This is a genomic window from Bacillus cereus group sp. TH152-1LC, from assembly GCF_027710505.1.
GTDB classification, from domain to species: Bacteria; Bacillota; Bacilli; order Bacillales; family Bacillaceae_G; genus Bacillus_A; species Bacillus_A mobilis.
The window spans coordinates 57,031-172,373 of record NZ_JAQFNK010000004.1; the positions used below are offsets into that span (position 1 = coordinate 57,031).

Sequence of the window (115,343 nt, forward strand, 5' to 3'; positions counted from 1 at the left end):
TACTTGTTTATGACGCAAAATGTCATAAAACTCAGCTTCATTATCAATCATTGTCAGTAAGGATCTTACTTTGTGAATGTCATGGAACTCTGGTTGCGAAAGCATATTTGCTTTTCCTCCAAAGTATATCTTTTCCGATAAAGGAACTTGAAATGTACCATCTAACATTTTTATTGCACTATCGTAATTATGAACATACCCACGTAAAACTGTAACAATCTCTTTCAAGATTTTGTTATGCAGTTCTGCCATTGGTACGCCTGACAGCTTTTCATTTAAAATATTCACCATTTTTTCTAAATCTGATAAATCAACAGATTCCGGAACGGTAATCGTTTTGCTTTGTACATGCCCTGTATCCGTTACAATAATAGCGACTGCAGTTTGACGATCAAGCGGTACAATTTGTACGTTTTTAAGTTTATTTGTGCTTAACTTCGGTCCAAGAACAATGGCCGTATAATTCGTAAGCTCTGATAAAATTTGAGCCGATTGCTGTGCAATCTTTTCCGCTTCAAAAATTCTTTCAGCAAATAAATCTTTAATTTGTACAATTTCATCGGTCGGTAAGTTTTGCGGCGCTAAAAGATGATCTACATAAAAACGATATCCTTTTTCAGAAGGAACACGTCCTGAAGAACTATGCGTTTTTTCAATAAATCCCAGTTCCTCTAAATCAGCCATTTCATTTCGAATAGTAGCTGAACTAAACGTAATTTCATCTTTCTTAGCCAACGTCCTCGATCCAACAGGTTGCGCTGATCCAATAAAGTCATCAATAATTGTTTGTAAAATTAAGAGCTGACGTTCCGTAAGCATCTCATCATCACCTCTGTTAGCACTCTTTGTCTTCGAGTGCTAAATCTATTAATAACTTACCAAAATTGACATTCAATTGTCAACGGAAACGTCACGAAATAATGAAACTTTTTCACGTTAATGGAACATTTAATTAGTCAATCAAAAATGATTGGAATACTTCATTCCCCAATAATTTTCCTTTTCGCGTTAAACGAACATATCCATCGATCTCTTCAAGTAACCCTTGTTCTTGGTTGCTTTGTAACTGCTTCGCGAAAACTTGATCCATTTCCATATTAAATTTCTTTTGAAATCCTATTTTAGATACACCTTTTGTTTTTCGAAGTCCTAAGAACAACTCTTCTTCCATTCTTTCTTTCTCCGTCACCGCGTGAACATCTAAATACGGAAATCCAGTTTCGTCGATTTTGTTGAAGTATTGCTTGAGCGGTCCTACATTTTGGATACGTTCTCCATTTACATAACTATGTGCCCCAGCTCCAAATCCATAATACTCTTCATTATTCCAGTATGTGAGATTATGTCTACTTTCATTATCACCTTTTGAGAAATTGCTAATTTCATACTGGATATAGCCGTGTTTCTCCATTTCATCCATTACCATTTCGTACATTTTTGCTTCATGGTCTTCACCTGGAAGTCTTAATTTCCCTTTATTCATTAAGTTATAAAACACAGTTTTCGGTTCCACAATTAATGAATAGGCCGAGAAATGTTGTACACCGAGCGTAAAAGCAATATCTAACGTTTCTTTCACATCTTCTATCGTCTGCCCTGGCAGAGCATAAATAATATCTACATTTATATTTTTGAAGCCCACTTCCTGCGCTTCTCTAATTGCTACAAATGCATCTTCCCTCGTATGCTTACGCCCAATTTTCTCAAGCAACTCATCCCGAAATGTTTGCACACCAAAACTAATTCGGTTCACTCCACCTTCTAGCAATACATGTAACTTCTCTTTCGGTAAATCACCTGGATTCGCTTCAAATGTTAATTCACAATTCAGAGCAAACGGACGTAAGCGACGGTTTATAATATCGAGTAACTTTTTTGTCTGCTCCATATTTAACGCTGTCGGGGTTCCTCCACCAACAAAAATCGTTTTCATACTATCAAACGGTACCTTTTGGACTGTATTTATTATTTCCTTCTCTAAATACTCTAAATATTGATCAACCGGTTGGCGTTCAATAAATACTTTATTAAAATCACAATAGTGACAAATATGCTGACAAAACGGAATATGAATATATGCAGCTTGCACCAAATATAACTCCTACCTTTCTAAAAAGAAAACCTCCGCGCTCGGGAGGCTTCTTTACTTCTCTAACGTATTACGAATTTGCTCCATTCGCATTTTTCCCCAATCATACATCATTTCAACGATTGGTAAAAGCGACATGCCTAATTCCGTCATATAATACTCCACTCGCGGAGGAATTTCTGGGTATACTGTTCTATCAACAATCCCATCTTCCATTAACTCTTTTAATTGATTCGACAAAACTTTATGAGAAATGCTTGGGAATAATCGTTGCAATTCACTAAAACGATGAGGCCCTTCCACACCAAGATGCCACAGTATCACAACTTTCCACTTCCCACTAATAATAGAAAGCGTCAATTCCTTTTCACAATTAAAATTGCCATTTTGTATTTTCTCGTGAATATCTTTTCGAATATTTTCGGACATTAACAAACTCCTAACTCTATATGAACTAAAAAGCTCTCTCACCATTGTAAATGAGAGAAGCTACGTTGTCTAAAAAGTAATGATATAAAAAAAGAAGCCGTATAGACGACTTCTTTTTTATATCAATTCGCATGAAATAACAATCAATTATTAGTTGTCATCCATTTTCAGTACAGCCATGAATGCTTCTTGCGGTACTTCTACAGAACCAACAGACTTCATACGTTTTTTACCTTCTTTTTGCTTATCAAGAAGTTTACGCTTACGAGAAATGTCACCGCCGTAACATTTTGCAAGTACGTTTTTACGCATCGCCTTAATTGTAGAACGTGCTACAACTTTGTTTCCGATAGTCGCCTGAATTGGCACTTCGAACTGTTGTCTTGGAATTAATTCTTTTAATTTCTCTACGATTACTTTACCACGGTCATACGCTGAATCACGGTGTACGATAAATGATAAAGCATCCACTTGTTCATTATTTAAAAGAATATCCATTTTCACAAGTTTAGATGGTTTATAACCAATTAACTCGTAATCAAATGATGCATACCCTTTTGTATTTGATTTCAATTGATCGAAGAAATCATATACGATTTCTGATAATGGGATTTCATATGTTAATGTAACACGTGTTTCATCTAAATATTGCATATCAATAAACGTTCCACGTTTACCTTGGCAAATTTCCATTACAGCTCCAACATAGTCATTCGGAACCATAATTGAAGCCTTCACAAACGGCTCTTCTACGCGATCGATAGACTGTGGATCTGGCATATTAGATGGGTTATCAACAATTACATCTTCACCGTTTGTTAAATACACTTTATAAATAACGCTTGGCGCTGTTGTAATTAAGTCAATTTTAAATTCACGTTCAATACGTTCTTGAATGATTTCCATGTGAAGAAGTCCTAAGAATCCACAACGGAAACCAAATCCTAGTGCTTGAGATGTTTCTGGTTCAAACTCAAGTGCAGAATCGTTTAACTCTAATTTTTCTAACGCATCACGTAAGTCGTTGTAACGTGCAGAATCAATTGGATATAAACCACAGAATACCATTGGGTTTAATTTACGATAACCTGCTAACGGCTCTGCAGCTTGACGCTTAGCATGTGTAATCGTATCACCAACACGTGTGTCACCAACATTTTTAATCGATGCTGCTAAGAAACCTACATCACCTACAGTTAACTCATCACGTTGCGTAGTCTTCGGTGTAAATACACCTACTTCTGTTACTTCAAATTCTTTACCAGTTGCCATCATACGTACTTTGTCGCCAACTTTTACCGTTCCATTTACAACACGGATATAAGCGATTACACCGCGGTACGGATCATATAAAGAGTCAAAGATCATACATTGTAACGGCTCTTCTGAATCACCTGTTGGTGCTGGTACTTTTTCAACGATTTGTTCTAAAATATCTTCAATACCAATACCAGCTTTTGCAGAAGCAAGTACAGCTTCTGATGCATCTAAACCGATTACATCTTCTACCTCTTGACGTACACGTTCTGGGTCTGCACTTGGTAAGTCGATTTTATTAATAACCGGTAAAATTTCTAAATTGTTATCAAGCGCTAAGTATACGTTCGCTAACGTTTGCGCCTCAATACCTTGCGCTGCATCCACTACAAGAATTGCACCTTCACAAGCCGCTAAACTACGAGATACTTCGTACGTAAAGTCGACGTGCCCTGGTGTATCAATTAAGTGAAGAATATATTCTTCACCGTCTTTTGCTTTATACGTTAACTGTACTGCGTTTAATTTAATTGTAATACCACGCTCACGCTCTAAATCCATAGAGTCAAGCAATTGAGCTTTCATTTCACGTTGTGTTAACGCGTTTGTTTTCTCTAAAATACGGTCTGCTAACGTTGATTTTCCGTGGTCAATATGAGCAATGATAGAGAAATTACGAATTTTGGACTGTCTTTTTGCTCTTTCTTCTTTGTTCATCTATGTTCTCAACTCCTAATAGTCTCGCCAATATACACTAGCACTGATTATATCAATAGAGCAGCAAAGATTCAATGAAAACTCGTGCTGCTTACAATACAAATCATTCTATCTATATCTTATGCGAACAAACCATAAGAGACAAACCTTTTTCAAATTAAAAAACGGCTGCCGTACAAAATGGTAAGACAACCGTTCTTCTTGCTACACTTAACTAAAAATCTCTTTCACTTTCCCAATAACTATATCCGTTCCAAACTTTGTTACTTCATAAGTAGCACTTGCTATTGCCATACCAATTCCTTCTACAACATTAAAACTCTTTAAGCTTTCTAATTGTTTTTGTTTTTCAGTAACGGAAAATGAACTTCCCAAAATTTCTGATTCTGCACCCGCACCCTCTGTTCCTGTCATATGGGCGATTTGTTCATACGACATTTGCTGATAACCTTTCATACTTTTCAAACCATGATTAGCAAGTGCCACCCCTGCTATTATCATGAGTAAACATATGGCCGCACTACATATACACAAAAGCGAAAAGCGGCTTACATGATTATCGTCTCTTCCCATCAATGTGTATATGCTCCTGTATTATCTTGGTCAATTTGATGATGCAAGGCTGCATTTAAACCACTCGCTATTACATTTGCCATATCCTCTATGAAAGCATCCACTTCTTTCGGAGTCACCATTAAATTATGTCCAAGAGGAGATAACACTTCATAAATTAATTTTCTCTTCTCTTCATCTTCCAGTGTACCTACAGCACCTAAAAACATATTCCGACTCTTTTCATCCGGCATATCTTCTTCTGTTAACTTTTTCTTTTCTCCAAATGTAAAGCCAGCTGGTAACAAAGATCGGGAAGGTTTGTTTCCTTCCTTCATCTCCCGTCCAAAATGTTTCAAAATAAAATCAATTGTATCGCTTGTAATCGAAACGGCATCTACCACAGTCGGGACACCAATCGCAATAACAGGAATACCCAATGTTTCTTTACTAAGTTCCTTACGCTTATTCCCAACACCCGATCCAGGATGAATTCCCGTATCAGAAATTTGTATCGTGCTATTTACTCGTTCAATAGAACGGGCAGCTAATGCATCAATTGCAATGACAAAGTCTGGCTTTGTCTTCTCAATGATTCCATAAATAACATCGCTCGTTTCAATCCCTGTAATTCCCATTACCCCCGGCCGAATTGCACTAACAGGTCTAAACCCTTCTTCTACACTTTCAGGCTGCAATTGAAACAAGTGTCTCGTTACCAATACATTTTCTACAACTATCGGTCCAAGCGCATCTGGCGTTACATTCCAATTCCCCAGACCCACAATTAAACAACTCGCTTCTTTCGTAACACCAACATCTTCTAAGAAATAAGAAAATTCTTTTGCAAAAATGCGCTCTACTTTTTGTTGCAGCTCTGTATCTTGTTGACGTATACCTTGTACTTCAAGTGTTAAATAATTACCAGGTTTTTTACCCATTGATTCAGAGGCAACTTCATCAATCGTTACTTTCGTAATGGTAATACCTTCTTCTTCCCTCTCTTTCACAATAACTCCTTGTATCCCATTTTGCTCTTCTTGGCGCTCTTGCAGCATTTGATGTGCCTCTACAGCAAGGTCAGTTCTAACGCTATATTTACTTAAATCTAATGGTTCTTTCATCGTATCTCCTCCGTAATTCATAGTAAATATCGTTAGATTTCCCAAAGTTATATAAGGTCATTCTTTCCTTTACGTGAAATTTCATTGATATGCTATTGCAATTCTCTTCACCGTTTGATAGAATATCACTTGTTCTATGTTAAGAATCGAGTCATTCGATTGCACCAGGGAGGTGAAAAGTATGGCAAACATCAAATCTGCTATCAAACGCGCTAAACTTAGCGAAGAGCGTCGTTCACATAACGCTTCTATCAAGTCTGACATGCGTTCTGCTGTTAAAACTGTAGAAGCTTTAGTTACTAATAACGATCTTGAAAATGCTAAAGAAGCTTTCAAAACTGCTTCTAAAAAACTTGACAAAGCAGCTCGTAAAGGTCTTATCCACCAAAACGCTGCAGCTCGTCAAAAATCTCGCTTAGCGAAACAAGTAAACGCGTAAGGCGTTTAAAAAACGATCCATTTGGATCGTTTTTTTATATACAAAAAAAGTTCACGCGCTAAGCACGTGAACTTTTTTGTATCATCACATATGATTTAACCGCATTAAGAAAAACTCAAGCACAAGTTTCTTATCCATTTTTCCAGTTTTCATACTATAATCAGCTTCCGCTAATTCTATAATCACTTTTTTTAATTCTTCAAAAGAGAAAAACTTCGTTTGATTCATCGCCAACTTTACACGATATGGATGCACACCAATATGAGACGCAATTTGATTTTGCCCATAACCACGCTGCTGTAACTCTTTCACTTGATGCAGTAAGCGGAATTGACTTACTAATAATGCAAGCAGTTTAATAGGTTCCTCTTGCTGCGTAAATAATCCATCCAAAATTTGCATCGCACCCGCGATATCTTTTTTTACCACTTTTTCTGTCAAAGCAAACACATTTTGTTCAACCGATTTTGGCACAAGCTCTGCAACAAGTCTCGGGCTAATCTCTCCACCCATGCCGACGTATAACGTTAACTTGTCCATTTCCTTCGCCAACATCGTTACATTACTTCCCACGAGCTCTAACAACAAACTAACAGCTGCATTATCAATATGCACATGCACTTCATCTGCACGCGCCACAATCCATTTCTGAACATCCTGCACTTGCATCGCATTCGCTTCTACTACGTCCGCTGTTTTCTTTAATAGTTTTGTAATTTTTTTTCGTTCATCAAGTTTTTCGTAAGGCGCAACAAAAACAAGAATAGAAAATGGAGAAGGCTCCCCAATATATTCCTCTAAAATTTTTATATTTTGCTCTAACTTTTCTTTTTGTGAAGTTAAAAATAGTGGTGATTTTATTAATAGCACTTTACGTTCTCCGAAAAAAGGAAGTGTACGTGCATCCTCAACCACATCTTCTAAATACGCTTCTTCTAAATCATATGTCACAACATTAAACTCGCGATCTTCCTCTTCAAGCGCTTCTGTTGTAATAAGCTTTATTGTTTCATTTATAAAAAACGCTTCCGTTCCATACACTAAATACAACGGAGCAAACTGCTTCTTTTTAATCTTTTTATGTATATCACTCATACTTTTTCCTACTCCCTAACTTGGCAATATATATTTATACTAATGCCCTAGCTTTCGTTTTACAAGTACAAAGGAACAGGCTGTATAACCCGTCCCTTTATTTATATTAAACGCCACGCAATAAGTCCCGGGTTTCTTATTGGTGTGCGGTAATCACCTTCCCTTTATTATTCACAATAAAAATTCGAGTATAAGTGCCAACTGTTAACATGCTTGGAAACAAAAAACTCACGTTCCTTCATGATCTAAAAGTAGTAGGAACGCTCGATTTCTCTTCATACTGGAAATTGTAGATTTTTTTCTGACAATATTTTATACTAAAGTGGAATGTTGGGGAGGGATTCTAAATGAATGATTTTGAACAAAATGTTCAAAGTAAACGCAATGACGCTATTGATTCAGGGGTAGGATTTATCGTCTCATTTGGTTTTTTCGCAACACTTTTCATCATTGCAACTGTTATTAAATTTATCGGTTCTTAAAGACTGCTGCTTACTGGCAGTCTTCTTTTTATCTATTATGTGTTTCATCATATGTGATTTTGCTACGAAAGGTTCCGTGTTCCGCTTTAAAAACATAGGAAATAGCGCCTTGCTTATCCGTACGCCATATTTCAATTTCCATCTTCTCAAAACGCTCTATAACTTCCTTATGAGGATGCCCATACCTATTACGCTCACCGGCAGAAACAATCGCTACATCAGGCTGTATAGCGCTCAAAAAAGACGCTATAGATGACGTATTACTCCCATGATGAGCCACCTTTAAAACATCCGCCCGTAAATCTGGATACGTAGCTATCAAAAACTTCTCTCCTTCTTCTTCTAAATCACCTGTAAACAGCCACGTTAACCCTCCTAATTTTGCCCATATTACAATGGAAGCGTTATTTTCACTTCTTGCTTTCCCTGTTGGAGCGAACACAAAAAATTCCGCATCATTTACATTCCAACTCTCTCCTTCCCCCACTTCGCTTATTTTCACTCCCTTTTCTAACGCCTGTTTCTTTAACACTTTTTCTAATACCGCATCTTGTTCCTTTCGGCCAAATACAACTTCTTTTATATTTATATTTGATAATAACTCTTGCGCAGCACCTATATGATCTGCATCTCCATGCGTTACGATTAATTTATCGATTGTTTTAATGCCTTCCTTTTGTAAATAAGGGATTAAAATATCATTTCCAACAGAAAATTCATGCTTTTTCCGTTGCCATTCTTCCTTATTTACACGAATTGTTCCACCCGTATCAATGAGGTAAATCTCTTTATCGTACGGAAGGCGAATTAATATTGCATCCCCCTGTCCAACATCAAGAAATGTCACACTCCCACTTTCTCGAAAATACGGATATACATAATGACATGTACAAACAAAAAGCAATATACCCGAAGCCATAAACATAATTCCCTTCGACATTCGCCTTTCCCAAACCATCAATATACTAACAATACTCGCGCAATATAGAGCTACAAGAAATATAGACGTTTGTCCGAAAACAAGGCAGATAAATGGTAAACTTTCACAATAAATTAGAAAATCATTAGAAAGATTCAAACCTATTGATAGTACATCCGCAAGTCCTTTTGCAAGAAATGGGACGATCGGTATACATACCAAAATAATAATACTACACGGCAATACAACGAGAGATAAAAACGGAACGTATAGGATATTAAGAAAAATACTATATGGAGAAAAATAACCGAAGTGATATAACAAAATCGGAGTACTAACGAGCTGTGAGATAAGAGAAATATAAATAGAATTTCGGATTACTCCATTACTACTCTCTAGTAAAATCGGAGCCGACAAAAGTAAAGCAAAACTACCAACGAAAGAAAACTGAAAGCCAATATTAAACACAAGATACGGATCAAATATAAGCATACATATAGCTGTTATGCTTAAAGCATCTAAGCTAGATAAACGAATAGAACATATGAAAGCAATCAACATCAAAACTCCCGTTATAGAAGCTCTTATAACAGACGGTGATGCTCCTGCTAATATCATATATAGAGGAATACAAAAGATAAGACATACTGTCGCTACCTCCCTCGTCACACCACTTCTTAGAAAAATAAAATACACGATCGCCATTAACAATACGATATGCGACCCTGAAATCGCCAACAAATGTACAAGACCAAAGTGTTGATATTGCTCTTCAACTTCAAATGTCATTTGTTGTCTATCACCAAATACTAATGCATTTATAAAAGCACCTGATTGCTCTGGAAATATTTCTGTAACTCCCGAGATCGCTTGTTGTCTCCAAAGAAGAATCCATTGCACGAGTGACAACGATGTTTTATGGCATTCAGAAATATATGTAGCCTTCAATATGAAATGAATATTTTGCTTATACAAATAATCACGATAATTAAAACCATGAAAATTCCGAGCTATTGGTGGTTCTTTCCTCTCACCTTCGAATACACATGATACTCCTGCATGTAATTGTCGCAGTTGTTTCTTTTCCGAGGCTGATTTAATTTTGTAGTTTAACTGCACTATATTTTTATTCTGATCTTCAACTTGAAATGATAGGCGATCCCCATTAACAAGAGGTGTATTGTGTATCACCCCTCTTGTAGCTTCGTAGGACTCTCCTAGAGGCTTGTTTTGCTCTTGAACATACGTAGTGTACATAGCGCCACTAAAACACGCTATCATACAATAAAGGAAGGTTTTATGCGAAGTACGATATAAATAAAAGAAAACATAGAGAACGAGACAACAAGTCAGCAATAAAACTGAAGTGGAAAAGGCAATTGCAATCCCTATGATAAATGAGATTGCAACATAGCCCCATTGTCCATGCAACTTATACTCACTCCTTATAGCATCATTTTTGCTTTCGTGAATACATGCTGTAATTCTTCCATTGATAAGTTCTCTTTTTCTAAAGATGCAAATAGTTCTTTTAACTCCATATGACGCTTTTGATCCTCTAATGCCGCAATATCATATTCTAGCGGAACGTGTTTTACCTTTACATTCGCTTTTTCAAATAACTCTACTGCATATGGATGATTTTTATAATCCTGTGCATAATAAACTGCCGTAATCCCACTTTGAATAATTGCCTTACAACATTGCAAACAAGGGAAATGTGTAACATAAATTTCCGCTTCCTCCGTTTTCACACCAAACTTTGCACATTGTAATAAAGCATTCATTTCGGCGTGAATTGTACGAACACAATGATTATCAATAACGTAGCATCCATCATCTATACAATGCACACCACCTTTAATCGAACCATTATATCCACCAGCAATAATTCGTTTATCACGAACGATTGTCGCTCCTACTGCAAGCCTTGTACATGTACTACGTAAAGATAGCAAGTGGCTTTGCGTCATAAAATATTGATCCCATGAAATTCGTTCCATCTTTTTCACCTACTTTTTTGTCTACTTGTAGTGTAGCGAATGAGGAAAAACTTCGTCAATCTTTTACGGAATAATAATTTGATCTTTTATTTTTTCCAATGACTTCACACCGATCCCATCAATCTCTAACAAATCTTCTATTTTCTGAAACGGACCATGTTCCTCTCGATATTTCAAAATACTTTCTGCTTTCCGAGAACCAATGCCTGTAATTTTTTCAAGTTGCTCTTTAGAAGCTGCATTTATTTGAACTTTTCCCTCCCCCTTTGAAACAGCAGCTGCTTCTTGCACTTGTTCGTTTTTATTCGGTACATAAAGGATCATTTGATCTTGTACCATTTGTGCTAAATTTACCTTCATCCTATCTGCCTCGGGCAAAAAACCGCCTGCCTTTTCAATGGCATCCTTGACCCGATCCCCTTCTTTCATTTCATACACCCCTTCTTTAACAACAGCCCCTTTCATGTCAATTACAATTATTTTTTTCTGCTCTTTTGTATCCGATATTTTCGGTTTACTTTTTTTCTCTATCTCTTTCGATTGCACATCCGTTGCAATGACTGACCGCTCTGTATGCTGGTTCGTTTTCCAAAAAAGAAGAAAAAGTACAGTTCCAATAATAGCTACTAACCCTAACCATTTCTTCGGAAAATCCCACATCATTTTTCACCTCTAATCATAAAGTTATAACATCATTCATATTGTTTAGGAGAAAGCTGTTACGAAGGAGGGATGAAACATTGAACATAGGAATTATAGGGACAGGAAACATGGGGAATATACTAATCGACGCATTTTTAGAAACCCGTGCTGTCAAACCTTCGTGCCTTACAATCATTAATCGAACGCCCGCCAAAGCATATCATATAAAGGAAAAATACCCTTCTGTTCATATAGCCAAAACTATCGATAAGGTAATCGAACGATCACATCTTATTTTTATTTGCGTAAAGCCGATAGATATATACCCGATCCTACAAAAATACGCTGAACATTTTTCTGATGAAAAGTGCTTAGTTTCTATCACAAGTCCAATATCTCCATCACAATTAGAGACACTTGTACCTTGCCACGTTGCACGTATTATTCCGAGCATTACAAACCGTGCCCTGTCTGGCGCATCACTATTTACATTTGGAAGTAAATGCTCTGAAGAGTGGCAACAGAAACTATTTCGCCTATTCAAAAACATTTCTACTCCCCTTGTAATAAAAGAAGATATAACACGCGTTTCATCTGATATAGCAAGCTGCGGTCCTGCATTCTTTAGTTATTTATTACAATGTTTCATTAACGCTGCTGTAGATAAAACAAATATTACACATGAAGAAGCCACTACTTTAGTAAGTGAAATGGTCGTTGGAATGGGGAAACTACTTGAAAAAGGGATTTTCACATTGCCTACTTTACAAGAAAAAGTATGTGTTAAAGGCGGCGTTACAGGAGAAGGCATTCGTGTTTTAGAAGAACATGTTGGGGATATGTTTCATAAATTAATTGAGCGGACACACGAGAAATTCGATGAAGATTTAAAATGCGTTGATCAGCAATTCAATAAACACACATAATAAATACGTCATCGTCATTCCAAATCCTTTTTATAAATGCTTACTTTTTTTCATTACAATTTCACTTAAACTAGCATTTTCACAATTCACGTATAACACCTTCTTATTATGCTAGAACGAAAAGTACCTCTTCTTTACAAAACAAAAGCAACCTTCTCGGTTGCTTTTGTTTTATCCGTTTTTCTTCGCCATGAAGAAAATACGCTCTGTTTGTTCTGTAACTTCAAGTCGCTCAAAGTCACCAGTCACTCGAAGCACTGTAAAACCAGCTTCTTCAAGCCATTTCGTTAACTCTTCAACCGGATATGCACGTTGCACGTGACATTCGTCAAAACGATGGTACACATCTTCTTCCGGGTCTTGAACAAAGAATGTTAAATCATGTTCTACACTATTTGATTCTTCACCAGGGAAGCAATTCCAAATAAGAGATATTTCTTCTCCATTTACTGTGTATGTTTCATTTTGAAATACATGATGTATTTTATATAAAGAATGTACATCAAATAAAAACAAACCATCTTGACGTAAATGGTGAAACACTCTTCGAAATGTTTCTTGTACTCCATCTTCTTGCAATACATAATTTAATGAATCACAAAAGATCGTTACACAGTCAAACTCACCTGGAACATCAAGCTCTCGCATATCTTGTTGGTAAAAAGGAATAAAATGTCCTTCTCCACCTAGTTTTTGCTGAGCGACCGTTAACATTTCTTCTGAAAGATCGACACCGATTAAATCGTAACCCTTTTGTACAAGCGGAAGTGTTACATTACCAGTACCGCATGCTACATCAAGAATCTTCGCCTCTTTCATATCCGCTTGTTGTAAACTTTCCTCTGTGAATTCCACCCATTTATCATAAGGAACATCATTCATTAGTTCGTCGTACAACAATGCAAATTGTTCGTATTTCATTGGTCTAGCTCGTCTGTAATATCTTCACGCGGCACATCGCCCCAAAGACGCTCTAAATTATAATGATTACGCTCATCTTTATGGAATACATGAGCAACTACATCTCCAAGGTCAACTAATACCCAACGTGCTTCGTCAAAACCTTCCATACGTTGTACGTCGATTTGGAACTCATGTGCTTTTGATTTAATTTCACGTGCAATTGCTTGCACTTGCTTGTCTGAGTTACCGTGACAAATAATGAAATAATCTGCAATTGGTGAAATACCTTGCATATTTAGGACAACCATATCTTCTGCTCTCTTATCATCAGCTGCTTTTGCTGCTAATACTAATAAATCTTTATCTTTCATTTACTCATTTCCTCCTTGATAACTGCGTTGTATGTTTGGAATGTTAATGGATAAATCGTTTGATTTTTTTCCATTAAAAATTGAATTGTTCGCTTTAACGCAAATAATAAAGCTTGATTTATATCCGTATATGCGAGTTTACGAGCTTCTTCCACCCCTGGAAACTTTCGCCCAGGCTCAATGTAATCAGCTACATAAATTACTTTATCTAACATCGTCATGTTCTCATGACCACTTGTATGATATGTAATAGCTTGCAGGATTTCGGGATCCGTAATGCCTACTTCTTTTTCTACTAAGTATGCCCCAACAGGTGCATGCCATAACTCTTTGTTATAACAAAGTAAATCTTTCGGCAAAGCTTCACTTTTAATAATCTCTTCCATCTCAGAAATCGCTCTACACTTCGCATAATCGTGGAATATAGCTGCAACTTCAGCCTTTTTTTCATCCACACCGTATAACTTAGCAAGTTCAATTGCTGTCTCCATTACACCAATTGTGTGTATATAACGTTTTTCATGCATTTGTTGTTTGACAATATGAAGTGCCTTCTCACGATTCATACAACCCATTCCTCTCGATATACACCTGTACTTTTTCAGGAAGTAAATATTTACACGTTCTCTTCTCTTTATATCTCTCACGCAATAAAGATGAAGAAACCGCAAACTCCGGAATTTCCACAGTGTTGATAGGATAAGGTGTACGCAATGTATAACCAGGTCTTGTAACCCCAACAAACGTTACAAGATCTAGTAACGCTTCAATGTTATACCACTTCGGCAAATACTCAACCATATCTCCACCAATAATAAAGTGAAACTGCACATCCGGATACTTCTTCGTCAATTGTAACATAGTGTCATACGTATAAGATGGGCCCTTCCTGATTAGCTCTTCTAAACAAATAGAAAAATGTTCCTCTGCCTCAGTCGCAAGCTCTAACATTTGTAAACGATTTTCTACACTTGTAATGTTCCGCCCTTGTTTATGCGGTGGAATTTGGTTCGGTAAGAACCATACTTCTTCTAAATTTAAAGCGTGATATACTTCATTCGCAATTAGCAAATGCCCATAATGTGGCGGATCAAATGTACCGCCAATGATGCCAATTTTCCTCAAAAGAAACGCCCCTTCCTTTTACGTACAGCAACTCTCTTCATTCATATCCGAAGAGAGTTCACTGTTAATAAAAGTTCAATTGGTTTCGCTCTCTACATCATTACACACTAGCGATAAAAATAGCATATGCTTGTCTTTTTATCGAGGAAGCTTAATTTGCTTATTTTCTCTAGATTCTTTGTATAAAACGATTGTACTTCCAATTACTTGAACGATTTCAGCACGTGCGCCTTTTGCAAGTTCTTCTGCAACTTCACGACGATCGAATTCACAGTTTTGTAGCACACTTACTTTAAATAATTCACGAACTTCTAAAGTATCTGCGATTTGTTTAATCATATTTTCATTTACTCCGCCTTTTCCTACTTGAAAAATTGGTGTTAAATGATGTGCTTGTGCACGTAAAAATCTTTTTTGTTTTCCTGTTAACATGTATGTTAGCCTCCAAGCTTTCTTATAACTAATTGTTTCATTCTATCGATATTCGGTACACGCCCTGTCCACATTTCAAATGCAAGCGCTCCTTGGTAAACAAACATATCAATACCATTTTGAACCACTGCGCCTTGCTCTTTTGCCTCACATAAAATTTTCGTTTCAAATGGATTATAAATGATATCTGATACAATCGTTCCTTTTTTTAACGAAAAAATTTGTAATGGCGTATGTTCAACGCGTGGATGCATACCTATTGTTGTCGTCTGAATGATAATATCATAATCCCCTTGTTCTTCTGTTGCTTTTTCTAGTGATAAAGCAACAGAATGAACAGTAGCCGTACACGCAGCAATAAGTTCTTTCGCCTTATCTACTGTACGATTAGCTACATCAATCTCTTTCACACCTACATCAGCAAGAGAAAAATAAATAGCTCGACTAGCACCACCTGCGCCAAGCAATAAAATACGTTTCTCTTGAAGCGGTTCACCACTAATTGACTGCAGCGCTCGGACAAAACCAATTCCATCTGTATTGTAGCCAATCAATTTCCCATCCTTATGAACCACTGTATTTACTGCACCAATTTGTTTTGCTAGCGGGTCAATCTCATCCAAATAATCCATAATAGCAACTTTGTGCGGAGTTGTTACATTAAATCCTGAAATACCTAATGCTTTTAAACCTCTTACTGCTTCCCCTAGCACTTCCTCTTTAACAAGAAATGCATGATAATGGGCATCCATATTCAAGTGTTCAAATGCATCGTTATGCATAACGGGTGATAATGAATGTCCAATTGGATTTCCAATTACACCATATAATTGTTTCATAAATCCCTCTCCATATTAAATTAAAGATTTACGCAATGAAACACTTACTCCTTTTGGTACGTGTGCAACAATTTTTGCTCCCGATTCGTTTACCGTAACCCATCCTAATCCAGAGAATACAACATCCGTTTTTGGTTCACGAATATTAAATTCGTATTTCACTAAATCTGGCATATTTTCTAATTCTTCTGGTGTTGGCGGGCTTAGTAAATCCCCAGCATGATTTTTATACAATTCATCTGCTTTCTCAAGCTTTGTACGATGGATTGTTAAACGATTCGAGAAGTGACAAGTAAATGCACGACGACCACCACTTACATAATCAAAACGTGCCAATCCACTAAAGAATAATGTTTGTTCTTCATTTAATTGGAACACCATTGGCTTAATTTCTTTTGTTGGTGTAATAAGCTTTAAGCTTTCTTTTCCAACATAATGAGCCATTTGATGGTGGTTAATAATACCTGGCGTATCATATAAAGAAGATTCTTCGTCTAACGGAATATCAATTAAATCAAGTGTTGTTCCTGGGAAATGAGATGTTGTAATTACATTTTCAGTCTCATCACTAAATTCTTTAATCATACGATTAATAAATGTTGATTTCCCTACATTCGTACATCCAACAACGTAAACATCTTTTCCGCCGCGGTAATACTCAATAGCATCTGCCAGCTCAGCAATCCCTTGTCCCTTTGCTGCACTAATTAAAAAGACATCTTCCGGCTTTAATCCTAGCTGCTTTGCACTATAGCGCATCCAATGCTTTACTTTATCATGTTTTACTGACTTAGGTATTAAATCAGCTTTATTTCCAACAAGTAATACTTTATTATTTCCCACGAAACGATGTAAGCCAGGTAACCAGCTACCATTAAAATCAAAAATATCTACAATCTTAACTACTAATGCATCTGAATTTCCAATTCCGTTTAGAATACGTAGGAAGTCATCATCTGTTAATGATACATCTTGAATTTCATTGTAATGCTTCAAGCGAAAACAGCGTTGACAAATTACTTGTTCTTTCTCTAAAGATGAGGCAGGAGCATATCCTACTTCATTTTTATCTTCTGTTTGAATTTCTACACCGCAACCAATACATTTAATTGTTTCAGTCAAACTTTATTCCTCCCAGTTAATTAAACCTTTTTTCTTCATATTTCTCATAATTCTTCGTTCAATTTTTCGATTAAAGCGCGTTACTAATCCGTCCGTTTGTGCTACCGGTACAACTAAAATCGTATGAAGTCCCACTCGGTTTCCACCTAAAACATCCGTTAGTAACTGATCTCCAATTACTACAACTTCATCTGGTTGCAGGTGCATCTCTTGTATCGCACGCTTAAACGCGCGAACAAATGGTTTACGCGCACTATGAATAAATGGAATGCCTAATGGATCAGCAAAGTCTTTCACACGTTGCTCATTATTATTTGAAACGACCGTTACTTGAATGCCTTGCTCTTTCATTTTCAAAAACCATTCTTCAAGTTGCGGCGTTGCATTTGGACGATCCCACTCAATTAACGTGTTATCTAAATCAGTAATGACACCTTTAATTCCACGTTTTTTCAAATCTTCTGGTTGAACATGATATACATTTTTCACATATTCATTTGGTAAAAATAGCTTCAATTTCTTTCACCTCTTTGAGGAGTTTTCATAAAAATTTTTCGACAACATATTTCGATATATGACCTGTGGATAAAATTGTACACATTTTCCACATTAATTTTCCAGTCAATTTGGAATTTACTAACAATCTATACACATTTTATCCACCTAGGTATGTGGATAACCACTCGTTTGTGACTGTCATATTTTTTTGGTACATTAAATGCAACAACGAATCAATCCTTAAATTATTAGGAGGTGACTCACCTTGAAAACAAAACATATGGAACAGTTATCTACTGAGTTACTCACTGAGTCTTATTATAAAGCAAAAGAACTAAAATTAAATCCCGACTTCATTTTACTTATAAAACAAGAAATGATTAGACGCTCATTAGAGGACAAGCTTGTCAAATCGTCTTGATTACATATAAAGTTAAATTTTAACTAGCTAACTTGTAAAAAGAGCCATCCTGCGATGGCTCTCGAATAAACAAGTACTCCCATCTAGGGAATTTCATCATTAAGCATCTTTGTCCATAAAATGTTTTTTTTACTTATGAGCCAATCGAGTAGCAATTTTTTCACCAAGACGAAGCTCTTGTCCACTCTTCAATTCCTGCACTACTTTTATCATATCTTTTTCAAACAATAACACAACTGTTGAACCAAATGTAAAGTATGCCATTTCTTCACCTTTTTGAACAGTGTCTCTTTCATGCAACAACTCAATACTATTAACAAACATAGCTCCTACTTTTACAAGCGCCATATGTTCACCATCACTATTTACTTCTGTAACAGAGCGATAATTTTTTGACAATGGTTCTTTCCCGTATTCCATACCAGCTGCATTTACCGGATATGATTTTCTACCGAGTACAAATCTTTCAGTCACGGAACCAGAAAGCGGACTATGAATACGATGATAATGACTTGGGCTTAAATAAATAACCATGTATGTACCACCTGCATATCGCTGTGCACGTTCTTCATTACCTAGCATATCCACGATTGAATAACGCTTTCCTTTAATATCAAATGTTTTTGTGTCCTCAATAGGACCGTGATCAGCAAAAACACCATCAACAGGACTAACGATACTCGATGCATCTGTATCAATACTACGCTTTCCTTCTTTTAGCTTACGCGTAAATAGTTCATGCAACGTTCTATATTCCTTCAAACCCTTTTCCATCTCATCTTGATTAATTTGAAAAACTTTCGCATACGATGGAATAATGATAGAGCTCAAACGAGATTGTGCAAATTTACGTAATATATAAGAAGTAAAACGACCATTTGTAAGTTCGATCATAAGTCGATATAATGTACGTCGCAAATTGCGAAACCTCCTAATCAGTCTATAACTTTAGCTTCCCCTTCTTTTCCTTCTATATCATATGTAAAATTGGTTCTTATTCCCACATATCATATAGAACCGCCATATTATACATGCGGAAAACTAAGTATGGTATTATTCTTAAATTGTTTAGCACCCTCTAATATTACAGATAGAACCCGTCATTTTCAACAGTGAACATAGATTTCTTCTGAACACAACTCTTTTTCTTTCCTTATTTTCCAAAAGAAAAGCAGCCCATTTTAAAACAAGGCTGCTTGTAATGTACATTATTCTTTCGCTTTTTTCTCTTTCTCAGCTCTTACAAATTCATGGAACATTTTCATTAAAGCGCGCTTTTCAATTCTTGATACGTAGCTTCTGGAAATACCAAGTGCCTTCGCAATCTCTCGTTGCGTTTTCTCCTTATCAAGCCCCAGTCCAAAACGCTTCACAATTACTTCTTTCTCTCGTTCGTCTAAAATATCGATATATTCTTTAATCTTTTCTAACTCCATACTAAGCTGAATCATATCAATTACATCTTCAGACTCTGATTTTAATATATCAATAAGCGATATTTCATTCCCCTCTTTATCTTGCCCGATTGGATCATGAAGTGAAACGTCTTTTTTCGTTTTTTTCAGTACACGTAAATGCATCAAAATTTCATTTTCAATACAGCGCGCTGCATACGTCGCAAGTTTTGTTCCTTTTCCTGCCGAATAGCTCTCGATTGCTTTAATGAGCCCAATTGTACCAATTGAAATTAAATCTTCTGCATCTTCCCCTGTGTTTTCAAATTTTTTAACGATATGAGCTACAAGCCGTAAATTATGTTCAATTAACAGATTTCTCGCTTGAGCATCACCTTGCTCCATTAACTCTAAGTACTTTCTCTCATCATCTGACGATAATGGCTGCGGAAACGCATTATTCTTCACATAAGAAACAAAGACAAACACTTCTCGAACCATATATCCAATTGCGGCGAATAGACTCAAACCTTTCACCTCCGCCAAAATAGTGGTCTTTACTATGTGTATGTGGGCGTGAGGTTGTTTGTGTCTGTACGATATCATTCCAACATCTTTTTAAGCATAATTCTTGTCTCACAAAGCTTTGCTACATATACTTAAACAACAGATAGGAGGGTAAAATGTGAAACATTTTATTGCCTTCTTGTACATAAGTAGCTTGTAAGAGATGAACTCCTTGTACGCTCTTGCAAGCTGCTTGTACTACAAGGAGGGATTACAAATATGAAATTTGAAAGAACACGTGCTTATACAAGACACCAACGTCAACGTACAATGCGCCGAAAGATGAATATCGTAAAACATGCCTGGGGATATACCCCTGAAGTTGCCGGTATTTTTGCAAAAGGAAAAGTCCACTGTTCTTGTGGAATGTGTACAACAAAGTGGCGAACAGACGGACCCCCCGCTAGTGTACAGAAGTGGTTATACAAAATTGATACATACGAAAAATAATCGTTCTTTCTAAAAAAGGTCTTCCCGCGAAGACCTTTTTCCCTATTTAAAAGCTTATTTTCTCCCCCGTGTTGGCATCAATATAACGCAGTTCTCGACTACAATCTAAGGATTCTTTATAATTTTCATCCGTTGTTTGTTTATACAGTAGTTCGTAGCTTGTTTCCTCTACATCATTTTCTAAAAACCATTCTAAATGAACTCGCATGGCCCCTCTGTATATTTCTAACGCTTTTTCCTTTGTTACTTTTGGTGTTGTTTCATATGTAAGCAATTCTTTTATAAGGTTGCTAGATTCTCCTGAATAATGCATCACAGCACCATTCTCTGTATTAATATTGATCATAATATATTTTCCCTCTACTTGAATGTCATTTACATACATTGAAAGGGAGAATCTCTCAATTCCATCTTCTGCTTCTCCACGTTCCTCCCAAAGACGCAGATATTGTGTGATATCTGGAATAACTCGTTCTAAAAATTGAAGTACTTTTTGTAAACATTCCTCTCTAGACAGTATTCGCTTTATTTCTTTATCATCTGTCAGTTTTATAAAACCAGTTAATTCATTGGTTAATTTATCAATTGTAACGCTAACTAGATTATTATATTTCAACATCGGTAAATGCTTTTTAAAGAATTCATTCATTAAATATGGATTTTTTTCTTCTTTCTGTTTCTGTAATTCCTCTTTCGGAACAAATTTCATCCTTATTTCATTATCATCTTCCGTCTCAGCTACTTTTGTAAAACTTTCTTTATCCCAGTCAAGCAAATCGAATATATCATCTTGCTGGCTACCTTTTTCCATTATTTCAACAGCTACAGTTGGAGGCAATTTATAGTGATCTGGTCCAAATAAATCTTTACCTGTACTTGCTTTAATAAACGCATGGCTAGGTTCTGGTTCATATACAAGGTGGTACCCTGTTACTTCTTCTCCATTTTCATACTCACATGAAGAGTGTGTTAAATCCACAAATACAAGTCTCATATCTTGTCTAGCTTTCAAATTTTCTAAGACGACGTTCTCCTCAACAATTTCACTTGGCCATACCGTTTTTTCATCGATAGCTTTTTGTCCATTATAACGAAAATGTACAACATTACCTGAAGGATGGACTTGCACGACACACCCTGTATTCGGCAATGGATAGCCACTCACTTCTTGCATATAATTTACTTCTTTCCAACCGCGCCTGTCGTCCTTAACCGTTACATATGTATAAAACTCATATCCTTCTTTTGTATATTTTTTTAAGAATGCATTTGCAATCTCTCTCGCTTTATTCCCCTCTATCGACTCCTTACCGTTCGAAAAAGAATTTTCATCATCTATACTAAATTCAATTAAATTACCAGTATGTCTATTCAGCGTAATTTGTATCGTTCTCTCCTCATCCTCTTTATGCTCCCACCATAATAGATGATATGGGTCATCCACACCTTCTTGATCATCTACAACAAGCCTATAATCATCTGGAATGTCAATCATATGAGCCACTTGCTCTTTTCTATTTTTATCTTTTTGATTCATCATACCTCTCCCTTTATTACAATTTAAGGTAATTATAACAAGTAAAAAAGACTAGAGATATCTCTAGTCTTCTACTTCGTCTCACGATGTAACGTTACTCGTTTTAATCGTGGACAATATTTTTTTAGTTCGATGCGCTCTGGATTGTTTCGCTTATTTTTTTTAGAAATATAATTACGATCACCGCACTCCGTACAAGCTAGTGTAATATTTACACGCATATGTCATTCTCCTTTCTTTCAAAGATCGCAAACTAAAACGTAATGATTACGATTTATACATTATATAACTTTATTCCATTTGTCAATTATAAAAAAAGACAAAAATCTGAAACAATTAGTTCATACGAAATTCACACGAATCTATTACTATAAGAATTGTACATAGTGAACTTATTAACAATCACGTTGATTCATATAGAATCTTACTCGAAAGGAGTTGAAAATATGAAAACTAAATATCGTTTTATGATCTCATCATTTGCTGCTTGCGCTTATATGCTTTGGTATTTAGTATAATAACAACCTCACTTGTAAATAGGAAAAGGTGTGTATATAAATGGAATATAATCAATCAACAGTTAACTACTGGAAAGCTTTTGTACTACCATATACATTTGCTTTAGAAGAGTTAAAAACTAAATTTGAAATTATGAACCGGGAAGCTCAATTTTTAGAGGATTACAACCCGTTTGAACATATAAAAACAAGATTAAAACAACCTGAAAGTATTATTAAAAAGCTTGAACGTAAAAATTTATTACCGACAGTTGACAATGCCCAAACGCATTTACAAGACATCATCGGCATTCGTATTACATGTTGCTTCGTAGAAGATATTTATCATTTAAAAGAAGTCATTCAAAAACGTGAAGATATGGAAATCATAGAGGTAAAAGATTATATCGCTAACCCAAAGGGGAACGGATATAAAAGTTTACACATGATTATTAAATATCCTCTATCACTGAATTCTGGTACAAAAGAAGTCTTTGCAGAAATTCAGTTGCGTACACTCGCAATGGACTTTTGGGCAAGTTTAGAACATAAACTTTATTATAAATATGAAGGGAAAATACCTGAGTATTTAAAAGATGAACTACATGATGCAGCAATGAAGGCTGAAGACCTCGATAACAAAATGGCAACAATCCGCCAAGATATTGATGATATCGAAGCATGCTCAAATCAAATTATGTTACCATTATAAAAAAAGGTTCTCCCCAATGAGAACCTTTTTTATTTCGCTATTTACAGGCAGGAAGACTCCCTGATTAAAGTTTCAATTTATTTCTTCCCTATCGTGCGAACCTCTTCAATTTTCCATCCATCCTCTTCTTTTCCAAGTGCATACTGTACTTTCTTCTGAAGAGTGATCGCTCCCTCTATTTCTTTTTCATTTGTCTCAACAACAACATACCCTGCTTTACTAGCTTTCATGTCTATATGTTCCAATTCAATTTTCTTATTTCCCTTTTGAAACGCTGCTTCTTTTTGTATTTTTAAGTCTTCAGCACTAGGCATCTTCTTTGAGAATAAATCCATATGTTCAGCAAGATTTTTTCCATTTGTCGTCCGTACAAATTTCTCCATCACATCTTGAATCGATTTCTCTTCTTCTTTCGTTATTTGTACCTTTTTCTCAGTTTTTGTAGTAGTAGATTTTTGTTCTATATGATTCTCCTTCGGTTGACATCCCACTAGCAATAATACCCCTATTAGAAGAGATCCTATCCCTCTGAAAAAAGAACTCATTTTCCCATCTCCTAAAAGAAAAGTGAGGCATTTTGCCTCACTTTCATTTATAATTAGCGTCTTCCTTTATTCGGATCGCCACCGCCAACAATATCAAAGACACGTTTAGCGATATTTGTATTCTCTTGAACGCCAGAGAACAAGTATTTACCAGGGCCAAATGCATATACGTTTACATCTTCCCCTGTATGTCCACCTGTTGTCCATCCTGTAACCGAACGCTTATTGAAAATATCCTCAATTGCGTTATCAATCTTTGTTACATCTTTTGAAGGAGCAATATCATTTACCGCTTTAATTTCTTCCGGTGTTAATTGTAAATCAATATATTTTTTCAATGTTTCTTCTACATTTGCACCTTTTGCAATTTCATTTGCCATGAAGTCTGGTGTGCGTTTTGCAGCTTTAATTGGATCTACTTTAAAGTTATACTCGCCGTTCGCACCTAAAGATAATCCGCCAGTAGCGTGGTCTGCCGTTGCAACGACTAACGTATTTTTATCTTTTTTCGCAAACTCAATCGCTGCTTTAAATGCTTTTTCAAAGTCTTCCATTTCACTCATTGCACCAACGATATCATTATCGTGTCCAGCCCAGTCGATTTGACTTCCTTCAACCATTAAGAAGAAACCATTTTTATTTTTGTTCAAACGTTCAATTGCTGCATTTGTCATTTCTTCTAATGAAGGTGTTTTATCGGTACGGTCAATCATTTTATCTAAACCGCCTGGCGCAAATAAACCTAGAATTTGATCATTTTTATCATTTAACAATTGATTACGATCAGTTACATAGCTATAACCAGATTTCTTAAATTCTTCTGTAAGATTACGATCTTTTCTAACAAAGTTATTTACTCCGCCGCCAAGCATAACGTCTACTTTATGCTTCCCTTTAATTTTTTCATCAAAATAATCATTTGCAATTGCGTCCATATTTTTACGACTAATATCATGCGCACCGAAAGCAGCTGGTGTTGCATGTGTAATTTCAGAAGTAGCAACTAGTCCTGTTGATTTCCCTTTTTCTTTCGCTTGTTCAAGAACAGTTTTCACTTCTGCTTTATCATTATCAACTGCAATTGCCGCATTATATGTTTTAATTCCTGCTGACATAGCAGTTGCTGCAGATGCAGAGTCTGTAATATTTTCATGTTCATCTTCCGGATATGTTTTTTGCGTTCCTACAAGATACTTATCAAATTCTGTAGATTCCATCTCAAATGTTTTTGGATTATCTTTCATATAACGGTGAGCCGTCATATATGAAGGTCCCATACCATCCCCAATTAATACGATGACATTTTTAATCTTTGCATTGCTTCCGCTCTCATCCGCATTAACCTCACTAGAACGAGTAAAATTCCATGTTGCTACCGAAGTAACAGCTAACGATGCCACAACTGCAAATGGCCATGCTTTTTTCACAAACTTTTTCACTATATTGTCCCCCTAATTAGGTTATTCATTTCCCACTATCAAATTTAATAGAAGACTATTAAGAGAAAATTAGTTATATGTAAATTTTTGTTAACTTATGTAAATATCAGTTATAATTTGTATAAGTTTGTCTGTTCATATCAACCTTCTTCCCCTTTACAATTAAAATATAAACAGGTTGGATTTCATTTAACGTAAATCTCTTATTTAACATTTTTAATCTACTTTTATGAAAATTAATAGAAATGTGGGGAGTATTTATGAAAACAATAAAGCTAGATGAATCTTTTATTTTTGATTTACTCGACCTTTGTAAAGCTATTGGATGGTTACAAGATAAAGCATTTATGAAAAAACAATTCGAAATGTATCTTTCTCTCGGCACAATTATCGGTTATATACATGAAAATAAACTGGTTGCAGCTGGAGGAATATTTCCTTTTAAAAGTAGTTTTTCTACTATTGGCATGTTAATCGTCCATCCTAATTTTCAAGGCCAAGGCATCGGACGTATGTTGCTTAATCGCTGCTTAGAACGCACCTACCCAAAGCAACCAATTACACTTATTGCAACAAAAGCTGGCGAGCCTCTTTATACATCGTGCGGATTTCAAACAGTAACGACGATTCATCGTTTTGAAAAACAAACGACTAAAACACATATTGCTCATACACAACAAGTGAAAGAACCAGACCTTATATCACTTATTTCTCTCGATCAAATTACAACCGGTGCTAATCGTTCTTTACTTTATTCATTACTCTTCCCGAGAGCGAGCCACTCTTTTAAAATTGAGAGAAATAACCGTATAGAAGCTTTTTCCTTATGTGTACAAAAAGGTAATATATTATGCGTCAATCCACTTATCGCAAAGCAAGAGAAGGATGCTATTCAATTATTTAAGAGAATCTGTGAATGTTGGAATGGCACAGTAAGGATTGATGTCCCACATTCACAATTTTCATTTCGTAAATTTCTTCAAACAGAAAATTTCCAAGAAACGCTCCTTTCACCTCTTATGATAAAAAATGGGAGCCAACTTCCTGGAAATCGTAATATGCTATTTGCTATGATAGATACAGCGTTATGTTAGAAAGGGGACACCTCATTGAAGCGATTTAGCTATTTTATGGTAGGTTGTCTTACTCTTACACTATTAGTAGGATGTAGTGCAGCAGAAAAACCAGTAGAACAAGTAAAGCAAGTTAAAAATACACTTACAGCGAAACTAGCTACCGAGGAAAAAATGGTAGAAATAGATGGGCAAACCATTTACTTTAAAAAAATTGGTAATGAAAAGCCACCTTTACTTATGATCCATGGATTTGGAGGATCGTCAGATGGTTTTCAAAAGATTTACTCAGACTTAGCAAAAGAGCATACAATTATTTCTGTAGATGCTTTAGGCTTCGGGCGCTCATCTAAGCCGATGGATTTTTATTATTCTTTCCCAACTCATGCAAATTTGTATTATAAATTAATGAAAAAACTAGGTTATGATTCGTTCGCGATACTAGGACACTCAATGGGCGGAGAAATTTCTCTTAATTTAACATATTTATATCCTGAAGCCGTGACCCACCTTATTTTAACTGATGCTACAGGCGGTCCTCATACATTCGTTAATAAACAAGGCTCACCAAAACCACAGTTGTCGACTGATTTAAATACCGTTTCTGCTGTTGCAGATTTTGATGAAAGTAAAGTGAAATTTAAACGTAATGATGAAGAGCATTACAATAAAATGAAATTATGGCCTAGACGTCTTCAAATCAATGCAAATGAAATGAAACAACCAACCTTAATTATATGGGGAAGAAATGATAGTAGTGTTTCTTGGAAAGAAGGAGAAACATATCATCAATTCTTAAAAAATAGTACTTTCCATATTATCGAAAAAGGTTATCATGCACCATTTCGTCAAGAGCCACAAGAATTTGTAGGCTATGTAAAAGAATTCTTTAAGAACAATCCAATCAAAGTTGAAAAATAACATAAGCGGGTATCTCATTTTGAGATACCCGCTTTCATATATTAAGCAGCTTGCTTTTGGCGTTTTTGAGTTTTTGATCCTAATACTTTCGGAATAACGAAACCATCTATTCCAAATTTACCAGCATTCATACCAGAAACTAGAACGAACATTGATAGAATAACCATTTCAGGGTTCACACCAATTGACCCACTAAGCATATAGGAAAAGTTCATTACAAGACCGAAAAAGACCGCTGTTTTTGTTAAACAGCCTACAATTAAACCAATTCCAACTAAAATTTCTCCCCACGTTACAAGTGTATTAAATAGATCAACGTTTGGAATTGCAAAATCTTGTAAAAATGATGCCCACCAAGATTGAACAGCCGGTTGTGCTCCTTTAGATTTTTCAATTGCACCTTGCAAATAACCAGTTGCATCGAATCCTTTTCCTTGTAGTTTACCGATTCCAGCCATTAACCATGTGTAGCCAAGATACACTCGAATTACTGCTAACACAAAAGAAACTGCTTTGTTTTCTCTTAAAAATTGAATAACCATATCTTCCTCCTAAAGTTGTAATTAAGCCAGTTACAGATAATATAATAACATTAGTTACTTATTTTATAAAGGTTAATTATGAATAATTCGTGACATGTGTATGAAACATCAAAAACTAATGTTTATATAGTAACTTTTATTACCTGTAAAAACTTGAACATATCATACCATAAGTGATAATGGTTTTCATTGAAGAAAATGTAAAAAAATGTGAGTTAAATGTGAAACGCATTTATTCGAATATAGAATAAATGCGCTTTCACTATTTATAGAATTGAAACATACTTGTCTCCTCATCGATTAATTTCGCCTCTTGAAAAGCATCTTCTAACGTTTTTTCATGGCTAATAAGCCCATAAAATAAGCGTATTGTAAACATAAGTGCTGCATTCCCATCTACATAATCTACCGATCCAATATACGATTTCGCCCCACTACGTAAAAAAGATTCTGCTAGTTTTCGCTCCCCTAACGTACACCCGCTATTTACAATATGTGTATTATGCAATTTTGCATATTTATAAATTTCTGCTGCACCAAAGTATCCCCTTGGTTCATCTTGTTCATATATATCTTCACCTAACTCTTCCATAACAAACTTTCCTTCCTCACCATGAAAGCAAAAGACGACATAATCGATATCATTATATAAACCCTTTCCAGAAAGAATATCGATGAACTCTTTCGGTCTACCAATCCAGTATGTTATAACTTTTGCCCCAAAATATTCAAGCGATGCCCGGATTGATTGCGCCTCTAAATCAGAGTTAAAACCAACTACTATTGCAACATTCAACATACACCATCCATCCTATCATTAGATCTCATCAATCAAACTTTTATGGGATACCTCCATTTCATATATACCTGTTTCTTTCAAAAAGTCTGATCTAGTTAAAACGACCTTCTGCAAATATTGCCTATACGCAGTAATTGTCCCGTCGTGAGATACGATACAAATTCTTTCCGCACCTAGCCTATAACACCAAAGAAGAAATTCATCTACTATTTGCTGAAAGCTATGTTCTGAAATAATATTTATACCTTCCGTCCATAATTGTTGATTTGTGCTTTTCTCTATCGAAAAATGTGGAAATAAATTTGTTATTATTCCCTGATCTACTATGTGATCACATGGTAATGTTTTCGCTCCTTCTCGATAAGGAAAAATACGTGGGGATACAGATGGATGAACAATTTTTTGACAAGCTACTTTCGCACTCCATATTGTCGCCGTTTGTAAAGTTCTAATTGTAGGACTGACAACTAATATATCCGTTTCTTGCAATGGCACATTGCATTGAAGTAATTTAGCCTGATTCCTTCCTTCATCCGTTAATGATGGATGCAATACTTGTAAAGTTGACGGCAAATCTTTTGTATGTTCACCTTCTCCATGCCGAACAAAAACGAGTTTCATATCGATCCTCCTCTCTCTATGAAATCCTTCAACATAATTCCTTCCCTATTTCATCCATTATTCCTGCTATATGAAAAACTAATATGTAAAATACTTTTTACAAGAGAAAGGGGAATCACAAATATGGAATGGCTAACGATTATATGGGGATATATAAACGGATTTTTCAGTAGTGATAAAACTGCTAATCCTTGGATTACAGATGATGCGCGGGAAACAAAAATTAAGCAGAAAGCAATTATTGCAAGCTGGTCTGGTGTTTTTATGTTTTGTACCATTAACCTCTTAAACAAATGGTTAGGTATAGGAACGAGCAATACCTCCCCTTACTTACCATCTTCTGTCTCAACTATTTTAAAAGAAAATGTAGAGTTACAAATTTTGTTTATGCTATTTATTACGTATGGCATATTTTATATATACTATCGAAGATAACTAAGTGCTTAACTTTTATCTCATGATTATCCTCCTAAATGGTTATAGTAATTAGGACGAAATGAAAGGAGCGATATAAAAATGAGTAACTCGAATGATTTTTTAGATACACTGCATGAAAAACAAGCAAAAGATGAGCAAAACAGAAAGCGTCAGGGAAACGGGAACCCAGCGAAAAAAAAACCAAATAAAATACATAAATAACAATAAAAAACGTGCCTAAAATTATCTTTTAGGCACGTTTTTTTATTCTACTTTCACCGAAATAACATTTTCCCAATTCCATTTCTCATAATACCACTCTGGTACATCTATATTTTCAATCCACTTCTTTTCCTGTTTCCCATCACTATTTGAAAGCCATACATTGGCTTTCTCACGGTCTGAACGTATCCATATTAATCGATTGCTCTTCTTCATAAAAATCGGATGATAATCGCCTTGCTTATGAGGTGGCTTTGTGATTTGATGTTGTTCGTCGCTTATACGATTGATCTCATTTAAAGATGGCAGTGGCCTTTTTTCTGGCGGAGTTTCTATCCCTGCCTCTTTTGCCCGTGAAACGATAATTACTTTATCATTCTTCCATGCAAAATCCCAATCGACATATCCTTTCGGCGTAAATGTGTTCTGCTGAAGTGCCGGCAATTCTTTTACTTTTAAATGTTTATTCTCTAACGCAACTCTCCCGCTTCCTTCAATATAAGCTAATATATTCTGAAATGGTGCCCATTTGAACCATTGTGTGTTTAATAACATTTGATCTACCTTTTCAAATCGACTTCCATCTGCTCGAACTAAGCAAAGCGTATTGCTATCAGCTGACCATGAAGCTGTCGGTACCGCTAAAAATGAAATCCACTTTCGATCTGGTGACCACTCAAACCCGCTTGCAACTAGCGCTAGAAAATCATCATGTTCATTTGGTAATGCATATAAATGTTTCATTTTATGGGGATTCATATGTGCATCTTGTTGCACTTCATATAGCTGAGCTCCTGTCCATCCTGTTGGAAGTAAGTGTGCTTCAGAAGATACAAGAAACTTCTTTCCATCAGGGTACCATGCATAATCGCCTACACCAGCTGATACATTTTCAAAATCTGCATTCTTTTTTTGGACATCAAATGTATTTAATGTATTCGCAAATACAAATGCAATTATATTCTCTTTCGGTGACCATTGATAATTTGATACTTCAGATTGCAATGGCCTAACTTTTTTTCCATCTTCCATTCGGTACAATTCCAAGATGTTTTGCTTCTTTCCTTTAGCATAAGATATCCATTCTCCATCATGAGACCATTTTGGCCCTGTTATGTACTCACCCTTTGTTATTTGTTTTTCTTTTCCATCAATTTTAACCCAAAGGTCATGATGACGAATGAAAGCAACTTTCATCCCATTATGTTCCGCACTAGTGCTAAAAATTGAAGATATAAAAATGAATAAACCCACACTACTACTCACGATAATTTTTTTCATACGTTCCTCCATTTTTCTTATAGCATTCCTCATATTCCGCTTACTATATGCGAATTTCACTCCAGATTCATTGCACAATTGTTGTGGATTTATGCCCAGTAAGGGTGGGCCTCTCCACGCTGAATATTATGCATTCGACATAATCCCAAAAAATTTCCCAAGAAATTTTTAATTCAAAGAGGATTGGTATGAATTATGTCGAAAGTATAGTTTAGCCAACATTCGGTTTTATTTTTCACAACAAAAATGTAAGATAATTTTTCGGAATATTGGCACTTTTTATTAGGGGGAGTTTCAATGAAAAAAACTACATCTGCACTATTAAGTATGGCGCTTGTCTTTTCTAGCTTTGGAGCTTTAAGCGCGCATGCTGAATCGCTGCAAAAGGAGAAACAATTTAGTCCACAGTTAAAAGCCAATATTGAGCAATGGGGAGAAAACAAAATCGCGCAAAATGTTGAAACAAAAACATCAAAAGAAATTTCAGTCATTGTAGAATTGCAACATGCTCCGCTCGCTTCACAAAGTAACATTCAGCATGCTCCAGATTTAAAAAATGGAAATGTGCAATCATACCATGCACAACTAAAAAAGGCACAAGAGGATACAACAAAGAAAATTAAAGAAAAAGCACCCAAAGCAAAGATAAAAGAAACGTATAGTACGTTATTTTCTGGATTCTCTATTTCTATTCCAGGAGACCAAGTTGCTGCTTTAGCTTCTTTACCTGAAGTAAAAGCTGTTTATCCGAACTTAACATATAAATTGCATGAAACAGCAAAAAGCGCTACTAAAGAAGAAGCGCCAAATATCGGCGGACCGACAATCGGTGCACCTGAAGCATGGAATTTAAAAGATCCATCTGGCAAACCGCTTGATGGAAAAGGTATGAAAGTCGCTATTATTGATTCTGGTGTAGACTATACGCATCCTGACTTACAAGCAAATTATATCGGTGGCTATGATGCAGTCGATGAAGATAATGATCCGATGGATGGGAACGTACACGGTACTCATGTAGCTGGCATTATTGCTGGTAACGGAAAAATTAAAGGCGTTGCTCCAAATGCGTCTATTCTAGCCTATCGTGTAATGAATGATAGCGGTACTGGTACGACCGAAGATATTCTTCAAGGTATTGAGCGCGCTATTCAAGATGGCGCTGACGTTTTAAATCTATCTCTCGGTCAAGATTTGAATGTCCCTGATCAACCTGTAACAATGACGTTAGAACGTGCAGCAAAACTTGGTGTTACTGCAGTCGTTTCAAATGGAAATGATGGACCAAAGCCTTGGTCTGTTGATGCTCCTGGTAACGCAAGTAGCGTTATCTCTGTTGGTGCATCTACTGTTTCTATTCCATTTCCAACATTCCAAGTAGCTGGTTCTAATAAATCTTATCAAGGATTACCGTTATCAAAAGCGGACTTCCAAGTAGGAAACGATGCTCAGCTTGTCTATGTTGGCTACGGTAATTCAAGCGATTACGCTAAACAAGATGTGAAAGGTAAGTTCTCTCTTGTTTTACAAGGAACTTCGAGCACGTTAGTAAAGGCAGAACAAGCAAAACAAGCTGGTGCTCTCGGCGTGCTATTGATTTCTAACGAAAAAGAAATTAATATTATGCCCGAATATTTTGGACGTGAAGATATAGCTCTTCCAGTTATGCAACTATCAAATACAAATGGCGAAGAGTTGAAAAATTTAATTACAAAACGAAAGAAAAATATAAAGATTGGACAACCAAATAAAAACGAACTGATTGGTAACTTTAGTTCAAGAGGACCATCACAAGGTAGTTGGCTCATAAAACCTGATATTGTTGCACCTGGCGTCCAAATTACTAGTACGGTACCAAAGGTGGGCTATGAATCTCACAACGGAACAAGTATGGCTGCGCCACAAGTAGCAGGAGCCGTTGCCTTACTACGTCAAATGCATCCTGATTGGACGACAGAACAAGTGAAATCTGCTCTTGCCAACACTGCAAAAACATTAAAGGATGTCAATGAAAATACATATCCTGTCATGGCGCAAGGATCAGGTTTAATTAACATTCCAAAAGCAGCTCAAACGGATGCGTTAGTGAAACCGAACAACGTAAGCTTCGGTCTTATTAAACCGAATAGCGGCAAACTGAAACTAACACAAAATATTACGTTAGAAAATCTTTCTAACAAAAAGAAAAACTTTTCAACTCGTATTGAATTATTAGATACAAAAACAAAAATCCAGACTTCTTTCCCTTCTTCTATTAGTATAAAACCGAATAGTAATATTGAAAAACCTTTTACTATTACTGTAGATAGCTCCTTACCACAAGGCGTATATACAGGGAATCTATATGTAAAAGAGCAAGGGAAAACGGAAGAGATGCGTATTCCATTTACATTTAGCATCGATCCGAAAGAATACAAACGTATCGATGGCCTTGAAATCGTTAATTCTACTTTCAGTCCAAATAATGACAACATACTAGATGACAACCTAATCAATTACTATTTAGTTACACCAGTTGAAGATATAGCGTTTCATGCCAATTTAATTACGAAAGACCGTGTGACATATCAAGGCACGGTATATCAAGGTAAAAACGAAACACCAGGTTATAAATCTTTCAAATGGAATGGTACAAGAACTGACGGATCTCCGTTGCCTGATGGCTTATACCAAATCGAAGCTGTTGCTTCTAACTCTGGTGGAGAAACAAAGCAAACAGGAGCTGTGTTTGTTGACCGAACAGCACCTAAGTTAACGCACGAAGTTGATCAAGAAAACCTCATAATTAGAGGAAAAGTTGACGATATTCTACTAGATTGGATGACAGAATCCGGTTGGATTGCACCTGGTATTCCAGTGAGAATGCAATATGAGATTAACGGAAATGGTGTATGGGAGAGTGCATTCCTAAACACTTGGGAGAAACACTACGAAATTTATTTCGATCGTAATCAATTACAACAAGGAAAGAATACAATTCATATTGTTGCAACAGATGCAGCTGGAAATACAACTAATTTAAATGTTGATTTAGAAGTAAAATAAAGTGAAACTTTAATCAGTGGAGATTTCATTCATCCCCACTGATTATTAGCCTTCACCAATCGGGGTTCACGAGTAGTTAGTCTCCCATCTAACTTCTTTACTCCCACCGAATTTTGAGGTAGGAGTTTTACCGCTCATTAACATGGGATAAAAAAATTTTATTGACAATTTTTTTAATATAGTTTTATAATACAAAACATAGTTTAGTTGAACGAATTATATATCGGCTTTGAAGGAATACTAGTAGCGACTTATATCACTGTCTCAGAGAACTGATGGTTGGTGCGAATCAGTACATATACAAGCGTGAATTACAATTCTGGAGCTTCTTTCCCGTAATGCTTTTTATGCATGAAGAGAAAGACGGATCTTTCCGTTATCGTAAAGTGAGTGGTAAACAATTAGTTGTTTACAAATAGGGTGGTACCGCGATTTTTATCGTCCCTATCGGATTTTCCGATAGGGACTTTTTTGCGTCCAACCTCTTACACAATTTCATATATACGCGTTGAAAGAATCGCAGTAGTATCTTATATCCCTGTTACAGAGAGCTAATGGTCGGTGGAAATTAGCACATATATAAGTATGAATTACAATTCTGGAGCTTCTTTTTCGTAGTGCTTTTATGCATGAAGGAAAAGACGGAATTTTTCCGTTATCATTAATTGAGATGTAAGTATATTTTCACTTACAAATAGGGTGGTACCGCGATTCTTTCGCCCCTATCGGATTTTCCGATAGGGGCTTTTTCTATTTCTCACAGAAACAGATGTTAAATAATTCCGAATCTTATGATAAAATTTTATAAGCGCTTACAAAAATGAAAGGAGGTGATACACAAGCTATACGAAATCGATATTCAATTTTATTGAAAAAAAAGGAGGATGTCTAAATGACAAAGAAAACAGAAATTCCATCGCATTTAAAACCATTCGTATCCACACAACATTATGATCAATACACACCGGTGAATCACGCTGTGTGGCGTTATATTATGAGACAAAATCATAGCTTCTTAAAAGACGTTGCTCATCCAGCCTACGTGAACGGATTACAATCATCTGGTATTAATATAGATGCAATTCCAAAAGTAGAAGAAATGAATGAGTGTTTGGCACCAAGTGGCTGGGGCGCTGTAACGATTGACGGACTTATTCCCGGCGTAGCATTTTTCGATTTTCAAGGACACGGATTATTACCAATTGCAACAGATATTCGTAAAGTAGAAAATATCGAGTATACACCGGCTCCAGATATCGTTCATGAAGCTGCAGGCCACGCACCCATTTTGCTTGACCCTACATATGCACAATATGTAAAACGCTTTGGACAAATTGGAGCAAAAGCTTTCTCTACAAAAGAAGAACATGAGGCGTTTGAAGCTGTTCGTATATTAACAATCGTAAAAGAAAGCCCGACTTCTACACCTGAGGAAGTTGCAGCTGCTGAAAATGCGGTAATTGAAAAACAAAAATTAGTTTCTGGCTTATCAGAAGCGGAACAAATTTCACGTCTTTTCTGGTGGACAGTAGAATATGGATTGATTGGGAATATAGATGATCCAAAAATATATGGTGCTGGCCTCCTTTCTTCTGTTGGCGAAAGCAAACATTGCTTAACAGACGCTGTAGAAAAGGTTCCATTTTCTATCGAAGCATGTACAGGGACAACTTATGACGTAACAAAAATGCAACCACAACTATTTGTTTGTAAATCCTTTGAAGAATTAACAGATGCGCTTGAAACATTTTCTAAAACGATGGCCTTTAAAACAGGTGGAAAAGAAGGTTTAGAAAAAGCAATTCGCTCCGAGAACTATGCAACAGCTGAGCTAAATAGCGGATTACAAATTACAGGTACATTTAGCGAGACAATTGAAAACGATGCAGGTGAATTAATTTACATGCGAACAAATTCACCAACGGCATTAGCGCTTCATAATAAACAGTTAGCGAATCACTCTACTTCTGTACACAGTGATGGATTTGGAACACCGATTGGATTACTCACTGAAAATATTGCATTAGAAACTTGTACAGACGAACAACTACAATCATTAGGAATTACAATTGGAACTATCGCTGAGTTTACTTTTGCAAGTGGTATACATGTAAAAGGAACAGTAACAGATATTGTAAAAAACAATAAGGAAATTGCTCTTATTTCCTTTATCGATTGCACAGTTACTTATAACGCCCGCGTTTTATTTGATGCTTCTTGGGGCGCATTCGATATGGCTGTTGGCTCACAAATCACTTCAGTATTCCCAGGTGCCGCAGACGCAGCAGCATTTTTCCCAATGGATGAAGAAGTTCAAGAAATTCCTGCTCCACTTGTACTGAATGAACTTGAACGTATGTATCAAACAGTTCGAGATATTCGAAGTGAGGGGATCTTACACGGCGCCCATATCGATCAATTAGTAGCAATTCAAGAAGTATTAAATAAATTTTATGCGAAAGAATGGTTGCTACGCCTTGAAGTATTAGAGTTACTTTTAGAGCATAACAAAGGGCATGAAACATCGACAATATTACTACATCAACTTTCTACTTTCACAACTGACGAAGCTGTAACACGCCTTATTAACAATGGTCTTGCGTTACTTCCAATAAAGGATGTGAAAAATGATGCTAAGATTAACTGAAGAAGAAGTTCACGAGGAATTATTGAAGGTAGATAAATGGATGGTAAAAGATGAGAAATGGATTGAACGAAAATATATGTTTTCCGACTACTTAAAAGGAGTCGAATTTGTCTCTGAAGCCGCCAAACTATCAGAAGAACATAATCACCATCCATTTATCCTTATCCAGTATAAAGCAGTCATTATTACTTTGTCATCTTGGAATGCAAAAGGTTTAACGAAACTAGATTTTGAGCTTGCAAAGCAATTTGATGAACTATTTGTCCAAAATGAAAAAGCGATTATAAGAAAATAAAAAAGAGAAGCCTTTTTTAGGCTTCTCCTTTCATTTTGAAATGAATACAATGTCCAAACGGATCCTGGGCTTGTAATATTCCATCTTTGTACGTAGCGACTTTGCCAATACTTTTTAAGCTTTCACATACTTGCTCTTTTTGTTTTTCATCCGCTAGTACAATTGTGAAATATTTCAAGCCAACGGAATTTGGCATTTGCGGTGGTATTCCTTCACCTTGCCACGTATTTAAACCAATATGGTGATGATAGCCACCTGCCGATACGAACAACGCGCCATTACGAGCTGGGATTGTTACTTCAAAACCAAGACCATCCACATAGAAACGTTTTGCTTCTTCTAAATCAGCTACATGGAAATGAACATGCCCCATCACAGTACCCGCTGGAAAACCATTCCACGCACTTCCTTGTTGTAATAACTCTTCACCAGCTAACGGATTGCTAACAAATGGTAGTTCTCCATTCTCATCACGCCAAACTTCTTTTTGGCGATCATGATAAATTTCAATCCCGTTTCCATCTGGATCAGCTAAATAAAGGGCTTCACTAAAGTAATGGTCGGCTCCGCCGTGCAGTGGATATACCATTTCTACAAGATGACGAAGAATATTCGCTAAATCCTGTCTACTTGGTAATAAAATTGCGTAATGATATAACCCCGTTCTCCCTCTTTGCTTTGGTATGGCTTCTTTCTTTTCTTCAATGATAAGGAGTGGTTCGTTATTTTCATTCCCAAATGTAACAACCATTTCATCTTCTTTTAGTACTTTCATACTTAGTACTTCTGTATAAAACTCTAGTGATTTCTTTATATTTGATACATATAAATGAACAACATCAAGTGTTGTGTCGGGATGAAGTTGAAAACTCATCTTGTTAGCCCCCATTTCATTTAGTTCTTCTTTAACATTTTCTCTTTTAAGAAATTATCTACAAAACCGTCTGCTTTCGCAACAAATAAGTACGCACCCATTGCTAACAATGCAAGCTCTAATTCGAAGCCAGGATTTTTTCCATCTCCTAATAAACCAGCTGACCATTTTACTTTCACAATTGCTCCAACCATAACAAGTGCAAATAATAATCCAATATATCTTACTCCTAAACCTAGTATTAACAATATACCACCAACTACTTCCGCTGTTGCTACGCCGTATGCAAGTCCTCCTGGTAAACCAATGCTTGTGAACCACCCTGCAATATTGTCAATCCCCGATTGGAATTTTGTTAAACCGTGCATAAAGAACGTTACCCCTAACACGATACGAATAATTAAGTTACCGATATGTTGATTCATTTCATTCTCTCCTTTATAGTTTTCTTATACAAAACTTTTATTTACATTACAAAACATACACTACTTTTTTTTATTCGTCAATTCATTTTCACTGGGAAAATATATATTTTTTTTGCTATGATACAAATAGTTGTTTACAAAAAGGAGCTTGATTTTATGAATATTGGTTCTGCAATACGTGAAATTCGTCAACGTAGAGGCATAACAATCGCACAAATTTGTGAGGGAACAGGTCTTTCTAAAGGATTTATGAGTCAGGTTGAAAATAATAAAACCTCACCATCTATCTCAACTTTAGAAACAATCTCCAATTTTTTAAACGTTCCTCTTCCCTATTTATTGTTAGAACAAAAAGATCGATTGAAAGTTGTCAAAAAGGTAGAGCGTAAATACAGTGTATACGGAAAAGATGAACAAAGAATTGAACATGTTGCAGAGCAAGGTGGCCTCCGTCTAAACCTCGTAGAAATTCCTGCTGGGTTTCCGAAAGAAAACACACCAAATGCCCATGAGGGGGAAGAGTGTCACCTTGTATTACGCGGAAAACTAGAAGTTCAACACGGAGAAGATATTGCAATTGTAGAAGAAGGTGATTCTTTCTCTTGGAATGCATGTGTTCCTCATATCGTTCGTAATATAGGAGACGAAACGGCATTATTACTCATCTCTAGTCATGCAGAAAATCGAAAACGTGTTTATTAAATAAAAAAGAAGCCTGTAAATTAGGCTTCTTTTTTATCCCCTTATAACTCCATAGCTTGTACCAACTAGTACAGTCTTTTCGTGTTGATTGCGATAAACTGACTCGATTGAAACCTTTTTGTATCCTTCCATCTGTTCAACATTTGTTAAAGTCAATTCACAAGTGACCGTATCCCCTGTAAAAACCGGTCTAATAAACTCACTTACTAATTCTCTTGCTATGTAATGTAATTCTTCGCCTACTTTCGTTCCAATACTAGCAGTCAATAAACCATGAACCATTAAACGTCCATTTTCATCATATTCCATATGATGCCTGCCTTTATCTCCTGTAATATTTGCAAATTCAAAAACCTCTTCCTCAGTAAATCTTCTTTCATATTTAAATACATCCCCAACTTTTACACTCATTTTTATCCCCCTAATAATAAACAGAATTTTCTTTCATTTTATCATAAAATGAGTCTCAGTTCAGTTTATATTATTAAAATAGTGATCCTTTTTCTACACTACCTTACTTTTATCGGTGCCCATCTTTTTTTGCCGCTTGATACCCGTAGTACGCACATGTTCCATTTCTAGATAACTCCCTCACCTCAAAGCCACAACTTCTATAAAAATCAAAATTACTAGCAGATGTATGCGCAAACCAATCGCCATGTGGCAGCTTTTGCAGACAAAGAGCGACAAGTTTCTTCCCTAATCCCTTCCCTCTATATTCACATTTCACAACTAAATTTACTATGTTCGCGACCATAATTCCATCAGAAATGACTCTGACCATCGCAATCATCTCTTCTTCATCCCAAATTGTGAACGCCCATGTTGAATTTTCAAATGCTATCGTGAATTTTTCAATTTGCCAGGAAGGGATATCATCATTGCTCCAACCAGCATCTTCGAATAAAGTTTTAATTGCATATGCAGGTACACCATTTGTTCCCTCACGAATAATAAGTCCATTATGATAAATATACATGTAATCCCCCCTTTATTTTTATATACCATTCTTCAAAAGATGCATTTTACCCTTTTTCATCCAACGCGCTTAATAGAATAAACGAGAACATCCATCCCATGAAATGAAGTTGTTTTCTCATAACTAAGTCCTGTTTTTCTAGCAACAAAGATAGAGGCGGGGTGGTCCGGATTAATAAGAGAAATTAATTTATTCATTCGTAACGCTTGGAAGCCATAGTCTCTAAATGCTGCCGCTGCTTCTTTCGCATACCCTTTTCCCCAATACTGAGGTAGTAGCCAATACCCAATTTCAATTTCCTCTTTTCCATCTATCTGCTGCTTTACTAATCCTGCATGACCAATTCGTATTCCTGTTTCCTTTTCAATCAATACAAATAAACCGAGGCCGTTTTTATAGCTAGGAATCACCCACTCCTCCAAACTTTTTTTACATTGCATATATGTTTTTAACGTCCCATTTCCAATATAGCGCATTACCTTCTCATTTCCCCATAGCGAAGCGTAGAACTGTAAATCATTCATTGTATATTTACGAATTTGTAACCGATCTGTATGAAACATCTCTGCACTCCTTCCCACTCATTTGTGCTTAACTACACGACCATGTTTTGAATATATACTAAATGTTACTGTCTATTATAAAGGAACTAACAATAAAATACAGAATATTCAATTCTGAAAGAATTAAAAAAAGGCAGTAGACAAATATTGTCTACTGCCTCCATATCATAACTAGCATAAAGAAAACTACAATTGAGGGGGTGTAGGATTTTCAAATATACTAGATACTTATCCCGTTCTAACGGGCGGTAAACTTTTCAATTATATGAAAGTGAAAAGTTTACCGCACATAAGAACCTTTGCGGTCATTAAGAAAGCACCGTTAAGTACTCAAATACACGCTGTGCTTTTTCTCCACCCATTCGTGCATGTTGAAGCAGGGAAATACCATGTGGACCAGATGCACGCAATGCTTCTGGTTGTGCTACTAAAATAGCTTGTACAACTTCTAATTCCCCAAGCATGGCGGCCACGAAAATATCCATTCGAGCACCCTTTTCTAGTAAATAGAGAGCAATATCCTTACGACCCACATGTGCCGCTGCTCCTAATGCACTTTCCCAATCTGATCCGCCCCAATTGTAAGAGGCATGAAGTAAGCTTGGCGATTCAACCAACAGTTCTTGTACTTTTTCTAAATCCCCGTGAGCTGCCATAACAAATTCTCTTACTAACTCAGTGGTAATACGTTCTTCTGTTCGCATCGCGCTTCTCTCCTTTTAGAAATTCTTTTCGGTGTAAAAAATGGCTTGTCGCTTCCTTGAAAAATATCTACCTCGATGCCGAACACACTTTGAAACATTTCATGACATAACACTTCTTCTGGTATACCGTCATACTGAAGCTGCCCTCGCTTTAATACAAGTAAACGATCACTATATTGAGCCGCTTGGTTAATATCATGTAAAACCATTACAATTGTCATGCCAAACTCCTCGTTTAATCGTTTCACAAGTTCCATTACTTCCAATTGGTGAACGATATCCAAAAAAGTTGTTGGCTCATCTAATAATAAGACATTTGTACGCTGTGCTAGCGTCATTGCAATCCAGGCACGCTGTCTTTCTCCTCCTGATAAAGATTGTAAAAGACGATATTCATACCCTTCAAGATTTGTAACTGACAACGCCCAATCAACAATTTCTTCATCTTCTTTATTTAAGCGACTGCTCCATGATTTATGAGGACCTCTTCCAAATTCGATTAATTCTTTCACAGTTAAATCTAATTGATGATCATGCATTTGTGGTAACATTGCTAATTGCTTCGCTACATCGGCACTTTTCATCGTATGAATATTTTTTCCATCTAGAATGATATCCCCTTCGCTTTGTTTAAGTAGTCTTGCCACTAAAAGAAGCAAAGTAGATTTCCCCGATCCATTCGGCCCAATTAAACTAACGACCTCTCCAGCTTTAATATGTACATTCATATTTTGCATTTGAAATCTTTCAGAATGTGCGTAAAACACTTTGTTAACGGAAATCACGTTGTCTTCCTCCTTTATGAATTAAATATAAGAAGAACGGACCACCTAAGAAGGATAATAAAATACCAACAGGCAATTCAATTGGATCGAACCAACTTCGAGCTATCGCATCCGCGAAAACAAGTAATATCCCTCCGCCAAGACATGATAATGGCAGTAAATATTTATAATCATTTCCAACTAATAAACGTAACATATGTGGTACGACAAGACCGACAAATCCAATAAGACCAGAAACACTAACCGCAATTCCTGCTAATAGCGTACTTACGACTATTAAATAAAACCGGCTTCTCTCCACGTTATGACCTAATAATTTCGCCATTTCATCTCCAAGCATTAACACTCGAATATGCTTAATACCAAAGAAGGCCAATATAATAGCGAATATTGCATAATAAATAATCATGTTTAAATGTGCCCAACTTACACCACCAATGCCACCTGCTAACCATGGCAACACGGATTGTACTTTATCACTATGTAATAACATTAACGCTGACGTGGCTGCACCAATTAATGCATTGATTGACACACCTACTAAAACAATCCTTGAAGGTGGTGCCCCTTTTTGCCATGATAAAGCATAAATGACCATCGCCGTTATGAAAGCTCCTAAAAACGCCCCGAGCGGTAAAAATGCCATATGCTGAGGGAATAAAATCATAATTATAATTGCTACAAGGCCTGCTCCAGATGAAACCCCGATAATACCAGGGTCTGCCAGAGGATTTCTCATAACCCCTTGCAGCAGTGCACCAGATGCTGCTAAACATGTTCCTACTATAAATCCAACGAGTACTCTCGGTATACGAAGATCCCATACAATTCGATGAACTGTCGAATCTTCATCTTGTATCCCTATCAGAATATCTCGTAAAGAAAAGGATAGACTTCCTGCGAAAAGGCCGTAAAAAAGACCTAAAATCGTTAATACTACTAAAGTAACTGCTATTATCCATCTTTTTTTCGCAAAAGGATGTTCCTTTTCCCTTACTACTTCACTACTTTCCATACGTATCATTTCCTTACATCTTGTATACTTTTATACATAAAGTCCATCGCTTCTGTAACTTTTGTTCCAGGATTCGATCCAAATAAGTCTGGTGGCAAAATTACTACACGATTTTGTTTTACTGCATCTAAATTTTTCCACGCTTCATTTTTCATCATTTCGCCTTCAAATGCTTTTTTAACGCTATTTGGATCTCCATGTGTAATTAAATAAATCACATCTGGATTTGCCTCAATAATACGTTCTACACTTAGCTGCGCATATTGCGGATATTCCTTCATTTCCGGAAAATCAGCTGCAATATTTTTCCCGCCTGTTTTTTCTAAAATATCACCTGATAAAGATGTTGGTAATGCTGCTAAATACGTACCTGGTGCTCCATACACTAGCAATGCTTTTACATCGCTTTTTTTCTCATATGTCTTCATTTGATCATTAATTTTTTGGTTAAGTTCTTTTGCTTTATCCTCTTTCTTCATAATCGTTCCGTATAGTTCAATATTCTTTTGAATATCTTGTACAGAATTTGCAGAAGAAATCATTACTTTCGTTCCTTGTCCTTCAACCGTTGGAACATTCTTTTGAAATCCATTATTTGCAATAAGTACATCCGGCTTTAAGCTAGCAATTTGCTCAAAATTCGGCTGGTGCGCATTCCCGATTACTTGTACTTTCTTTATATCCTCTGGAAGCGTTATTTTTGCATCCGGACGACCTACTATTTTTCCACCTAACGCATGAATAATATTCATGTCTCCCATACTTAATGTTGCAAAACTCTCTGGCACTTTATCGAATGTTACCTTTCTTCCTGACAGGTCGGTAACTTCGATTTTCTCTTTTCCTTTTTCTGTTTTTGTTGCAGCTGCTTTTTCGTCTCCTTTTGCACTGCAACCTATTAATAAGAAAAAAATAGATAAAATCGCTGTGAATAGCGTAATAGATTTTTTCATTCTTCCACCTCTAACTGATAATGATAATCATTAACTACTATTCTACTTTAATTGATAAGGATTATCATTGTCAATATAAACCGCATACATTTTTTACAAAAAACAAAAAGCACTACAAAAAGATTCGGTCTTTTCGTAGTGCTCTATTTCATAATATTACTCACATTCATTTCCCTCTAACTGATCTCGCATCACTTTCACACGCTGAAAGAAAAAGAATGATAAACTTAAAAATATAACGGTGCTCCCCATCATAACAAAAGATTGTATTGTTTCTTTTGCTCCATTCGGAATCAATAAGCCAACCATTAACAATGTACTTACAGCGAGAAGGATTTGTCCGAACCGAGTATAATCTTCTATTTTCCCTTGTAATTCTTTCATTATATTCTCACTCCTCCATTTCACTGTATCATATTCTATTACACTTAAAGACCAGTAAATACAGCCATTCTGGGAGATGTTTTCCAAATGAAAAAGAGCCGCTTTCTTGCGACTCTTTCATAACCATTACTCACCTTTATATGCTTTCTTATAAATTTCTTTCAACTCTGAAATGAGCGGTAATTTTGGATTAGCTGTTGTACATTGATCTTCAAAAGCTCTTTCTGCTAATAATCCAACAACCTCTTCAAACTGGTCTTTGGCCACTCCTTGTCCTGCAATACTCATATTTATATTTAAGCTTTTTCCAAGCTCAATAATTGCTTGGACAAGTGATTCCACACCTTCTGCCGCCGAATCTGCTGGAAGCCCGAGCATTCTCGCAATATGTGCATAGCGTTCATCAGCTACAAAGTGTTCGTATTTTGGGAACAATGCGTGTTTTCTTGGCTTAATAGCATTATAGCGAACTACGTGCGGCATAAGAATTGCATTCGCACGCCCATGCGGAATATGAAATTCTGGTCCAATTTTATGCGCTAAGCTGTGGTTAATACCTAGGAAAGCATTTGCAAATGCCATTCCTGCGATTGCAGAAGCATTATGCATTTTTTCTCGTGCTTCTTCATCATTTCCATCTTTAAATGCTCTTGGTAAATATTTGAATACGAGATCAATGGCCTTTAATGCTAATCCATCTGTATAGTCATTTGCTAGAACAGATACATACGCCTCGATTGCATGCGTTAATACGTCCATACCAGTGTCTGCTGTTACATGTGGTGGTACTGTCATTACAAACTGTGGATCAACAATTGCTACATCTGGCGTTAATTCATAATCTGCGAGTGGATACTTTATATTATTTTTCTTATCTGTAATAACCGCGAATGGCGTCACTTCTGATCCTGTTCCTGATGTTGTTGGAATGGCAACAAACTGTGCCTTACTTCCTAATTTCGGATATTTACATGTACGTTTTCTTATATCTAAAAACTTCTGTTTAATTCCATAGAATGTTGTTTCTGGGTGCTCATAGAAAAGCCACATCCCTTTCGCTGCATCCATCGCTGAACCACCACCAAGTGCAATAATTACATCTGGCTTAAAACTTCTCATCATTTCCGCACCTTTAAAGACAGTTTCATCTGATGGATCTGGCTCGACCTCAAAGAAAACTTCAACTTTTACATCATTTGCATGTTTACGTAAATAATGCGTAACCGTATCTACATATCCGTGCTCAACCATTCCTGGATCCGTTACAATAAATGCACGTGAAATGTTAGGCATATTTGCTAAATATGCTGTCGCATGTTTTTCAAAATAAATTTTTGGTGGTAATTTGAACCATTGCATATTCTTTTTTCTATTTGCCAACCTTTTTATATTTAATAAATGCGTCGCTGTTACGTTTTGAGAAACTGAGTTCTTCCCATACGAACCGCAACCAAGCGTAAGTGATGGAATAAATCCATTATATATTTCACCGATTCCACCTTGTGATGAAGGGGCGTTTACAATAAGACGGCAAGCTTTCATACGTAATCCAAATTGCTTTTGCACTTCTTTATTTACAGAATGGATGACTGCTGAATGTCCTAAACCACCGAGGTTTAACATTTCTTCGCAATATGTAAATCCTTCTTCTAGTGAATTTGCTTTTACACAAGCTAATACTGGACTCAGTTTCTCACGAGATAGTGGATATGCTGCTCCGATACCTTGTATTTCAGCTACAAGCATTTTTGTATTTTCAGGCACAGTAATTCCAACTAATGCGGCAATGTACTGTGCTGATTTCCCTACAATATCACTATTTACTGCACATGTATTTTCATTAATAACAAGCTTTTCTAATTTTCTTCTCTCTTCTTCTGTTACAAAGTAACAATTGTTTGCAATCATTTCTGTTTTCACATCATCATAAATTTCCTTGTCTACAATGATTGCTTGTTCTGATGCACAAATCATACCGTTATCAAATGTTTTTGATAAAATTAAGTCATTAACAGCTCGTTTTATATGCGCTGATTTCTCTATATAGCATGGTACATTACCAGGACCTACGCCTAGCGCTGGTTTTCCAGTAGAATAAGCTGATTTCACCATACCTGCTCCTCCAGTTGCCAAAACAAGTGCAACACCTTCATGGTTCATTAATTGTTTCGTTGCTTCGACAGAAGGTTTTTCAATCCACTGAATACAATGTTTTGGTGCACCCGCCTTCACCGCTGCATCGTATACTGTTTTTGCCGCTGCAATGGAACAGTTTTGTGCTGAAGGGTGAAATGCGAAAATAATTGGATTTCTCGTTTTTATTGCGATTAATGCTTTAAACATTGTTGTCGATGTTGGATTCGTTACTGGCGTTACCCCAGCTACTACACCTACAGGTTCTGCAATTTCTATTATTTCTTCATGAGGATCTTCGTGAATAATCCCTACTGTTTTATCTTTTTTTATGCTATGCCAAATATATTCAGTAGCAAAAATATTTTTAATACATTTATCTTCATATACACCACGACCCGTTTCTTCAACAGCCAACTTCGCAAGCGGCATATGTTGATCAACACCTGCTAATGCCATTTCATGAACAATGTTGTCAATTTGCTCTTGTGTAAAACTTTCTAATGCTTGTAAGGCCTTTTGACCGTTATTCACTAACGTATCAATCATCTCTTTTACTTCCTGCATTTCATTTACAACTTTCTCTTTGACTACCATGTAAATTCCTCCTATTCTGCTATCGTGGACTAAATAAGACCCTATAGGTCATAATAAGTCCCGATTAGCGCAAAAAAAATAGAGTTGCTTTCCTACATGAACCTCATTGTTTGTGAAATTTTTCACAAGTTTGTTCGTGAGTAACACTTCATGAACTTAATATACATGAAATTATTTCATTTGTGTATGTCTATTTTGTGAAATGTTTCACAAAATAGTATAATAAAAATGCACTGCTCTATATTAGCAGTGCATTTTTATTACGCTAGTGCTTGTGCTAGATCTTCAATTAAATCTTCACCGTCTTCAATACCGACAGAAATACGAATTAATGTATCTGTAATTCCTAATTCTTTGCGGCGATCTGCTGGGATTGATGCATGTGTCATTTGAGATGGGATAGAAATTAAACTTTCTACTGCTCCTAAACTTTCAGCAAGTGTAAAGTATTGTAATTTCTCTAGTACTTTATTTAATGTTTCTTCACTATCTACATCAAATGAGATAATAGCACCAAATCCATTTGCTTGTTCTGTTGCTAATTCATGGTTTTGATGTGATGCAAGACCTGGATAATATACTTTATTTACTTTTGGATGGTTATTTAAAAACTCAGCAATTGCACGTGAATTCGTTTCATGCTCTTCCATTCGAATTCCTAATGTTTTTAAACCACGAAGTAGTAAGAAGCTATCTTGCGGGCCAAGAATGCCTCCTGTTGAGTTTTGTACAAAGTGAAGGTCTTCTGCTAATTGCGGGCTATTTACAACTACTAGGCCTGCAACTACGTCACTATGACCTCCTAAATATTTCGTTGCACTATGAAGTACAATGTCTGCTCCTAAAGAAATTGGCGACTGCCAATATGGCGTCATGAATGTGTTATCGATAATTGTTAATAAATCTTTCTCTTTAGCAAGAGTAGATATTTTCTTAATATCAGTAATTTTCAGTAATGGGTTCGTTGGTGTTTCCACATAAATCGCTTTCGTGTTTGGACGAATTGCTTCTACAACTTCCTCTAAATTTGTTGTATCTACAAATGTATGCTCAATACCGAAGCGGTTTAATACTTTCGTGATAACACGGTACGTTCCACCATACACATCATCTGTTAAAATAACGTGGTCACCTTTTGAGAACAACATAATTGTAGCTGTAATAGCAGCCATTCCTGAACCAAATGCAAAACCAGCATGACCGTTTTCTAATACAGCAATCATTTCTTCTAAAGCTGCACGTGTTGGGTTTCCTGTACGTGAATATTCATATCCTTGATGCTTACCAACTGCTTCTTGTTTGTACGTACTTGTTTGATAAATCGGTACATTTACAGATCCAGTTGAAGGTTCTCCTATGCGAATACCATGAATTAACTTTGTCTTTGCTCTCATTTTTTATTCCCATCCTTTGTATATGTCTTTACTTAAATAGCGCTCACTACTATCAGGAAAAATCGTTACAATGTTTGTACCTGGCGCCGCTTTCTCTGCTTCAAGTAAACTTGCATGAAATGCTGCTCCTGACGAGCTCCCAACAAGCAGCCCTTCTTTTTGGGCTAATTCCTTCACTCGTAAAAATGCATTTCGATCAGAAATTGTATGAATTTCATCAAAATAAGATGTTTTCAAAAATGGTGGGATGAATTCAAGGCCAATCCCTTCTGTTTCATGCGAACCAGGTTTACCACCATTTAAAACGGACCCTTCTGGTTCCACAATAACCGTTTTTATATCTACATTTTTTTCTTTCAAATAAGATGCAGTCCCCATGAATGTACCACCAGTTCCTGCTCCAGCAACAAATATGTTAATCTCTCCGTTCAGTGCCAACCAAAGTTCAGGACCTAGTGTTTTGAAATAAGCACGCGGGTTTGCTTCATTCGCAAACTGACTTGGAGAGTACGAATTCGGTATTTCATTTACTAATTCTTTTGCTTTTGCAATTGCACCGGTCATTCCTTGCCCAGTTGGTGTATGCACGACCGTTGCGCCTAGTGCTTTCATTAATTCTTGTTTTTCAATACTAAATTTCTCTGGTACACAAACAATAACGCGTAAATCATGTTGTAACGCTGCAAGTGCCAGTCCAATACCAGTATTTCCAGCAGTCGGTTCAATAATTGTTCCACCCTGGGTAACAAGCCCTTTTTCTAGCGCATCTTCGATTAATTCTCTTCCTAAACGGTCCTTAACGCTTCCACCTGGGTTATAAAATTCAAGCTTTGCAAATAAACGGACCCCTTCTGGAAGTGAAAAACGAGTAATTTCTACAATTGGTGTATGACCAATCAACTCATGAACTCCACGATATACATTCATCGTGTTCTCCCCCTTATTTGCCAATAAAGAAAAGGCAACTGTATGTATTTTCTTTATATGAGACAGTTGCCTTTTTGTTACATTACTTTAACTCTTCTAGTACTTTTACGATAAAGTTTGTAGAATGAAGAGCTGCTTGATCTAAAAATTGATCAAATGAAACATTTGATTCTTTACCAGCAATATCAGAAAGTGCACGAATAATAACAAACGGAACTTCATATTGGTGGCATACTTGTGCAACAGCTGCTGCTTCCATTTCTACTGCATAAAGATCTTCAAATTTATCACGAATTGCTGCAACGCGGTTCGGATCACTCATAAATGAATCACCTGTTGCGATCATACCTTTTACAACTTGAATATTTTCTTCTGCCTGCATACATTTCTCAGCTAATGCAACTAATGCTTCATCAGCCTTGAATCCAGGCGGCATTCCTGGTACTTGACCATACTCATAGTTAAATGCTGTTACATCTACGTCATGATGACGAACTTCTGTTGAAATAACTACATCTCCAACATTTAGAGAATGATGGAAGCCACCAGCTGAACCAGTATTAATTACTTTTTCAGGCTTATATCTTTCTAATAACATTGTCGTTGACATCGCTGCATTTACTTTACCAATACCAGACTTTAACAAGATTACTTCATGTCCTGCTAATTGTCCTTTCGTAAATTCACAACCCGCAACCGTTTCTGTTTCTGCTTGTTCTAATTTGTCACGTAAAATACGTACTTCTTCTTCCATTGCTCCAATTACAGCAATTCTCAATCTAATCCCTCTTTCTATTGCTTAGTTGCCTCCATTACCCAAACGAAATGATTTAATCTCGTAAACGTTACATGGAAGCCATTGTTTTCAAAAATAGACTGCATGACTGGAATACGTGTATAGTATTCCGTTTGCAAATCGTTTGCTAACTGATGAAAACCTCTTTGTTTTGCTGTTTCGACAGTTTTATCATATGCATCTTGATCTGCAAATATCGTATCAGCAAACACTATTTTACCACCTTTGTTTAGCAATTGACTATACTTCGCAATCGCTACATTTTTTTCATCATCTGTTAAATGATGAAATGCATAGGTGCTTACTATGGTATCAATTGAATTTGGGACTTCAAACGAAAGAAAATCACCTTCTGTAATGGAAAACTCTTGCGGTAATTTCTCTTTTGCAATCATGCGCATTTCACGTGACGGTTCTATACCGTAAACTGTGCGGCCAGCAAGTAATAATTTATTTGTTAAATTACCTGTACCAACACCAAATTCTAATACATTACCAAATGACTTGTTAACTACATCCTCTAGAATGTCCTCATAACGGGCGAAAACTTCTTTATATTGTATATCTTCGCCTTGTACAAATGAGTCGTACGTATGAGCCCACTCATCAAATAAACCATTAAATTCTGTACCCATAAAAATCCCCTTTTTCTTATCGGTTTTATCAGTATAATATGCCCTCTTTCCAAAAATGTCAATTGAAATGTACATGGTATTTCCTTCTTTTCTTTGTTACACTATAGTTGATTACATAGGAGAGGGGTCGTCTTCGTGTCATTTACCTTTGAAATGTTAGAAGATAAAGTAGAGTTTTTCGAAGCAGGAGACTTAGCTTCTTTGGAACGAAAAATTAGTGAACAAATCGATAATAATAAAGCACTTATGCTTGAAGTTCATCACATCTCGCATCAAATGGTTATGGATCCCGAAAGCAAAAGACCATATTATAGCGCGGTTGTTCATTTTAAATTAAAGAAATTACGCTAACTAAAAAAGAGAAGCTCCTAAGGAGCTTCTCTTTTTTAGTTTAGAGTTTGAACAAGTACTGGTTTCCAGCCCTCATTGTCTACCCAATCAATATTCACATAATATTTTTTGCCTGATTGTTTATCTTGTACGTTACCGTAAGCTTTATTCTTACCGTTATTTCCAATTCTATGGATAACTAATTGCTCTACTGGAACGTCAATTGCAGCTGAAATAGCTTGATTCATCTCATTCCAATCTGCTGTACCTTTTTTAAACGTCATCGCAGGTGTTGCACCTTGCTCTGTACCTACTGGCTTCCAAGAAGGTTTCGTATAAGCGTCAGTTGCCTTTGGCTGTGTTTTTTCAGCTGATACTTTCTCGTTAGCTTTCGCTTCTTCTTCAGCTTTTTTCTGTTCTTCTTCAGCCTTTTGCTTCTCTTCTTCCTTCTTCTTAGCATCTGCCTTATCTTGCTCGTTCTTCTTCGGCTCTTCTTTGCCTTTAGCTTTCTCAGCCTTATTCTCTTTCGTTGTTTGCTGAGCTACTTTTTTATCACTAGAAGACGCTTGTTCTTTTCTTTCAGGAACAAACAATTGATATGATACAATAGCTACTAATATTAATACAATTGCAATTGCAATATTTAAAACACCGTTTTGACGACGTTTTTGTTGTTTCTGTTGGAATCTAGATCCTCCTGCCATTCTTCAAACCTCCATGCAGTTTTTCATACTTGCTATTGTAACATTAAATCTAGAAAGGTTGAACATTTACAATAATATTTTCACGAAATGAAAACATTTCACTATGAATTGCAAGATTACTTTTCATTCTCTAATCGATAGATTGATTCTACGATAGCTTTGAAAATAGGTGTAACTTTATTTTCACTGCTATTCGTTTCTATATCCACGACAACTAAAGCATATCTTGGGTTTTCATATGGAAAATAACCTGCAAACCAACGATTCACTTTCGCCCCTTTTCCTGTTTGCGCGGTCCCAGATTTTCCGGCGACACTTAGTGGCAACGACCTGAATGCGGCTCCTGTTCCTTTCTCTGTTGTTACAACGCCCCTTAATAACTCTTGTAATGTTTTCACCGCTTCATACGAAAGCTGTTTTCCACCTAATGTATGGTCTTCAAAAGTATAAAAGTCCGTTCCATTTTTATACTTTATTTTTTCCACAGCTTTCACTTCCATCTTTTCTCCATCCCTAGCAATCGTCGCCATCATATTCGCAATCGCTAGAGGTGACATACGTACATCTTTCTGTCCAATTGCTGTTTGCGCTACCGCCTTTTTACTATTCTTATTTCCTTCACTTCCCCAAATCGTAACCTTCTTCTCCTCTGGCATTTGCTCAAAATGAGTTGTATGAAATACAGAACCTTTCCATCCAACCTTACCAGCGGCTCCTAACGCTGCTACGTAAGTTTCTAACACCATCTTATCCTTTTGTATTAGCTCATTACCTAGCTCTGAAAATGTCCTGTTACAGCTTCTAGCAAAGCTCTCTTTAAAACTAAGTGTACCCATCATAACTTGTGGATGGTCTTCACCATATAGATCTTGATTACAATTAAATGTACGATTCAAAACATTTTCATTTTGATCAATCACTGCTGCTGCAACTATTGTTTTAAAAACAGAACCGGGAAAATGTGGTGTTAACATTTGATTTTCAAGTGTAGTGGTATATAAACGCTCATCCTTAACCTGCACAGATGGTTTACTGACCATCGCTAAAATTTCATTTTTCTTTACATCAAGTAATACTAATCCCCCCTTCTTTATTTCACTTGCTTCAACCACTTCTTCTGCTTTTCGCTGTAATCCGTTATGTAAAGTAGTTTGAATCGTCACCGGATAAAAAGGATTTCCAGGCGCAGTATATTTCGCTTGTTTTCCAAAAATCGGTTCTCCTTGTCGGTCCACTTGATACAATACTTTTGCCTCTCCATCGGTCAAAAGAAATTCATCAAATGATTGCTGCAATCCTGAAATGCCAATTGGCGTTTGCCTTGAAATTCTTCTTACTTCTCCGTATCGTTTTTGAAATTCTCGTTCATTCTCCCCCACATTGCCAATTAAATGATTCATCGCGCCCGTTTGCCGTAAACGAACTTCAGCTGCTACAATACCTAATACATTTAATTGATTCACTTTCTCCATCTGCCCTTGTGCCAATCGAAATGGACCATTTCCCCCTTGCATAATAAATGCACTTTTCTTGTCTTTCATTTGACTTTCAATCTCTTGTCTCGACACACCAATGATATGCGCAATTTTCTCTAACATGTCATTTTTTATTTGTAGAAATGGAAAAACAATTAAAACAGGATACTTTTTCTCACCTATTTCCTTACCATTCCGATCTATAAAATGGCCTCGTCCATCATCTACCGTAATGGATTGCGTCCTTTGTGTAACACTTGTTTCAATTAAATTTATCTTACGTTTTGTAAATGATTCTGTATCTATAATTTGTATTTGAATTAAACGACAAAGTAAAATAAACATGACACATATAAAACAAATTAAAACAATTGTAATTCTCCGTTTTATTTTCATAAAAAAACACCTCGTCTATTATAGTTTGGACGGAGTGTTTCATCTTTTATACAAATAAAAAAATCACTCGCTTTTACACGAGTGATTTTTAATTATTTTACAGAGATAATCTCTACTTGCATTTCTCCACCTGGAGTTTGGATTGCTACCTTCTCACCAATTTGCTTACCTAATAAGCTTTTTGCAATTGGAGAATCGTTAGAAATTCTTCCTTCAAATGGATCTGCTTCTGCGCTACCTACGATTGTGTAAGATTCTTCATCTCCACCTGGTAACTCTTTAAATGTTACTGTTTTACCTAATGTAACAACTGTAGATTCTTCGCCATTATCTGTGATGATAACTGCGTTACGAATCATGTTTTCTAATTGTGTAATACGTCCTTCTACGAACGCTTGCTCATCTTTCGCTGCATCGTACTCAGAGTTCTCAGAAAGATCTCCGAAGCTACGTGCAATCTTAATGCGCTCTACAACCTCTTTACGTTTTACCGTTTTTAAATCTTCAAGTTCGTTCTCTAGCTTTTGCTTACCCTCTTGCGTCATAGGGTATGTTTTTTCTGTTGCCATATTTTCCACTCCTTTTATATACCAATCCCCCGAAAAAAAGAGGAGTTCCATATGAAAACTCCCCCACTTATATGTATAGCGGAGGTTTCTAGCACGCCTGTACTAGCGGAGTTGTCACATACAACCCCGTATTCCCAATTCTTCTTTATATAAAGAAGATATGTATGGAAAGTTGATATAAATATGCCCTCACCTATATATAGATGAGGTTGCATGTTTCATTGTATTCGATAGGAAGGGAAAAAATCCCTTCCTATCGTATATCTTTTACTATGCTATTACAAATTTACTTTTTGTTCAAGAATTGTTGCAATTTTTGTCACCATAATATCAATTGCAACATGGTTTTGTCCACCTTCAGGGATAATAATATCCGCAAATTTCTTAGAAGGCTCAATAAATTGATTGTGCATTGGACGTACAACACTTACGTATTGATCAATAACTGAATCCATCGTACGACCGCGCTCTTTAATATCACGCTGCATGCGGCGTAAAATACGAAGATCTGCATCTGTATCAACGAATAGCTTAATGTCCATTAACTCACAAAGACGTGGGTCTTCTAAAATAAGAATTCCTTCTAAAATGATTACATCTTTCGGCTCAACTGGAATAACTTCTTCTGAACGCGTATGCAATGTATAGTCATATACAGGCTTATCAATTTGATCATATGCAAGCAACTGCTGCAAATGTTCAATTAACAGATCATTATCAAACGCAAGCGGATGATCATAATTTGTTTTTAAACGCTCTTCCATTGGTAAATGGCTTTGATCTTTGTAATAATAATCTTGCTCTAAGATTAAAATAGAATGACCTTTAAAATGGTCAAAAATCGCTTTCGTTACACTCGTTTTACCTGATCCCGAACCACCAGCAATTCCAATTACAACAGGCTTATTCGTCCCCATTCGACTATCACTCTTTCTTATTGAAGTATGCTTTTGCGCATCATATTATTCACATACACTGGTTGATCCACTTTGAATTTCACGATTTGCAACGGATGTCTCGCTGCATCTAATTCGTTTCCATCCTCATCCCAAATTTTCTCCACCGTCTGCGTAAAGTTTTCTATTTCTGGCCCAAAGAACTCCACTTCATGTCCTGGTTTGAAATGATTACGTTGCTCAATCGTTACGATGCCCGTTTCTTCATTATAATCTAACACTAAACCAGCGAAATCATACGTTGTTTTCTTACTATGATTTCCAAACATTTGCTCTTGATGTCCTGGAACCCCTTCAAAGAATGCGGGAGCTGTATCACGATTTGCACATTTATCAAGCTCATCTAACCATTCTTGTTTAAACTCAAAATTATCCGGATCCGCACAATACGCATCAATTACTTTACGGTATACCGTTGCTACAGTCGCTACGTAATGGATTGATTTCATACGTCCTTCAACTTTTAAGCTATCAATTCCAATTTCAATCATTTTCGGAATTGATAAAATTAAATTTAAGTCTTTTGGACTCATTGCAAAGTGAGCATCTTCTTCTTGGAATAGAGGAAGCTCTTTTGCATCTTTATGTTGTGATACTGTTTGAACTAAATCATAGTCCCAACGGCAAGATTGACAACAACCACCACGGTTAGAGTCACGTGCTGTCATATGGTTACTTAACGTACATCTGCCTGAATATGCGATACACATTGCACCATGGACGAATGCTTCAATTTCAATATCCACTTTTGCTTTAATTTCTTTCATTTCTTCATAGCTTGCTTCACGAGCTAATACAAGACGATGTAAACCTTCTTCTTTCCAATACTGTGCTGCTTTCCAGTTGGATAGTGATTGTTGTGTACTTAAATGCACTTCAACAGAAGGCGCTACACGTTTACACGTCTCGATAATAAGCGGATCAGCAACGATAATTCCCGTTACGCCAGCTTTTTCAATCCCTTTTAAATATTCCTCTAGCCCGTCCATATTTTCATTATGTGCAAAGATATTTGTTGTTACATATATTTTTGCTCCATATTTCTTTGCAAATTCAACACCTTCTGCCATATCTTCCAGTGTAAAGTTACCTGCATTCGAACGAAGACCAAATTCTTGTCCACCTAAATATACAGCATCTGCCCCGTAATGGATAGCTACTTTTAATTTTTCTAAGTTACCCGCAGGGATTAACAGTTCAGGTTTCTTCACAATAACGCGTTTGCCATCGATCACTCGTGAAATTTCTTGTACAGTCATTTCCTACACCCTCCTCGTTTAGTAAACCGTCTCTTTAAAGAAGAATCCTGTGTCTAACGGACGATTTACTGGTTGCATTTCTTCTATCTCTTTATATAAATCGTCTTTCACGTCATAATACGCATCACGATCTTCTACACATAAATCAATTGCTTTACGATATTTCTTCGTTACCTCAAGAATGTATGCAGAGCTTTTTAGTACACCATCAATTTTTAAGCTAGCGACTTCAGCGTCAATTAGCTCTTCTAACTCATCGATGAAACAAATATCGTTTGGACTCATAATGTGAGTACCATTTTCATCTTCATAAATTGGATATTTATTGTTACGCTCTGGGTCATATAAGAACATATTCTCTTCATATTTTTTCTTTTCAATGTCAAGATTACGTCCTTGATACTCAAAGTAGTTTCCTACTAATGAACGCTTCGATTGGAACATACAAGTCATACCGTGAATTTGTACTTCAAGTTCCACTTCAGCATTTTCTTTTAATTCAACAATTTCATCTAAACTAAGCTCACGAGCTAATACAGCACGTTTTGCTCCCCTTTGTCCCCAGTAGTTACAAGTAAACCAGTTTGTTGCTGTTGTTTCTGTATTCCAGTGCAATTGCATATTTGGCGCTACTTCTCGGACCGCCATTAATACTGCTGGATCTCCAAAAACAATTGCATCTACACTTACTTCGTTTAAAAATGCAACATAATCTGTTAATTCGTCTACTTTATCATTGTGAAACATAGCGTTCATTGCTACGTATACTTTCACACCGTTCTCATGTGCAATCTTCACAGCTTGTTTCACATCTTCACGTGAAAATTCCCCCGCTAAACGTAAACCAAACTTTTGCTCACCGATCATTACCGCATCTGCTCCTGCTTTCGCAAGAGGTTCGATATCCGCCACTGCTTTTGGCGTTACTAACAATTCAGGTTTCTTCATACCTTGGTCACCCTCTCTTTTTACTAACAGCTACTCCATCACCAATTGGGAAAATCGTTGTATCATATCCTTCATGATTCATAAGCCATTCATTGTACGTCTTAATACGACGGATTAAACCACGTGTACGTCTGTTTTCAATTTTCTCTTTTGTCGTTACAAGCCCATGGTACATAACATTATCTGAAATAATTACGCCACCAGGATTTAATAACGGTTCATATAAGTCAAAAAAGCGACGATATTGTCCTTTTGCTGCATCAATAAAAATAACGTCAAATGTCCCATGTTCTTCTACTTGCTCGCCTGTTTCTAACGCATCACCGTAAATAACAGAAATACGCTCTTTAACTGGTGAACGTTCTATATATTCAAGTGCTTTTTCATATCGCTCACGATTGCGTTCAACTGTCACAATGCGAGAATTTGGAATAGCTTGCATCATACGAATACTAGAATAACCAATTGCTGTACCAAGCTCTAAAATGCTTTTTGGTCCAATTAAACGTAAAAATTGCAACATAAATTCCATTCCAAGTCGATCCATAATCGGCACATGATTTTCTTTCGCATAGTCTTCCATTTCAAGAATTAATTTATCTTTCGGATCAATAAATGATAATAGGTACTCGTTAACTGCATCCTCCATAATGGTCCTCCTTATTTACATGGAGAAGTGCCTCTATGACGTCTTTTCACACATAGAATGCAATAAAAATACAAGCCAGTTTCACCCTTAGCTTGTACGTCCCGTTTTGATATTAAAAACGATTCTTCTGCCAGTTTTTAACCCGATATATTTTACCACAAAAAAGAGGGATGTGCGACCTTTTTCGCTATCCCTCCCCATTTCACTGCTTTTTCGTAATATACTTTTGCTTTAATGCATTATGCTCTTCTAATGTTTTCGCATAGTACACTTCACCAGTTGGTGCAGCTAAGAAATAATAATAATCTGTTTGCGCAGGTTCTAACGCCGCCTCCACTGAATGTTTACCCGAGTTTGCGATTGGACCAACTGGCAATCCTTTCACAACATACGTATTGTACGGTGAGTTGATCTTTAAATCTTCGTATAATACACGTTGTTTATGCTTTCCAAGTGCGTATAATACCGTTGGATCAGTTTGCAGTGGCATACCTTTCGCTAAGCGATTATAAAAGACACTAGAGATTTTTTGACGATCTGTAAAGCCTGTTGCCTCTTCTTCAATAAGTGAAGACAATGTTAACAGCTGATGAACATCCCAGTTCTTCGCTTTCATTTTCGCCTCGTTTTGAACAATGATTGCATTCGTTTTCTCAAGCATCGGAATTACAATTTCTTCTAACGTCGTATCTTTTTTATAGAAAGAGTACGTCGCAGGATATAGATAACCTTCTAATGGATATTTAATATTGCTATCAAAGATTTTATCCGTTAATAACTTCGGATACTTTTGCTGCATTTTTTGAATAAATGCTTTATCGTTTAATTGACGTACAACATCATCTTTATTCCACTTTAATTCGTTTGCAACTGTTTCTGCAATTTCAGTTACTTGCGCACCTTCTTTTATCGTCACTTTATAAAGAGCTGGACGATGAACGTTACCAGATGACATTTGTTCAATGACATCTGAGGCACTCATTGAAGGCTTTAGTAAATATGTACCCGCTTGTAAATTTTTCGATTTAGCCTTTGTATAAAAACTAAAAACTGTACCGTTTTTCACAGCACCTTTTTCTTCTAAAATCTCACCAATTTTACTAGTAGATGATCCTTTTGGGATTTCTACTTCAATCTCTTTTTTATTCCCGCTATCAACTGGTCCTAATGCGGATAAAATATACGCATAGACTGAACCACAAACTAAAAGCAGTGCAATAATCGAAAATAAAAAAAGACGTCTACGCTTCTTTTTCACTTGATTCTCTATCAACACTCTTCCTCCTTAATTAAATTGTAGACCGTATGTATATCTTTCTATACAACACGACATAAAAACACAATAAATTTATTTATCTTTTTTAGATAGACATTTTATTTTTCTACAATCCGTCTCATTATACTACAAAGGATTGCAAGGTTTCGACAAAAAATCTTTCATTTTACATATAAAAAAAGATGGACTATATATCGTCCATCTTTTCAGTACTTATTATTCAGCTTCTTGCTCATCAGCTAGAGTGTTGAACATTTCTTGTACCATTTCCCACTCTTCTTCAGATTCGATTGGAAGTAAACTTCCGCCCTCTTCTTCATTTTGCTCATAAGCCATTGCATCATAAATTGGGTCTCCATCTTCGTCTACTTCACCGATTGGAGAGAAGACTACGTATGATTTTTTGCCAAATTTTTCAGCATCAAAAGTGAAAATAATTTCACATAAATGTTCGTTACCTTTTTCGTCTACAATTGTAATTTGATTTTCTTCCATTTTGGTCACCTCTTATTTACTATCTAAAAATCCTTGTAAGATTACGACTGCTGCCATCTTATCGATTACTTGCTTTCGCTTCTTACGGCTTACATCAGCTGAAATGAGCAGACGTTCCGCTGCCATCGTTGACAAACGCTCGTCCCACATTACAACGTCTAACTGTAACAGTTCTCGTAGGTTTTCTGCAAATTGTTGGCACGCTTCACCACGTGGGCCAATTGTACCATTCATATTTTTAGGTAAACCTACTACTATTTTGTCCACATTGTACTGCTTTACTAACTCAGAAATACGATCAAAACCAAAGTGGCCTCGTTCTTCGTTAATCCTGATTGTTTCCAGTCCTTGCGCTGTCCAGCCCATTTCGTCGCTCATTGCAACTCCGACTGTTTTTGTACCTACATCTAAACCTAATATCCGCATAAACTACTCCTCACGATGATGTTTCAAGTAAGACTTCACAAGCTCTTCGATTAACTCATCACGTTCAAGCTTACGAATGATGCTTCGTGCATCTTTATGGCGAGGTATGTATGCTGGGTCTCCACTTAATAAATAACCGACGATTTGATTAATCGGATTATAGCCTTTTTCTTGAAGTGCATCATACACAGTTAAAAGTACATCATTTACATGGACACTCTGTTTTTCATCTTGAATGCTAAACTTCATTGTTTTATCAAAACCGTCCATTTCAAGCACCTCACTTATATAGTAAGTATAGGGAGAAGAACTTCTCCTCTCCCTACCATTGTACACTACTATCTCTTTATTTTGAAACAGATTTAACGTACTCTTGTACAAATGCTAAAGCTTCCTCAACTTGCGCTGGGTTTTTACCGCCCGCTTGTGCCATATCAGGACGGCCACCACCGCCACCGCCACAACGAGAAGCTACTTCTTTCACAAGTTTACCAGCATGGTATCCTTGACTAATTAAATCTTTCGTTACGCCAGCTAAGATGTTTACTTTATCATCATTTACAGACGCTAATACGACAACTGCAGATTCTAATTTATTTTTTAGGTCATCCATCATCGTACGTAAGTTGTTCATATCTGCAACATTTACTTTTGCTGCTAATACGTTCACGCCATCAACTTTCATTACTGAATCAGTTAAGTTTCCAGCTTCAATATTGCTTAATTTTGCTGCAAGAGATTCATTTTCTTTTTGAAGTTGTTTTACTTCAGCAAATAAACCATCTACTCTTGTTAAAATATCTTTTGGATTTGTTTTCATTTTTCCTGCTGCTTCTTTTAATAAACCTACTTGATCGTTCATTAATTCGTATGCAGACTTACCAGTTACTGCCTCAATACGACGAGTTCCTGCACCAATACCTGACTCAGCAACGATTTTGAAAATACCGATAGAAGCTGTGTTATCAACGTGACAACCACCGCAAAGCTCTAAGCTGTAATCGCCAACTTGTACAACGCGTACAACATCACCGTATTTTTCACCGAATAATGCCATTGCGCCCATTTCTTTCGCTTCTTCGATTGATTTTTGAGAAATCTCAACATCAATACTTTCCCAAATTTTCTCGTTTACCATACGCTCAATTTTTTCTAATTCGTCAGCTTGTACTTGACCGAAGTGAGAGAAGTCAAAGCGTAAACGTTCAGAAGTTACAAGAGAACCCGCTTGGTTTACGTGCGTTCCAAGTACGTCTTTTAATGCTTGGTGTAGTAAGTGAGTTGCTGTATGGTTTTTCACAACGCTACTACGATTTTTCGTATCAATGATAGCTTTCACAGCAGCATCTTTCGTTAATGTGCCTTCTTCAACAACAACTTTGTGCAAGTTTTGGCCGTTTGGTGCTTTTTGTACGTCTTTTACAAGAACTTTCACGCCATCAGCAAGAAGGTAACCACGGTCTGCAATTTGTCCACCGCTCTCAGCATAGAATGGTGTTACATCAAGCATTAATTGTCCTTCTTCACCAACTTGTAGGCTGTCTGTGTATTCGCCGTTTTTCACAAGTGCAACAACGTTACTTTCTGTTGCAACTGTACCGTAACCAACGAACTCACTCGCTACTTTCACTTCTCCAAGGACACCGCCTTGAACTTGCATAGAGTCAACGTCTTGACGAGCAGCACGTGCGCGCTCACGTTGTTTTTCCATTTCATTTTCAAAGCCTTCTTGATCAACTGTCATACCAGCTTCTTCTGCATATTCTTCTGTTAATTCAATCGGGAAACCGTATGTGTCATATAGACGGAACGCATCTACTCCAGAAATAACAGTTGTTTTTTCTTCTTTTGCTTTTGTGATAACTTCAGCTAAAATTGCTTCACCATCATGAAGTGTTTCGTGGAAACGCTCTTCTTCATTTTTCACAACTTTCGCGATGAAATCTTTCTTCTCAAGTACTTCTGGGTAGAAGTCTTTCATTACTTCTCCAACAACCGGTACTAATTCAAACATAAATGGACGGTTGATGTTTAATTTCTTCGAATAACGAACCGCACGGCGTAATAAACGACGTAATACATAACCACGGCCTTCGTTAGATGGAAGAGCACCGTCACCAACAGCGAATGTTACTGTGCGGATATGGTCAGCAATTACTTTAAACGCCATATCTTTTTCTAAGTCACCATTACGATACTTCTCACCAGAGATTGATTCTGTTGCACCAATCATCGGCATGAATAAGTCTGTGTCAAAGTTTGTAGGTACATCTTGAACGATAGATGTCATACGCTCTAGACCCATCCCTGTATCGATGTTCTTCTTAGGAAGTGGTGTATATGAACCGTCTGGATTATGGTTAAATTGAGAGAATACAAGGTTCCATACTTCTAAGTAACGCTCATTTTCTCCGCCTGGATATAATTCTGGGTCACTAAAGTCATTACCGTAAGCTTCTCCGCGGTCATAGAAAATCTCTGTATTCGGTCCACTTGGTCCTTCACCGATATCCCAGAAGTTTTCTTCTAAACGGATGATGCGCTCTTTTGGAACACCCATTTTCTCATTCCAAATTGTGAATGCTTCTTCATCTTCTGGATGGATTGTAACTGAAAGTAATTCTTTATCAAATCCGATCCATTTGTCGCTCGTTAAGAACTCCCAAGCCCAAGTAATTGCTTCTTCTTTAAAGTAATCACCGATTGAGAAGTTTCCTAACATTTCAAAGAATGTATGGTGACGAGCTGTTTTTCCTACGTTTTCAATATCGTTTGTACGAATTGATTTTTGAGCATTTGTAATACGTGGATTTTGCGGGATTACACGTCCGTCAAAATATTTTTTTAATGTTGCTACACCACTGTTAATCCATAAAAGAGATGGATCTTCATGTGGAACTAGTGATGCACTAGGTTCTACTGCATGTCCTTTTTCTTGGAAAAAGTCTAAAAACATTTGACGAATTTGTGCGCCTGTTAGTTGTTTCATTGTATTTTCCTCCTTAAATATAAAAAACTCCCGCCCCTATAAAAGGGACGAGAGTTAACTCGCGATACCACCCTAATTATGAATTGATTACTATAACAATCAACTCATCACCTCATGGTGCCGTAACGTGGCAAAACGGCAGTGATTAGCTGCTCTCAGGATTAGCTTTCTGTTACCCTTCATTTAAAGCTTCTTTCAGCCATATGGAAGCTTCTCTCTATAAATGGACTGTAACGTACTTGTTCCGTCATTGATTTAATGTATTATATGACTAAATATAATAGAATTCTCTTAAGTTTGTCAATGTAGATAATCATTTATATTATATCAATTGCTTATTAATCATAGCTATTCTACTAGTCATTCTTAACAGCCTTTTCATATATTATGCATTTTCCAAGAAATTGTACTACTTCTATAAACCTTTCTAAATATTGTATTTTTGTTATAATTGAATTATCAATAATAAAGGAGCGATTGCCATGGCAACCTTATTGAACAAAGCTAAAAATATGTTAACGAATGACGAAACAATTTTGTTTTACACAGCATGTTCATTAGATATATTTATTTATCGTTCCGTCGCAAGGCCAGGACTGTTAATTTTAACGAACAAACGGCTCTTCTTTTACGGACCAGATGTAAGTAAGAATCCATTATTTGAGGAGTACTCTTTCGAAAAAATTTCTGACCTAAAAGAACAAAAGCGCCTTTTCAGCAATCAAATTATTTTTATATATGATAATGAATGGAAAAAAATAAAACATATTCAAACAAATGATGTAAGTTCTCTCGTTCAACAAATACACAAGCAACTCTCAAAATCATAAAAGCCCTCTACTTTTATAGGTAGGGGGCTTTCTTATTACACATTTTCTTTTTTCCAAAGAGGCCTTACATGAACGATTACTGTACGAATGACTGCTAAAATTGGAACTGATATGAGTAATCCTAGAATTCCTGCCACTTCTCCTCCAACTAGTAATGCAAGCATAATAATAACAGGATGCATACGAAGCGACTTACCAACGATGTAAGGAGATAAAATGTTACTTTCCAAAAATTGCAAAATAGCAATCGTAATTCCCGCCTTAATAAGTAAACTCGTTGATACCGTTGCTGCAATCATTAATGTGGGGATTGCTCCTAAAATAGGACCGAAGTATGGGATTATATCCGTTACCCCAATAATAATGCCGAGTAATAACGGATATTTCATACCGATAAACCAAAAAGAAAGAACAGATACGCCCCCTAATACTAAGCAAACAAATAACTGTCCTCGAATATAACTTCCGAGTGACTTATCAATTTCTTTCGCCAGCATTTGCCCAGTACTCCGCCACTTACTCGGGACTAGTTTCCAAAAGATATGATAAAACTCACCGTAATCTTTTAATATGTAAAATACAATGAACGGTATTAAAAAAATAATGAGTAACGAATCGAGTACACCACGAGCTGTGCTCATCACTTTATTCAACAGTGATTGTATCTTCGTCTCTACCCCACCAAAAATTTGTTTCACCTTTTCATGAATAAATGACGGGAAATTCGCTGTTTGTTCCGTAACGCCATCCATCCAAGAATCATACATTTTTGTAAACTGCGGGAATTGTTCATTGATTTCTTGTAATTGCTTAATCACAACTGGTGTTCCTTTATAAATTCCATAACCAATTCCACCAAAGAAAAGGATGTAAATGAGCAAAATAGCGAGTGTGCGCGGCATCCCTTCCTTATGAATTTTTTCAATTAAAGGATGCAATAAATACGCAATAAAACACGCAATAAGAAACGGTGTAATAGCCACTTTAAATACAAAAATAATCGGTGCCCATAGCGGCTTAATTTTTAAAAAGACGAGCAAGCAAAGAAATACGAGTAACAATAACCCTAAACGATATATCCAAATAATTTTAAGATTCTTCACACGAAAAACCTCCTCCACCTTTATTTTGAAAATAAATAGGGTAGGTTATGTGCAAAAGTTTTAAAATCTTTTTATCCAGACCATACTGTTTTATAAAGACGTACATATACATAACATAACAAGGACAACCACCCCTGAGAATGCAGCATGAAACAATATAATCAGGAGGGTTCATGATGGTTTTATTTATGCTCGTATTATCAGCACTTTTTATGATTCTTGAATGGGTTTGTATCGGGTTTGGTATTTGGAAAGGTTTCTTTATTCGTTCCTCACGAAAAGAAAGAGCGAAGCAATTATTTCATTACGGAATGCTTGGCGTTGGATGTTACGGCCTATCTTATCTCTTCTCTGAAATTGGACTTTTATATTTGCATACAAGTGCATAAAAAAACTCCCTTATGATGAAGGGAGTTTTTTGCGCTTATAGATAAGATTTAATCATCTTACGTGCTTTTTTCATATTGCGTTTCGAAAATACATCTTGCTTGCGAGCATATTGGTATGCTGCCGCTCCAACACCTAATGCGATTAATGAATTGCGTAGATTCAAAGTAAATCCCCCTTTTCGTTATCCGATCGTTCTTTCGTTCTCATCAAATAAATCATCAAGTGAGCTTAATGAACCATCTTCTTCTACTTGATGCGTATGGATTTTCCCCTTTGAAACCGATAATTCGATATAACAATTCCAGCAATAAAATTGGTTGACACCTATTTTTCCAATGTCTTTCCCTTTGCAATTTGGACAAATGAACATATGGCTTTCATCTCCTTACAGTCTCCCAGATTCTATTCGCCATTATGTCCAAACCGCATTCATTTATACATCGCTGGAGCCTTTCAACGTTATACGTTTGAAAGTTTCACTATATAATTTCACCTTGTTACATGAAATCATACGGTGAAATGTTTTCCACGTCCATTTCTTCACCATTAACTGTTACCATCTGTACTTCTCCTTGTGATTCTTGCAAGCGACTCGCTAAAGTCGTTTGACGCATTGCATCATCAAGGCGATTTACACCAGACTGGAATGCGGCTTCCTCCCCGCAAATAATAAGGAACTTCTTACTTCTTGTAATACCAGTATAAATTAAATTACGACGTAACATACGATTGTAACTTTTTACTATCGGCATGATTACGATTGGGAACTCACTACCTTGCGACTTATGAATCGAACAGCAATAGGCATGTGTAATTTGATTTAAGTCTGGCTTTGTATACGTTACTTCAATTCCATCAAATGAAACGATAATCATATCTTGTTGCTCAACGTTTTCTTTCGCATAAAACACCGAAACAATTTCTCCAATATCACCATTAAACACTTGGCTCTCCGGCTGATTAACGAGCTGCAATACTTTATCGCCTCTTCGGTATACAACATCACCGTAAGCAATTTCTTTACTCTTTTCCCTTTTCGGATTAAACACTTCTTGCAACGCTTCGTTTAGTACATTAATACCAGCAGGCCCACGGTACATCGGCGCCAATACTTGTACATCTCTTGCACTAAACCCTTTTGTCTTAGCATTGTCACAAACCTTCTTAACAACCTCAACAATTTGAGCTCCTGTACACCCGATAAATGAACGATCTTTTTGATTTTGCGCTAAATCTGGCGGGAGCGTTCCATTTTTTATCGCATGGGCAAGTTGAATAACAGATGAGCCTTCCGCTTGACGATAAATTTCAGTAAGCTTTACTGTCGGAACTGCACCTGCATTCAATAAGTCTTTCAACACCTGTCCAGGGCCTACGGATGGTAATTGATCTTCATCGCCTACAACGATAACTTGAATATTAGTCGGCAATGACTTAAACAGCTGATTTGCAAGCCAAATATCAACCATTGAAAATTCATCAATAATGAGTAATTTCCCTTGTACCGGATCCGTTTCATTACGCTGGAAAGACCCTTCTGGCGTCCAACCAAGTAAACGGTGAATTGTACAAGCTGGAAGCCCTGTGGATTCACTCATTCGCTTCGCTGCTCTTCCTGTTGGAGCCGTTAATAATATCGGAAATGGATTATCATCACTGTATTCATTCGGATTTAACGATAGCCCGTGAAGTAATGCATACATTTCAACAATTCCTTTAATAACTGTTGTCTTCCCTGTTCCCGGTCCACCTGTCAATAACATCATCGGTTTATGAAGTGCCGTTTGAATCGCTTCTTGCTGAAATGGTGCATACTGCACATTCAGTTGTTCTTCAATTTGACCTAACGTCTTTAACACTTCTGCTTCAGGAAATGAAGGTGTTTCCTCTTGATTCATGAGCCTGCGGATAGACTTTACAACACCTTTTTCAGAGTAGAATAACGAAGCTAAATACACTCGTTCTTCTTCTATGATAACTTTCCCTTCACTTTGCATCATTTCAACGCAACCTACAATATCTTCTTCTGTCACTCTTCCTTCTTGATTATTTAAAAGTGACATCGTTTCTCTTACGAGTTGATCTTTCCCCATATAAACGTGACCAAGTTGTAGTGATACATTTTCTAACGTATAAAAACATCCCGCACGTACACGATCATCATGATTACCCGATATCCCTAACGCACGTCCTATATCATCCGCTCTTCCAAATCCAATACCATCCACTTCTTCAATAAGCTGATATGGATTATTACGGATCACTTCTAACGTCATCTCTTTATATTGTTGGTAAATCTTAATAGAAAGCTTCGTTCCAAAACCATAGCCATTTAAAAAGCTCATTACTTTCTCTAGCCCTTGATGTTCAACAATCGTCTCATATATTTCCTGAGCTTTTTGTTTGTTTACAACACCATTTAGCGCATCAGGATCATCCATAATTTTAGAAATGGCATGTTCCCCGAGATGATCCACAATTTTTTCAGCTGTACGCTTTCCGATCCCTTTAAATAAATCACTCGCTAAATATTGCACCATACCAGCTTTTGTTTGCGGTAATTCTTTCTTAAACGTTTCAACTAAATATTGTTTCCCATACTTCGGATGGTCTTTAAAATGCCCTGTCAATGTAAACACTTCATCTTCATGCATGCGGGGAAAATGACCGTTTATCATCACTTTTTTTTCGTCGTACGTTTCATTCGTTTCAATGACTTTCATACTGACAACGGAATAGAGGTTTTCTTCGTTGTGGAAAATGGTATGAAGAACTTGCGCTTTTATAAACTTTTTCTCTTCCTCAAACAAATCCATTGCATGTTGATTTCCCATTCTTCCTCTCCTTTCCGGTTTCATTTCACTTTAATGAGCAGTACATCCCCCACCTTTTTAGATGAGGGATAACTACCCATTAAACTATATTTTCATCTTATTCAGCTTCTTGCTCTAATAAACGAACACCATTACCAGCTAAAAAGTGATCTGGTTGAATTTCAGTTGCTTTCTTAAATAAAGCAAGAGCCTTCTCGTTATTTTCTTCAAATACGTACGCAACACCTAAATTATAATACGCATCTGCATGCTCTTCATCCATTTCTAATACCTTTTCAAAATAAGGTTTCGCCTCTTGAATATGTTCTAAACGTGCAAAGCAAAGTCCGCACTGGAACACAGCTTCTACATCGTTTTCATCTAATTCTGTTGCTCTTTGTAAAAATGGCAGCGCAAGACGATCATTTCCAAGTTGCACATGTGTAATACCTAGCATAAATGTTACATCAGCTGATTGTAATCCAGCTTGCATCGCTTGTTCAAATACAGCTTTAGCCTCTGCAAATTGCTCTTGACCGTAATATACGTTTCCTAATCCATAATAAGCAGCAGCAGATTTATCATCTAACTCTAATGCACGTTTATAAAATAAAATTGCTCTTTCACTATCACCTAGTACATCTAATAAGTTCGCAAAATTAATGTATCCAAGCGCATCTTTCGGATTTTCTTCGATTGCTTCTGTGAAATTTTTAGCAGCTTCTTCCCAGTTTCCTTCTTGCATATATTGAATACCTGTTTCAAGTTTGTTTGACATGTCCTTCACCTCTACAACAAATTATAACAAAGAATGTATTTTCCAAGCGAACGAAAATTCGCTTTATGTAAAAGAAACCTCTAACCGCGAATCGGCAGAGGCTTCTCGTTTTATCCTAAATAATCCAATTTCTTACCGCTACGGTACACTTCATCAATTGTAGCACCACCTAAGCACTCATCTCCATCATAGAAAACAACTGCTTGTCCTGGTGTAATTGCACGAATTGGCTCGTCACAAAGAATACGAACTGTATTTTCATCAACGATTTGAACCGTTACTTTATTGTCTTCTTGACGATAACGGAATTTCGCTGTGCACTTAAATTCTTTTTCTTTCACTTCATTACTTACCCAGCCGATATTCGTAGCAATAACTTCATCACCATATAGAAGTTCGTTATGGAATCCTTGATCAACATATAAAATGTTTTCTTTTAAGTTTTTCCCAACAGCAAACCACGGATCACCGTTACCACCAATACCAAGGCCATGACGTTGTCCAATCGTATAGTACATTAAACCGTCATGCTTTCCTTTCACTTCACCAGATAATGTTTGCATCACACCTGGTTGTGCTGGTAAATAGTTACTTAAGAAATCTTTAAAGTTACGCTCACCAATGAAGCAAATACCAGTACTATCTTTCTTCGCCGCTGTCGCTAAACCAGCTTCTTTCGCCATTTCACGAATTTGTGGTTTTTTCAGTTCACCGAGCGGGAACATTGTTTTTGATAATTGCTCTTGACTTAATTGATTTAAGAAATACGTTTGGTCTTTATTGTCATCAACGCCGCGAAGCATTTTATATTCGCCGTCCATATAAGCAACGCGTGCATAATGACCCGTCGCTACATAATCAGCACCAAGCGCAATTGCATGCTCTAAAAATGCTTTAAATTTAATTTCTTTATTACACATTACATCTGGGTTTGGCGTACGACCAGCTCGGTACTCATCTAAGAAGTACGTAAACACTTTATCCCAGTATTGTTTTTCAAAGTTTACTGCATAATATGGAATGCCAATTTGGTTACACACTTCAATTACATCATTGTAATCTTCTGTTGCTGTGCAGACACCATTCTCATCTGTATCATCCCAGTTTTTCATAAAAATTCCGATTACATCATAACCTTGCTCTTTTAATAAAAGAGCTGCTACAGATGAATCGACGCCACCGGACATCCCGATGACAACGCGTGTTTCTTGAGGTAGTTTGTTCATCATGTCACCTCCTATGCTAATTTTGTGTTAATCGATTCACGATTTTCACTGTTTCGTACGCCGCTTTCTCAATTTGCTCTTTCGTATTTCCAAGTCCGAAACTAAAGCGTACGGATGAACGTATTTGATCGGAGTCTTTTCCGAACATCGCTACTAATACATGTGATGGATCAATCGAACCAGCTGTACAAGCAGAACCACTTGATACCGCAATGCCAGCTAAGTCTAAGTTCACAAGAAACGGTTCAATGTTCATTCCTGTAAAACTAATATTAAGCACATGCGGTAAGCGATATTCTAAGTTTCCGTTTACCTCGAAAGTAATGTCTTCATTTTTGAAGACAGATACCATTATATCTTTAAACTCTTCATATTGGGCATTTTTTTGCTCACGAGTTTTTTCAGCTAGCAAAATTGCGTGCTGTAAACCAACGATACTCGGTACATTTTCAGTACCCGCACGGCGTTTTCTTTCTTGCTCCCCGCCTATTAATAACGGTTCAAATTTCACATTTGCACCAGCGAATAAGAACCCTACACCTTTTGGCCCGTTAATTTTATGGGCTGAAATCGATAATAAATCAATGCCGAACTCTTTCACATCTATTTCTACTAATCCGTAAGCTTGTACCGCATCTGTATGGAAATAAGCTTGATGCTCTTTTAACAGCTTACCTATTTCCGCAATTGATTGCATCGTTCCAACTTCATTATTCCCAAACATAACGGATACGAGAATTGTCTCTTCTGTTAATGCCTTTTGTATGTCAGAAACTTGAACGCGTCCTGTTTCATCAACAGGTAAATATGTGACTTCAAACCCTTCACGCTCTAACAATTCACACGTATGCAGAATTGCGTGATGTTCAATTTGCGTCGTTATAATATGGTTACCTTTATGACGATTCGCACGTGCTACACCGATAAGTGCTAAATTATCAGCTTCTGTACCACCACTCGTAAATATAATTTCATTCGGATTCGCATGAATGCTACGTGCACACACACGTCTCGCCTCATCTACTGCATGGCGCGTTTGACGTCCATAAAAGTGAATACTAGATGGGTTCCCGAATGTTTCTGTCATATATGGAATCATCTTTTCGACCACTTCTGGGTGAGTCGGAGATGTCGCAGCATGATCTAAGTAAATGCGTTCCATTAAATCTCCTTCTTTCCAAATCGTTTCACAAGGAATTAAATGTAAAACATATAGCCCCCATGATTTTCTTCCTCATAACGTACTAAATCTTCTAGCGTTGTACTATCTAACACTTCTTGCACCGCATCACGAACACGCATCCATAATTGACGTTGTGCTGGTTCTTCTTCTTCTATCATTTCTACAACACTAATTGGACCCTCTAGTACACGGATTACATCCCCAGCTGTAATGTTAGCTGGTTGATCTGACAATACATATCCGCCATATGCCCCGCGCGTACTCTTTACTAGACGAGCGTTACGAAGTGGTGAAATTAATTGCTCTAAGTAATGTTCCGATAAATCATGTGCCTGCGCAATTGATTTTAAGGAAATCGGACCTTCACCAAACTTTTTTGCAAGATCGATCATAATTGTTAAGCCGTAGCGGCCTTTCGTTGAAATCTTCATCTATTTTGCACCTCTTTTCAAATTTTCACTTCTATTGGTTATATCTTATTTATAAAAGAACACAATTTAAAATCCTATGAAATTATAGCATAATATAGTATTATAAGAAATTTCAACTTGTGTATCAAAATGATAACATAAAATCACATTGAAAAACTCGGAAATTATTACAATTGAAAGAAAAATGAAAATATTAATATTCATTTTCCCCATAAAACAGTATCCTATTTCAAATTCTACTAAAAAAAATGATACGATAGAAAGAGATTATATATTAAGGGAGACGGTAAAAATGAAACAACCACTCGCACATCGAATGCGCCCTACAAATATTCAAGAAATTATCGGACAACAACATTTAGTTGGTGAAGGAAAGATTTTATGGCGAATGGTCCAAGCAAATCATTTTCAATCTATGATTTTATACGGCCCTCCAGGCACTGGAAAAACATCCATCGCGAGCGCAATTGCAGGAAGTACCGGAACCCCTTCCCGCCTATTAAACGCTGTTACTCATAATAAAAAAGATATGGAAGTTGTCGTACAAGAGGCAAAGATGCATCGACACCTTGTTTTAATTTTAGATGAAGTACACCGTCTAGATAAAGCAAAACAGGATTTTCTATTACCTCATTTAGAAAGCGGACTCCTTACCTTAATTGGTGCAACGACGAGTAATCCGTTCCATGCTATTAACTCTGCTATTCGAAGTCGTTGTCAAATCTTTGAATTACACGCATTAACAGAAGATGATCTTTTAATTGGCTTAAAACGAGCACTTAAAGATAAAGAAAAAGGTCTTGGGGAATATGATGTGACTGTTACACCTGAAGCATTACATCACTTTGCAAACGCTTCAGGCGGAGATATGCGTTCCGCTTATAACGCACTTGAACTAGCTGTTTTATCTAGCTTTACAACAGATGACAAAGCTGCGGAAATTACGCTAGAAATCGCAGAAGAATGCTTACAAAAAAAGAGCTTCGTTCACGACAAAGGTGGAGATGCTCATTATGACGTATTATCAGCATTTCAAAAATCGGTGCGCGGAAGTGATGTAAATGCAGCACTTCATTATTTAGCACGCCTTATTGAAGCTGGTGATTTACAGAGCATCGGTAGACGGATTCTTATTATGGCATATGAAGATGTCGGGCTTGCTAGCCCGCAAGCCGGACCGCGTACACTAGCAGCTATAGAATCAGCTGAACGAGTTGGATTCCCAGAGGCACGCATACCACTTGCAAATGCTGTTATCGAGCTTTGCCTATCACCAAAATCAAACTCAGCTTATAAAGCACTTGATGCTGCACTACACGATTTACGTAACGGTCAAACAGGCAACATACCAAGTCATTTAAAAGATAGCCATTACAAAGGCGCAGAATCACTTGGAAGAGGCATTGGATACTTATATCCACACGACCAACCAAATGGCTGGGTACAACAACAATACTTACCTGATAAAATAAAAAACAAACAATACTATAAACCGAAAACGACAGGGAAATTTGAGCAAGCACTTTCTACTGTATATGAAAGATTACAAAGTTCGAATAAAACGAAAAATAAAGGGTAACATAAGCGAAAACGTCACCATTACGGAGGCTTCGCTTATGAAAACACGTCAAGATGCATGGACAAAAGAAGACGATCTCCTTTTAGCAGAAACTGTTTTACGACATATTCGCAGCGGCAGTACACAAATAAAAGCATTCGATGAAGTCGGCGATACATTGAACCGCACTTCAGCAGCTTGCGGCTTTAGATGGAATGCTGAAGTACGACCGAATTACGAAGATGCGGTGCAACTTGCAAAAAAACAACGTAAAGAATTAAAACGCTCTGAAGCTAAAATAGAAAAAGAGCATTTCACGCAAACGAAACAGCTCGTAATCGATGCCGAGTTTTCAGAAGATATTACGCCAAATAAACAAGAACTTACAATGCAAAATGTCATTTCATTTTTGCAAAACTTAGAGCACAATAACCCTTCACTCGCAAAGTTACAAACTGAAAATGACGTATTACAAGCTCAGCTCACGTCCCTGCAAAAAACGAATCATGAACTCGAAGCAAAATTAGCAGTACTCTCAAAAAAACAACAAGCAATCGAAGAGGATTATGCAATGCTTGTTAGAATTATGGACCGTGCCCGAAAACTCGTTTCAGTTGAAGAACAAGAAGAACAGATCGCTCCCATTTTCAAAACAGATCAAAATGGAAATTTAGATATTATATATTCTGCAGAGAATTAAAAACAGGGATGTCACTTTTTTGACTAAGTGACATCCCTGTTTTTCTTCGTTAAAGAGTATATTGGTACATGAAATCACATCGATTTACCGACAAAAATTGACGAAATATGCCTTCCTGTCATACAAGAAAACTCCCATTAATAATTGGATGTTTTTTACTAAAATGTTATTGTAAATATATATATCTTTTAAGGGAGATGGTTACTATTTCATTAATAGTCTTCAAAATAACACTCGGTGTTCTCGTCCTAACTTTAGCTCTTTTCACCATTAACAGTTTAAAAAAGACGTCCGCCTATACATCAGATAAATATGATCATTACTTACTAGCGTTGCTTACATTTGAACTAGTAGTCATGCAACTATCCCTATTTCTTTAACACATATAAAAAAGCATATATCCGAAATGGATATATGCTTTTACTTTATTCTTGCCCTACACGTTTCACTTCTACGTTTTTAATGCGTTCACGTACAACGTGACTTGCCATAATTAAGCCTGCCACAGATGGTACGAATGCATTTGATGAAGGTGGTAATTTCGCTTTACGAATTTTTGCATTTTCGTCTGGTACGATTTCTTTACGTACCTCTTCACGAATTACGATTGGGTTTTCGTCAGAGAAGACAACTTTTACACCTTTTTTAATACCCTCTTTACGAAGCTTCGTACGAATTACTTTCGCAATTGGATCTGTATGTGTTTTAGAGATGTCCGCAATACGGAAACGAGTTGGGTCCATTTTATTCGCTGCACCCATACATGAGATAATTTTAATTTTACGACGTAAACATTGTTTAATTAAATGAATTTTGAACGTAATCGTATCAGATGCATCTACTACGAAATCCAAGCCATGTTTGAAGAATTCTTCATATGTTTCATCAGTATAAAACATTTCTAGTCCAATTACTTCGCACTCTGGGTTAATATCTGCGATACGCTCTTTCATTAATTCTACTTTTGAACGTCCTACAGTAGATACTAAAGCGTGAATTTGACGGTTTACGTTTGTAATATCTACAACATCTTTATCAACTAATACGAGACGTCCTACGCCAGAACGCGCTAACGCCTCTGCCGAAAATGACCCTACGCCGCCAATTCCTAAAATACCGACTGTACTATTTTTTAATATTTCAAGTCCTTCTTTACCGAAGGCTAATTCATTACGTGAAAATTGATGTAACATTCAGCTCTACACTCCTATTACAAAAATGGTCTACCATGTATTCTAGCGTTTTTCCGACTATTTGTATAGAAAAAGTTATAGAATTCCTAAAAATACATATTTCGAGAAGGAAAGCATAGTGTAAACCGCGCTTTTACCTCTTCTCTCAATTATCCATTAAAAAAGTCTAGATGGTATTAGTATAACCATCTAGACCTTATTTTTACTTCTCTTACTTCTCTTACTTCTCTTCTTTCACGCTCAATTTTAAGCTTAGCTCTTCAAGCTGTGCTTCTGCAACTGGGCTTGGAGCTTCTGTTAATAAGCAGCTTGCGCTTGCTGTTTTCGGGAATGCAATTGTATCACGAAGGTTCGTACGGCCTGCAAGTAACATAACAAGACGGTCTAAACCTAATGCGATACCGCCGTGTGGTGGCGTACCGTATTCGAATGCTTCTAATAAGAATCCAAATTGCTCTTGCGCTTCTTCTTGTGAGAATCCAAGTGCTTTGAACATTTTTTCTTGTACGTCACGCTCGTAAATACGAAGTGATCCACCACCAAGCTCATAACCGTTTAATACAAGGTCATATGCTTGTGCACGTGCTTTTTCTGGTGCTGTTTCTAATAGCTCAACGTCTTCACGGAATGGCATTGTGAATGGGTGGTGAGCTGCGAAGTAACGATCTGCATCTTCATCATACTCAAGAAGTGGCCAATCCGTTACCCATAGGAAGTTAAATTTACTTTCGTCAATTAACTCAAGCTCCTTACCTAGACGTAAACGAAGTGCACCTAAGCTATCTGCAACAACGCTTTTCTTATCTGCTACGAATAGTAATAAGTCGCCAGCAGTAGCTTCTAATGTAGCCATTAACGCGTTCGCTTCTTCTTCACCGAAGAATTTCGCAATCGGTCCTTTTAAGCCGTCTTCTTCCACTTTAAGCCAAGCTAGACCTTTTGCACCGTATACTTTTACGAATTCAGTTAATGCATCGATATCTTTACGAGAGTATTTGCTCGCAGCACCTTTTGCATTAATTGCTTTTACTTGTCCGCCGCTTTCTACAGCACTTGTAAATACTTTAAAGCCACAACCTGCTGCAAATTCAGATAGGTCTGTTAGTTCCATTTCAAAACGTGTATCTGGCTTATCAGAACCGTAACGAGCCATTGCATCAGCATATTTCATACGAGGGAATGGTGCACTCACTTCTACACCTTTTGCATCCTTCATAACTTTCGTCATCATGCGCTCCATCATATCTAAAATTTCATCTTGTGTTAAGAATGAAGCTTCGATATCGATTTGCGTAAATTCTGGTTGACGGTCTGCACGTAAATCTTCGTCACGGAAACAACGTGCTACTTGATAGTAACGCTCAAATCCGCCGACCATAAGAAGCTGTTTAAATAGCTGTGGAGACTGTGGTAATGCATAGAATTCACCATCATGTACACGACTTGGTACTAAATAGTCACGAGCTCCTTCTGGTGTACTCTTCGTTAAAATTGGTGTTTCCACTTCTAAGAAATCTTCTGTGTCTAAGAAGTTACGAATTGTTTTCGTTACGTCGTGACGCATTTTGAATGTGTTGAACATTACAGGACGACGTAAGTCTAAATAACGATATTTTAAACGCACATCTTCTGATGCATCTGTATCATCAGCAATAATGATTGGCGTTGTTTTCGCTGCATTTAATACGTTTACTTTCGTTGCTTGTACTTCAATACGCCCCGTTGCCATATTGTCATTAATTGCGCCTTCACCACGCTCAACAACTGTACCTTCTACGTGTAATACGTACTCGCTACGAATTGTTTCTGCTACTTCTAGCGCTTCTTTTGATGTTTCTGGGTTAAATACAACTTGTACGATACCTGTACGGTCACGTAAGTCGATAAAGATTAATCCACCTAAATCACGGCGTTTTTGTACCCAACCTTTTAATTGAACTGTTTGTCCAACTGCTTCTACTGTTACTTTTCCACATGCATGTGTTCTTTCAGCCACTGTAAGTTCCCCCTATATTAATTTCTCTGCTACGTATGAAGCAAATACATCTAATGCTACTTCTTCTTGTTCGCCTGTTGCCATATCTTTTAAGTTAATGATGCCTTTATCTAGCTCATCTTCGCCTAATACAGCTACAAATTTCGCTTTTAGACGATCTGCTGATTTAAATTGTGCTTTCATTTTGCGATCTAAATAATCTTTTTCAACTGATAATCCAGCTTTACGAAGATCAAACGCAACTTTCGCAGCATGGTCTTTTGCTTTTTCACCAAGAGCTACAACGTAACAATCGATACTATGTTCAATTGGTAATTCGATGTTTTCAGCTTTTAGTGCCATAATTAAACGTTCAATACTCATTGCAAAACCGATACCTGGCATTTCTGGTCCACCGATTTCTTGTACAAGTCCGTTATAACGTCCACCACCGCTTAATGTAGTGATAGCACCAAATCCTTCTGCTTCACTCATAATTTCAAAAACAGTATGTTGGTAGTAGTCCAAACCACGTACTAAGTTCGGATCTTTTTCAAATGGAACATCCATCATCGTTAATAGTTCTTGAACTTTGTCGTAGTACACTGCTGAATCTTCGTTTAAGTATTCCGTAATAGATGGCCCTGTTCCCATTAATTCATGGTTACGGTCCTTCTTACAATCTAAAATACGAAGAGGGTTCTTTTCTAAACGAGATTGACAGTCAGAACAGAACTCGCCGATACGTGGCTCGAAGTGTGCGATTAACGCATCACGGTGCGCTTGACGGCTCGCTGCATCACCTAAGCTGTTTAATACAACTTTAATATTTTTTAAGCCCATGCCGCGGTAAAACTCTACGGCAAGTGCAATTACTTCTGCATCAATTGCAGGATCGTTACTACCGATTGCTTCAATACCGAATTGTACGAATTGACGATAGCGACCTGCTTGTGGTCTTTCATAACGGAACATTTGACCGATATAGTATAATTTCGTTGGTTGTGTTGCGTCACCGAACATTTTGTTTTCAACGTAAGAACGTACAACAGGTGCCGTACCTTCTGGACGTAATGTTAAACTACGCTCTCCACGATCTTGGAATGAGTACATTTCTTTTTGTACGATATCTGTCGTATCACCAACACCACGTAAAAATAACTCAGTGTGTTCAAAAATTGGTGTACGAATTTCTTTATAATTGTAACGACGGCAAATTTCGCGTGCTTGCCCTTCGATATACTGCCATAACTCAACAGTGCCTGGAAGAATATCTTGCGTTCCGCGTGGGATTTGAATAGACATATTCAGTTCCTCCTCAAATTGTTTTAATCTTAATAAAAATAAAAAAACTCCCGCCTCTACTGTTTGAACAGTAGGGACGAGAGTATTATACCCGTGGTGCCACCCTAATTGAAGCACGTATGCTTCCACTTTTTTAATAACGCTTAAATGTGCGTTCATCTCTACTAAGCATATACGCCGTTCAAGTTGAAACCTCTAGAGTGTCATTCAATCAGTCATCATGTAGAAATGTTTTCAGCCTAAGACATTTCTTCTCTTGCCATGTGTGTCTCATTTACTCTTCTCTATCAACGGTTATATTCATATGTAAATATAAAATTACTATACGTTTGTTGAGTAGGATTGTCAAGTACTCTAAGAGCGTTCAATCTGCTTCTTTAAACGCTTTACATCTTGAAGAGAAATTCCAAACTCAGAAGCGAGCTCCATTGAAGTATTGTTTTGCTCTTTTGAAATAAAATCATGAAAATTCACGTTAAACAATTGATTTGCACCATTTGTAACAGAATGCCCTTTTTCATTCATACGCATACGTATATCCCTCACATTCAATATGGATGTTTTACTTTTTATTGTTCCATATTGATGAGAGAGTTATACATAAACGAAAAAGCTATTGATTCCAAAGTAAGTGAACCTTTCATCCGTGGGAGTTCACTTTCCACAAATAGCGTGATAAATGAACAAAACATACAAAAATGTATAAAAAAGAGAGGGTGATATCCCCCCCTCTTCTTAAGTAACACTATTTACTATCCACAATTAAGGTCACCGGACCATCATTGATTAAAGAAACATCCATCATTGCTCCGAACGTCCCTGTTTCTACATGCAATCCTTGCTTACGAACTTCCTCATTAAAGAAATCGTATAAACGCTCTGCATAGTCAGGTTTTGCAGCATCCATAAAGTTTGGACGTCTCCCCTTGCGGCAATCTCCGTATAATGTGAACTGCGAAATTGATAGAACTTGTCCTTCTACATCAAGTACAGAATGGTTCATCTTTCCGCTCTCATCTTCAAAAATACGTAAGTTCGCAATTTTTTCTGCAATGTAAGTTGCATCTTTTTCTGTATCTTCATGCGTAATGCCAACTAGTAATGTTAAACCGAACGGAATTTGTCCTACGATCTCACCGTCTACTGTGACAGACGCTTCTTTTGATCGTTGTAAAACAACTCTCATCTTTTCTACACTCCCTATTAATGCATCATGCGTCGTACTGCATAAATTTCTGGAACACGTTTAATGCGTTCTACTACTTTTTTCAAGTGCTGTAAGTTACGAATAGAGATTGACATATTAATTGTCGCCATCTTATTACGGTCACTTCTACCAGAAACTGCCGAAATGTACGTTTTCGTCTCTGTAACAGCTTGTAATACTTCATTTAATAAGCCACGGCGATCGTAACCTGAAATTTCGATATCAACGTTATACTCAATTTCTTTTTCAGGGCTACCTTCCCACTCTACTTCCAATAAACGTTCTATAGCTTCTTCTGTATGAACATTTACACAATCACGGCGGTGAATCGATACACCTCGGCCTTTCGTAATATACCCAACGATATCATCACCTGGAACCGGGTTACAGCATTTTGATAAACGAATTAATAAATTATCCGCACCACTTACTTTAACGCCAGAATCCCATTTTCGAATTTTCATCGGTTTACGAACTTCTTTAACTTCAACGATTTCTTCTTCTTCACGTTGCTTACGGAATTTGTCCGTTAGTCGCGTAACAATTTGCGACGCTGTAATCCCGCTATATCCAACTGCTGCAAACATATCTTCTTCATTTGCAAAATTGAACTTCTCAGCAACACGTTTTAAATTGTCAGGAGCTAGCACTTCTTTCATTTCATACTCTAAGCCACGTACTTCTTTTTCAACAAGTTCACGGCCCTTTTCAATATTTTCGTCTCTACGTTGTTTCTTAAAGAATTGACGTATTTTGTTTTTCGCATGAGATGTTTGAGCAAGTTTCACCCAGTCTTGACTTGGTCCATACGAATGTTTCGATGTTAAAATTTCAATGATGTCACCCGTTTTTAATTTATAATCAAGTGTCACCATTTTCCCATTTACTTTTGCACCAATTGTTTTATTTCCAATCTCTGAATGCACGCGATACGAAAAGTCAATCGGAACAGATCCAAGTGGCAATTCCATTACATCGCCTTTCGGTGTAAAGACGAATACCATGTCAGAGAATAAATCAATTTTTAATGACTCCATAAACTCTTCTGCATTAGAAGCTTCATTTTGCCATTCTAATATTTGACGGAACCAAGTAAGTTTCTTCTCTAATGTACCTGTTGTTTCTGCTGTTTTTCCTTCTTTATACGCCCAGTGCGCCGCGATCCCGAATTCTGCAATCTCATGCATTTCTTTCGTACGAATTTGCACTTCAAGCGGATCACCTTTCGGCCCAATTACAGTCGTATGAAGAGATTGATATAGATTTGCTTTCGGCATTGCAATATAATCTTTAAAACGACCTGGCATCGGTTTCCAACACGTATGAATAATTCCAAGTACTGCATAACAATCTTTAATACTATTTACAACGACACGTACAGCTAGTAAATCGTAAATTTCATTGAACTGTTTATTTTGCAGTGCCATCTTACGATAAATACTGTAAATATGTTTTGGTCTTCCAGAAATCTCAGGTTGAATTGAAACCTCTTTTAACTTCTCACGAATACCAGTCATTACTTCATCTAAATACTCTTCACGCTCTGCACGTTTACGCTTCATTAAATTTACAATACGATAATATTGCTGTGGATTTAAATAGCGAAGTGACGTATCCTCTAGCTCCCATTTAATAGTACTAATTCCGAGTCTATGTGCTAAAGGTGCAAAGATTTCTAACGTTTCATTTGCAATGCGACGCTGCTTCTCTTGAGGCAAATGTTTCAATGTACGCATGTTATGAAGACGATCAGCTAGTTTAATTAAAATAACTCGAATATCTTGAGCCATTGCAATAAACATTTTGCGATGGTTTTCTGCTTGTTGTTGCTCATGAGATTTATATTTAATCTTTCCGAGCTTTGTTACACCATCGACAAGCATAGCAATTTCTTTATTAAATTCCCGTTCAATATCTTCTAATGTAATTTCTGTATCTTCCACTACATCATGTAAGAAACCTGCTGATACTGTAGCTGGATCCATGTGTAAATCAACTAAAATACCTGCAACTTGAATTGGATGAATAATGTACGGTTCACCCGATTTTCTGTATTGTTCGCTATGCGCATCACGTGCATATTCATAGGCACGTGCCACTAGCTCAATATCTTCATCTGCTAAATATTGACTTGCTTTCTCGAGTACCTGTTCCGCTGTTAGTACCTGCTCATTTGCCATCGAATCACCTTTTATTGAAAATTGACTTTATCTTAATTAAGTAGAATAAATTATATTCTATCATTATAACCTAATGATTGTGAATTGTGAAAAGGAAAAGATTTTACTGACATTTCACCTTGTTTTTTTGTGCAATTATACAAAAGTACCCGCTCCTCTCCAAGAGATTCACGGGTACTTCTTATCACCGTAGTTTTACCTATATAGTGATTAGTATTTTTCTAATACTAATACATCGTAACCATCTAACATTTTACGACCATCTAAGTAAGTAAGCTCTACTAAGAATGCAATTCCTGCTACAACTCCGCCAAGTTCTTCAACTAGCTTAATTGTCGCTTCAATTGTTCCACCTGTAGCTAATAGATCATCTGTAATCAATACGCGTTGACCTGGCTTAATTGCATCTTTATGGATTGTTAAAACATCTTTACCATATTCTTTACCGTAGTCAACTGTAATTACTTCACGTGGTAATTTTCCTAATTTACGAACTGGTGCAAAACCTACTTCTAACGCATAAGAAACTGGACAACCAATAATAAAGCCACGTGCTTCTGGCCCTACTACAACGTCAATGTCTCTTTTCTTTGCATACTCAACGATTGCATCTGTTGCTGCTTTGTATGCTTTACCGTCGTTCATTAACGGTGTAATGTCTTTAAATACAATACCTTCTTTTGGATAATCCGGTACAATTGCGATATGTTGCTTGAAATCCATATTTCTGAATCCTCCTCAGATCTAAAAGGTTTGTAAATACAAATCCTTTACCCTAACTGTTCTACTTCTTTATGATTACGAATCGTTTCAAACCATGTATATAGTTGCTGATATGTGCTATAAACCAATTCTTTTTCTAATTGTAAGTGGTTCATTTTCTCACGATATGTGTTCGATTCAATTAAATCACGCTTTTGTTTTTTGTCTGCCATAAAAATGACGCCATCTTTTATTGTAACAAATTCTAACTCAAAAAACACCTGTGTCATGAAATTTACTGTATCTTTTGACCAACCTTTATGTCGACATAGTTGTTCTCCATATTGTCTTAAAGAAAATGGTGCTTTTTGGCTCAAGAACGAATAGTACCATTTAAAATGTTCCCTCGTTGGAACAGTACTAAATAAATGATTATTCTCTTGATAAAATAGCGTATAAATTCGCGACGGGAACCCAACTTTAAATAGATTTCTTAATTCATCTGTTCCTTTTGGCAAATCAAGTAACACGATGTATTGATGGTCTAAATGAGTTACTTCTGATGCATGCATCATATGCTCTTTATAGTCTTCTAGAGAAAATTTATTCAATACCTCTTCAGAAAAATACACCATCGTTATTTTTTCTTTCGGAAGTTCTGCTACATTTGCTTCTACGTTACGCATACTACGCCAATCAAATAATTGCCACGCCTCTACAGCAATATCTTGTACCATTAATTGCGGCTTCTTAAAATTATTCCATTCATTGATAGATGCTTCCCCTATTACAGATACCTTTGCAACTGGAGAAATTTCTTTCGCATACGCACCAAAACCAAATCCGATTGTATCCAGTGTCGCTTGTCCATCGCGAAGAGCCATTTTCAAATGAGAGCCATCTGATCCGATTGCACGAATACTTTCTAGCTCTGCATCCTTCACTGCAATACGCGGTTTTGGATTTCCAACACCAAATGGCGCTAACTTTTGCATGTCTTCAATTGCTGCAAGTGTTACATCTTCCACTTTACAAAAAACATCAACAGCGGTAATTGGAATAAAATCTTCTTCTGTTAAAATTACCTCTGCTTGTTCATTTAAGCGGCGGCGCAATTCAGCTACATCATTCATATGTAGCGTCATTCCCGCTGCCATCGGATGCCCTCCGAAGTGTGGCAATAACTCTCTACAATCTGACAAGTTTGCAAACAAATCAAATCCTGCAATACTACGTGCTGAACCTTTTACTGTCTCTTTTACAGGATCAATGCATAATACAAGCGTCGGACGATAAAAACGTTCAACTAATTTAGAAGCGACAATTCCAATTACACCTGGATTCCAGCCTTCTTTTGCAAGCACTAGTACTTTATTGTCTTCTGGCGGGAAATTATTTTCCACTTCAGCGATAGCTTCTTCTGTAATTTGCTTTACAATATCTTTTCGCAGTTTGTTCAGCTCATCAATTTCTTCAGCTAGCTCTTTCGCTTCTTCCGGATCATCTGATAATAAAAGATGTACAGCCGGCGTAGCATCTTCTAAACGTCCAACTGCATTAATACGCGGTGCAAGTGAGAAGCCAATGCTCTCTTCTGTAATTTCACTTTGCGATACATTAGCAACTTTAAATAGCGCCTTGAGTCCGATATTTTTCGTCATGCGCATATGCTTTAAACCGCGCTTCACTAGCAATCTATTCTCACCATGAAGTGATACTAAATCGGCTACTGTACCAATCACTGCAATTTCTAATAAATGTTCTGGTACACGGCCTAATAGTGCATGCGCAACTTTAAACGCAACACCTACACCCGCTAAATAGTGGAACGGATACACACCGCCATCTAATTTCGGATGAATAATCGCAAGTGCTTCCGGCAATTCCGGTGGTGGCTCATGGTGATCTGTAATGATCAGATCTACTCCAAGCTCCTTCGCTACCTTCGCTTCATGCACTGCTGCGATACCAGTATCAACAGTAATAATTAGCGAGAACCCTGCGCTATGTGCCCAACAAAATGCTTCTTCGTTTGGTCCATACCCTTCTGTAAAACGGTTTGGGATATAAAATTCTACGTCTGCACCTAATTCTTGCAAAGCAAGATATAACACAGTCGTACTACTTACTCCGTCCGCATCGTAATCACCAAATATTAATATTTGCTCTCCATTTTGAACCGCCTTATTTACACGTTCTACCGTTCTATCCATTCCTTCTAATAAAAATGGATCATGAAATTCTTGATTTTCTGTATTTAAAAAATCTAAAATCTTATCTTCTGTATCTAGTCCTCTACCGAGGAATAACGAAACGACAAGTGGTGATAATTGTAATTTACTTGCTAATTCACTCACTCGCTCATTATTATATTCTTTTTCTTTCCAACGCGTCTTCGGTTGTAACACGAAATCACCCCTTAACCTGTTCATTATACAAGACAGATTAAGGGGTGACAATATAATGCAAACTACGATGCAATATCTACATACTAAAATGTTAATAATATTTAATTTGGAGAATACGGATTTATATGTACAAACACATTTTGTACGTTATCTTGTTCCATAAGCGTTTCTTTCACATGCTTTCCAATGCGGTGCCCTTCTTCTACAGTAATGTATGGGTCTACAGAAACTTTAATATCCACAATAACGTAATGGCCATGCTCCCTTGCATATAAAGAACCGATTTTTTTCACACCATCTATTTGAAGTACTGCTTTTCTAAGCGGAACAACATCTTCCTCATGCAGAACATGATCAAGTGTTGCATGAATTGCTTCTGCCCCAATACTCCACGCCATTTTTGCAACAAGAAGCGAAACAAATAATCCTGCAATTGGATCGGCATATACAAGCCAATCTAATCCGAACTTACCACCGATAATCGCTGCACAAATACCGATTAAAGCTGCAATTGAAGAAAACACATCCGAACGGTGCTCATATGCATTTGCAATAATTGCATCACTATTTACTCTCTTCCCTAATCGGAATTTATATTGAAACATTCCTTCTTTCACGACAATCGAAAGAACAACAGCAAAAATCGTAATTCCTTTCGGTGGTTCTAGTTCTTGCGAAAAAGCTTTTATAGACGAAATTGCTATCTCGATTCCCACAATAAATAATAATACTGCAACAATAATAGCTGAAATCGATTCCGCTTTACCATGACCATACGGATGATCTTCATCAGGCGGCTGCTTTGCTGCTCGCAATCCAAACAGTACAGCTAGCGAACCAATTACATCTGATGCAGAATGCACCGCATCCGCTAATAGCGCTTTACTATTCCCAATATAACCAATTACCGCCTTTACAATCGCTAATATAATATTACCAACGATCCCGACAATAGCACCAAACTCGGCCTGTTTAAAACGTTCATCTTTTTCCATAATTAAAATCCCTTCTTTTCTTAACCTATCTTTTTATCCCACTTTAATGGGCAGTAGACCCCCACCTCAAAATGCAGCGAAAGCAAAGAAGTTAGGCGGGGGAATCAACTGCCCATAAAAGTCCGATTGGTTCAACTAATAATCAGTGGGGGATGAAGAAAACCCCCACTGATTAAAGTTTCACTTTATTGTAGCAAAAATAGCGATAACATCACCACTTTCTTCCATTTACCCATTTCAAAGTTGCTATCTTATTGTATCCACAAACGAAAAAAGAGATGCCTCATAAAGAGACATCATCTTTTTTATACTTGCGGTTCAGATTCTACTTTCTCAACCTTTTTCTTGTTTTTGCCCTTTTTCAAACGACGGTTTTCAAGCATTAACCAAATTTGAGAAGCAACGAAAACAGAAGAGTACGTACCTACAACTAATCCGACAAGTAAAGCAAACGAGAAGTTACGTAGTGACTCACTACCGAAGATAAGTAACGCAATTACTGGGAATAACACTGTTAATACGGTGTTAATCGAACGACCAAGCGTTTGGCGAATACTTGCATTTACGATTTCTTCTAAGTCTTTTATATCGCGAACTCGTTTTTTCTGTTTGTATAATTCACGGTTTCTATCAAATGTAACAATCGAGTCATTAATAGAGTAACCGATGATTGTTAATACCGCAGCGATAAACGTTAAGTCTACTTCCAGCCCCAAAATACTAAACATAACAATCATAACAAATGCGTCATGTAGTAATGCAAGTACTGCAGATAATGCATACGTAAAGCGGAATCGAATACTTACGTATAAGATGATAACTGCAGAAGCAATCAGTACAGCGATAAATGCATTTCGTGCAATTTCTTTACCAATTGTCGGTGAAACTGTACTTATGTTTGGCTCTGTACCATATTTATCATGGAAGAATGTTTTTGTTTTCGCAATTTCATCTTTTGATAGAACACCTAAAGTACGAACTGCGAACCCTTTATTGTCATCTCCAGTCGGCACAATATTTTCTTCCTTCACATCAATGTTCAATTCTTTAAAATCTTTATGAACATCAGATACAGTAAGTGCTTGTTTTGATTGCAAGTCCATACGTGTACCACTCGCAAAGTCAATACCAAGATTCAATTTGAAAATTGGTAGTATAATTGCACCTGCAATTACAACCACAATCGAGAAGATAAGGAATTTATGACCGATATTTACGAAGTTAATACGATCAAATTTCGTTGGTGGATGTACTACACCTTTTGTTAATGGAATAATATCCTTTTGTTTCACACCGAAATATCCTGGTTTTTTATCGAAGTAACGGCTCTTTACAAGTAATCCTAATAAGAAACGAGTACCGAATACGTTCGTAACGAAACCAACTAAAATACTTACAATTAAACTTGTCGCAAACCCTTGTACTGAGCTTGTACCATATACGAATAACACACCTGCAGCTGCAAGAGTCGTAACGTTTGCATCTAAAATTGTCGCTAATGAACGATGGTTACCAGCACGGAATGCTGACATCATTGACTTACCAATTTTCAGCTCTTCCTTCAGTCTCTCGTACGTAATAATATTCGCATCAACCGCGATACCTACCCCGAGCACTAATGCCGCAATACCTGGTAATGTAAGAACCGCATGCATCCAGTTAAATACGAGTAGCGTAACAAAAATGTATAAACCTAACATAATTACAGCTACAAGCCCTGGTAAACGGTAATATACAAGCATAAATAAGAAAATAAGAGCGATACCGATCGCACTAGCGAAAATCGTTTGATCTAATGCTTGTTGACCAAATTTCGCTCCAACTGATGTTGAATACATTTCTTTTAAATCAACAGGAAGTGCACCTGCATTTAATAAAGATGAAAGTTGTTTCGCACTTTCAACTGTGAAGTTTCCACCTACGATAGATACTTCAGCTTGGTTAAACACTTGGCTTACTGTTGCTGCTGATAAGAACTTCGGATTCGGCTTTGCAGATTCTGCTTTATACGAATCTTTTCCTTCTTCAAAGTCTAGCCAGATTACCATTAAATTCGTTGGTGGTGGCATTTTTGAAATTTTTTCAGTTACTTCACGGAATTTTTCAGCGCTCTTTAGTGTAAGACCTACGCTCGCACGACCTTGCTCATCAAATGTTTGCTTCGCTCCGCCGCCTTTTAAATCCGTTCCGTCCATAAGAAGGTTATCATCTACATCACGGAATGTTAATTTCGCTTGCGTTGATAACATTTCACGTGCTTTTTGCTGATCTTGTACACCAGCAAGCTGTACACGAATTCGATCTTGCCCCTCGATTTGAATGTTCGGCTCACTTACACCGAGAACATTGACACGATTTTCCAGAGCACCTACTGTACTTACAAGTACGTCTCGATCGATTTTATCACCTTTTTTGGCTGGTTTTACTTCATACAGAATTTCAAAACCACCGCGAAGGTCTAGTCCTAGACTAATTCCTTTTGCTATGTCTTTTCCTGCCGCACCAATTACTCCACCGATTAATAAAACGATGAGGAAAAAGGCGGCAATTCTCGTACCACGCTTTGCCATATGTACCCTCTTTCTGCTACTAACACTTTAAATAAATCTCTTACGATTCACTTTTACACGTGTGCATACGCCTAGTTAGTAGACTTCCTTTCTATAATTTTGCTAGTTCATCACTAGCTGTGTCGGTAAGTTTTTCACAATACCTACACTTTCATTATTTATTTTCTCTCTTCACTACCCCCTTTATATATAATCTTAGACATAATTATTTTCTCTTCATCAATACCTATCATTATACTGCAAAAGGAAGAACAAACCAATTGCAGTCGGTTAATTATTTTCATATTCATCAAACGACCAAAGTGGTGCTTGATATGCTTCAACAGTTAAATAAGTCATATATTCATTAGCACTTACTCTTAATACATCATTTACTAATTCATATAATCTAACATCACCGTTTATCTTTTTCCACTTCTTCACTTTAAGAAACTTCCAAATATCATTATCTGTCACTCGGTCGTAACCAAACATGTGAAACTCTTCTACTTTACTTTCTAAAACGACTTGTAACTGTCCGCGGTACGATTCTACCAAAGCCTCTTTTTCTAACATATATAACATCTCCTTCTTATTTAAGCACGAAAAGTCGCTTTTAATCCCGCTCTAATGGACAGCAATAACTACTTTCAAGACCACTCTCTTAAATGCTTGTCATTCTTGTCTCATACGTGCATATAAATTATTGTAAATCATTCCACTGATTTTGAGAAGGTAGGAGAAGATCATGACGAAACAAAGCTTTTTAAAAGGCGCATTTATTTTAATGATAGCCGGCTTTATTACCAAAATCCTTGGATTTATTAACCGGATTGTAATGGCGCGTATTTTAGGGGAAGAAGGCGTTGGTCTTTATATGATGGCCGTTCCTACATTCATTCTAGCAATTACATTAACACAAATCGGCCTTCCTGTCGCAATCGCAAAATTTGTAGCAGAAGCGGAAGCGGTTAACGATAAACAAAGAGTTAAAAAAATATTAACAGTATCATTAGCAGTTACATCCGTTATTAGTATCATTTTAACAATTGGAATTATGCTCCTCACACCTATTTTAGCAAAAACATTATTAACTGATGAAAGAACGTACTATCCATTAATCGCCATTTTACCTGTCGTTCCTGTTATTGCCGTTTCTTCTGTTTTACGCGGCTATTTCCAAGGGAAACAAAATATGAAACCTAGTGCTTACGCCCAAGTTATAGAACAAGTTGTCCGCATTACAATTATCGCTATATGCATTCAGTTATTTTTACCTTACGGTGTAGAATATGCTGCAGCTGGCGCTATGTTATCAGCCGTTCTCGGTGAAGTTGCATCGTTATTATTTTTACTCACTTTATTTCAGCGCGAAAAACATTTATCTATACGCTCTGGATTTTTCACTACTGTAAAGGAAAGCAAAGGGACATTTTATTCGCTTATGGATATCGCTCTTCCAACTACAGGAAGTCGTTTAATCGGTTCCGTTTCATATTTCTTTGAGCCTATCGTCGTTATGCAAAGCTTAGCGATTGCCGGCGTTGCTGCCTCTGTCGCAACCCAGCAATACGGTATATTAAACGGTTATGCCTTCCCACTTCTTTCACTGCCAGCCTTTATTACATACGCCCTTTCCACAGCACTCGTTCCATCTATTAGTGAAGCGATGGCGAAAAGACAGCATAAATTAGTGGAACACCGCCTACAACAAGCTCTGCGGATTTCATTAATTACTGGCGGGTGGTCAGTCGTTATATTATACGTATTCGCTTCTCCTGTTTTAACTCTTATGTATGGATCAGATAGTGCAACAGCATTCATCCAGCTTCTTGCACCTTGCTTTTTATTTCATTACTTTCAAAGTCCACTTACATCTGTTTTACAAGCTTTAAACTTAGCACGGGCTGCGATGATGAATACATTTATTGGCGCAATCGTGAAATTAATCGTTATTTTTGTACTAGCTTCAAGGCCAGAATTTCAAATGATGGGGGTTGCACTTGCAATTGCAGCAAATATAGTAACCGTAACATTCCTTCATTACGCTACCGTTTTAAAGAAAATTACATTCACCATTTACGCGAAAGATTACATTTTCGGCGGACTTGCCATCGGTATTGCAGGCTCCTTCGGTTTTTACCTTCATAAGTACATTATTTTTTCTCATTCACTTGGCGTACAAACCTTATGGGAAATCACTTTAACAACACTCGTGTATATCGTTCTCCTCTTCACTTTCAAACTCATTCGAAAAGAAGAGTTAAGTAGGCTCCCTATCATTCGAAAACTTTCATTTTTGAAATAAACAGGCTTACTATTTCATATAGTAAGCCTCTAGTTTTCTTTCACATCAACAAAAAATTGTCCATTTTGAAAGCTGCAGTATAAAATTTGTTTGATATCGTTATAACCTAAGTTTTTTAATTTCTCAACCAGCCATTCATCTGTATGTTCAATCATTTGTAAATGATTCGATTGGATTTCTCCATCAATAATTAACGGGAGTGTAAAAACCGGCGTATCATTTTTACTCTTTTTACTTTTTTGTTTTTGAAAGACAGATAACTTTCCAGAAGGTTCTAAAATGGCGTATTCTACATCCCTTACATCTCCGACTCCCTGCTCCCTTAATTGCATCATTAAATCATCTATATTATAACGTTGCTTTCTCATCTTCTTTTCATCAATCTTTCCCGCATTTACAAGAATAGCCGGCTCACCTTCTATTAAATGTCGAAAACGTTGATACTTTAACGAAATAACTGACAAAATGATCTGTATACACATAAGAAAAATCATCGGAACTAATTGGTGCCAAAGTGATTTATCAGTATTTTCAATTGCGACTACAGCCATTTCACCAAGCATAATGAATACGACTAAATCTAATACACTTAGCTCTCCAATTTCACGTTTACCCATAAGACGAAAAATAATTAATATGATGATATACAAAAGCATCGTCCGACCAATGATTGATACCCATTCCATTTCTACATCTCCTTTTTCACATATAGACTCCCCTATAAAAAATAAACTAGTCTAACTTCAGCAAAAAGAAAATATGCTTGTATTAAAAAGGGGGAATGTATAAATGGATGGAACGAAAAAATTATCAACTGCAATCGGCTTTGGTATCATTACCTTATTAATTTTGGCAACAATTATTAGCATGGTTATGGCTCTTTTATTAAAATTTACAGATATGAATGAAGGGACATTAGCCGTTACTATTTTTATACTTACTCTTTTATCTATGCTTATATCCGGATTTACTGCCGGCAAAAAAGCACAAGGGAAAGGTTGGCTAGTAGGTTTCACAACAGGTCTTACATTCGCTATACTTGTTTTTCTAGTTAACTATTTAGGCTTCTCTCAAACTTTATCGAACTCACAGTTACTTTATCAATTAGCATTAATGGGGGCGAGTACACTCGGTGGTATTTTCGGGGTAAATATGTCAAAACAAAATAACTAAAAAAAAGCCCTGCACATTTCATGCAGGGCCTTCCTCATTAGTTTTTCACAACTTCACGAATCGCATTGCGATCGAAAGTTAAGTGTGAACCACCAGATTTAATAACGATTTTCGTATCATCTACTGATTCGATTGTACCGTGTAAACCACCGATTGTTACGATAGCATCACCTTTTGATAACTCACTTTGCATTTGAGCAACTGCTTTTTGACGCTTTTGTTGCGGGCGAATTAATAAGAAATAGAAAATCGCAAACATCGCAACAATCATAACGATATTCATCATACCTGGATTCATCTTTGTTTCCTCCTTTTAAATTATGTATTAGAAGTTTTTAGCATTCGGTTTATTAAAGCCATACTGTTCAAAGAATTCTTCGCGGAAATCGCCAAGACGGTCTTCACGAATAGCTTGTCTCACCTGCTCCATTAAGTTTAACAGAAAATGAAGGTTGTGATAAGACGTTAAACGAATTCCGAACGTTTCATCACATTTCATTAAGTGACGAATGTACGCACGAGAGTAATTTTTACATGTATAGCAATCGCAATTTGGATCAAGCGGACCGAAGTCTCTTGCGAATTTCGCATTTTTTACAACTAGACGACCTTCACTTGTCATACATGTACCATTTCGAGCGATACGAGTTGGAAGTACACAGTCAAACATATCAATACCACGAATTGCACCGTCGATTAATGAGTCAGGAGAACCTACTCCCATTAAGTAACGTGGCTTATTATCTGGAAGAAGTGGTGTTGTAAACTCAAGTACACGGTTCATAATATCTTTTGGTTCCCCAACAGATAAACCACCTACAGCGTAACCAGGGAAGTCCATTGAAACAAGGTCTTTTGCACTTTGACGACGAAGCTCTTCGAACTCTCCACCTTGTACGATACCGAATAAACCTTGATCTTGTGGACGTTCATGCGCTTTTAAACAACGTTCTGCCCAGCGACTTGTACGCTCTACAGACTTCTTCATATATTCAAAAGTAGCTGGGAATGGTGGACACTCATCAAATGCCATCATAATATCTGATCCTAATGCATTTTGAATTTCCATCGCTTTTTCTGGTGATAAGAATAATTTATCTCCATTCAAGTGATTACGGAAGTGAACACCTTCCTCTTCAATACGACGGAAGTCACTTAAACTGAATACTTGGAAACCACCAGAATCCGTTAAGATTGCACGATCCCAGTTCATAAATTTATGCAACCCGCCTGCTTCACGAATAATTTCGTGACCTGGGCGCAGCCATAAATGATACGTATTACTTAAAATAATGCCAGAATCCATTGCTTTTAATTCTTCTGGTGACATTGTTTTAACTGTTGCAAGTGTACCAACTGGCATGAATGTTGGTGTATCAAATGAACCGTGCGGCGTATGTACGCGTCCTAAACGGGCACCTGTTTGTTTACAAGTTTTAATAAATTCATAACGAATTGCTGTCATAATTTACTCCTTTTATTTGTTTCCCATTTTAGCGTGAGATGCAACGAACATTGCATCACCAAAGCTAAAGAAACGATATTTTTCTTTTACTGCTTCATTATAAGCATGAAGTACATTATCTCTGTTCGCAAATGCACTTACAAGCATAATTAATGTTGATTTCGGTAAATGGAAGTTTGTAATTAAACCATCAATTGCTTTAAATTCATAACCTGGATACATAAAAATGTCTGTCCAGCCAGAAGCAGCACAAAGCTTGCCTTCATGATCTGTCGCAATTGTTTCTAACGTACGAGTTGAAGTCGTACCTACCGTAATAATACGTCCACCACTCTCTTTCACACGATTTAATAATGCCGCTGTCTCTTCAGACATATGGTAATATTCTGCATGCATATGGTGTTCTTCAATCGTATCGGCAGAAACTGGTCTAAATGTTCCAAGCCCTACGTGAAGTGTAATGAAAGCTAACCCGACGCCTTTTTGTTTTAACTTCTCCAATAACTCTTCTGTAAAGTGAAGTCCTGCAGTTGGCGCTGCTGCTGAGCCAATCTCTTTCGCATATACTGTTTGATAGCGATCGCGATCTTCTAGCGTCTCTTTAATATATGGAGGAAGTGGCATTTCTCCAAGTTCATCTAAAATTTCATAGAAGATGCCGTCATATGAAAATTCAAGCTGACGTCCCCCTTGATCTGCAGTTCCTGTACAAGTTGCTTTTAATTTCCCTTCGCCAAAAGAGATAACAGTTCCTTCTTTTACACGTTTCGCTGGCTTAACAAGCGTTTCCCACGTATCGCCTTCTTCTTGTTTTAAAAGAAGTACTTCAATGTGCGCACCTGTATCTTCTTTCACACCGTGCAAACGAGCAGGCATTACTTTCGTTTCATTTAAAACTAAGCAATCCCCCTCATGTAAGTAAGAAAGAATGTCTGAAAAATGTTTATGCTCAATATCGCCTGTTTCACGGTCTAACACCATTAATCTTGATGTTTCACGATCTTCTAACGGGACTTGTGCAATAAGTTCTTCTGGTAAATGAAAATCAAACAGATTTATATCCATAACTATATCCACCTATTTCTTATTTGAATCGATTTATTATATACATAATAAAAGATAATACAATACTTAACACAATACATGTAATGACAGGAAAATAAAAGGTAACGTTTCCTTTTTTCACAAAAATATCGCCTGGAAGTCTTCCAATGAACTTCCAAGCTAATCCGACAACAATGAGTAAGATACCTGCTGTAATAAGCAATTTTGGCATCTCCGTCATACTTTTGGCATCTCCATTCCGAAATGCTCATATGCAAGCGGCGTTACAATTCGGCCCCTTGGTGTTCGTTGTAAAAAGCCAATTTGTAATAAATATGGCTCATATACATCCTCAATCGTATGAGATTCTTCTCCGATCGTTGCCGAAACCGTTTCTAACCCGACTGGTCCACCGCGGAATTTCTCAATAATACCAAGCAATAATTTATGATCGATATGATCTAGACCTAATTTATCTACTTGCAGTAGTTCTAACGCCATTTGTGTAATTTCCATTGTAACTGTTCCGTTACCACGAACTTGCGCGAAATCTCGTACACGTCGTAATAAACGATTCGCAATACGAGGTGTACCACGAGCACGTCTTGCAATTTCTAGTGCAGCTAACGAATCAATTTCAACTTCAAATACTTCTGCTGTACGTTCTACAATCTCAGACAACTGATCTACTGTATAGTACTCTAATCTTGAAAGTACACCGAAACGGTCACGAAGTGGTGCTGATAATGCCCCTGCACGTGTCGTTGCTCCAACTAATGTAAATGGAGGTAAATCTAAACGTACAGATCGTGCTGACGGTCCTTTCCCAATTACAATATCAAGGCAAAAATCTTCCATCGCAGGATATAACACTTCTTCAATCGATCTATGCAAACGATGAATTTCATCTATAAATAATACATCCCCAGGCTGAAGCGCTGTTAATACAGCTGCTAAATCTCCTGGTCTTTCAATTGCTGGGCCTGAAGTTGTTCTAACATTAACGCCCATTTCATTTGCTATAATATTTGCAAGCGTCGTTTTACCAAGTCCTGGTGGTCCATATAGAAGCACGTGATCTAACGTTTCTTCACGCATTTTCGCTGCTTCAATAAACACCTCTAAATTATGTTTCGCTTTATCTTGGCCAATATACTGACGGAGCGTCTGTGGCCGTAATGAATATTCTAAATCTGAATCTTCATATGCAGATTCCCCTGAAAGGAGACGTTCGTCCATTATACTCACCTCTTACCATTTAGTAAAAGACTAAGTGCCTTTTTAATATACTGATCCGTCGTTAATGATTCTTTTAATAACTCTGGTACAACGCGAGAAACTTCTCGTTCTGCGTATCCAAGTGCGCGCAGAGCTTCCAGCGCCTCATCAAGCTCAGCTGATGAACCTTTCTTCTCATCAAAACGTTCTGTATCTGAGAATAAATCAACAAATGCATCTGGTACGACGTCAGCTAGTTTTCCTTTTAAATCTAAAATCATTTGGCGCGCTGTTTTCTTTCCGACGCCCGGGAATTTCACTAGAAACTTCTCGTCTTCATGTTCAATCGCTTGAACGACCTGTCCTGTTTGACCAGAAGCTAAAATTGCAAGAGCGCCTTTTGGTCCAATGCCAGATACACCTAGCAACTTTGTAAATAATAAACGCTCTTCACGTGTTTTAAACCCGTAAAGCGCCATAATATCTTCTCTCACATAATGATATGTAAAGACACGGATTTCTTGCTTACTTCTTTGAAATACATACGGATTTGGTGTGAAAATTTGATACCCAATTCCATTATGGTCAATTACGACATATTCCGGTCCTACATAGTCCACGTAACCTGTAACATATTCAAACAAAATGCGATCTCTCCCTCTTAAATCATGTATTCCATTTTAACATATTTAATGATAGAAAAGCGAGACTACCCCAACAAATGTTCTCTATTAGAAACTTCTGTTATTTTCCATTGACAGAAAGCCCGAAGCACCTTAATATACAGAAGTCGATAATGATTATCAATATTAATTAAAGGGGTTACATCAGGATGAAACAGAAGTTATTTATTTTATTTACTATTATGCTAGTCGTTCTTTCTATCGTTGGCTGTTCTTCTCAAAAAGAAGAATCAAACGCGAAAGAACAACCGAAAACAAAAGTTGTAAAACACGATAAAGGGGAAGCTACAATTCCAGTAAATCCAAAGCGAATTGTTGACTTATCTGGATCAACAGAAGAATTATTACTTCTTGGACACAAACCTGTTGGTACGGCAAATACATATAAAGATAAAATCCAAAATCACTTAACAGAGAAATTAGATGGTGTAAAAGCAGTAGGTTGGTACTGGGCACCTAAAGTTGATTTAGAAGCTGTTACTGCTTTAAAACCAGACTTAATTATTTTAAATAATCGTCAATTGAAGATTTATGATCAATTAGAAAAAGTTGCACCGACAGTTGTTCTAGAAACAAACTTAGAAGACTGGCGTGGTAAGTTTAAAGAAGTAGGTAAACTGTTTGACGAAGAAAAGAAAGCAGACAAATGGATTGCAGACTACGATAAAAAAGCAGACTCTTTATCTAAAAAGATTAAAGAAAAAACAAAAGATGAGAACTTTATGTTCGTCGCAGTTACGCCACAAAACTTCCGTGTATACGGTAGCTTCGGATACGGTGACATCATCTTTAACGACTTAAAACTTCCAGCAACAAAAGGTACAGATTTAAAACAAACGATGGCACAAGTATCACTAGAAGGTCTTGTTGCATTCCAACCTGATCAAATGTTTATTGTAAACTTCGGCGGCGAAGCTGATAAAGTTTACGAAGACTACAAAAACAGTGCCGTTTGGAAAGACAACAAAGCAGTAAAAAACAATCACGTATATGAAGTATCAAATGAAATCTTCAATACGAAAGCATTCAATCCAATCGGAAAAGATATGCTAATTGATGAAATCGCAAAACAAATTTTAGCTAAGAATAAATAAGAAAAAGCAGCTCACCATGAGCTGCTTTTTTTCTTACTCTGCACTGCGTATTGCTTCATTTTTTCAATCGTCTTCACAAAACCTTCTTTTGATTTAATACGAATACCACGCTTCAATTTCGCACGCTCATAACTCTCCAGCTTTTTCATATCAATTTGAAAGAAGGAATGAATCGCATTATCACTTTTCGGTACACCTTTGAAAATTTGTAATATCCCTTCCTCTGACACACCAAAATAACCGCTCGTCTTTAATAACGGAGAAATATCATCAATTTTCTTTTGTAATACGATTTGTACATCATCACGATCAACGAGCTGCCATTCTTTATATTGCTGTAAAAACTTTTCTAAGTCCGCTACTTTTTCTGTAAAGATTTCCTCACTTACTTCTCCATCAACATACATTCGCTCTAATAAAATTGTAACTTCAGGCTCTTTTTCTGTTACTTCTGGTACTGGACCTTCCGCCTTCACATTCGTTTCATAAACGAAACAAAACATCATAACGAAAGCTTGCATCGTAATCAGTATCCATCTCATTTCCGTTCACCTCTTTTAGGCAAGATCAAACTTTCATTAGTAGTTTTTCCGGAAATGGAGGTTTTATCCATATAAATGACCATATTATATTTCTCTCGAAAATAAAAAAATACAGATAAAGTTCTACCTTATCTGCATTAGCATTTGTTTTTATATAAAGTGAAAGACGCCTGCAAAGCAGGCGTCTTGATGCGTTTACGGCGAGAGACCAGGCGACCACATTCGCGTGTTTAGCACTTAAGCATATCTCTCGTCTTACGTAAATTAGCTCATCGCTTTGCTAATATAACATTAATAAAGTATAAGTGCAACATGTTTATAAAAATATTTTATTTCCTCTTCCATCCAAAAAAAATATATGTAAATTATAAATTGATAAATGTAATATATATATTACAATTGATATGACAGCGAAATCATAATAAACAGGAGATAGATATTATGAAAAAAATTAAGGATGAGCGTCTCATTCTGCAAACGTTAAAAAATATTCGAATTGCTTTTCTTTTTCAATCACTTGGTATAATTGGCATTTTAGGCTATATAGGATTCACTGAAGGAATGGATAAAATCACGAAATCTCCCTTATGGTTATTATTTATCCTTACGAGTATCGTACTCAGTTATTTACAGTTAAGTGTTTCTATCGATGTAGAAGAAAGCGAAAAAGAAATAAAATTAACTCCTTATTACAAAATTATTTTACGTTCTCTTATTGTAGGAATCGTTATGGCTATTATTTATATTATTTTCAGTCCAGAAAGACCTCTCTTTGAAGCTATTTTAACAGGGGGTATTCTCTTCATCTGCTTTTTAGGTTCTTACTCCGTTAGTTATTTTATAAAAAAACGTCGTTTACAAGAAGACGATGAAAAAAGAGGAAGGGCTAACCCTTCCTCTTTTGTTTTGCTATCGCATAGTACCAGTTAAACCGTAACGAATGTCTCGGAACATATTTGTTATGTCACGATTAAAATCGTTTGTAACTGTACCGTTACGTAGTCGTGTACTCATTGCATCGACACGAGTAAACATGTCATTTCTTACAGAAACATATACGTTTCTGTTTCCAACTTCATTTACAACTGCTTGACGAACTTCATTTGCAAGCGCTGTTTCATTCGATACTGGATTACGTGGTTTTACCGCAATCGCCACATCGTTTCCATATACAACTGTAGACACGCGGTCTACGTTATTCATACGTTTCACACGATTTGTAATTCTTTTTGCTGTTTTACCATCATTGTTAATGTATGAATTATTCATTGTAATATTACGTGTTGGATGCGGATTAGCAATTTGACCGTTGTAATTTACATCGCGGTAATAATTGTTATACCCTGTATCGTTACGACCATTTCTATATGTTACATAATCTGTATAACGATCATTACGCGTTACATTATCACGATACTGATGTGTATCATTATATGATGTACGCTCGTAATTGTAGTTACGTCCATCCATTGCATTGTTATCTTTTGGTGTACCACATGCAGCTAATGCACTGGTAACTAACAAAGAAGCAGCAATCACTTTTACTTTCGTATTCAATACAAAAACCCCCTCTGTTAGAATGAACTTCTCTTCTGAAAAGCTCCCTCTTATGATGAGTAACAGAGGGGGTTTTTACACTGTCAATATTTCACTGGGGATTTTCTAACATTTGATGTAAATCTTCCATTTTCAGAACGACTCTACATACAAAAAAGGTGGGAATAATCCCACCTTTTTTAAACTTCCTCTTCGTCCTCTTCTTCTGAAACTGGATCTCCAAATACATTTGGTGGATCTGGTTGGTAATACATCGTTCCTGGCTGTGGTGCATATGCCGATTGAGTTGGTTGATAATATAAAGGATTCGCAAATTGCGGACCGCCTGGTTGCGGACTATATAACCTACTCTCTCCTCCGCATCCACAATCTTCCTCTCCTTGCACGAGCGGTGGCATATTATTATCCATTGGCATCATATTTGGATTTGGCATAGACGTATATTGCGGTCCAAACGGTGCTCCTTGTTGATACGGTATTTGATATGGATTTGGTGGCATCATAGGCTGTTGGTATGGCATTTGATATGGCATCATATTCGGCATTTGATTGTTATCCATGATTGGCATCATGTTCGGCATTTGATTATTATCCATTATCGGCATCATATTCGGCATTTGGTTGTTATCCATTATCGGCATCATATTTGGCATTTGATTGTTATCCATTATCGGCATCATATTTGGCATTTGATTGTTATCCATTATCGGCATCATATTTGGCATTTGGTTGTTATCCATTATCGGCATCATATTCGGCATTTGATTGTTATCCATTATCGGCATCATATTTGGCATTTGGTTGTTATCCATTATCGGCATAATGTTTGGTATTGGGTTATTATCCATAATTGGCATGATGTTTGGTGGTTGATTGTTATCCATAATTGGCATGATGTTTGGTGGTTGATTGTTATCCATAATTGGCATGATATTTGGTGGTTGATTGTTATCCATAATTGGCATGATATTTGGTGGTTGGATATTGTCCATGATCGGCATGATATTTGGTACTTGAATATTTGGCGGTATAACTTGTGGAATAACTACATTTTCTTTCGATACATTTGGTGACACTATGTTTCCTATATTTTCTTTCTTCACTTGTGGTGACACGATATTCCCTACATTTTCTTTCTTCACTTGCGGCGATACGATATTCCCTACATTTTCTTTCTTTACTTGCGGTGACACGATATTTCCTAGGCTCTCTTTCTTTACTTGCGGCGACACGATATTATCTTTTTTCGTTTTCGGAGAAATAATGTTATTAGGTTTCATTTTAGTAATTTGAGGAGCAATTAACTCGCTTCCTTTTTTAATTACATCTGAAATCTTATATTCTTTTTTCGCTTTGATTGGTGGTTGCGGCGGCTGTGGTAACACATTTACCGAAAACTTCGTGTTTTCTTTTTCTGCTGGTTTTTGTTTTTCTATAACAGGTGGTTTTTGAATAACAGACGGTTTTTCAACTGGCTTTTCTTTTTGTGGCATTACTTGCACTTCTTTTTGCGGTTTCACTTGCATTTCCTTCTGTGGTTTTACCTGTACCTCTTTTTGTGGTTTCACTTGCACTTCTTTTTGTGTTTGTTGCATAGCTGGTTGCTGTGTAATTGGCGCTGCTTGATACGTAACTTCTTCCTCATCTTCTATTCCAAGCGGAGTTGGCGTTGATGCAAACTCTTTTTGTTGCACTTCTTTTACGTATTGCTTTGGAGGCGCTGAACCTGCCCCAGCATGTTGTTTTACGTGAACGCTGTTTGATGGTACTTTAATTTTCATACCTGGCATGATTAAATCGGGATTACTAAGTTGTGTATTTGTATTTTTCAACGTATCAAAATCCACTCCGTACTTTTTCGCAATTTTCCAAAGGGTATCCCCTTTTTGCACGATATGAATTTTCAAATTTTCCCCCTCCTGTATAACTTATCTATAAGTAACAAATCTCATGAAGTAACCCTTTCTAAATAACGTTAACTTCTTTTCACTTGTATCACTTCTTCGATTTTCAATATCATTAGAAGTGGAATAAGCATAAGAAAATCGCAATGATTTCTTCACAACAATGTATGCCCATTTCATTCTCGTTATGATTATATGCACGAAAAAAAGCAACGGAAACCCCGCTGCTTTATACACGCTCTAACATACGATTTAATGCAAGAACCGCTTCTTCGGTCACTTGTTTATCTACGCTAATAACGTTAATTCCTTCTCCTCTTTCTACCGTTTCAAGCACCCATAATAAGTGCGGCAGATCAATTCGGTTCATCGTTAAACACGGACACATAAATGGATTAAGTGAAACAATTTCTTTATCTGGATGTTGCTGAATAATTCGATTCACTAAATTCATCTCTGTACCAATTGCCCATTTACTTCCAGGTGGCGCTGCTTCAATCATATCAATAATATATTTCGTTGATCCTGCGTAATCCGAAGCATCAACAACCTCATAACAGCATTCTGGATGTACAATAATATTCATATCCGGATGATTCTTCCGTACATTCTCAATGTTTTTCACCGTAAAGTTTTGATGAACCGAACAATGCCCTTTCCATAAAATCACTTGAATTTCTTCTATATCTCCATCGTACTCTAATGAATCTGTATGCGGGTCCCATACTGCCATTTTATCTAACGGGATACCTAAATCGTACGCTGTATTTCTTCCTAAATGTTGATCCGGTAAAAAGACAAGACGCTCTTTTTGTGTAAACGCCCAAGATACCATTTGTTTTGCATTAGAAGAAGTTACTGTCGCTCCGCCATTACGACCGCAAAATGCTTTAATTGCAGCTGTAGAGTTAACATACGTTAACGGAATCATCGTATCTCCAAATAATTTTGTGAGCTCTTTCCATGCCCTTTCTGTTTGTTCGATATCTGCCATATCTGCCATCGAACAGCCTGCACGCATATCTGGCAAAATAACGATTTGATCGTCTGTCGTTAACATATCTGCTGTTTCTGCCATAAAGTGCACACCACAAAATACAATATATTTCGCTTTTTTATTGCTCGCTGCAACTTGTGCAAGCTGAAGTGAATCTCCTGCTGCATCAGAAAATTGTACCACTTCATCTTTTTGGTAATGATGTCCTGGAATAAATAGTGTTTCCCCCATTTTTTCTTTAATTTCACGAACACGCTTTTCCATATCTTCTGTGGACATATTGTAATAACACTCTGGTAACATCGTTTCAATCGGTTGTACTTTTTCTAAAATACTCATATCCCTTTCTCCCCCTCTAAGCCACTTTCCTTACGCCTCAATATTGAAACTAATATCAAGTGCTTTCACTGAATGTGTTAACGCTCCAAGTGAAATATAATCTACCCCTGTTTTTCCGTATTTCGATAAATCTTCAATTGTAATGCCTCCTGATGCTTCCGTAACGATGGCACTTGGTACAATCTTTGAAAACTCCCGAATCTCATCTGGCGTACGATTATCAAACATAATGATATCCGCACCAGCAGCTACAGCTTCTCTCACTTGTTCCTCTGTTTCTGTTTCCACTTCTACTTTCACCATATGTCCTAATTTTTCTTTCACCGATGTAACAGCTTTCGTAATAGAACCAGCAAAAGCAATATGATTGTCTTTAATCATGACACCATCATATAAACCGAAACGGTGATTAAATCCGCCTCCGCACACGACTGCATACTTATCAAACATACGTAGCCCTGGCATCGTTTTTCGCGTATCACAAATACGTGTATGGCCGCTATCTAAAGCAAGCACAGCTTTATGTGTCATCGTAGCTATCCCGCTCATACGCTGGATAACGTTTAATATAACGCGCTCTGCCGTTAATAAAGAAGCAATTGGTCCTTGCGCAGTTGCTATTATGTCGCCCTTTTCTACAAGATCTCCATCTTTTTTATGAAGCTCCACTTCAATTCTTTCATCAATTAATTTAAATCCTTCTTCAATTACTAAACGCCCCGCAAAGACCCCTGTATCCTTCGCAAGAAACGTTCCTTTTGAAAGTAAATTGTCTGGAAAAATAAGCTGAGATGTTACATCTCGTTCTCCTATATCTTCTAGAAAAAATCGATTTAATGCTTCTTTCACTTTTATCGTGTTCATAAAGCCCTTCTTCCCTTCATCACACAAGTTGTAGTTTTCTTTTCACTCGAACGATTTCTTTTTTTACTCTATTTCTATCCGGATAATCACTTCGATAATGACCACCAATACTTTCTTCTCTTTGTAAAGCTGATACGACTATAAGCTCACAGACTGTTAACATATTAATGAGCGTTATCTCTTCATTTGTAAGAGCATCATGTTGTAAGATCATATTTCGAACACCGTACTTACTAAGCCATCTCTTTGCAGAAGATAAACTTTGCTCTGTTCGCACAATCCCAACAGATTTCATCATGCATTCTTGTATTTCTTCCTTCACCGGCAAATGATTCAAAACGATAAACTTCTTTTCCTTCTCAGCTAGGATGTTCAATCTGTCTTTTACCGCTTTCGTTAAAATATGTTGTCCTATTCTTTTTCCAAATACAAGACCTTCTAATAATGAATTACTTGCTAGCCTATTTGCACCGTGAACACCATTACAAGCTACTTCACCGACCGCATATAAATTTGGAATGGACGTCTCTCCATCACAGTTCGTTTTCACGCCACCCATATGAAAATGAGCACCGGGTACGACCGGAATGCGTTTTTCATTTATATCGACACCATTCTTTTTACACAATGATGATACAGTCGGAAAACGTTCTTCGAAATTTTGGATAGACTCGATATTTACATACACTTTTTCACCCGCCAAAATCTGCTCATGAATCGCTCTTGCTACTACATCGCGCGGCGCGAGATCGTGATCAGGGTGTATATCCATCATAAAACGCTGCCCTTTTCCATTCATAAGGACAGCTCCTTCACCACGGACAGCTTCAGAGACGAGGCCGCAGCATCGCCCGTTTGCATATAACATTGTTGGATGAAATTGTACAAACTCTAAATCTACGAGCTCCCCGCCTGCGCGGTACACCATCGCAAGTCCATCACCCGTAATTGTCTTATCGTTAGAAGTAAAGGCGTATAAACCGCCAATCCCACCTGTTGCTAACACCGTATTATCTGCAACGTAACGCTTCAACTTCCCTTCACTAGTTCTTGTTAAAACTCCAACACATTTATCATTTTCTATAATAAAATCGAGCACCATTTCCTGTTCCACTACCGTAACATGCGGGGCTACTTCTTGAATGAAATGCTCTAATACATTCTTTCCTGTTGCATCGCCACCTGCATGTAAAATACGACGCTTTCGATGTGCGCCTTCTTTTCCAAGATGAGGACCCGTTGCATCTCCATCAAATTTCATTCCATTTTCAATGAGATTATTCATTTCTTTCGGTCCTTCCTCGACTAAATAACGGACCACATCTTCATTGTTATAATGACATCCTGCTACTAACGTATCTTCAAAATGATCATTTGGATTGTCATATGTTGCAACTGCTGCTGCAATTCCACCTTGCGCTAAATATGTATTATTATTACGATTCGTTTCCTTTGTGATAATAATCACATTCTTTTCGTGACAAATCTCTTTCGCAACACGAAGTGCCGCAACGCCACTTCCAATAATTAAGACATCTGCACTTGGCATAATTGTTGCCTCCTACTTTACACTTTTCAACTGTCTTGACACCTATATTTACATAGTTTTAAAATAATGACAAGAGTTTTTTTATAATTCTTATTTTCACTACCATTAAAAAAATATAAGAAATGTAACTCTTACTAGGGAGAGGAACTTACATGATGATATATCTTGACTATGCAGCTACTACACCTATGAGTGAAGAAGCATTACACACATATATGAAAGCAGCATCGCAATACTTCGGAAATGAACAAAGTTTACATGATATTGGAGGAACAGCTTCTTCTTTACTACAAGTTTGCAGAAAAACATTTGCTGATATGATTGGTGGAAAGGAACAAGGGGTATTCTTCACGAGCGGTGGCTCGGAATCCAACTACCTTGCGATTCAATCCCTTTTAAAGGCTAGAAGCGGGAAACATATTATTACGACACCTATGGAGCATGCATCCATTCGAAGTTATTTTCAATCCTTACAATCAGAAGGGTATACAATTACTGAAATTCCTGTTAATGAAGGCGGGCTAATTGATTTAGATGATTTAGAAACAGCTATTACAGAAAATACTGTTCTAGCAAGCATACAGCACGGAAACTCTGAAATTGGAACCGTTCAAAACATCGCAGAAATCGGGGCACTTTTAAAAAAATATAACGTTTTATTTCATTCAGATTGTGTGCAAACATTTGGTAAACTTCCTATCAATGTTTTTGAGATGGGAATTGATAGTCTTTCTGTTTCAGCACATAAAATATACGGACCAAAGGGTGTTGGTGCTTGCTATATAAATCCGCAAGTTCGCTGGGCACAAATATTTCCGGGAACTTCTCACGAAAAAGGGTTTCGCCCAGGTACAGTAAACGTTCCTGGCATCGCATCTTTTTTAACAGCTGCTGAGAATATATTAAAAAATCAACAGGAAGACAGCTTACGTTTTAAAGAGTTACGATCCTACTTTTTAGGGCAATTACAAACACTTCCTCTAGAAATTCAAGTAGAAGGTCATTCTGCTTCTTGTTTACCACATATTATTGGGGTTACAATAAAAGGAATAGAAGGTCAATATACAATGCTAGAATGTAATCGCCATGGTATTGCCATTTCCACCGGAAGTGCTTGCCAAGTCGGTAAACAAGAACCTTCGAAAACAATGCTTGCAATTGGAAAAACGTATGAAGAGGCGAAACAATATATCCGCTTCTCTTTCGGGCAACAAACAACGAAAGATCAAATTGATACTACTATTCATGCACTACACACAATTGGAAATCAATTTTATAGAGGTGTTAAATCATAATGAAACAAAATGAACAAAAAAAGATTTTAGGCGAAGAAAGACGACAGCTTATCCTTCAGTGGCTTCTTGCTGCAAATGAACCGTTATCTGGGAATGAACTATCGAAAAAGACAAACGTAAGTCGACAAGTGATCGTGCAAGATATTTCCTTACTTAAAGCACGAAACGAACCGATTATTGCAACTGCTCAAGGATATTTATATTTAAAACCACAAGAGAAACAACAAGCTTTCGAACGCGTAATTGTATGCCAACATAAACCAGCGGAAGTACGTCAGGAACTTACAATGCTTGTTGACCACGGCGTTACAATTAAAGATGTAAAAGTTGAGCATCCTGTATACGGTGACTTAACAGCATCCATCATGGTAAGTAATCGCTTTGATGTAGAGCAATATTTACAAAAAATCGAAAACACAAATGCTTCCTACCTCTCGCAACTAACAGATGGTATTCACTTACATACAATTGAGGCAGATTCAAAAGAAAAGTTAGACGCTGCTTGTGAGGCACTAGATAAAGCAGGGTTTCTCGTTTATTAATTCATGTAAAGCACAGAGTTTTTATCATTCTCTGTGCTTTTTTAATGCTATAATATTGTAATCAATCGTAAAGGAGATCACATATGGGAATTGAACTCGTTCACTTTAGCATTGGCAAACCGAAACAAATGAAATATGGCGAAGATAAAGAAATGATAACAGGTATATGTAAAGATTCTACAGAAGAAGCTTTTCTCTCAAAAGATGGCTTCCTTGGTGATGACGTAGCAGATTTAAAACATCACGGTGGGCCTGACCGCGCTGTTTGTGTATACCCACATGAGCATTACGCACTATGGGAAGAGGAATTTCAAACAACGCTTCCAGCTTCCACATTTGGTGAAAACATTACCGTAACAAATATGTTAGAGCGTGATGTTTGCATCGGAGATACATATCAACTAGGTGAAGCAATCATTCAAGTGACGCAAGCCCGCGTACCTTGTAGCACAATTTCAAAACGTCTTGGCATCCCTGGCATTTTGCCGCGCATTGTAGCAACTGGATTTACTGGCTACTTATGCCGTGTTCTTCAAGAAGGTACTGTACGTAAAGATTCAAAAGTTACATTACTAGAACGTCAACCGAGCAATGTCTCTGTTTTATTCTCTAACGAAATTTATTTTCATAATAGAAAAGATAAAGATGGCATTGAAAAGGTTCTTGCTGTTCCAGAACTAGCTGATATTTGGCGTGGTCAGTTAGAAGATCGTCTTGTGAAGTTAAAATAAAAAATCCCACCATTTATAGGTGGGATTTTATTTATCTATCAGACTGTATAACCTAACTCCCCCTTACAACCAATAAGAAGAATAACTCCCCAGCACAGTAACAGAAAAGCCGAGCGCTTCAAGTTCCATCGTTACGCCTGGCAATAATACATCATCGTATGCTTTATCGACATCGATTAAGAAAAAATAATTACCAAGACCTGTTTTCATCGGGCGAGATTCGATTTTTGATAGATTTAATTTTCTCCATGCGAAAGCTGATAACACTTGGTATAGTGCCCCTGCATAATCAGCAGGTAACGTTATCATAAGCGTCGTTTTCTCTCCGCGATTTTCTCCGTTATTTGAGAGTATTACTTTCTTTTTCTTATGGAGCACGAGGAAGCGCGTATGATTATTTTTATGCGTATGAATACTACGTCTTACGATCGTTAATCCGTATTTTTCTGCAGCTGCTTCATTTGCAATAGCAGCGATTTTTTCTTCCGGGTGTTCTTTCACATATTGTGCAGCAGCACTTGTTGATGTCATATCTCGGACAGTGACCCCTTTTAGTTCTTCATTTAAAAACTTATGACATTGCGCAATAGCGTGCGGATGAGAATGCACTGCATATACTTCATCCCACACTTCTGCATACTGCGGATGTACAAGTAAATGTTGCTGAATGGGTACTGTAATTTCTCCTACAATAGAAAGTGGTTGTTCATGTACAAGGTAATCAACTGTTATATTCACTGAACCTTCAATGGCGTTTTCTAGTGGTACCACTGCATAATCTACATTTTCATTTGCAGCTGCATCAATACAATCTGGAATCGTTCGATACGGTACATGCTCTGCTTCTGGAAAAAAACGACTCACCGCCATATTTGTAAATGTTGCTTCTGGTCCTAAATATCCTACTCGAATCATCGTCTTTTCCCTCTCTTTTTCGTTTTCTTACTGTTATACCATACTTTTTTATATTCTTCTATGTAAATTTCGAATATTTAAAAAAGACTAGCATTTGCTAGTCTAAATGTTTCCTATATTCTCTTTGAGCGAAAAAGAAATACATGATGCACGCAGCAATATAAAATAGAATAAACAAGCCTACTTTTCTTAATGAACCATCCATAAAAAGCGTATTATGAAACGTATATAACGCAACTGCACTATGCATACTCCCCACTATAATTGGCGCAAAAAATAGCATACATAATTGCCAGCGAGAAATCTTCCATACTTCTTCCTTCGTCATTCCCAGTTTAGAGAGTGCCCCGTACTGCTTTCTATCCGATGAAATATTATGAAACCATTTAAAATATACGATACTACATGATGTAAGGAAAAATAATATACTAATGAATGAGCCTATAAATAGAGTAATATTGCCGAACTCTTTCATATTCACATATAACTCCATATTACTTCGAAATGCGTTATTATCATCTTGTTTCATATGTTTCCGTAAATCTTCATTTAATTTTTTCGTATTTTCGATATTTGATAATGTGTATCCTCGATATATCATTTTTTCAGAATCAGGAATCTTATTTGCTATACTGGCAAAATCTTCATCATTCATAACGAAAAACAAACCGTTAATGTGCGCGAGATGATAATTAAATTGCGCCCCTTCTTTCTGACCGTTAAATACGAATTGATACGTTTGATTCATTACTTGTAATTGAATCTCTGTTTGATTATATACACTCGGATACTTACTTTTATTATAATAAACAAGTGTAACTGTTCCTTTTTTCGGATGATACGTTTTCTGTTTTTGTTTTCTTGCCTCTTGATTGTATTCACTTTCTTTAATGAGTGGCGCTACTTCTGTTTCTCCTTTATTGGACTGAAAAGATGCATACACTCCAACAAAACTCATAGTTTGAAAATCATCATACCCATATTGGTGCAATAATTGTTCAACCGTACCTTCCTCAAAGACTTCATGGGTAGAAATACCTTTTTCTATGTATGAAAATGAGTGTGCGCCCCCATCCCGCCACATATCTTGCATGCTAGAAAAATATAAGAACACCGTACCTGTTGCCGTAACTACAAATGTCGTTGCCATAGAAAGCATAAAGAAAAAGCGACCATTTTCCTTCATTCGATGTGACAATTGATTCACTATAAATAAATACGGATATGTATACATAATCTTTTTATTTCGTTTTATCATTTCTAATATTTGAGCAGTTCCGTGTGTAAAAGAAAAATACGTTCCGAAAAAGACGAGTATAGACACAGGGAAAAAATAGAATGCTATCGTTGGCATCGTCGCCTGTAACGCTAACGCATACCCTATCCCTAAACAAATAAAACCGAATATACAAAGCCACATTGATGGTTTCTTCTCTTTTTTATCAGTTCGAAATTCTTTCAATAACCGAATGATTTTTATATTCCATATACGTAAAGCACTTATAAAAGATAACAGAATAAAAACAACCATATATGTAATAAACGTTACCCCAATCGCTTTCACGTCAAATATGACAGGGAGTTCTTTTGGAAGACGCATTAGCATGCTAAACACCATAAAAAAGAGTTTCAAAAAGATCATGCCAATTCCTATACCGAAAATATTAGCAAATACCCCGATCAATATTTGCTCGGTCATAATCACTCCTATTACGTTAGATTTCGTTGCTCCCATTAACATATATAATCCTAATTCTTTCTTACGTGCCTCTATGAAAATAGAAGTAGAATACAAAATAAATATGATGAAAAAAGAAATGATTATAACATTACATATAATAAGTCCCCAGCGTACGTTTTGATACCACATCGTCTCTTGCATATACGGATGTACAATGACAGACATGTATGCAAAAGACGCAAATATCGCAAAACAACTGCTTAAGAAAAACACTTTATAATTACGCCAATTTCCTTTTATATTTTGCAGCGCTAGTTGCCGAATATTCATCTATCGTCCCCCTATAACTTACTACATAGGCAAAAAGCTAGAGGTTTCTCTAGCTTTGCACGTGTTTCAAATATCCTCTTTGCGCGATCATAAAGTAAATCGCAGAGGCTACAATGTATGCTCCAATTACAATCGTACCTGATTTCCATAAATCGATATACAGCATTTTTCCTAACGTATGAAGAGCAAATCCACTATGAATTGCACCAATTAAAATTGGGATAAAGAAAATAACGCCCATTTGTCGAATTGCAATTTTACGAATTTCTTTATCTGTCATACCAATTCTCTTTAACGATTTAAATTGAATACGATCTTGTTCTTTATCGTTAAACCATTTAAAGTATGTCATACTACAAGCGAAGAAGAAGAACAGTACAGCTACAAAGAAACCGATAAACATCGTAATTGCTCCTGATTCCCTTATATTTTTATAAGCGAGCACCGAGTTATTTAATTCCTCTTGCTTATCTGGTGCAATTTCCTTTTTCAAATCTAACACAAGGTCTTCCGTATTTTTCCAGTCCCCTATATAATAACCGTAATATTTCGTCTTTTCTTCATCTGGTACAAGCTTTGCGTATTTCTCAAAATCTTGATCGTTCACAATGAGATATTCACTATCATTAAAAACAGAAAATGGAGTTGGCTCATTTAATTGAACAGACTGCGTTTGTCCGTTAATTTTAAATTCATACGGTTTCGCAAGATCTATCTTCATCATATCTTTTGCCATATCCATTATGACCATCGTTGCACTACCAGGTGCATTATGAACTTCTCTAACTTGCTCTCTCTTTTGTTTACGTACTTCAGCGTTATATTCTTTTTCTGAAACAATCGCCATCGGCACTTCATGTTCACCGTTAAACATCGTGATTTTTTGACTTCCAGGAAGTTTTACGTACGTTACTTCTCGTGCATCTTCAAATCCGTGTTTTTTTATTAATTCTTTTGTTTTTCCTTCTTTTATGACATTATGCGTATTAATTCCCTTTTCCTCATACGAAATAGCATGCGGGGTACTAATTACTGCCTTATAACTCATATCCTCAAAAAATACGTACAGTGTACCAACTGCTGAAGATACAACGGCCGTAATGATAGAAATTACAAATAGAAAACGAGCATTATCTTTCATTTTATAAATAAGATTGCTAAGTACGAACATATTTGGGTATGTATAAAAAGATTTTTTTCGTTTTTGTAACGCCTTCAATACGACTGTACTACCTTGCGTAAACAGTAAATAAGTTCCTCCTATCGTCAGCCCTACAATCGGTAAAAACAGCATGATAAAATTCATAAATGTCACTTGGAAGCTAAGTACATATGCAACAATAATACATCCTATCCCCGCTACACATAACCATGTAAATGCAAAAGGTTCTACTTTTTGTTTTCTTGCTTCTCTTAATAAATCAATAATTTGCAAGCGTCCTACTGTCCACACGCTAAACAATGATAGGATTAAAAATAGAATAAAGTATACACCCGCTGTAATCAAAACTGCTTTACTATTCCAAACGAGTGGAAGTGTTTTATCTATTTTCAATATTACGCTTAATGCCTGGAAAAATAATTTTGAACAAAGCATGCCAAGCCCAATACCTACTACAATTGCAATACTACCTAACATAAGCTGTTCTAATATAATCATTCGGCCAAGTTGTGATTTTGTTCCACCTATTAATGTTAGTAGACCAAACTCTTTTTTCCTTGCTCGTAAAAATGTTGAATTTGCATATAAAATAAAGAGTGCTGAGAAGATGACCACAATATAATTCATCGATTCTAGCCCTTTTGAGATCATATCTCTCATACTAATATTACCGCTTACGACATCTGGATGATAAATGAAGGAAGCATACATAAAAAATACGACTATCGATAAACAACTACTTATAAGAAACGCTTTATAATTACGCCAATTTCCTTTTACATTACTAAGCGCGAGCTGGCGAAAGTTCATGATATTCTCCTCCTAGCATCGCAAGTACGTCCAGAATTTCTTGGAAAAAGGCTTGTTTCGTTCTTCCTTTATGTATTTCTGAGAAAATTTCTCCGTCGCGAATGAATAGAATACGTTCGCAATAACTCGCCGCTACCGGATCATGCGTTACCATTGCAATTGTCACTTTCTTTTGTTCATGTAAGTCTTGCAACGCGCTCATTAATGATTTTGCTGACTTCGAATCTAAGTTTCCAGTTGGTTCATCCGCTAAAATTAACGTAGGCTCATGAATAATTGCTCTCGCTGCTGCTGCACGTTGTTGTTGTCCGCCTGATACTTCATATACTTTTTTATTTAAAATTTCTTCGATATTTAAAAACTTTGCAATCTCAAGCACCTTTGCATCGATTTCATTTACAGATTTCTTCGCCATGACAAGTGGTAAAATAATATTTTCTTTAATCGATAACGTATCAAGTAAGTTAAAATCTTGAAAGATGAATCCTAAATGTGTACGGCGAAACTCTGCTAATTTTGCAGCACGCATTTGATTAATTTCTTCGCCATTTACAAGCACATGACCTGAAGTTTGCTTATCAATTGTTGCTAATAAGTTTAAAAGCGTTGTTTTTCCGCTTCCTGAAGGACCCATAATCCCTACAAATTCGCCTTCTTCTATTTTAAAATTTATATCATTTAAAGCAGTCGTCGCTACTGAACCTTTTGATTGATACACCTTTGTTAATCCTTTTACTTCAAGAACACTCATTTCTGATCCCCCTATGTGTTTTCTTCTTACATTTACTATAAGAAAAATAAGAAAAAGAAACGAGTGATTTCCCTTACAAAACGTTTTGTTATCTTACAGTTTTGTCATTTTTCTCATTAATGTATGATATTCTTCATCTTTTGCAAATTGGAACGTGAATGTTGTCCCTTCCCCTTCAGCCGATTGCACATAAATACCGTGATGTAAATTATCACAAATTTCCTTTGTAATATATAGACCCATCCCAGTCGCTTCTCTCGTTTTACGGCCATTTATTCCTGTAAAGAACGGATCAAATACTCGCTTTACATCTTGCTCTGGAATACCAATTCCATTGTCCTTAATATGTAGTAACACCTTTTGATCTTTCTCTTCAATTTGAAATTGAATTTCCTTTTTCTCTACTTCTGAAATTTTCGTATACTTAATTGCATTTACAACAATTTGCCCTATAGCAATACTCAGCCATTTTCTATCAGATGCAACCATACAAGTATCTTCATCAAACATTACTTTCGGAAATACAGACGATTGAATGAACGACTTTCTATTTTCATTAATAATACCTCGAATAATATCTACAACATTTACTACTTCTACTTTATAATCTTTCGCAAACTGCTCTAACCTTGCCATATGTAACGCTAAATCTAAACCATTTAGTATACGGTTATTTTCTTCACGAATACTTTCAACTGTTGCTCTTGCTTCACGATGCTCTTTACCAAATTTCTGTAATAGTAATTCTATAACCGATACTGGTGTTTTCATTTGATGAATCCACTGGTTCATAAATATCATTTGCTGTTGTTCTTTCGCATGTTGTTTATGAATTTCATTCATATATTGCTGTCTTAATAGCGTAAACGATTCAACGACCATCTCTTGCTCTGACGTATAAGAAGTATCAATAAGTAAAGAATCGTGTAATGTATTTCCGCTGGCAACATATTTTTCAATTCTTTTTAAAAACACACTTCGTTTTCGATAATCGTAAATGAGGTATACAGTAAATACAACTGTCCCTAATAAAAGCCCATATAACCACGTACTCCAATCAATGGATCGCTTTTCTAAAAGACTTTGCAACTGCATTACAAGCCCAAATAAACAAAGGCTAACAATATAAGAAAGAA

Annotated in this window: 117 protein-coding genes, 1 pseudogene and 4 other annotated features (2 of these 122 only partly in view); of the genes and pseudogenes, 26 read left to right on the forward strand and 92 right to left on the reverse strand. The window is 36.7% G+C overall.

What is annotated here, in order from left to right; genetic code table 11:
• The 6 genes from hrcA to gpr all read right to left on the reverse strand — a co-directional run.
• Positions 1 to 819, reverse strand: partial view of a heat-inducible transcriptional repressor HrcA gene (gene hrcA, locus PDL00_RS12395; RefSeq protein ID WP_097819250.1) — the 5' portion only. It extends 198 nt beyond the left edge of the window; only the first 819 of its 1,017 coding nucleotides appear in the window; the start codon lies at positions 817 to 819; its stop codon lies beyond the left edge, outside the window.
• 133 nt (positions 820 to 952) lie between these two features.
• Complete coding sequence (hemW, locus tag PDL00_RS12400; protein WP_097864768.1) at positions 953 to 2,092, reverse strand: radical SAM family heme chaperone HemW; 1,140 nt, start codon at positions 2,090 to 2,092, stop codon at positions 953 to 955.
• 51 nt (positions 2,093 to 2,143) lie between these two features.
• Positions 2,144 to 2,518, reverse strand: coding sequence for a winged helix-turn-helix transcriptional regulator (locus tag PDL00_RS12405; RefSeq protein WP_001293536.1), 375 nt, complete (start codon positions 2,516 to 2,518; stop codon positions 2,144 to 2,146).
• A 150-nt stretch (positions 2,519 to 2,668) separates the two neighbouring features.
• Entirely contained in the window at positions 2,669 to 4,492 is a 1,824-nt protein-coding gene (gene lepA / locus PDL00_RS12410; protein ID WP_001030962.1) for an elongation factor 4, read from the reverse strand.
• Positions 4,493 to 4,702: 210 nt separating this feature from the next.
• On the reverse strand, positions 4,703 to 5,065 hold the full coding sequence (locus tag PDL00_RS12415; RefSeq protein WP_140384214.1) for a YqxA family protein: 363 nt from the start codon (positions 5,063 to 5,065) through the stop codon (positions 4,703 to 4,705).
• Positions 5,065 to 6,168, reverse strand: a complete 1,104-nt coding sequence (gene gpr / locus PDL00_RS12420) for a GPR endopeptidase (RefSeq protein ID WP_061677289.1) — start codon at positions 6,166 to 6,168, stop codon at positions 5,065 to 5,067. The genes PDL00_RS12415 and gpr overlap by 1 nt, the downstream gene beginning before the upstream one ends.
• A 181-nt stretch (positions 6,169 to 6,349) precedes the next feature.
• Here gpr and rpsT point away from each other — a divergent pair, with 181 nt between their 5' ends.
• Entirely contained in the window at positions 6,350 to 6,607 is a 258-nt protein-coding gene (rpsT, locus tag PDL00_RS12425) for a 30S ribosomal protein S20 (protein ID WP_001274014.1), read from the forward strand.
• Between the two features lie 84 nt (positions 6,608 to 6,691).
• Here rpsT and holA read toward each other — a convergent pair whose 3' ends face one another.
• Positions 6,692 to 7,702, reverse strand: a complete 1,011-nt coding sequence (holA, locus tag PDL00_RS12430; protein ID WP_242255868.1) for a DNA polymerase III subunit delta — start codon at positions 7,700 to 7,702, stop codon at positions 6,692 to 6,694.
• Positions 7,703 to 8,049: 347 nt separating this feature from the next.
• On the opposite strand from holA, the gene PDL00_RS12435 reads away from it, so the two are divergent.
• The gene (locus PDL00_RS12435) at positions 8,050 to 8,184 is read left to right on the forward strand and encodes a YqzM family protein (RefSeq protein ID WP_000997609.1); all 135 of its coding nucleotides are present in this window, start codon (positions 8,050 to 8,052) and stop codon (positions 8,182 to 8,184) included.
• A gap of 28 nt (positions 8,185 to 8,212) precedes the next feature.
• Here the strand turns inward: PDL00_RS12435 and PDL00_RS12440 are convergent, their stop codons facing one another.
• The 3 genes from PDL00_RS12440 to PDL00_RS12450 all read right to left on the reverse strand — a co-directional run bounded on the left by PDL00_RS12440 (position 8,213) and on the right by PDL00_RS12450 (position 11,769).
• The gene (locus tag PDL00_RS12440) at positions 8,213 to 10,534 is read right to left on the reverse strand and encodes a DNA internalization-related competence protein ComEC/Rec2 (RefSeq protein ID WP_270729290.1); all 2,322 of its coding nucleotides are present in this window, start codon (positions 10,532 to 10,534) and stop codon (positions 8,213 to 8,215) included.
• Between the two features lie 14 nt (positions 10,535 to 10,548).
• Positions 10,549 to 11,106 carry a ComE operon protein 2 gene (locus PDL00_RS12445; RefSeq protein ID WP_000439781.1) on the reverse strand — a complete coding sequence of 186 codons (558 nt, stop codon included), beginning with the start codon at positions 11,104 to 11,106 and terminating at the stop codon, positions 10,549 to 10,551.
• A gap of 63 nt (positions 11,107 to 11,169) precedes the next feature.
• On the reverse strand, positions 11,170 to 11,769 hold the full coding sequence (locus PDL00_RS12450; protein WP_242257294.1) for a helix-hairpin-helix domain-containing protein: 600 nt from the start codon (positions 11,767 to 11,769) through the stop codon (positions 11,170 to 11,172).
• Between the two features lie 77 nt (positions 11,770 to 11,846).
• On the opposite strand from PDL00_RS12450, the gene comER reads away from it, so the two are divergent.
• Positions 11,847 to 12,674, forward strand: coding sequence for a late competence protein ComER (comER, locus tag PDL00_RS12455; protein WP_242257295.1), 828 nt, complete (start codon positions 11,847 to 11,849; stop codon positions 12,672 to 12,674).
• A gap of 171 nt (positions 12,675 to 12,845) precedes the next feature.
• On the opposite strand, the gene PDL00_RS12460 is transcribed toward comER, so the two are convergent.
• From PDL00_RS12460 to PDL00_RS12495, 8 genes are all read right to left on the reverse strand, one after another.
• Entirely contained in the window at positions 12,846 to 13,595 is a 750-nt protein-coding gene (locus PDL00_RS12460) for a class I SAM-dependent DNA methyltransferase (RefSeq protein WP_000873065.1), read from the reverse strand.
• Positions 13,592 to 13,948, reverse strand: coding sequence for a ribosome silencing factor (gene rsfS, locus PDL00_RS12465; RefSeq protein ID WP_000653203.1), 357 nt, complete (start codon positions 13,946 to 13,948; stop codon positions 13,592 to 13,594). The genes PDL00_RS12460 and rsfS overlap by 4 nt, the downstream gene beginning before the upstream one ends.
• Complete coding sequence (yqeK, locus tag PDL00_RS12470) at positions 13,945 to 14,514, reverse strand: bis(5'-nucleosyl)-tetraphosphatase (symmetrical) YqeK (RefSeq protein WP_242257296.1); 570 nt, start codon at positions 14,512 to 14,514, stop codon at positions 13,945 to 13,947. The genes rsfS and yqeK overlap by 4 nt, the downstream gene beginning before the upstream one ends.
• Complete coding sequence (gene nadD, locus PDL00_RS12475) at positions 14,504 to 15,073, reverse strand: nicotinate-nucleotide adenylyltransferase (RefSeq protein WP_242257297.1); 570 nt, start codon at positions 15,071 to 15,073, stop codon at positions 14,504 to 14,506. Before nadD ends, yqeK begins: the two co-directional genes overlap by 11 nt.
• A 138-nt stretch (positions 15,074 to 15,211) precedes the next feature.
• Positions 15,212 to 15,505, reverse strand: coding sequence for a ribosome assembly RNA-binding protein YhbY (gene yhbY / locus PDL00_RS12480; RefSeq protein ID WP_046957575.1), 294 nt, complete (start codon positions 15,503 to 15,505; stop codon positions 15,212 to 15,214).
• Positions 15,506 to 15,510: 5 nt separating this feature from the next.
• Positions 15,511 to 16,344, reverse strand: coding sequence for a shikimate dehydrogenase (gene aroE / locus PDL00_RS12485; protein WP_242257298.1), 834 nt, complete (start codon positions 16,342 to 16,344; stop codon positions 15,511 to 15,513).
• Between the two features lie 15 nt (positions 16,345 to 16,359).
• Complete coding sequence (gene yqeH, locus PDL00_RS12490; RefSeq protein ID WP_242257299.1) at positions 16,360 to 17,466, reverse strand: ribosome biogenesis GTPase YqeH; 1,107 nt, start codon at positions 17,464 to 17,466, stop codon at positions 16,360 to 16,362.
• Between the two features lie 3 nt (positions 17,467 to 17,469).
• Entirely contained in the window at positions 17,470 to 17,982 is a 513-nt protein-coding gene (locus PDL00_RS12495; protein ID WP_000765308.1) for a YqeG family HAD IIIA-type phosphatase, read from the reverse strand.
• 247 nt (positions 17,983 to 18,229) lie between these two features.
• Between PDL00_RS12495 and PDL00_RS12500 the strand changes: the two genes are divergently transcribed.
• Positions 18,230 to 18,385, forward strand: a complete 156-nt coding sequence (locus tag PDL00_RS12500; RefSeq protein WP_000850097.1) for a sporulation histidine kinase inhibitor Sda — start codon at positions 18,230 to 18,232, stop codon at positions 18,383 to 18,385.
• Between the two features lie 129 nt (positions 18,386 to 18,514).
• Here the strand turns inward: PDL00_RS12500 and PDL00_RS12505 are convergent, their stop codons facing one another.
• Together PDL00_RS12505 and sigK are read right to left on the reverse strand one after the other, a co-directional pair.
• Complete coding sequence (locus tag PDL00_RS12505) at positions 18,515 to 19,303, reverse strand: phosphatidylserine decarboxylase (RefSeq protein ID WP_270729296.1); 789 nt, start codon at positions 19,301 to 19,303, stop codon at positions 18,515 to 18,517.
• 290 nt (positions 19,304 to 19,593) lie between these two features.
• Positions 19,594 to 20,307 carry an RNA polymerase sporulation sigma factor SigK gene (sigK, locus tag PDL00_RS12510; RefSeq protein ID WP_000051382.1) on the reverse strand — a complete coding sequence of 238 codons (714 nt, stop codon included), beginning with the start codon at positions 20,305 to 20,307 and terminating at the stop codon, positions 19,594 to 19,596.
• Positions 20,308 to 20,565: 258 nt separating this feature from the next.
• On the opposite strand from sigK, the gene PDL00_RS12515 reads away from it, so the two are divergent.
• Positions 20,566 to 20,796 (forward strand): hypothetical protein, encoded by a 231-nt coding sequence (locus PDL00_RS12515; RefSeq protein ID WP_270729298.1) that lies wholly within the window; start codon positions 20,566 to 20,568, stop codon positions 20,794 to 20,796.
• A 46-nt stretch (positions 20,797 to 20,842) separates the two neighbouring features.
• On the opposite strand, the gene PDL00_RS12520 is transcribed toward PDL00_RS12515, so the two are convergent.
• Complete coding sequence (locus tag PDL00_RS12520; RefSeq protein WP_270729300.1) at positions 20,843 to 22,333, reverse strand: YcdB/YcdC domain-containing protein; 1,491 nt, start codon at positions 22,331 to 22,333, stop codon at positions 20,843 to 20,845.
• A gap of 71 nt (positions 22,334 to 22,404) precedes the next feature.
• Complete coding sequence (gene rpmG, locus PDL00_RS12525) at positions 22,405 to 22,554, reverse strand: 50S ribosomal protein L33 (protein WP_001265617.1); 150 nt, start codon at positions 22,552 to 22,554, stop codon at positions 22,405 to 22,407.
• Positions 22,555 to 22,891: 337 nt separating this feature from the next.
• Between rpmG and PDL00_RS12530 the strand changes: the two genes are divergently transcribed.
• Positions 22,892 to 23,542 carry a GTP pyrophosphokinase gene (locus PDL00_RS12530; RefSeq protein WP_097818229.1) on the forward strand — a complete coding sequence of 217 codons (651 nt, stop codon included), beginning with the start codon at positions 22,892 to 22,894 and terminating at the stop codon, positions 23,540 to 23,542.
• A gap of 77 nt (positions 23,543 to 23,619) precedes the next feature.
• Here the strand turns inward: PDL00_RS12530 and PDL00_RS12535 are convergent, their stop codons facing one another.
• Positions 23,620 to 24,087: a hypothetical protein gene (locus PDL00_RS12535; protein ID WP_270729302.1), complete on the reverse strand. Its 468-nt coding sequence runs from the start codon at positions 24,085 to 24,087 to the stop codon at positions 23,620 to 23,622.
• Positions 24,088 to 24,140: 53 nt separating this feature from the next.
• Entirely contained in the window at positions 24,141 to 25,526 is a 1,386-nt protein-coding gene (locus PDL00_RS12540) for an alkaline phosphatase (RefSeq protein WP_270729304.1), read from the reverse strand.
• 260 nt (positions 25,527 to 25,786) lie between these two features.
• Between PDL00_RS12540 and PDL00_RS12545 the strand changes: the two genes are divergently transcribed.
• The gene (locus tag PDL00_RS12545) at positions 25,787 to 26,620 is read left to right on the forward strand and encodes a GNAT family N-acetyltransferase (protein WP_270729306.1); all 834 of its coding nucleotides are present in this window, start codon (positions 25,787 to 25,789) and stop codon (positions 26,618 to 26,620) included.
• 15 nt (positions 26,621 to 26,635) lie between these two features.
• Complete coding sequence (locus PDL00_RS12550) at positions 26,636 to 27,520, forward strand: alpha/beta fold hydrolase (RefSeq protein WP_270729308.1); 885 nt, start codon at positions 26,636 to 26,638, stop codon at positions 27,518 to 27,520.
• A gap of 41 nt (positions 27,521 to 27,561) precedes the next feature.
• On the opposite strand, the gene PDL00_RS12555 is transcribed toward PDL00_RS12550, so the two are convergent.
• The 3 genes from PDL00_RS12555 to PDL00_RS12565 all read right to left on the reverse strand — a co-directional run bounded on the left by PDL00_RS12555 (position 27,562) and on the right by PDL00_RS12565 (position 29,482).
• A complete protein-coding gene (locus tag PDL00_RS12555) occupies positions 27,562 to 28,062 on the reverse strand; it encodes a DoxX family protein (RefSeq protein WP_000236605.1) in 501 nt (166 codons plus the stop codon).
• 262 nt (positions 28,063 to 28,324) lie between these two features.
• On the reverse strand, positions 28,325 to 28,861 hold the full coding sequence (locus tag PDL00_RS12560; RefSeq protein WP_270729310.1) for a delta-aminolevulinic acid dehydratase: 537 nt from the start codon (positions 28,859 to 28,861) through the stop codon (positions 28,325 to 28,327).
• An 18-nt stretch (positions 28,862 to 28,879) separates the two neighbouring features.
• The gene (locus PDL00_RS12565; protein WP_270729312.1) at positions 28,880 to 29,482 is read right to left on the reverse strand and encodes a histidine phosphatase family protein; all 603 of its coding nucleotides are present in this window, start codon (positions 29,480 to 29,482) and stop codon (positions 28,880 to 28,882) included.
• 123 nt (positions 29,483 to 29,605) lie between these two features.
• Here PDL00_RS12565 and PDL00_RS12570 point away from each other — a divergent pair, with 123 nt between their 5' ends.
• A complete protein-coding gene (locus PDL00_RS12570; protein ID WP_270729314.1) occupies positions 29,606 to 29,917 on the forward strand; it encodes a phosphoglycerate mutase in 312 nt (103 codons plus the stop codon).
• An 81-nt stretch (positions 29,918 to 29,998) separates the two neighbouring features.
• The gene (locus PDL00_RS12575) at positions 29,999 to 30,121 is read left to right on the forward strand and encodes a DUF4023 domain-containing protein (RefSeq protein WP_270729317.1); all 123 of its coding nucleotides are present in this window, start codon (positions 29,999 to 30,001) and stop codon (positions 30,119 to 30,121) included.
• Positions 30,122 to 30,163: 42 nt separating this feature from the next.
• Here PDL00_RS12575 and PDL00_RS12580 read toward each other — a convergent pair whose 3' ends face one another.
• The gene (locus tag PDL00_RS12580) at positions 30,164 to 31,402 is read right to left on the reverse strand and encodes a TolB family protein (RefSeq protein ID WP_270729319.1); all 1,239 of its coding nucleotides are present in this window, start codon (positions 31,400 to 31,402) and stop codon (positions 30,164 to 30,166) included.
• A gap of 297 nt (positions 31,403 to 31,699) precedes the next feature.
• On the opposite strand from PDL00_RS12580, the gene PDL00_RS12585 reads away from it, so the two are divergent.
• The 3 genes from PDL00_RS12585 to PDL00_RS12595 all read left to right on the forward strand — a co-directional run bounded on the left by PDL00_RS12585 (position 31,700) and on the right by PDL00_RS12595 (position 37,389).
• Complete coding sequence (locus tag PDL00_RS12585) at positions 31,700 to 34,447, forward strand: S8 family serine peptidase (protein WP_270729321.1); 2,748 nt, start codon at positions 31,700 to 31,702, stop codon at positions 34,445 to 34,447.
• A gap of 220 nt (positions 34,448 to 34,667) precedes the next feature.
• Positions 34,668 to 34,896 (forward strand) — a binding site (T-box leader).
• A 50-nt stretch (positions 34,897 to 34,946) separates the two neighbouring features.
• Positions 34,947 to 35,174, forward strand: a binding site (T-box leader).
• 165 nt (positions 35,175 to 35,339) lie between these two features.
• Positions 35,340 to 37,094: an aromatic amino acid hydroxylase gene (locus PDL00_RS12590; RefSeq protein ID WP_270729323.1), complete on the forward strand. Its 1,755-nt coding sequence runs from the start codon at positions 35,340 to 35,342 to the stop codon at positions 37,092 to 37,094.
• On the forward strand, positions 37,075 to 37,389 hold the full coding sequence (locus PDL00_RS12595) for a 4a-hydroxytetrahydrobiopterin dehydratase (RefSeq protein WP_270729325.1): 315 nt from the start codon (positions 37,075 to 37,077) through the stop codon (positions 37,387 to 37,389). The genes PDL00_RS12590 and PDL00_RS12595 overlap by 20 nt, the downstream gene beginning before the upstream one ends.
• A gap of 16 nt (positions 37,390 to 37,405) precedes the next feature.
• Here PDL00_RS12595 and PDL00_RS12600 read toward each other — a convergent pair whose 3' ends face one another.
• Positions 37,406 to 38,263: a VOC family protein gene (locus PDL00_RS12600; protein WP_270729327.1), complete on the reverse strand. Its 858-nt coding sequence runs from the start codon at positions 38,261 to 38,263 to the stop codon at positions 37,406 to 37,408.
• 20 nt (positions 38,264 to 38,283) lie between these two features.
• Positions 38,284 to 38,688: a DoxX family protein gene (locus tag PDL00_RS12605; protein WP_061677240.1), complete on the reverse strand. Its 405-nt coding sequence runs from the start codon at positions 38,686 to 38,688 to the stop codon at positions 38,284 to 38,286.
• A gap of 156 nt (positions 38,689 to 38,844) precedes the next feature.
• Here PDL00_RS12605 and PDL00_RS12610 point away from each other — a divergent pair, with 156 nt between their 5' ends.
• Positions 38,845 to 39,390, forward strand: a complete 546-nt coding sequence (locus tag PDL00_RS12610) for a helix-turn-helix domain-containing protein (RefSeq protein ID WP_061677238.1) — start codon at positions 38,845 to 38,847, stop codon at positions 39,388 to 39,390.
• A gap of 33 nt (positions 39,391 to 39,423) precedes the next feature.
• On the opposite strand, the gene PDL00_RS12615 is transcribed toward PDL00_RS12610, so the two are convergent.
• The 13 genes from PDL00_RS12615 to PDL00_RS12675 form a co-directional block, all read right to left on the reverse strand.
• Positions 39,424 to 39,801 (reverse strand): MaoC/PaaZ C-terminal domain-containing protein, encoded by a 378-nt coding sequence (locus PDL00_RS12615; RefSeq protein ID WP_242253315.1) that lies wholly within the window; start codon positions 39,799 to 39,801, stop codon positions 39,424 to 39,426.
• A 109-nt stretch (positions 39,802 to 39,910) separates the two neighbouring features.
• Positions 39,911 to 40,369 carry a GNAT family N-acetyltransferase gene (locus tag PDL00_RS12620; protein ID WP_061677234.1) on the reverse strand — a complete coding sequence of 153 codons (459 nt, stop codon included), beginning with the start codon at positions 40,367 to 40,369 and terminating at the stop codon, positions 39,911 to 39,913.
• Between the two features lie 56 nt (positions 40,370 to 40,425).
• Complete coding sequence (locus PDL00_RS12625) at positions 40,426 to 40,932, reverse strand: GNAT family N-acetyltransferase (RefSeq protein WP_270729330.1); 507 nt, start codon at positions 40,930 to 40,932, stop codon at positions 40,426 to 40,428.
• Between the two features lie 308 nt (positions 40,933 to 41,240).
• On the reverse strand, positions 41,241 to 41,636 hold the full coding sequence (locus PDL00_RS12630) for an ankyrin repeat domain-containing protein (protein ID WP_270729332.1): 396 nt from the start codon (positions 41,634 to 41,636) through the stop codon (positions 41,241 to 41,243).
• Positions 41,603 to 42,421 (reverse strand): ABC transporter ATP-binding protein, encoded by an 819-nt coding sequence (locus PDL00_RS12635; protein ID WP_270729335.1) that lies wholly within the window; start codon positions 42,419 to 42,421, stop codon positions 41,603 to 41,605. Before PDL00_RS12635 ends, PDL00_RS12630 begins: the two co-directional genes overlap by 34 nt.
• The gene (locus PDL00_RS12640) at positions 42,408 to 43,436 is read right to left on the reverse strand and encodes a FecCD family ABC transporter permease (RefSeq protein ID WP_270729337.1); all 1,029 of its coding nucleotides are present in this window, start codon (positions 43,434 to 43,436) and stop codon (positions 42,408 to 42,410) included. Before PDL00_RS12640 ends, PDL00_RS12635 begins: the two co-directional genes overlap by 14 nt.
• Before the next feature lie 5 nt (positions 43,437 to 43,441).
• Positions 43,442 to 44,389, reverse strand: coding sequence for a helical backbone metal receptor (locus tag PDL00_RS12645; RefSeq protein ID WP_242253324.1), 948 nt, complete (start codon positions 44,387 to 44,389; stop codon positions 43,442 to 43,444).
• Positions 44,390 to 44,545: 156 nt separating this feature from the next.
• The gene (locus PDL00_RS12650; RefSeq protein WP_270729339.1) at positions 44,546 to 44,773 is read right to left on the reverse strand and encodes a YrhC family protein; all 228 of its coding nucleotides are present in this window, start codon (positions 44,771 to 44,773) and stop codon (positions 44,546 to 44,548) included.
• Positions 44,774 to 44,899: 126 nt separating this feature from the next.
• Positions 44,900 to 47,503: a bifunctional acetaldehyde-CoA/alcohol dehydrogenase gene (gene adhE / locus PDL00_RS12655; protein ID WP_270729341.1), complete on the reverse strand. Its 2,604-nt coding sequence runs from the start codon at positions 47,501 to 47,503 to the stop codon at positions 44,900 to 44,902.
• Between the two features lie 260 nt (positions 47,504 to 47,763).
• Complete coding sequence (locus PDL00_RS12660) at positions 47,764 to 48,897, reverse strand: bifunctional cystathionine gamma-lyase/homocysteine desulfhydrase (RefSeq protein WP_061677223.1); 1,134 nt, start codon at positions 48,895 to 48,897, stop codon at positions 47,764 to 47,766.
• 3 nt (positions 48,898 to 48,900) lie between these two features.
• A complete protein-coding gene (locus PDL00_RS12665) occupies positions 48,901 to 49,824 on the reverse strand; it encodes an O-acetylserine dependent cystathionine beta-synthase (RefSeq protein ID WP_270729344.1) in 924 nt (307 codons plus the stop codon).
• A gap of 82 nt (positions 49,825 to 49,906) precedes the next feature.
• Entirely contained in the window at positions 49,907 to 50,602 is a 696-nt protein-coding gene (gene mtnN / locus PDL00_RS12670) for a 5'-methylthioadenosine/S-adenosylhomocysteine nucleosidase (protein WP_270729346.1), read from the reverse strand.
• Positions 50,603 to 50,616: 14 nt separating this feature from the next.
• On the reverse strand, positions 50,617 to 51,255 hold the full coding sequence (locus PDL00_RS12675) for a class I SAM-dependent DNA methyltransferase (RefSeq protein ID WP_000536334.1): 639 nt from the start codon (positions 51,253 to 51,255) through the stop codon (positions 50,617 to 50,619).
• 135 nt (positions 51,256 to 51,390) lie between these two features.
• Here PDL00_RS12675 and PDL00_RS12680 point away from each other — a divergent pair, with 135 nt between their 5' ends.
• Positions 51,391 to 51,606 carry a YrzA family protein gene (locus tag PDL00_RS12680; protein WP_000010984.1) on the forward strand — a complete coding sequence of 72 codons (216 nt, stop codon included), beginning with the start codon at positions 51,391 to 51,393 and terminating at the stop codon, positions 51,604 to 51,606.
• Between the two features lie 35 nt (positions 51,607 to 51,641).
• Here PDL00_RS12680 and PDL00_RS12685 read toward each other — a convergent pair whose 3' ends face one another.
• The 12 genes from PDL00_RS12685 to alaS form a co-directional block, all read right to left on the reverse strand.
• On the reverse strand, positions 51,642 to 52,289 hold the full coding sequence (locus PDL00_RS12685; protein ID WP_270729348.1) for a YrrS family protein: 648 nt from the start codon (positions 52,287 to 52,289) through the stop codon (positions 51,642 to 51,644).
• Positions 52,290 to 52,405: 116 nt separating this feature from the next.
• Positions 52,406 to 54,160 (reverse strand): peptidoglycan D,D-transpeptidase FtsI family protein, encoded by a 1,755-nt coding sequence (locus PDL00_RS12690; protein ID WP_270729350.1) that lies wholly within the window; start codon positions 54,158 to 54,160, stop codon positions 52,406 to 52,408.
• Between the two features lie 92 nt (positions 54,161 to 54,252).
• Complete coding sequence (gene greA, locus PDL00_RS12695) at positions 54,253 to 54,729, reverse strand: transcription elongation factor GreA (RefSeq protein WP_000179964.1); 477 nt, start codon at positions 54,727 to 54,729, stop codon at positions 54,253 to 54,255.
• A 278-nt stretch (positions 54,730 to 55,007) separates the two neighbouring features.
• Positions 55,008 to 55,646, reverse strand: coding sequence for a uridine kinase (gene udk / locus PDL00_RS12700; protein ID WP_270729352.1), 639 nt, complete (start codon positions 55,644 to 55,646; stop codon positions 55,008 to 55,010).
• A 17-nt stretch (positions 55,647 to 55,663) separates the two neighbouring features.
• Complete coding sequence (locus PDL00_RS12705; RefSeq protein ID WP_270729354.1) at positions 55,664 to 56,944, reverse strand: peptidase U32 family protein; 1,281 nt, start codon at positions 56,942 to 56,944, stop codon at positions 55,664 to 55,666.
• Between the two features lie 18 nt (positions 56,945 to 56,962).
• A complete protein-coding gene (locus tag PDL00_RS12710; RefSeq protein WP_242253357.1) occupies positions 56,963 to 57,892 on the reverse strand; it encodes a peptidase U32 family protein in 930 nt (309 codons plus the stop codon).
• Between the two features lie 7 nt (positions 57,893 to 57,899).
• Positions 57,900 to 58,541 carry an O-methyltransferase gene (locus tag PDL00_RS12715; protein ID WP_000389094.1) on the reverse strand — a complete coding sequence of 214 codons (642 nt, stop codon included), beginning with the start codon at positions 58,539 to 58,541 and terminating at the stop codon, positions 57,900 to 57,902.
• Between the two features lie 202 nt (positions 58,542 to 58,743).
• Positions 58,744 to 59,814 carry an endolytic transglycosylase MltG gene (mltG, locus tag PDL00_RS12720; protein WP_270729356.1) on the reverse strand — a complete coding sequence of 357 codons (1,071 nt, stop codon included), beginning with the start codon at positions 59,812 to 59,814 and terminating at the stop codon, positions 58,744 to 58,746.
• A gap of 219 nt (positions 59,815 to 60,033) precedes the next feature.
• Complete coding sequence (locus PDL00_RS12725; RefSeq protein WP_000392245.1) at positions 60,034 to 60,312, reverse strand: DUF1292 domain-containing protein; 279 nt, start codon at positions 60,310 to 60,312, stop codon at positions 60,034 to 60,036.
• A gap of 12 nt (positions 60,313 to 60,324) precedes the next feature.
• Complete coding sequence (gene ruvX, locus PDL00_RS12730) at positions 60,325 to 60,738, reverse strand: Holliday junction resolvase RuvX (protein ID WP_001221203.1); 414 nt, start codon at positions 60,736 to 60,738, stop codon at positions 60,325 to 60,327.
• A 3-nt stretch (positions 60,739 to 60,741) separates the two neighbouring features.
• Positions 60,742 to 61,008, reverse strand: a complete 267-nt coding sequence (locus PDL00_RS12735; RefSeq protein WP_000348590.1) for an IreB family regulatory phosphoprotein — start codon at positions 61,006 to 61,008, stop codon at positions 60,742 to 60,744.
• 76 nt (positions 61,009 to 61,084) lie between these two features.
• Positions 61,085 to 63,727, reverse strand: a complete 2,643-nt coding sequence (alaS, locus tag PDL00_RS12740; RefSeq protein WP_270729358.1) for an alanine--tRNA ligase — start codon at positions 63,725 to 63,727, stop codon at positions 61,085 to 61,087.
• A gap of 40 nt (positions 63,728 to 63,767) precedes the next feature.
• Positions 63,768 to 63,987: a binding site (T-box leader), on the reverse strand.
• A 222-nt stretch (positions 63,988 to 64,209) separates the two neighbouring features.
• On the opposite strand from alaS, the gene PDL00_RS12745 reads away from it, so the two are divergent.
• The gene (locus PDL00_RS12745) at positions 64,210 to 64,557 is read left to right on the forward strand and encodes a PH domain-containing protein (RefSeq protein WP_270729360.1); all 348 of its coding nucleotides are present in this window, start codon (positions 64,210 to 64,212) and stop codon (positions 64,555 to 64,557) included.
• A gap of 35 nt (positions 64,558 to 64,592) precedes the next feature.
• Here the strand turns inward: PDL00_RS12745 and PDL00_RS12750 are convergent, their stop codons facing one another.
• Positions 64,593 to 65,660 (reverse strand): AI-2E family transporter, encoded by a 1,068-nt coding sequence (locus PDL00_RS12750; RefSeq protein WP_270729362.1) that lies wholly within the window; start codon positions 65,658 to 65,660, stop codon positions 64,593 to 64,595.
• A 176-nt stretch (positions 65,661 to 65,836) separates the two neighbouring features.
• Here PDL00_RS12750 and PDL00_RS12755 point away from each other — a divergent pair, with 176 nt between their 5' ends.
• The gene (locus PDL00_RS12755) at positions 65,837 to 66,049 is read left to right on the forward strand and encodes a hypothetical protein (RefSeq protein ID WP_000242555.1); all 213 of its coding nucleotides are present in this window, start codon (positions 65,837 to 65,839) and stop codon (positions 66,047 to 66,049) included.
• A gap of 35 nt (positions 66,050 to 66,084) precedes the next feature.
• Here the strand turns inward: PDL00_RS12755 and PDL00_RS12760 are convergent, their stop codons facing one another.
• The 7 genes from PDL00_RS12760 to cymR all read right to left on the reverse strand — a co-directional run bounded on the left by PDL00_RS12760 (position 66,085) and on the right by cymR (position 72,481).
• Positions 66,085 to 66,213 carry a YrzQ family protein gene (locus PDL00_RS12760; protein WP_001053553.1) on the reverse strand — a complete coding sequence of 43 codons (129 nt, stop codon included), beginning with the start codon at positions 66,211 to 66,213 and terminating at the stop codon, positions 66,085 to 66,087.
• An 18-nt stretch (positions 66,214 to 66,231) separates the two neighbouring features.
• Positions 66,232 to 66,420 (reverse strand): hypothetical protein, encoded by a 189-nt coding sequence (locus tag PDL00_RS12765; RefSeq protein ID WP_000469281.1) that lies wholly within the window; start codon positions 66,418 to 66,420, stop codon positions 66,232 to 66,234.
• A gap of 127 nt (positions 66,421 to 66,547) precedes the next feature.
• A complete protein-coding gene (gene recD2, locus PDL00_RS12770; protein ID WP_270729364.1) occupies positions 66,548 to 68,884 on the reverse strand; it encodes an SF1B family DNA helicase RecD2 in 2,337 nt (778 codons plus the stop codon).
• A 97-nt stretch (positions 68,885 to 68,981) separates the two neighbouring features.
• Complete coding sequence (locus PDL00_RS12775; RefSeq protein WP_000066395.1) at positions 68,982 to 69,641, reverse strand: tetratricopeptide repeat protein; 660 nt, start codon at positions 69,639 to 69,641, stop codon at positions 68,982 to 68,984.
• A 110-nt stretch (positions 69,642 to 69,751) separates the two neighbouring features.
• Positions 69,752 to 70,867, reverse strand: coding sequence for a tRNA 2-thiouridine(34) synthase MnmA (gene mnmA / locus PDL00_RS12780; RefSeq protein WP_270729366.1), 1,116 nt, complete (start codon positions 70,865 to 70,867; stop codon positions 69,752 to 69,754).
• Positions 70,868 to 70,883: 16 nt separating this feature from the next.
• Positions 70,884 to 72,029, reverse strand: coding sequence for a cysteine desulfurase family protein (locus PDL00_RS12785; protein WP_270729368.1), 1,146 nt, complete (start codon positions 72,027 to 72,029; stop codon positions 70,884 to 70,886).
• A gap of 35 nt (positions 72,030 to 72,064) precedes the next feature.
• Positions 72,065 to 72,481: a cysteine metabolism transcriptional regulator CymR gene (cymR, locus tag PDL00_RS12790; protein WP_000704116.1), complete on the reverse strand. Its 417-nt coding sequence runs from the start codon at positions 72,479 to 72,481 to the stop codon at positions 72,065 to 72,067.
• A 292-nt stretch (positions 72,482 to 72,773) separates the two neighbouring features.
• Between cymR and PDL00_RS12795 the strand changes: the two genes are divergently transcribed.
• Entirely contained in the window at positions 72,774 to 74,060 is a 1,287-nt protein-coding gene (locus tag PDL00_RS12795) for a replication-associated recombination protein A (RefSeq protein WP_270729370.1), read from the forward strand.
• 37 nt (positions 74,061 to 74,097) lie between these two features.
• Positions 74,098 to 74,739 carry an RsfA family transcriptional regulator gene (locus tag PDL00_RS12800; protein ID WP_097818260.1) on the forward strand — a complete coding sequence of 214 codons (642 nt, stop codon included), beginning with the start codon at positions 74,098 to 74,100 and terminating at the stop codon, positions 74,737 to 74,739.
• 425 nt (positions 74,740 to 75,164) lie between these two features.
• On the opposite strand, the gene PDL00_RS12805 is transcribed toward PDL00_RS12800, so the two are convergent.
• The 11 genes from PDL00_RS12805 to PDL00_RS12855 all read right to left on the reverse strand — a co-directional run bounded on the left by PDL00_RS12805 (position 75,165) and on the right by PDL00_RS12855 (position 89,829).
• Complete coding sequence (locus PDL00_RS12805; protein ID WP_000903182.1) at positions 75,165 to 75,932, reverse strand: tRNA threonylcarbamoyladenosine dehydratase; 768 nt, start codon at positions 75,930 to 75,932, stop codon at positions 75,165 to 75,167.
• Between the two features lie 220 nt (positions 75,933 to 76,152).
• Positions 76,153 to 77,928 (reverse strand): aspartate--tRNA ligase, encoded by a 1,776-nt coding sequence (aspS, locus tag PDL00_RS12810; protein WP_242240519.1) that lies wholly within the window; start codon positions 77,926 to 77,928, stop codon positions 76,153 to 76,155.
• A gap of 12 nt (positions 77,929 to 77,940) precedes the next feature.
• On the reverse strand, positions 77,941 to 79,212 hold the full coding sequence (gene hisS / locus PDL00_RS12815) for a histidine--tRNA ligase (RefSeq protein ID WP_270729374.1): 1,272 nt from the start codon (positions 79,210 to 79,212) through the stop codon (positions 77,941 to 77,943).
• Between the two features lie 69 nt (positions 79,213 to 79,281).
• Positions 79,282 to 79,512, reverse strand: a binding site (T-box leader).
• Positions 79,513 to 79,566: 54 nt separating this feature from the next.
• Positions 79,567 to 79,743 carry a hypothetical protein gene (locus PDL00_RS12820; RefSeq protein ID WP_001242605.1) on the reverse strand — a complete coding sequence of 59 codons (177 nt, stop codon included), beginning with the start codon at positions 79,741 to 79,743 and terminating at the stop codon, positions 79,567 to 79,569.
• A 214-nt stretch (positions 79,744 to 79,957) separates the two neighbouring features.
• Positions 79,958 to 80,398 (reverse strand): D-tyrosyl-tRNA(Tyr) deacylase, encoded by a 441-nt coding sequence (locus PDL00_RS12825; protein WP_001266958.1) that lies wholly within the window; start codon positions 80,396 to 80,398, stop codon positions 79,958 to 79,960.
• A gap of 17 nt (positions 80,399 to 80,415) precedes the next feature.
• On the reverse strand, positions 80,416 to 82,599 hold the full coding sequence (gene relA, locus PDL00_RS12830) for a GTP diphosphokinase (RefSeq protein WP_001262800.1): 2,184 nt from the start codon (positions 82,597 to 82,599) through the stop codon (positions 80,416 to 80,418).
• A 210-nt stretch (positions 82,600 to 82,809) separates the two neighbouring features.
• Positions 82,810 to 83,322, reverse strand: a complete 513-nt coding sequence (locus PDL00_RS12835) for an adenine phosphoribosyltransferase (protein ID WP_000346221.1) — start codon at positions 83,320 to 83,322, stop codon at positions 82,810 to 82,812.
• 47 nt (positions 83,323 to 83,369) lie between these two features.
• On the reverse strand, positions 83,370 to 85,709 hold the full coding sequence (gene recJ, locus PDL00_RS12840) for a single-stranded-DNA-specific exonuclease RecJ (protein WP_270729376.1): 2,340 nt from the start codon (positions 85,707 to 85,709) through the stop codon (positions 83,370 to 83,372).
• Positions 85,710 to 85,810: 101 nt separating this feature from the next.
• Positions 85,811 to 86,704, reverse strand: coding sequence for a cation diffusion facilitator family transporter (locus PDL00_RS12845; RefSeq protein ID WP_270729377.1), 894 nt, complete (start codon positions 86,702 to 86,704; stop codon positions 85,811 to 85,813).
• Between the two features lie 305 nt (positions 86,705 to 87,009).
• Positions 87,010 to 89,274 carry a protein translocase subunit SecDF gene (secDF, locus tag PDL00_RS12850; RefSeq protein ID WP_270729379.1) on the reverse strand — a complete coding sequence of 755 codons (2,265 nt, stop codon included), beginning with the start codon at positions 89,272 to 89,274 and terminating at the stop codon, positions 87,010 to 87,012.
• A gap of 270 nt (positions 89,275 to 89,544) precedes the next feature.
• Positions 89,545 to 89,829: a post-transcriptional regulator gene (locus tag PDL00_RS12855; RefSeq protein ID WP_242253439.1), complete on the reverse strand. Its 285-nt coding sequence runs from the start codon at positions 89,827 to 89,829 to the stop codon at positions 89,545 to 89,547.
• A 172-nt stretch (positions 89,830 to 90,001) separates the two neighbouring features.
• On the opposite strand from PDL00_RS12855, the gene spoVB reads away from it, so the two are divergent.
• Positions 90,002 to 91,561 carry a stage V sporulation protein B gene (spoVB, locus tag PDL00_RS12860; RefSeq protein WP_270729382.1) on the forward strand — a complete coding sequence of 520 codons (1,560 nt, stop codon included), beginning with the start codon at positions 90,002 to 90,004 and terminating at the stop codon, positions 91,559 to 91,561.
• 29 nt (positions 91,562 to 91,590) lie between these two features.
• Here the strand turns inward: spoVB and PDL00_RS12865 are convergent, their stop codons facing one another.
• Positions 91,591 to 92,247, reverse strand: coding sequence for a DUF421 domain-containing protein (locus tag PDL00_RS12865; RefSeq protein ID WP_270729384.1), 657 nt, complete (start codon positions 92,245 to 92,247; stop codon positions 91,591 to 91,593).
• A gap of 103 nt (positions 92,248 to 92,350) precedes the next feature.
• Here PDL00_RS12865 and PDL00_RS12870 point away from each other — a divergent pair, with 103 nt between their 5' ends.
• Complete coding sequence (locus tag PDL00_RS12870; protein ID WP_270729386.1) at positions 92,351 to 92,734, forward strand: TIGR04086 family membrane protein; 384 nt, start codon at positions 92,351 to 92,353, stop codon at positions 92,732 to 92,734.
• A 37-nt stretch (positions 92,735 to 92,771) separates the two neighbouring features.
• On the opposite strand, the gene yajC is transcribed toward PDL00_RS12870, so the two are convergent.
• The 6 genes from yajC to ruvA are packed head-to-tail and all read right to left on the reverse strand — an operon-like array spanning position 92,772 to position 97,105.
• Entirely contained in the window at positions 92,772 to 93,032 is a 261-nt protein-coding gene (yajC, locus tag PDL00_RS12875) for a preprotein translocase subunit YajC (protein ID WP_001068068.1), read from the reverse strand.
• A gap of 27 nt (positions 93,033 to 93,059) precedes the next feature.
• Positions 93,060 to 94,199 carry a tRNA guanosine(34) transglycosylase Tgt gene (gene tgt / locus PDL00_RS12880; RefSeq protein ID WP_000125362.1) on the reverse strand — a complete coding sequence of 380 codons (1,140 nt, stop codon included), beginning with the start codon at positions 94,197 to 94,199 and terminating at the stop codon, positions 93,060 to 93,062.
• A 12-nt stretch (positions 94,200 to 94,211) separates the two neighbouring features.
• Positions 94,212 to 95,264: a tRNA preQ1(34) S-adenosylmethionine ribosyltransferase-isomerase QueA gene (gene queA / locus PDL00_RS12885; RefSeq protein WP_132131050.1), complete on the reverse strand. Its 1,053-nt coding sequence runs from the start codon at positions 95,262 to 95,264 to the stop codon at positions 94,212 to 94,214.
• 19 nt (positions 95,265 to 95,283) lie between these two features.
• Positions 95,284 to 95,484, reverse strand: a complete 201-nt coding sequence (locus PDL00_RS12890) for a DUF2905 domain-containing protein (RefSeq protein WP_000138163.1) — start codon at positions 95,482 to 95,484, stop codon at positions 95,284 to 95,286.
• A complete protein-coding gene (gene ruvB / locus PDL00_RS12895) occupies positions 95,481 to 96,482 on the reverse strand; it encodes a Holliday junction branch migration DNA helicase RuvB (RefSeq protein WP_000344467.1) in 1,002 nt (333 codons plus the stop codon). The genes PDL00_RS12890 and ruvB overlap by 4 nt, the downstream gene beginning before the upstream one ends.
• Before the next feature lie 5 nt (positions 96,483 to 96,487).
• Complete coding sequence (ruvA, locus tag PDL00_RS12900; RefSeq protein WP_061677193.1) at positions 96,488 to 97,105, reverse strand: Holliday junction DNA helicase RuvA; 618 nt, start codon at positions 97,103 to 97,105, stop codon at positions 96,488 to 96,490.
• A gap of 188 nt (positions 97,106 to 97,293) precedes the next feature.
• Here ruvA and PDL00_RS12905 point away from each other — a divergent pair, with 188 nt between their 5' ends.
• Positions 97,294 to 98,238, forward strand: a complete 945-nt coding sequence (locus PDL00_RS12905; RefSeq protein WP_270729391.1) for an iron-hydroxamate ABC transporter substrate-binding protein — start codon at positions 97,294 to 97,296, stop codon at positions 98,236 to 98,238.
• A gap of 11 nt (positions 98,239 to 98,249) precedes the next feature.
• Here PDL00_RS12905 and PDL00_RS12910 read toward each other — a convergent pair whose 3' ends face one another.
• Entirely contained in the window at positions 98,250 to 98,780 is a 531-nt protein-coding gene (locus PDL00_RS12910; RefSeq protein WP_270729393.1) for a BofC C-terminal domain-containing protein, read from the reverse strand.
• Between the two features lie 441 nt (positions 98,781 to 99,221).
• Between PDL00_RS12910 and PDL00_RS12915 the strand changes: the two genes are divergently transcribed.
• Positions 99,222 to 99,710: a branched-chain amino acid ABC transporter substrate-binding protein gene (locus PDL00_RS12915; protein WP_270729395.1), complete on the forward strand. Its 489-nt coding sequence runs from the start codon at positions 99,222 to 99,224 to the stop codon at positions 99,708 to 99,710.
• Here the strand turns inward: PDL00_RS12915 and PDL00_RS12920 are convergent.
• From PDL00_RS12920 to nadB, 5 genes and pseudogenes are all read right to left on the reverse strand, one after another.
• Entirely contained in the window at positions 99,690 to 100,337 is a 648-nt protein-coding gene (locus PDL00_RS12920; RefSeq protein WP_270729397.1) for a YhcN/YlaJ family sporulation lipoprotein, read from the reverse strand. The genes PDL00_RS12915 and PDL00_RS12920 overlap by 21 nt on opposite strands.
• Positions 100,338 to 102,087: 1,750 nt before the next feature.
• Positions 102,088 to 102,244, reverse strand: a pseudogene (gene safA / locus PDL00_RS34860) (SafA/ExsA family spore coat assembly protein); the annotation flags it as partial.
• Positions 102,245 to 102,470: 226 nt separating this feature from the next.
• Positions 102,471 to 103,577 (reverse strand): quinolinate synthase NadA, encoded by a 1,107-nt coding sequence (gene nadA, locus PDL00_RS12930; protein ID WP_270729401.1) that lies wholly within the window; start codon positions 103,575 to 103,577, stop codon positions 102,471 to 102,473.
• Between the two features lie 30 nt (positions 103,578 to 103,607).
• On the reverse strand, positions 103,608 to 104,441 hold the full coding sequence (gene nadC / locus PDL00_RS12935; protein WP_270729403.1) for a carboxylating nicotinate-nucleotide diphosphorylase: 834 nt from the start codon (positions 104,439 to 104,441) through the stop codon (positions 103,608 to 103,610).
• 19 nt (positions 104,442 to 104,460) lie between these two features.
• A complete protein-coding gene (nadB, locus tag PDL00_RS12940; RefSeq protein ID WP_270729405.1) occupies positions 104,461 to 105,990 on the reverse strand; it encodes an L-aspartate oxidase in 1,530 nt (509 codons plus the stop codon).
• A gap of 152 nt (positions 105,991 to 106,142) precedes the next feature.
• On the opposite strand from nadB, the gene PDL00_RS12945 reads away from it, so the two are divergent.
• From PDL00_RS12945 to PDL00_RS12955, 3 genes are all read left to right on the forward strand, one after another.
• Positions 106,143 to 107,285: an IscS subfamily cysteine desulfurase gene (locus tag PDL00_RS12945; RefSeq protein ID WP_270729407.1), complete on the forward strand. Its 1,143-nt coding sequence runs from the start codon at positions 106,143 to 106,145 to the stop codon at positions 107,283 to 107,285.
• Positions 107,285 to 107,827, forward strand: coding sequence for a transcription repressor NadR (locus tag PDL00_RS12950; protein ID WP_000812272.1), 543 nt, complete (start codon positions 107,285 to 107,287; stop codon positions 107,825 to 107,827). Before PDL00_RS12945 ends, PDL00_RS12950 begins: the two co-directional genes overlap by 1 nt.
• An 83-nt stretch (positions 107,828 to 107,910) precedes the next feature.
• Positions 107,911 to 108,558, forward strand: a complete 648-nt coding sequence (locus tag PDL00_RS12955; protein WP_270729410.1) for an MOSC domain-containing protein — start codon at positions 107,911 to 107,913, stop codon at positions 108,556 to 108,558.
• A gap of 63 nt (positions 108,559 to 108,621) precedes the next feature.
• Here the strand turns inward: PDL00_RS12955 and pheA are convergent, their stop codons facing one another.
• The 5 genes from pheA to PDL00_RS12980 all read right to left on the reverse strand — a co-directional run.
• Positions 108,622 to 109,473 (reverse strand): prephenate dehydratase, encoded by an 852-nt coding sequence (gene pheA, locus PDL00_RS12960; protein WP_270729412.1) that lies wholly within the window; start codon positions 109,471 to 109,473, stop codon positions 108,622 to 108,624.
• Positions 109,474 to 109,570: 97 nt separating this feature from the next.
• On the reverse strand, positions 109,571 to 111,484 hold the full coding sequence (locus tag PDL00_RS12965) for an ABC transporter permease (RefSeq protein ID WP_270729414.1): 1,914 nt from the start codon (positions 111,482 to 111,484) through the stop codon (positions 109,571 to 109,573).
• A 49-nt stretch (positions 111,485 to 111,533) separates the two neighbouring features.
• Positions 111,534 to 113,456 carry an ABC transporter permease gene (locus PDL00_RS12970; protein ID WP_270729415.1) on the reverse strand — a complete coding sequence of 641 codons (1,923 nt, stop codon included), beginning with the start codon at positions 113,454 to 113,456 and terminating at the stop codon, positions 111,534 to 111,536.
• Positions 113,431 to 114,207, reverse strand: coding sequence for an ABC transporter ATP-binding protein (locus tag PDL00_RS12975; protein WP_000114530.1), 777 nt, complete (start codon positions 114,205 to 114,207; stop codon positions 113,431 to 113,433). Before PDL00_RS12975 ends, PDL00_RS12970 begins: the two co-directional genes overlap by 26 nt.
• A gap of 93 nt (positions 114,208 to 114,300) precedes the next feature.
• On the reverse strand, positions 114,301 to 115,343 hold the 3' portion of the coding sequence (locus PDL00_RS12980; protein WP_270729416.1) for a HAMP domain-containing histidine kinase. 40 nt of this gene lie beyond the right edge of the window; 1,043 of the gene's 1,083 nt are visible here — the last part of the coding sequence; its start codon lies off the right edge, out of view; the stop codon is at positions 114,301 to 114,303.

Excerpts from the sequence above, each read along its gene's own strand:
- PDL00_RS12405 (WP_001293536.1), bottom strand. The coding sequence starts at position 2,518 with ATGTCCGAAAATATTCGAAAAGATATTCACGAGAAAATACAAAATGGC.
- lepA (WP_001030962.1), bottom strand. The coding sequence starts at position 4,492 with ATGAACAAAGAAGAAAGAGCAAAAAGACAGTCCAAAATTCGTAATTTC.
- PDL00_RS12415 (WP_140384214.1), bottom strand. The coding sequence starts at position 5,065 with ATGGGAAGAGACGATAATCATGTAAGCCGCTTTTCGCTTTTGTGTATA.
- gpr (WP_061677289.1), bottom strand. The coding sequence starts at position 6,168 with ATGAAAGAACCATTAGATTTAAGTAAATATAGCGTTAGAACTGACCTT.
- rpsT (WP_001274014.1), top strand. The coding sequence starts at position 6,350 with ATGGCAAACATCAAATCTGCTATCAAACGCGCTAAACTTAGCGAAGAG.
- holA (WP_242255868.1), bottom strand. The coding sequence starts at position 7,702 with ATGAGTGATATACATAAAAAGATTAAAAAGAAGCAGTTTGCTCCGTTG.
- PDL00_RS12435 (WP_000997609.1), top strand. The coding sequence starts at position 8,050 with ATGAATGATTTTGAACAAAATGTTCAAAGTAAACGCAATGACGCTATT.
- PDL00_RS12445 (WP_000439781.1), bottom strand. The coding sequence starts at position 11,106 with ATGGAACGAATTTCATGGGATCAATATTTTATGACGCAAAGCCACTTG.
- PDL00_RS12450 (WP_242257294.1), bottom strand. The coding sequence starts at position 11,769 with ATGATGTGGGATTTTCCGAAGAAATGGTTAGGGTTAGTAGCTATTATT.
- PDL00_RS12460 (WP_000873065.1), bottom strand. The coding sequence starts at position 13,595 with ATGAAATACGAACAATTTGCATTGTTGTACGACGAACTAATGAATGAT.
- rsfS (WP_000653203.1), bottom strand. The coding sequence starts at position 13,948 with ATGAAAGATAAAGATTTATTAGTATTAGCAGCAAAAGCAGCTGATGAT.
- yqeK (WP_242257296.1), bottom strand. The coding sequence starts at position 14,514 with ATGAATCGTGAGAAGGCACTTCATATTGTCAAACAACAAATGCATGAA.
- yhbY (WP_046957575.1), bottom strand. The coding sequence starts at position 15,505 with ATGTTAACAGGAAAACAAAAAAGATTTTTACGTGCACAAGCACATCAT.
- aroE (WP_242257298.1), bottom strand. The coding sequence starts at position 16,344 with ATGAAACAATTATATGGTGTAATTGGAAATCCAATTGGACATTCATTA.
- PDL00_RS12515 (WP_270729298.1), top strand. The coding sequence starts at position 20,566 with ATGAAATTTGAAAGAACACGTGCTTATACAAGACACCAACGTCAACGT.
- PDL00_RS12520 (WP_270729300.1), bottom strand. The coding sequence starts at position 22,333 with ATGAATCAAAAAGATAAAAATAGAAAAGAGCAAGTGGCTCATATGATT.
- rpmG (WP_001265617.1), bottom strand. The coding sequence starts at position 22,554 with ATGCGTGTAAATATTACACTAGCTTGTACGGAGTGCGGTGATCGTAAT.
- PDL00_RS12530 (WP_097818229.1), top strand. The coding sequence starts at position 22,892 with ATGGAATATAATCAATCAACAGTTAACTACTGGAAAGCTTTTGTACTA.
- PDL00_RS12535 (WP_270729302.1), bottom strand. The coding sequence starts at position 24,087 with ATGAGTTCTTTTTTCAGAGGGATAGGATCTCTTCTAATAGGGGTATTA.
- PDL00_RS12545 (WP_270729306.1), top strand. The coding sequence starts at position 25,787 with ATGAAAACAATAAAGCTAGATGAATCTTTTATTTTTGATTTACTCGAC.
- PDL00_RS12555 (WP_000236605.1), bottom strand. The coding sequence starts at position 28,062 with ATGGTTATTCAATTTTTAAGAGAAAACAAAGCAGTTTCTTTTGTGTTA.
- PDL00_RS12560 (WP_270729310.1), bottom strand. The coding sequence starts at position 28,861 with ATGTTGAATGTTGCAATAGTAGTTGGTTTTAACTCTGATTTAGAGGCG.
- PDL00_RS12565 (WP_270729312.1), bottom strand. The coding sequence starts at position 29,482 with ATGAAACTCGTTTTTGTTCGGCATGGAGAAGGTGAACATACAAAAGAT.
- PDL00_RS12570 (WP_270729314.1), top strand. The coding sequence starts at position 29,606 with ATGGAATGGCTAACGATTATATGGGGATATATAAACGGATTTTTCAGT.
- PDL00_RS12575 (WP_270729317.1), top strand. The coding sequence starts at position 29,999 with ATGAGTAACTCGAATGATTTTTTAGATACACTGCATGAAAAACAAGCA.
- PDL00_RS12580 (WP_270729319.1), bottom strand. The coding sequence starts at position 31,402 with ATGAAAAAAATTATCGTGAGTAGTAGTGTGGGTTTATTCATTTTTATA.
- PDL00_RS12585 (WP_270729321.1), top strand. The coding sequence starts at position 31,700 with ATGAAAAAAACTACATCTGCACTATTAAGTATGGCGCTTGTCTTTTCT.
- PDL00_RS12590 (WP_270729323.1), top strand. The coding sequence starts at position 35,340 with ATGACAAAGAAAACAGAAATTCCATCGCATTTAAAACCATTCGTATCC.
- PDL00_RS12595 (WP_270729325.1), top strand. The coding sequence starts at position 37,075 with ATGATGCTAAGATTAACTGAAGAAGAAGTTCACGAGGAATTATTGAAG.
- PDL00_RS12600 (WP_270729327.1), bottom strand. The coding sequence starts at position 38,263 with ATGAGTTTTCAACTTCATCCCGACACAACACTTGATGTTGTTCATTTA.
- PDL00_RS12605 (WP_061677240.1), bottom strand. The coding sequence starts at position 38,688 with ATGAATCAACATATCGGTAACTTAATTATTCGTATCGTGTTAGGGGTA.
- PDL00_RS12610 (WP_061677238.1), top strand. The coding sequence starts at position 38,845 with ATGAATATTGGTTCTGCAATACGTGAAATTCGTCAACGTAGAGGCATA.
- PDL00_RS12615 (WP_242253315.1), bottom strand. The coding sequence starts at position 39,801 with ATGAGTGTAAAAGTTGGGGATGTATTTAAATATGAAAGAAGATTTACT.
- PDL00_RS12620 (WP_061677234.1), bottom strand. The coding sequence starts at position 40,369 with ATGTATATTTATCATAATGGACTTATTATTCGTGAGGGAACAAATGGT.
- PDL00_RS12625 (WP_270729330.1), bottom strand. The coding sequence starts at position 40,932 with ATGTTTCATACAGATCGGTTACAAATTCGTAAATATACAATGAATGAT.
- PDL00_RS12630 (WP_270729332.1), bottom strand. The coding sequence starts at position 41,636 with ATGCGAACAGAAGAACGTATTACCACTGAGTTAGTAAGAGAATTTGTT.
- PDL00_RS12640 (WP_270729337.1), bottom strand. The coding sequence starts at position 43,436 with ATGGAAAGTAGTGAAGTAGTAAGGGAAAAGGAACATCCTTTTGCGAAA.
- PDL00_RS12645 (WP_242253324.1), bottom strand. The coding sequence starts at position 44,389 with ATGAAAAAATCTATTACGCTATTCACAGCGATTTTATCTATTTTTTTC.
- PDL00_RS12650 (WP_270729339.1), bottom strand. The coding sequence starts at position 44,773 with ATGAAAGAATTACAAGGGAAAATAGAAGATTATACTCGGTTCGGACAA.
- adhE (WP_270729341.1), bottom strand. The coding sequence starts at position 47,503 with ATGGTAGTCAAAGAGAAAGTTGTAAATGAAATGCAGGAAGTAAAAGAG.
- PDL00_RS12660 (WP_061677223.1), bottom strand. The coding sequence starts at position 48,897 with ATGAGAGCAAAGACAAAGTTAATTCATGGTATTCGCATAGGAGAACCT.
- PDL00_RS12665 (WP_270729344.1), bottom strand. The coding sequence starts at position 49,824 with ATGAATGTATATCGTGGAGTTCATGAGTTGATTGGTCATACACCAATT.
- PDL00_RS12675 (WP_000536334.1), bottom strand. The coding sequence starts at position 51,255 with ATGGGTACAGAATTTAATGGTTTATTTGATGAGTGGGCTCATACGTAC.
- PDL00_RS12685 (WP_270729348.1), bottom strand. The coding sequence starts at position 52,289 with ATGGCAGGAGGATCTAGATTCCAACAGAAACAACAAAAACGTCGTCAA.
- PDL00_RS12690 (WP_270729350.1), bottom strand. The coding sequence starts at position 54,160 with ATGAAAATAAAACGGAGAATTACAATTGTTTTAATTTGTTTTATATGT.
- greA (WP_000179964.1), bottom strand. The coding sequence starts at position 54,729 with ATGGCAACAGAAAAAACATACCCTATGACGCAAGAGGGTAAGCAAAAG.
- udk (WP_270729352.1), bottom strand. The coding sequence starts at position 55,646 with ATGGGGACGAATAAGCCTGTTGTAATTGGAATTGCTGGTGGTTCGGGA.
- PDL00_RS12705 (WP_270729354.1), bottom strand. The coding sequence starts at position 56,944 with ATGACTGTACAAGAAATTTCACGAGTGATCGATGGCAAACGCGTTATT.
- PDL00_RS12710 (WP_242253357.1), bottom strand. The coding sequence starts at position 57,892 with ATGAAGAAACCTGAATTGTTAGTAACGCCAAAAGCAGTGGCGGATATC.
- PDL00_RS12715 (WP_000389094.1), bottom strand. The coding sequence starts at position 58,541 with ATGGAGGATGCAGTTAACGAGTACCTATTATCATTTATTGATCCGAAA.
- PDL00_RS12725 (WP_000392245.1), bottom strand. The coding sequence starts at position 60,312 with ATGGAAGAAAATCAAATTACAATTGTAGACGAAAAAGGTAACGAACAT.
- ruvX (WP_001221203.1), bottom strand. The coding sequence starts at position 60,738 with ATGCGGATATTAGGTTTAGATGTAGGTACAAAAACAGTCGGAGTTGCA.
- PDL00_RS12735 (WP_000348590.1), bottom strand. The coding sequence starts at position 61,008 with ATGGACGGTTTTGATAAAACAATGAAGTTTAGCATTCAAGATGAAAAA.
- alaS (WP_270729358.1), bottom strand. The coding sequence starts at position 63,727 with ATGAAACAACTAACAGGCGCACAAATTCGTCAAATGTTTTTAGACTTT.
- PDL00_RS12745 (WP_270729360.1), top strand. The coding sequence starts at position 64,210 with ATGGCAACCTTATTGAACAAAGCTAAAAATATGTTAACGAATGACGAA.
- PDL00_RS12755 (WP_000242555.1), top strand. The coding sequence starts at position 65,837 with ATGGTTTTATTTATGCTCGTATTATCAGCACTTTTTATGATTCTTGAA.
- PDL00_RS12765 (WP_000469281.1), bottom strand. The coding sequence starts at position 66,420 with ATGTTCATTTGTCCAAATTGCAAAGGGAAAGACATTGGAAAAATAGGT.
- recD2 (WP_270729364.1), bottom strand. The coding sequence starts at position 68,884 with ATGGGAAATCAACATGCAATGGATTTGTTTGAGGAAGAGAAAAAGTTT.
- PDL00_RS12775 (WP_000066395.1), bottom strand. The coding sequence starts at position 69,641 with ATGTCAAACAAACTTGAAACAGGTATTCAATATATGCAAGAAGGAAAC.
- mnmA (WP_270729366.1), bottom strand. The coding sequence starts at position 70,867 with ATGAACAAACTACCTCAAGAAACACGCGTTGTCATCGGGATGTCCGGT.
- PDL00_RS12785 (WP_270729368.1), bottom strand. The coding sequence starts at position 72,029 with ATGGAACGCATTTACTTAGATCATGCTGCGACATCTCCGACTCACCCA.
- cymR (WP_000704116.1), bottom strand. The coding sequence starts at position 72,481 with ATGAAGATTTCAACGAAAGGCCGCTACGGCTTAACAATTATGATCGAT.
- PDL00_RS12795 (WP_270729370.1), top strand. The coding sequence starts at position 72,774 with ATGAAACAACCACTCGCACATCGAATGCGCCCTACAAATATTCAAGAA.
- PDL00_RS12800 (WP_097818260.1), top strand. The coding sequence starts at position 74,098 with ATGAAAACACGTCAAGATGCATGGACAAAAGAAGACGATCTCCTTTTA.
- PDL00_RS12805 (WP_000903182.1), bottom strand. The coding sequence starts at position 75,932 with ATGTTACATCAATTTTCACGTAATGAATTAGCCTTCGGTAAAGAAGGA.
- hisS (WP_270729374.1), bottom strand. The coding sequence starts at position 79,212 with ATGTCTATTCAAATCCCACGCGGAACGCAAGATATTCTTCCAGGCACT.
- PDL00_RS12820 (WP_001242605.1), bottom strand. The coding sequence starts at position 79,743 with ATGCGTATGAATGAAAAAGGGCATTCTGTTACAAATGGTGCAAATCAA.
- PDL00_RS12825 (WP_001266958.1), bottom strand. The coding sequence starts at position 80,398 with ATGAGAGTTGTTTTACAACGATCAAAAGAAGCGTCTGTCACAGTAGAC.
- relA (WP_001262800.1), bottom strand. The coding sequence starts at position 82,599 with ATGGCAAATGAGCAGGTACTAACAGCGGAACAGGTACTCGAGAAAGCA.
- PDL00_RS12835 (WP_000346221.1), bottom strand. The coding sequence starts at position 83,322 with ATGGATTTCAAGCAACATATCGCAATTGTACCGGATTATCCAAAAGAA.
- PDL00_RS12845 (WP_270729377.1), bottom strand. The coding sequence starts at position 86,704 with ATGGAAAAAGATGAACGTTTTAAACAGGCCGAGTTTGGTGCTATTGTC.
- secDF (WP_270729379.1), bottom strand. The coding sequence starts at position 89,274 with ATGGCAAAGCGTGGTACGAGAATTGCCGCCTTTTTCCTCATCGTTTTA.
- PDL00_RS12855 (WP_242253439.1), bottom strand. The coding sequence starts at position 89,829 with ATGTTAGAAAAAGAGGCTTTGGTAGAATCGTACCGCGGACAGTTACAA.
- spoVB (WP_270729382.1), top strand. The coding sequence starts at position 90,002 with ATGACGAAACAAAGCTTTTTAAAAGGCGCATTTATTTTAATGATAGCC.
- PDL00_RS12865 (WP_270729384.1), bottom strand. The coding sequence starts at position 92,247 with ATGGAATGGGTATCAATCATTGGTCGGACGATGCTTTTGTATATCATC.
- PDL00_RS12870 (WP_270729386.1), top strand. The coding sequence starts at position 92,351 with ATGGATGGAACGAAAAAATTATCAACTGCAATCGGCTTTGGTATCATT.
- yajC (WP_001068068.1), bottom strand. The coding sequence starts at position 93,032 with ATGAATCCAGGTATGATGAATATCGTTATGATTGTTGCGATGTTTGCG.
- tgt (WP_000125362.1), bottom strand. The coding sequence starts at position 94,199 with ATGACAGCAATTCGTTATGAATTTATTAAAACTTGTAAACAAACAGGT.
- queA (WP_132131050.1), bottom strand. The coding sequence starts at position 95,264 with ATGGATATAAATCTGTTTGATTTTCATTTACCAGAAGAACTTATTGCA.
- PDL00_RS12890 (WP_000138163.1), bottom strand. The coding sequence starts at position 95,484 with ATGACGGAGATGCCAAAATTGCTTATTACAGCAGGTATCTTACTCATT.
- ruvB (WP_000344467.1), bottom strand. The coding sequence starts at position 96,482 with ATGGACGAACGTCTCCTTTCAGGGGAATCTGCATATGAAGATTCAGAT.
- PDL00_RS12905 (WP_270729391.1), top strand. The coding sequence starts at position 97,294 with ATGAAACAGAAGTTATTTATTTTATTTACTATTATGCTAGTCGTTCTT.
- PDL00_RS12910 (WP_270729393.1), bottom strand. The coding sequence starts at position 98,780 with ATGAGATGGATACTGATTACGATGCAAGCTTTCGTTATGATGTTTTGT.
- PDL00_RS12915 (WP_270729395.1), top strand. The coding sequence starts at position 99,222 with ATGAAAAAAATTAAGGATGAGCGTCTCATTCTGCAAACGTTAAAAAAT.
- nadA (WP_270729401.1), bottom strand. The coding sequence starts at position 103,577 with ATGAGTATTTTAGAAAAAGTACAACCGATTGAAACGATGTTACCAGAG.
- nadC (WP_270729403.1), bottom strand. The coding sequence starts at position 104,441 with ATGAACACGATAAAAGTGAAAGAAGCATTAAATCGATTTTTTCTAGAA.
- nadB (WP_270729405.1), bottom strand. The coding sequence starts at position 105,990 with ATGCCAAGTGCAGATGTCTTAATTATTGGAAGTGGCGTTGCGGCACTT.
- PDL00_RS12945 (WP_270729407.1), top strand. The coding sequence starts at position 106,143 with ATGATGATATATCTTGACTATGCAGCTACTACACCTATGAGTGAAGAA.
- PDL00_RS12950 (WP_000812272.1), top strand. The coding sequence starts at position 107,285 with ATGAAACAAAATGAACAAAAAAAGATTTTAGGCGAAGAAAGACGACAG.
- PDL00_RS12955 (WP_270729410.1), top strand. The coding sequence starts at position 107,911 with ATGGGAATTGAACTCGTTCACTTTAGCATTGGCAAACCGAAACAAATG.
- pheA (WP_270729412.1), bottom strand. The coding sequence starts at position 109,473 with ATGATTCGAGTAGGATATTTAGGACCAGAAGCAACATTTACAAATATG.
- PDL00_RS12965 (WP_270729414.1), bottom strand. The coding sequence starts at position 111,484 with ATGAATATTCGGCAACTAGCGCTGCAAAATATAAAAGGAAATTGGCGT.
- PDL00_RS12970 (WP_270729415.1), bottom strand. The coding sequence starts at position 113,456 with ATGAACTTTCGCCAGCTCGCGCTTAGTAATGTAAAAGGAAATTGGCGT.
- PDL00_RS12975 (WP_000114530.1), bottom strand. The coding sequence starts at position 114,207 with ATGAGTGTTCTTGAAGTAAAAGGATTAACAAAGGTGTATCAATCAAAA.